The organism is Opitutaceae bacterium TAV5 (genome assembly GCA_000242935.3).
Taxonomy (GTDB): domain Bacteria; phylum Verrucomicrobiota; class Verrucomicrobiia; order Opitutales; family Opitutaceae; genus Geminisphaera.
The window spans coordinates 5,728,933-5,844,275 of the sequence record CP007053.1 but is presented as its reverse complement, the minus strand read 5'-3'; the positions used below and the strand labels follow the sequence as shown (position 1 = coordinate 5,844,275).

89 protein-coding genes (1 of these 89 running past the window's edge) are annotated in these 115,343 nt (G+C 63.6%); 36 read left to right on the top strand and 53 right to left on the bottom strand.

What is annotated here, in order from left to right; all coding sequences use genetic code 11:
• Window positions 1-15 precede the first annotated feature (15 nt).
• Both OPIT5_24695 and OPIT5_24690 read left to right on the top strand, forming a co-directional pair.
• The gene (locus OPIT5_24695) at window positions 16-141 is read left to right on the top strand and encodes a hypothetical protein (protein ID AHF92915.1); all 126 of its coding nucleotides are present in this window, start codon (window positions 16-18) and stop codon (window positions 139-141) included.
• Between the two features lie 76 nt (window positions 142-217).
• Window positions 218-1,462, top strand: coding sequence for a GntR family transcriptional regulator (locus tag OPIT5_24690; GenBank protein ID AHF92914.1), 1,245 nt, complete (start codon window positions 218-220; stop codon window positions 1,460-1,462).
• Window positions 1,463-1,471: 9 nt separating this feature from the next.
• Here OPIT5_24690 and OPIT5_24685 read toward each other — a convergent pair whose 3' ends face one another.
• The 11 genes from OPIT5_24685 to OPIT5_24635 form a co-directional block, all read right to left on the bottom strand.
• Window positions 1,472-2,905 (bottom strand): MFS transporter, encoded by a 1,434-nt coding sequence (locus OPIT5_24685; GenBank protein AHF92913.1) that lies wholly within the window; start codon window positions 2,903-2,905, stop codon window positions 1,472-1,474.
• Between the two features lie 70 nt (window positions 2,906-2,975).
• The gene (locus OPIT5_24680; GenBank protein AHF92912.1) at window positions 2,976-4,052 is read right to left on the bottom strand and encodes an alcohol dehydrogenase; all 1,077 of its coding nucleotides are present in this window, start codon (window positions 4,050-4,052) and stop codon (window positions 2,976-2,978) included.
• Window positions 4,053-4,149: 97 nt separating this feature from the next.
• Entirely contained in the window at window positions 4,150-7,596 is a 3,447-nt protein-coding gene (locus OPIT5_24675) for a heparinase (protein AHF92911.1), read from the bottom strand.
• A gap of 81 nt (window positions 7,597-7,677) precedes the next feature.
• Window positions 7,678-8,523 carry an N-terminal cleavage protein gene (locus OPIT5_24670; GenBank protein AHF92910.1) on the bottom strand — a complete coding sequence of 282 codons (846 nt, stop codon included), beginning with the start codon at window positions 8,521-8,523 and terminating at the stop codon, window positions 7,678-7,680.
• A gap of 99 nt (window positions 8,524-8,622) precedes the next feature.
• Window positions 8,623-9,486 (bottom strand): anchor protein, encoded by an 864-nt coding sequence (locus OPIT5_24665; GenBank protein ID AHF92909.1) that lies wholly within the window; start codon window positions 9,484-9,486, stop codon window positions 8,623-8,625.
• Between the two features lie 225 nt (window positions 9,487-9,711).
• Complete coding sequence (locus OPIT5_24660; GenBank protein AHF92908.1) at window positions 9,712-11,037, bottom strand: acetyl xylan esterase; 1,326 nt, start codon at window positions 11,035-11,037, stop codon at window positions 9,712-9,714.
• A gap of 49 nt (window positions 11,038-11,086) precedes the next feature.
• Complete coding sequence (locus tag OPIT5_24655) at window positions 11,087-12,676, bottom strand: N-acyl-D-glucosamine 2-epimerase (protein AHF92907.1); 1,590 nt, start codon at window positions 12,674-12,676, stop codon at window positions 11,087-11,089.
• Window positions 12,677-12,696: 20 nt separating this feature from the next.
• Window positions 12,697-13,968 carry a hypothetical protein gene (locus tag OPIT5_24650; GenBank protein ID AHF92906.1) on the bottom strand — a complete coding sequence of 424 codons (1,272 nt, stop codon included), beginning with the start codon at window positions 13,966-13,968 and terminating at the stop codon, window positions 12,697-12,699.
• 185 nt (window positions 13,969-14,153) lie between these two features.
• Window positions 14,154-15,260 (bottom strand): acetyl xylan esterase, encoded by a 1,107-nt coding sequence (locus tag OPIT5_24645; GenBank protein ID AHF92905.1) that lies wholly within the window; start codon window positions 15,258-15,260, stop codon window positions 14,154-14,156.
• Between the two features lie 37 nt (window positions 15,261-15,297).
• The gene (locus OPIT5_24640; protein ID AHF92904.1) at window positions 15,298-16,455 is read right to left on the bottom strand and encodes a GntR family transcriptional regulator; all 1,158 of its coding nucleotides are present in this window, start codon (window positions 16,453-16,455) and stop codon (window positions 15,298-15,300) included.
• 67 nt (window positions 16,456-16,522) lie between these two features.
• Window positions 16,523-17,464: an AraC family transcriptional regulator gene (locus OPIT5_24635; protein AHF92903.1), complete on the bottom strand. Its 942-nt coding sequence runs from the start codon at window positions 17,462-17,464 to the stop codon at window positions 16,523-16,525.
• A gap of 34 nt (window positions 17,465-17,498) precedes the next feature.
• Here OPIT5_24635 and OPIT5_24630 point away from each other — a divergent pair, with 34 nt between their 5' ends.
• The gene (locus OPIT5_24630) at window positions 17,499-18,797 is read left to right on the top strand and encodes an oxidoreductase (protein ID AHF92902.1); all 1,299 of its coding nucleotides are present in this window, start codon (window positions 17,499-17,501) and stop codon (window positions 18,795-18,797) included.
• On the opposite strand, the gene OPIT5_24625 is transcribed toward OPIT5_24630, so the two are convergent.
• Entirely contained in the window at window positions 18,754-19,356 is a 603-nt protein-coding gene (locus OPIT5_24625; protein ID AHF92901.1) for a membrane protein, read from the bottom strand. The genes OPIT5_24630 and OPIT5_24625 overlap by 44 nt on opposite strands.
• 142 nt (window positions 19,357-19,498) lie before the next feature.
• Here OPIT5_24625 and OPIT5_24620 point away from each other — a divergent pair, with 142 nt between their 5' ends.
• On the top strand, window positions 19,499-20,782 hold the full coding sequence (locus tag OPIT5_24620; GenBank protein ID AHF92900.1) for an N-acylglucosamine 2-epimerase: 1,284 nt from the start codon (window positions 19,499-19,501) through the stop codon (window positions 20,780-20,782).
• On the opposite strand, the gene OPIT5_24615 is transcribed toward OPIT5_24620, so the two are convergent.
• The 12 genes from OPIT5_24615 to OPIT5_24560 form a co-directional block, all read right to left on the bottom strand.
• On the bottom strand, window positions 20,764-22,230 hold the full coding sequence (locus OPIT5_24615) for an MFS transporter (protein AHF92899.1): 1,467 nt from the start codon (window positions 22,228-22,230) through the stop codon (window positions 20,764-20,766). The genes OPIT5_24620 and OPIT5_24615 overlap by 19 nt on opposite strands.
• A 156-nt stretch (window positions 22,231-22,386) precedes the next feature.
• Window positions 22,387-23,328, bottom strand: coding sequence for an esterase (locus OPIT5_24610; protein AHF92898.1), 942 nt, complete (start codon window positions 23,326-23,328; stop codon window positions 22,387-22,389).
• Window positions 23,325-27,116 (bottom strand): heparinase, encoded by a 3,792-nt coding sequence (locus OPIT5_24605; protein ID AHF92897.1) that lies wholly within the window; start codon window positions 27,114-27,116, stop codon window positions 23,325-23,327. The genes OPIT5_24610 and OPIT5_24605 overlap by 4 nt, the downstream gene beginning before the upstream one ends.
• A 114-nt stretch (window positions 27,117-27,230) precedes the next feature.
• The gene (locus OPIT5_24600; protein ID AHF92896.1) at window positions 27,231-28,007 is read right to left on the bottom strand and encodes an N-terminal cleavage protein; all 777 of its coding nucleotides are present in this window, start codon (window positions 28,005-28,007) and stop codon (window positions 27,231-27,233) included.
• A gap of 82 nt (window positions 28,008-28,089) precedes the next feature.
• Window positions 28,090-29,001, bottom strand: coding sequence for a hypothetical protein (locus OPIT5_24595; GenBank protein AHF94742.1), 912 nt, complete (start codon window positions 28,999-29,001; stop codon window positions 28,090-28,092).
• A 319-nt stretch (window positions 29,002-29,320) separates the two neighbouring features.
• Window positions 29,321-29,482 (bottom strand): hypothetical protein, encoded by a 162-nt coding sequence (locus OPIT5_24590; GenBank protein AHF94741.1) that lies wholly within the window; start codon window positions 29,480-29,482, stop codon window positions 29,321-29,323.
• A 240-nt stretch (window positions 29,483-29,722) separates the two neighbouring features.
• Window positions 29,723-30,805 (bottom strand): hydroxyacid dehydrogenase, encoded by a 1,083-nt coding sequence (locus OPIT5_24585; GenBank protein ID AHF92895.1) that lies wholly within the window; start codon window positions 30,803-30,805, stop codon window positions 29,723-29,725.
• Window positions 30,806-30,817: 12 nt separating this feature from the next.
• A complete protein-coding gene (locus tag OPIT5_24580; protein ID AHF92894.1) occupies window positions 30,818-31,927 on the bottom strand; it encodes a LacI family transcriptional regulator in 1,110 nt (369 codons plus the stop codon).
• Between the two features lie 39 nt (window positions 31,928-31,966).
• Window positions 31,967-33,316, bottom strand: a complete 1,350-nt coding sequence (locus OPIT5_24575) for an acetyl xylan esterase (protein AHF92893.1) — start codon at window positions 33,314-33,316, stop codon at window positions 31,967-31,969.
• An 8-nt stretch (window positions 33,317-33,324) separates the two neighbouring features.
• Complete coding sequence (locus OPIT5_24570) at window positions 33,325-34,986, bottom strand: N-acyl-D-glucosamine 2-epimerase (protein ID AHF92892.1); 1,662 nt, start codon at window positions 34,984-34,986, stop codon at window positions 33,325-33,327.
• Between the two features lie 3 nt (window positions 34,987-34,989).
• Window positions 34,990-36,303, bottom strand: coding sequence for a hypothetical protein (locus tag OPIT5_24565; GenBank protein AHF92891.1), 1,314 nt, complete (start codon window positions 36,301-36,303; stop codon window positions 34,990-34,992).
• Between the two features lie 69 nt (window positions 36,304-36,372).
• Window positions 36,373-37,524 carry an acetylornithine deacetylase gene (locus OPIT5_24560; GenBank protein ID AHF92890.1) on the bottom strand — a complete coding sequence of 384 codons (1,152 nt, stop codon included), beginning with the start codon at window positions 37,522-37,524 and terminating at the stop codon, window positions 36,373-36,375.
• 63 nt (window positions 37,525-37,587) lie between these two features.
• Here OPIT5_24560 and OPIT5_24555 point away from each other — a divergent pair, with 63 nt between their 5' ends.
• The 4 genes from OPIT5_24555 (at window position 37,588) to OPIT5_24540 (ending at window position 41,410) form a co-directional block, all read left to right on the top strand.
• Entirely contained in the window at window positions 37,588-38,652 is a 1,065-nt protein-coding gene (locus tag OPIT5_24555) for an epimerase (protein ID AHF92889.1), read from the top strand.
• Window positions 38,653-38,732: 80 nt separating this feature from the next.
• Complete coding sequence (locus tag OPIT5_24550) at window positions 38,733-39,779, top strand: dihydrodipicolinate synthetase (GenBank protein ID AHF92888.1); 1,047 nt, start codon at window positions 38,733-38,735, stop codon at window positions 39,777-39,779.
• On the top strand, window positions 39,780-40,484 hold the full coding sequence (locus OPIT5_24545; GenBank protein ID AHF92887.1) for a serine dehydratase: 705 nt from the start codon (window positions 39,780-39,782) through the stop codon (window positions 40,482-40,484).
• 110 nt (window positions 40,485-40,594) lie between these two features.
• Window positions 40,595-41,410 carry a serine dehydratase subunit alpha gene (locus tag OPIT5_24540; protein ID AHF92886.1) on the top strand — a complete coding sequence of 272 codons (816 nt, stop codon included), beginning with the start codon at window positions 40,595-40,597 and terminating at the stop codon, window positions 41,408-41,410.
• Here OPIT5_24540 and OPIT5_24535 read toward each other — a convergent pair.
• On the bottom strand, window positions 41,405-43,324 hold the full coding sequence (locus OPIT5_24535) for a hypothetical protein (GenBank protein ID AHF94740.1): 1,920 nt from the start codon (window positions 43,322-43,324) through the stop codon (window positions 41,405-41,407). The two genes, OPIT5_24540 and OPIT5_24535, sit on opposite strands and share 6 nt — an antisense overlap.
• 16 nt (window positions 43,325-43,340) lie before the next feature.
• Window positions 43,341-44,381: a LacI family transcriptional regulator gene (locus tag OPIT5_24530; GenBank protein ID AHF92885.1), complete on the bottom strand. Its 1,041-nt coding sequence runs from the start codon at window positions 44,379-44,381 to the stop codon at window positions 43,341-43,343.
• Between the two features lie 271 nt (window positions 44,382-44,652).
• On the opposite strand from OPIT5_24530, the gene OPIT5_24525 reads away from it, so the two are divergent.
• The 3 genes from OPIT5_24525 to OPIT5_24515 are packed head-to-tail and all read left to right on the top strand — an operon-like array spanning window position 44,653 to window position 47,621.
• Window positions 44,653-45,963 carry a hypothetical protein gene (locus OPIT5_24525; protein AHF92884.1) on the top strand — a complete coding sequence of 437 codons (1,311 nt, stop codon included), beginning with the start codon at window positions 44,653-44,655 and terminating at the stop codon, window positions 45,961-45,963.
• Between the two features lie 29 nt (window positions 45,964-45,992).
• On the top strand, window positions 45,993-46,892 hold the full coding sequence (locus tag OPIT5_24520; GenBank protein ID AHF92883.1) for an anchor protein: 900 nt from the start codon (window positions 45,993-45,995) through the stop codon (window positions 46,890-46,892).
• Between the two features lie 54 nt (window positions 46,893-46,946).
• A complete protein-coding gene (locus OPIT5_24515) occupies window positions 46,947-47,621 on the top strand; it encodes a hypothetical protein (GenBank protein ID AHF92882.1) in 675 nt (224 codons plus the stop codon).
• A gap of 109 nt (window positions 47,622-47,730) precedes the next feature.
• Here the strand turns inward: OPIT5_24515 and OPIT5_24510 are convergent, their stop codons facing one another.
• From OPIT5_24510 to OPIT5_24500, 3 genes are all read right to left on the bottom strand, one after another.
• On the bottom strand, window positions 47,731-49,212 hold the full coding sequence (locus OPIT5_24510; protein AHF92881.1) for an MFS transporter: 1,482 nt from the start codon (window positions 49,210-49,212) through the stop codon (window positions 47,731-47,733).
• A complete protein-coding gene (locus tag OPIT5_24505; protein ID AHF92880.1) occupies window positions 49,209-50,273 on the bottom strand; it encodes a phosphoglycerate dehydrogenase in 1,065 nt (354 codons plus the stop codon). Before OPIT5_24505 ends, OPIT5_24510 begins: the two co-directional genes overlap by 4 nt.
• Before the next feature lie 102 nt (window positions 50,274-50,375).
• A complete protein-coding gene (locus OPIT5_24500) occupies window positions 50,376-51,161 on the bottom strand; it encodes an esterase (GenBank protein ID AHF92879.1) in 786 nt (261 codons plus the stop codon).
• Window positions 51,162-51,548: 387 nt separating this feature from the next.
• Here OPIT5_24500 and OPIT5_24495 point away from each other — a divergent pair, with 387 nt between their 5' ends.
• Window positions 51,549-52,625: a LacI family transcription regulator gene (locus tag OPIT5_24495; GenBank protein ID AHF92878.1), complete on the top strand. Its 1,077-nt coding sequence runs from the start codon at window positions 51,549-51,551 to the stop codon at window positions 52,623-52,625.
• A 21-nt stretch (window positions 52,626-52,646) separates the two neighbouring features.
• On the opposite strand, the gene OPIT5_24490 is transcribed toward OPIT5_24495, so the two are convergent.
• From OPIT5_24490 to OPIT5_24470, 5 genes are read right to left on the bottom strand one after another with little or no spacing between them, the layout of a single operon-like run.
• Window positions 52,647-53,879, bottom strand: coding sequence for an N-acylglucosamine 2-epimerase (locus tag OPIT5_24490; GenBank protein ID AHF92877.1), 1,233 nt, complete (start codon window positions 53,877-53,879; stop codon window positions 52,647-52,649).
• The gene (locus tag OPIT5_24485) at window positions 53,876-57,451 is read right to left on the bottom strand and encodes a heparinase (protein ID AHF92876.1); all 3,576 of its coding nucleotides are present in this window, start codon (window positions 57,449-57,451) and stop codon (window positions 53,876-53,878) included. Before OPIT5_24485 ends, OPIT5_24490 begins: the two co-directional genes overlap by 4 nt.
• Window positions 57,452-57,466: 15 nt before the next feature.
• On the bottom strand, window positions 57,467-58,753 hold the full coding sequence (locus OPIT5_24480; protein ID AHF92875.1) for an acetyl xylan esterase: 1,287 nt from the start codon (window positions 58,751-58,753) through the stop codon (window positions 57,467-57,469).
• 53 nt (window positions 58,754-58,806) lie between these two features.
• Entirely contained in the window at window positions 58,807-59,688 is an 882-nt protein-coding gene (locus OPIT5_24475) for a hypothetical protein (GenBank protein ID AHF94739.1), read from the bottom strand.
• A 54-nt stretch (window positions 59,689-59,742) separates the two neighbouring features.
• Complete coding sequence (locus OPIT5_24470) at window positions 59,743-60,531, bottom strand: N-terminal cleavage protein (GenBank protein AHF92874.1); 789 nt, start codon at window positions 60,529-60,531, stop codon at window positions 59,743-59,745.
• A 135-nt stretch (window positions 60,532-60,666) separates the two neighbouring features.
• On the opposite strand from OPIT5_24470, the gene OPIT5_24465 reads away from it, so the two are divergent.
• The 5 genes from OPIT5_24465 to OPIT5_24445 all read left to right on the top strand — a co-directional run bounded on the left by OPIT5_24465 (window position 60,667) and on the right by OPIT5_24445 (window position 66,965).
• A complete protein-coding gene (locus tag OPIT5_24465; GenBank protein AHF92873.1) occupies window positions 60,667-61,332 on the top strand; it encodes a TetR family transcriptional regulator in 666 nt (221 codons plus the stop codon).
• Between the two features lie 138 nt (window positions 61,333-61,470).
• Complete coding sequence (locus tag OPIT5_24460; GenBank protein AHF92872.1) at window positions 61,471-63,651, top strand: Copper-transporting P-type ATPase; 2,181 nt, start codon at window positions 61,471-61,473, stop codon at window positions 63,649-63,651.
• 249 nt (window positions 63,652-63,900) lie between these two features.
• Complete coding sequence (locus OPIT5_24455) at window positions 63,901-65,745, top strand: sodium transporter (GenBank protein AHF92871.1); 1,845 nt, start codon at window positions 63,901-63,903, stop codon at window positions 65,743-65,745.
• Between the two features lie 47 nt (window positions 65,746-65,792).
• A complete protein-coding gene (locus OPIT5_24450) occupies window positions 65,793-65,996 on the top strand; it encodes a hypothetical protein (protein AHF92870.1) in 204 nt (67 codons plus the stop codon).
• A gap of 150 nt (window positions 65,997-66,146) precedes the next feature.
• Window positions 66,147-66,965: a hypothetical protein gene (locus OPIT5_24445; protein ID AHF92869.1), complete on the top strand. Its 819-nt coding sequence runs from the start codon at window positions 66,147-66,149 to the stop codon at window positions 66,963-66,965.
• Window positions 66,966-67,156: 191 nt separating this feature from the next.
• On the opposite strand, the gene OPIT5_24440 is transcribed toward OPIT5_24445, so the two are convergent.
• The 4 genes from OPIT5_24440 to OPIT5_24425 form a co-directional block, all read right to left on the bottom strand.
• Window positions 67,157-68,359, bottom strand: coding sequence for a monogalactosyldiacylglycerol synthase (locus tag OPIT5_24440; protein AHF92868.1), 1,203 nt, complete (start codon window positions 68,357-68,359; stop codon window positions 67,157-67,159).
• Complete coding sequence (locus tag OPIT5_24435) at window positions 68,356-69,570, bottom strand: glycosyl transferase (protein ID AHF92867.1); 1,215 nt, start codon at window positions 69,568-69,570, stop codon at window positions 68,356-68,358. The genes OPIT5_24440 and OPIT5_24435 overlap by 4 nt, the downstream gene beginning before the upstream one ends.
• 216 nt (window positions 69,571-69,786) lie before the next feature.
• Window positions 69,787-70,965 carry a protein kinase gene (locus tag OPIT5_24430; protein ID AHF92866.1) on the bottom strand — a complete coding sequence of 393 codons (1,179 nt, stop codon included), beginning with the start codon at window positions 70,963-70,965 and terminating at the stop codon, window positions 69,787-69,789.
• Window positions 70,966-71,073: 108 nt separating this feature from the next.
• Complete coding sequence (locus tag OPIT5_24425; protein ID AHF92865.1) at window positions 71,074-72,330, bottom strand: peptidase S41; 1,257 nt, start codon at window positions 72,328-72,330, stop codon at window positions 71,074-71,076.
• A gap of 145 nt (window positions 72,331-72,475) precedes the next feature.
• Here OPIT5_24425 and OPIT5_24420 point away from each other — a divergent pair, with 145 nt between their 5' ends.
• On the top strand, window positions 72,476-73,525 hold the full coding sequence (locus OPIT5_24420) for a hypothetical protein (GenBank protein AHF92864.1): 1,050 nt from the start codon (window positions 72,476-72,478) through the stop codon (window positions 73,523-73,525).
• 2 nt (window positions 73,526-73,527) lie between these two features.
• Here OPIT5_24420 and OPIT5_24415 read toward each other — a convergent pair whose 3' ends face one another.
• Both OPIT5_24415 and OPIT5_24410 read right to left on the bottom strand, forming a co-directional pair.
• Window positions 73,528-75,525 carry a hypothetical protein gene (locus OPIT5_24415; protein AHF92863.1) on the bottom strand — a complete coding sequence of 666 codons (1,998 nt, stop codon included), beginning with the start codon at window positions 75,523-75,525 and terminating at the stop codon, window positions 73,528-73,530.
• 147 nt (window positions 75,526-75,672) lie between these two features.
• On the bottom strand, window positions 75,673-76,749 hold the full coding sequence (locus OPIT5_24410) for a LacI family transcriptional regulator (GenBank protein ID AHF92862.1): 1,077 nt from the start codon (window positions 76,747-76,749) through the stop codon (window positions 75,673-75,675).
• A 155-nt stretch (window positions 76,750-76,904) separates the two neighbouring features.
• Between OPIT5_24410 and OPIT5_24405 the strand changes: the two genes are divergently transcribed.
• The 11 genes from OPIT5_24405 (at window position 76,905) to OPIT5_24355 (ending at window position 93,053) form a co-directional block, all read left to right on the top strand.
• Entirely contained in the window at window positions 76,905-77,636 is a 732-nt protein-coding gene (locus OPIT5_24405; GenBank protein ID AHF92861.1) for an N-terminal cleavage protein, read from the top strand.
• Between the two features lie 36 nt (window positions 77,637-77,672).
• A complete protein-coding gene (locus OPIT5_24400; protein AHF94738.1) occupies window positions 77,673-78,533 on the top strand; it encodes a hypothetical protein in 861 nt (286 codons plus the stop codon).
• Between the two features lie 133 nt (window positions 78,534-78,666).
• Window positions 78,667-79,386: a hypothetical protein gene (locus tag OPIT5_24395; protein ID AHF94737.1), complete on the top strand. Its 720-nt coding sequence runs from the start codon at window positions 78,667-78,669 to the stop codon at window positions 79,384-79,386.
• A 51-nt stretch (window positions 79,387-79,437) separates the two neighbouring features.
• On the top strand, window positions 79,438-82,341 hold the full coding sequence (locus OPIT5_24390) for a hypothetical protein (protein AHF94736.1): 2,904 nt from the start codon (window positions 79,438-79,440) through the stop codon (window positions 82,339-82,341).
• 6 nt (window positions 82,342-82,347) lie between these two features.
• Window positions 82,348-84,474 (top strand): beta-galactosidase, encoded by a 2,127-nt coding sequence (locus OPIT5_24385; GenBank protein AHF92860.1) that lies wholly within the window; start codon window positions 82,348-82,350, stop codon window positions 84,472-84,474.
• A gap of 93 nt (window positions 84,475-84,567) precedes the next feature.
• Window positions 84,568-85,689 carry a transcriptional regulator gene (locus OPIT5_24380; GenBank protein ID AHF92859.1) on the top strand — a complete coding sequence of 374 codons (1,122 nt, stop codon included), beginning with the start codon at window positions 84,568-84,570 and terminating at the stop codon, window positions 85,687-85,689.
• A gap of 254 nt (window positions 85,690-85,943) precedes the next feature.
• Window positions 85,944-87,563: an autotransporter gene (locus OPIT5_24375; GenBank protein ID AHF92858.1), complete on the top strand. Its 1,620-nt coding sequence runs from the start codon at window positions 85,944-85,946 to the stop codon at window positions 87,561-87,563.
• A gap of 34 nt (window positions 87,564-87,597) precedes the next feature.
• On the top strand, window positions 87,598-88,302 hold the full coding sequence (locus OPIT5_24370) for a hypothetical protein (GenBank protein ID AHF94735.1): 705 nt from the start codon (window positions 87,598-87,600) through the stop codon (window positions 88,300-88,302).
• On the top strand, window positions 88,299-91,349 hold the full coding sequence (locus OPIT5_24365; protein ID AHF92857.1) for a hypothetical protein: 3,051 nt from the start codon (window positions 88,299-88,301) through the stop codon (window positions 91,347-91,349). Before OPIT5_24370 ends, OPIT5_24365 begins: the two co-directional genes overlap by 4 nt.
• A 32-nt stretch (window positions 91,350-91,381) precedes the next feature.
• Window positions 91,382-92,170, top strand: a complete 789-nt coding sequence (locus tag OPIT5_24360) for a hypothetical protein (protein AHF92856.1) — start codon at window positions 91,382-91,384, stop codon at window positions 92,168-92,170.
• Window positions 92,171-92,282: 112 nt separating this feature from the next.
• Window positions 92,283-93,053: a hypothetical protein gene (locus OPIT5_24355; protein ID AHF92855.1), complete on the top strand. Its 771-nt coding sequence runs from the start codon at window positions 92,283-92,285 to the stop codon at window positions 93,051-93,053.
• A 189-nt stretch (window positions 93,054-93,242) separates the two neighbouring features.
• On the opposite strand, the gene OPIT5_24350 is transcribed toward OPIT5_24355, so the two are convergent.
• The 5 genes from OPIT5_24350 to OPIT5_24330 all read right to left on the bottom strand — a co-directional run bounded on the left by OPIT5_24350 (window position 93,243) and on the right by OPIT5_24330 (window position 97,981).
• Entirely contained in the window at window positions 93,243-94,004 is a 762-nt protein-coding gene (locus tag OPIT5_24350) for an imidazole glycerol phosphate synthase (protein ID AHF92854.1), read from the bottom strand.
• A gap of 3 nt (window positions 94,005-94,007) precedes the next feature.
• Complete coding sequence (locus OPIT5_24345; GenBank protein AHF92853.1) at window positions 94,008-94,508, bottom strand: 30S ribosomal protein S23; 501 nt, start codon at window positions 94,506-94,508, stop codon at window positions 94,008-94,010.
• Between the two features lie 131 nt (window positions 94,509-94,639).
• Entirely contained in the window at window positions 94,640-96,403 is a 1,764-nt protein-coding gene (locus OPIT5_24340) for a hypothetical protein (GenBank protein ID AHF92852.1), read from the bottom strand.
• Window positions 96,396-96,494, bottom strand: coding sequence for a hypothetical protein (locus tag OPIT5_24335; protein ID AHF94734.1), 99 nt, complete (start codon window positions 96,492-96,494; stop codon window positions 96,396-96,398). The genes OPIT5_24340 and OPIT5_24335 overlap by 8 nt, the downstream gene beginning before the upstream one ends.
• Before the next feature lie 209 nt (window positions 96,495-96,703).
• Window positions 96,704-97,981 (bottom strand): transcription termination factor Rho, encoded by a 1,278-nt coding sequence (locus OPIT5_24330; GenBank protein ID AHF92851.1) that lies wholly within the window; start codon window positions 97,979-97,981, stop codon window positions 96,704-96,706.
• Window positions 97,982-98,137: 156 nt separating this feature from the next.
• On the opposite strand from OPIT5_24330, the gene OPIT5_24325 reads away from it, so the two are divergent.
• On the top strand, window positions 98,138-100,093 hold the full coding sequence (locus tag OPIT5_24325) for a 3-hydroxypropionyl-CoA synthetase (protein ID AHF92850.1): 1,956 nt from the start codon (window positions 98,138-98,140) through the stop codon (window positions 100,091-100,093).
• Window positions 100,094-100,231: 138 nt separating this feature from the next.
• On the top strand, window positions 100,232-101,218 hold the full coding sequence (locus OPIT5_24320; GenBank protein AHF92849.1) for a cysteine synthase: 987 nt from the start codon (window positions 100,232-100,234) through the stop codon (window positions 101,216-101,218).
• A gap of 314 nt (window positions 101,219-101,532) precedes the next feature.
• Here the strand turns inward: OPIT5_24320 and OPIT5_24315 are convergent, their stop codons facing one another.
• Window positions 101,533-103,128: an IMP cyclohydrolase gene (locus OPIT5_24315; protein ID AHF92848.1), complete on the bottom strand. Its 1,596-nt coding sequence runs from the start codon at window positions 103,126-103,128 to the stop codon at window positions 101,533-101,535.
• A gap of 180 nt (window positions 103,129-103,308) precedes the next feature.
• On the opposite strand from OPIT5_24315, the gene OPIT5_24310 reads away from it, so the two are divergent.
• Together OPIT5_24310 and OPIT5_24305 are read left to right on the top strand one after the other, a co-directional pair.
• Window positions 103,309-103,521 carry a hypothetical protein gene (locus tag OPIT5_24310; protein ID AHF92847.1) on the top strand — a complete coding sequence of 71 codons (213 nt, stop codon included), beginning with the start codon at window positions 103,309-103,311 and terminating at the stop codon, window positions 103,519-103,521.
• Entirely contained in the window at window positions 103,521-103,781 is a 261-nt protein-coding gene (locus tag OPIT5_24305) for a hypothetical protein (GenBank protein AHF92846.1), read from the top strand. The genes OPIT5_24310 and OPIT5_24305 overlap by 1 nt, the downstream gene beginning before the upstream one ends.
• A 91-nt stretch (window positions 103,782-103,872) precedes the next feature.
• Here OPIT5_24305 and OPIT5_24300 read toward each other — a convergent pair whose 3' ends face one another.
• From OPIT5_24300 to OPIT5_24280, 5 genes are all read right to left on the bottom strand, one after another.
• A complete protein-coding gene (locus tag OPIT5_24300) occupies window positions 103,873-104,991 on the bottom strand; it encodes a hypothetical protein (protein AHF92845.1) in 1,119 nt (372 codons plus the stop codon).
• 48 nt (window positions 104,992-105,039) lie between these two features.
• Complete coding sequence (locus tag OPIT5_24295; protein ID AHF94733.1) at window positions 105,040-107,337, bottom strand: hypothetical protein; 2,298 nt, start codon at window positions 107,335-107,337, stop codon at window positions 105,040-105,042.
• A 10-nt stretch (window positions 107,338-107,347) separates the two neighbouring features.
• A complete protein-coding gene (locus OPIT5_24290; GenBank protein ID AHF92844.1) occupies window positions 107,348-108,091 on the bottom strand; it encodes an N-terminal cleavage protein in 744 nt (247 codons plus the stop codon).
• A 153-nt stretch (window positions 108,092-108,244) separates the two neighbouring features.
• Window positions 108,245-109,108 carry a hypothetical protein gene (locus OPIT5_24285; protein AHF94732.1) on the bottom strand — a complete coding sequence of 288 codons (864 nt, stop codon included), beginning with the start codon at window positions 109,106-109,108 and terminating at the stop codon, window positions 108,245-108,247.
• Between the two features lie 64 nt (window positions 109,109-109,172).
• Window positions 109,173-110,249 (bottom strand): alanine racemase, encoded by a 1,077-nt coding sequence (locus OPIT5_24280; GenBank protein ID AHF92843.1) that lies wholly within the window; start codon window positions 110,247-110,249, stop codon window positions 109,173-109,175.
• Window positions 110,250-110,483: 234 nt separating this feature from the next.
• Between OPIT5_24280 and OPIT5_24275 the strand changes: the two genes are divergently transcribed.
• Window positions 110,484-112,124, top strand: a complete 1,641-nt coding sequence (locus OPIT5_24275) for a peptide chain release factor 3 (protein ID AHF92842.1) — start codon at window positions 110,484-110,486, stop codon at window positions 112,122-112,124.
• Between the two features lie 209 nt (window positions 112,125-112,333).
• Here the strand turns inward: OPIT5_24275 and OPIT5_24270 are convergent, their stop codons facing one another.
• Window positions 112,334-113,320: a glycosyl transferase family 2 gene (locus OPIT5_24270; protein ID AHF92841.1), complete on the bottom strand. Its 987-nt coding sequence runs from the start codon at window positions 113,318-113,320 to the stop codon at window positions 112,334-112,336.
• Between the two features lie 121 nt (window positions 113,321-113,441).
• Between OPIT5_24270 and OPIT5_24265 the strand changes: the two genes are divergently transcribed.
• The gene (locus tag OPIT5_24265) at window positions 113,442-113,624 is read left to right on the top strand and encodes a hypothetical protein (protein ID AHF92840.1); all 183 of its coding nucleotides are present in this window, start codon (window positions 113,442-113,444) and stop codon (window positions 113,622-113,624) included.
• Window positions 113,625-113,903: 279 nt separating this feature from the next.
• On the opposite strand, the gene OPIT5_24260 is transcribed toward OPIT5_24265, so the two are convergent.
• Window positions 113,904-114,680 carry an AraC family transcriptional regulator gene (locus OPIT5_24260; GenBank protein AHF92839.1) on the bottom strand — a complete coding sequence of 259 codons (777 nt, stop codon included), beginning with the start codon at window positions 114,678-114,680 and terminating at the stop codon, window positions 113,904-113,906.
• A gap of 248 nt (window positions 114,681-114,928) precedes the next feature.
• Between OPIT5_24260 and OPIT5_24255 the strand changes: the two genes are divergently transcribed.
• Window positions 114,929-115,343: the 5' end (the start) of an oxidoreductase gene (locus tag OPIT5_24255; GenBank protein ID AHF92838.1), read on the top strand. The gene runs 740 nt beyond the window's last position; the window shows 415 of its 1,155 coding nt (coding positions 1-415); the start codon lies at window positions 114,929-114,931; the stop codon falls past the right edge of the window.

The following is a 115,343-nucleotide window of genomic DNA, read 5'->3' as shown; positions in this document are numbered from 1 at the left end:
GTCCGGAGCGATGCCATGAACCTCTTCCCGTTTTTCGGCGAGAGCAAGGCCGCTCCCGGCGCCCGGAACACAAAACTGGACCGGTTTTTGCTTCTCCCACCCCCTTCCGCCCGCCTTTGCGCTGGCAATCCTTTCCGGTAACACATCAATAAAAATCGTCACGACTGCCCGCCCGTTTCCCGCACACACCCGTGTCCGGCCTGCCCGCCCAGCCATCATGAAAAAACCCTCGCTTCCCCAACGCCTTGCCGTCGCTCTCCTTTCCGAAATCGCCAGCGGCAACTACCGCGAAAACACCCGCTTCCTCTCGCGCCGCGAAATCATGCGCCAATGGAAGGTATCCAGCCCCACCGCCACCGACGCCCTCCGCATTCTTGCCGGCTGGGGCATCCTCCATCCCAACGACCGCAGCGGCCATCACCTCCGCCCGCAGTTTCTCCAGAAAACACTTCTCCGCATCAACAAGACGAGCCTCCCTCCCCTCCCCGGCCAACCCCGGCTGGACGACAAGGCACGCGCCCTCCGCCATGCCAACTGCCCCCTCGCTCGCATCGCCGTCGTCTCCGTCTGCGACCGCATCGATCCGCTTGCCGCCAAACGCCACGACGCCGTTCCTGCCGCCGTGCCGCTTTCGCTCCCGATAAAGATTCCCGCCAAGATCATTTTCAGCGAAGCCAACGAATCCGGCGTGACCGTTGACTTTTATTTCGATGACGGACTCGACGCCACACGCCGCCAGATCCTCGGCGAACTCTCGCGTTCCCGCATCCAGGGCGTCATCATCCTGCGCCGCCTCATGTCCACCGCCGTCTCTCCGCTCGCCACCCCGCTGATCAAGGCGGGCATCCCCGTCGTCACCGCCTTCGACGATTGCGAGAATCTCAGGATGGTGTCGGTCAACTTCAACAACGTCGGGCTCGGATACACCGCCGGCCGGCAATTTCTCGCCGCCGGGCACCGCCGCATCGCCGTCGCACTTCCGCTCGAAGAGGAAGCCCCCTGGTATTACCGCGACCGTTACCACGGCTGTGAACTGGCCGCGCGCGAACACATCGCGGCCTTTCCCGGCGATACCGTCACCATCACTCCCGTGGCCGTCTCCCTGCATCCGCCCGAAACCCCGTCCCGGCGGCTTCTCGCGCTGTTCGACCGGACCCACTCCCGGCGTCCCACCGCGCTCCTCTCCACCTCGGTCAACCTCCTCGTCGCCCTGCAACCTCTCTTCGTCCGGCTCGGCCTGCATGTCCCGGCCGACCTCTCCGTCATCATGTGCTCCAGCACGCCCGTGCGCCCGCCCGAAGGACAGCCGACGGATATCATGAAGCTCGATTTCGAGGAAATCGGCCGCCAAGCCTTTCGCGCCCTGCAATCGCTCTACCGCGGCGAGTTCGCCGAAAAGACCTGGCTGGTCGAGTCCGGCTACGAAGCCCACGGCACCGTGGCTCCGCCTCCCGCGTCGTGAGGACAACGCTCACTCCGGAGCCACATAGCCTTTCGGACCGCCGAGCTTCATGAACTTGCCGTAAACGTAAATCGCCGAAGCCAGCGCGACCAGTGCGAGCAGGCCGCCGGCAAGGAAGGTGTGCCGGTAAACCGACCCCGTCCAGTCGATCATCGAACCGACCAGCGGTCCGAGCCCCATCGTGCAGATCGACGTGAACATCCCCGCCGCCGACGCGAACTGCGCGAATCGGGAATGCGGATACAACCGCTGTCCGAGCGACGCCGCGCTCGTGAAGTAGCAGCCCGACAGCACCCCGTGCAGCACGAATGCCACCGCGAACCGCTCCGGCGTCGTTGCGAAGAGCCAGCCGAAAATCGTCACCGCAAAATAACCGGCCAGCGACGCCATGCTCACCCGGATCGGATGAAATGCATCCGCCAGCCATCCGAGAAAATACGAAAGGCACAGCGACGTGAAAAACGTCGCCGCCAGGCATTTTCCGTAAAAATCCATGCTCATTTCCAGACTGCGCGCATAGGGAATCGCAAACGTGTTGATCGGCATGAAGGCCAGCGCCGCGGTCGTCAGCATCACGAACACCGAGACGTAATACGGATTCGTGAAGCACTCGCGGAAATACGTCCGCGCCGCACCGGCGAACCCGGCTCCCGGAGCCAACCGCCGGTCTGCACCGGGCGCGCCGCTCCCCGCCGGCCCGCGCGGCGCCGGCGGCGGATACTCGCCTTCCTTCACCCGGAAGCATACCCACATGAAAGCCACTCCGTAAAACGTGCCCACCACGCACAGAATCAGCGTGAAGTGCGTGGGCACATGACCCATGATCCAGTAGTTGAAAACGATGCCGTCGATCAGGCTGACCGCCCGGAACAACCCGTAGAAGCGCCCGAGCATTTCTTTCGGCACCACATCGTTGATCAGTCCGCCGAACACCGCCTGGCCCGCGATTGTCGCAAACTCGAACGCCGCCCAGAAGACCCCGAAGCAGACGACGGCCACCAGCATCTCGCTCTGCTCCGGGAAAAACCCGTGCACCTGTCGGGCGATGAGCGGCGTCAAGCCGAGGCCGATCATGCCGAACGCGGCGAGCGGTGTCGTCACGAGGAGAAACGGAATCCGTCGTCCCCACCGCCCCCGGTGCCGGTCGGACTTCACGCTGATGACCGGCCCGAGGATCAGGCCCACCGCCGCCGGAAACGTGCTGACCAGCAACCCGAACAGCAGGTTGGAAACGCCCAGGTGCTTCAGGAACCAGTGCGCCATCGGTCCCACCGAACGGTCGCGCATCGACCACGCGAAATCGCCGAACAGCAGCCAGCAGAACAGGGCGACCAGCCCCGCCGACGTGTACGTCAGCGTGCCGACCCGCCAGATTTTGGGAGCAGCCGGAGCGGCGGCATTCCTGCCGCTGCCGTGAACCGGACAAGGACTGTCGACTTTCATTATGTTTCCGGAAATTCGGGAATCTGTCCGGCAAGGCAGCGGCAGGAATGCCGCCGCTCCGGTCTCGATATCAATACTCCAGCAGCACCGCCAGCGCCTCCGCTCCGGGTTGCAACAACAGGTCGTAAGCGTGCTTCGCCTCCGCGAACGGAAACCGGTGCGTCACGAGCGGCAAAAGATCGAGGCGGCCATCCTGCATCAGCGCCAGCAACACCTCCATATTGCGCCGCACCGTATGCGGCACGTAAACCGCCGGATATCCGGCGCCGCTCTCGTAACCGGCATCCCGATACCCGGGGCCCGCCTTGGCCGAGCTGACCAGTTGCAGGTTCCCCATCGCCGAGGCCATGTCCACCGTCACCCTCGCTCCGCCCGGGAACACGATCCGGCCGTGCATGATCCCGTCGGGCGAACGGCTCATGCAGGGCTTCAGCCGCTCGACAACCTCCGTCGCTTCGCCGCCAAAACAGATGCTCGCATGCTCCACGCCATGCGGCCGCGCCCACGCGGCCAGTCCGGCCCAGCCATCGCCATCGAGTGTGAACCGCCCGATCCCCTCCGGCAGGAATCCGGAGCGAAACGCGTCTCCCTCCAGCACACACACCCGGCACCCGGAAAGTTGATACAACCTGGTCGTGATCTGTCCCATCATGCCCGCACCGAACACGACGACGTTTTCCCCGAGACGCACCGCCGACTTGTGGACGCCCTCGATGGCAAAGCAACCCATCGCCATCATCGAAGCCGCTTGCGGGCTCACGCCTTCCGGCAACGGAACCACCAGGTTTTTTGCCACAACCACCTGCGTGGCGTGAAACGCTCCCGCACCGATGGCCACCACCCGGTCACCGGGTTTGAGATCGCTCACCCCGTCGCCCACCGCCGTGACCACACCGCACAGACTGTAACCCAGCCGCGCCGGCGGGTGCGAGCCCGGCTCCATCCGGGCCACCGTCGTCACCGAATGCAGTTCGGTGCCCGCGCTGATAAAGCTGAAAAGAGGCGCGATGCCGACCGTGTGCGGCCGCAACGGATCGGCCGGACGCCGGGTTAGCCGCATGCCGGCGCCGGCAACGGCTTCGATGCAGGAGACCCCGGCGCCGTTTGCCGGGAGCCCGGAAAGAGAAGGGGTTTCAGGTGAAGACATGGTGGCGGGATGTTATCGGCTTTTCAGGACGTCCGGGAGGACATCCGGAATCGGGCTGGCGACGTTTCCATCGCCGGAAAGTTTTTCTGCACGGCGCTCATCGGCTCTCCACTCGCAGGACATGCTCGCCGGCAGCAAACGACCGGGGCGTTTTTTCTCCCGGCAGGGTCAGGCGAACCGGCGCCGTCGTTCGCAAAAACCAGTCGTGCCCGGTTCCGGCGCGGGTCAATGTCACTGTCGCGGGAATCGTCAGCACATCGCCGGGTTGCGCGACGAGAACCTGCAATTTCTGTCCGGTCTTCAGGGCCGACACGCTCGTCAGATCCAGTTCGCGGTTGTTGAACTTCTTGATCTGCGCCAGCGGACGCGGAGGAGCGGCTCCGGCCGGGATCACTCCCCTGCCCTGATATGAAAACGATCCCGGCTTTCCACCCAGCTCATTGTTCCAGTAAAGCTCCACCTGCGACGAGGCAGCCTTGACCGTGTCCACCTGAAGCGTCGCGGCGACGAGCGACTGGCCGCGAAAGACAAGCGTGTTTCCGTGTTCGACCGTTTCGACCGAATAGTAATCGTTATGTGAATACGCGATCCGGGCTCCCGGCGCGCTGTCGATCAGAACCGTGGCTCCGGCCAAGGCGCCACCTTCCGGCAGCCGGCCGTCAATGACCAGGCGCGACTCCGGCTCGCCCGGCTCCGCCGAGACCACGCGGGCCTGAAACGCCGGTGCCGCCGCCTCGACGATCCAGCCGCCGGCCTCCATCCGGACGGCCTCCTGCATCGCCAGCGCTGCCAGGCGGCCATCCGGAGCGAGGCGGGCGAATCCGTTGCGACCGGCGAGCCTGACCGCCCCCCCGTCGAGCGTCTGGTCCGCCGCGCGCGAGGAGAGGAGATAGTCGGTGCTGCCATTCGCCAGTTGCAGCTTCAACGCCACCGCGTCGGCCGCGAGTCCGGTTGTTTTCAGCGGCAATCGTTCGGTCTTCGCCACCTCCCAGGCGCCGGGACCGCCGACCTCGACCACATTGACGAACCGGCTCTGCAACACTGTGGAGCCGGCCGCGTTGGCCTCGCGCGTGCGGCGGGCTATGACGATGTTGAAAGGATTCTGCTGCTGCACGCTCGGCGCAAGGGCGGTGACGGCCGTCATGCCGTCGTAATTGAGCAGGCTGGCGCGGGCGAAATGCCTGCCGTCGGGCAACAGCCAGGTCGCCTGCCAGTCGTTCCCGGTGACCTGCGACTTCACGTCCCAAATCATGCCGTAACCGTTGCCCGGCTCGGGGTTCCACTTCGAACGCGGCAGGGGTTTCTCGCCGGGCAGCGCCTCGATCCGGCCGGCCGAAGCATTGAGCCGCTCGCCCCAGCTCTGGCCGGGCCGGTTCCAGGGTTTGTCGCGGTTGGCCCCGGAGAGGGCCGCGAGCGTCCACACGCCTTCCGTCGCCACCGGTTTGATGCCGTCGACCTGAAAGGCCGCGCGGTTGCTCCGCGCCGCGTAGTGGGAATTCCAGACATAGTCGTGCGACTTGCCGCCGACGACCCGGAAGATGTCCACGAAATAATAGCGCTCCGGATCGACGTCGACAAGCCACGCCGTGCGCCGGTAATCGGTCAGCCGCGCGCGGGCGTAGAGCTGCGGATTGCGCATCTCGACGAACTGCGCCGGTCCGCGCGGGTTTGGCAAGAACCCGGTGATGCTGGCCGCGGGAGCGGGGATCGAGGGCGAAAATCCCTTGTAGAGATAAGGGGCCGGCAGGTCTTCATCGACGACCGTCGTCATGTGCGCCACGGAACGCGCGCCCCAGCCGAGGTGATCGGGCGTGCCCGACCACTGGTAGCCGTATTCGCCGGTCAGCACCATGCCGTTGCCGTAGGGCACGAGCGCCATCTGGTCGTCGTGACCGTGGTAGGAATTGATGCCGCCGCGCATGAAAAGGGCGCGCCGGTTGACACCTTCGCCGCTGCGCAGGATGGCGATGCCCTTGCCGGGCATGAGGTCGGAAGTCTCGCCGACCGGAATCCCGGTTTCCGGCCTTTCCGATGCCGGCTCCGCCGGCGTCGGCTCCACCCATTGGCTGAGTCCGTAAAGGAGCAAATCCTCGAGGAAAACCGGCGCCTGTTTCTGTTTCGCGGCGTGCGGATAAAGCGCCTCGATCTCCCGCTTCCAGTCCTCCCGCGTGGTCTGCCGCCAGAGCATGCGCAGATACTGGACGCGATGGCGGGCGAGCCACTCGTTATCGCGGTCAAGCAACACGTTCCGGTCCATCGTCATGTCACCGTACTGCGGATACCGGCCGAGCACGGGGAGGCGGTAAAGCATGCGCACGGCATTGCCGTACCAGCGCGGATCGTCGCCAAACCGGAGCGCGTGCGGATATTCCTTCGGGTCGGGCATGCCGGAGATGCCGGGGTAGTTTTCCGGATCGTAGTTCGCCAGCACCGCAATGAGCCGTCCTCCATAATCGCGCCCGAGCCGTCCGTAGCTGCCGGACACCTCCACGTAGTCGCCATCGCGATGGGTGGTGTTGTCCAGAAACGCATGGAGACCGTCGATGCCCTCGCGAAGCAGGTCGGGTTTCCCGAAAAGCACGCCTTGCGTGATGAGATTCCCGAGGAGAATGACCGCGTGGTTGGTGAGCTGGCGCGTTTCGAGATAGGCGCGCTCGTAGATGTCGAAGTAGTTTTTCGCGATATTGTCCCGCACGCTGAGCGTGGCGTCGCCTGCGGACGGTTCGCTGGCGAACGGCGCGTTGGCAATCAGGTCGAACGCCAATGCCGTGTTGATCACGCGCTGGTTGGCGATGTTTCCCATGTAGTGGAAAAATCCCTTCACCTGATTGTCATCGGTGGCATGCGGCCAGTCGGCCACGGCGTAGCCCCTCACCGGAAGCTGCACGCGCAGGGTGGCGAGGCGGTCGAGGATGAAGAGCGCGCGGCGGGCAAAGGCGCCGTCTCCGGTCAGGAGATACGCCAGCGCCAGATTATCCACTGCGTCGTGAAGCTGACCCGTCACCCATGAATTCCAGAGTCCCCGGAAATAGAAGACCTGACCGTCTTTCGGGCGCACCCATCCGGTGCCGGGGTCGTAAAACGGTTCGCCCGGTTTTTGCGTGCCGTAGACATCGCCGGTGTGGGGAGAGCGCACCTCGCCGGGACGGTCGAGGCTGCACATGTCGCCGGAGCGGGCGAAGCGTGGCCACGGTTTGCCGTTTTTCGGATCGCCGGTGGTGCCGTAGGCAAAAACGGAACCGGAGGGCGGCACGAGTGCCGCCACCTCCGCATCGCTGCGCGCCGTCCACTCGCGGGCCGTTTTCAGGATATCCTCCACCAGTCCGGCATTGGCTCCGTGATCCCGCACCTGACGACGCACCTCCAAAATGTCATCGGCCGTATAGGTCAGTCCGCGATACGGTATGACCGGATTCGTGTCAGGGGAGATTTCCGGGAATGCCGTTCGGGCCTTCCCTTGGGAAGCGCCAATGGCGGCGACAAGACACAGACCGGCAAGAGAAAGGCGGGAGGAGGATTGTATGAACCAGGAGGGGAAAATCATGGAATGAAATGAAACCACGCATGCCTGCCCGGTATCCCGGGAGGCACGGGGAATGGGTATGGGGGCTGATTTCCGAAAAGGTCAGGGAGTGAGGCCGCCCAGCGCCTTGATGGATCCGCCTGAATCCAGCGAATTGATGTAGTCTCGATCCAGGGAGGCAACACTTCCGTCCAGACGAACGACGCTGATTTTCTTGCCGGAAAAGCCGCCAGCGAGATTTTCCCATAATCCTGCATTGCCGGTGGGATTCGTTATGTCCGAGAGCAACGGCGTCATGCGGAGATAGTCCCTGTCATTGCGATCGTTGGAAAGACCATCCGCCAGAGGCGCCCGGGAAGGCGTATTGCCGTCCGCCTCACCCGGCAGTGAGTAGTAACAATATCCGATCACATAGGCATCTGCGCTGGTGTAGTCCTTGAACTTTCCCGGCTGCCGGCCTTCCGAGGTGATGCCGGTAAAGGGTCCGTAAAAGGCATCCGGACCCGGAAGGTAATCGGTATTTCCCCAGACGGGCGCAGCGGTTCCCTGCCATTTGTCACTGAGAAGTGAAAGAAGGTTGATCGCCTGATTGGCCCACAGCACCGGACCTGGCGTCTGGAAAGCCTTGCCGTTGGTCTTGCGAACAGTGGAAGGCATGATCCCGCGGTTATCGTTTGCATAAAGCTGGCAGGCCATGCCGATCGACCGGAGCCTGGCGATGTTCTGGGTCTGCTTTGCCGTCTGGCGGACGTGGCTGAGCGTTGGCAACAGGATCGCCGCCAGGATGCCGATGATCGCGATGACGGTCAGGAGCTCGATCAGGGTGAATGCCTTCGCTCTCCGAAAACAAGGTACTTCATTCCGGGCCGGAGCGCCGGTGGTGTTGTCATTCGTATCCATATTTTTACGACACATGTCGTTTTTCGTGTATTTTCTCAGGGAATTCATAGCCCGCGGCATGCCAGTTTTCGGGATTCGGACCGGATTCACTCGCATTCGTGGACGCTTTTGCGGGAGAGATCCCTTACCATCGAGGGATCGCCATGATCAGATTTGCGGGCGGAAACGCCGGATCACCACGACCCCCAAACCGATTCCCAGAAGCATAAGTGCGGCCGTGGCAGCGGGCTCGGGGATCGCCGAGGAAACGGTGATATTGTCGAAATCGGCGCTGCGGAACTGGCTGGCGCTGCTGCCCGGCCGGGAAACATCCATCTCCACGTTGACGATCGAAACGGGCTTGAACTCGCCGAGGCCGGCATTGGTCGCAGTCCAGACGACAGACGGAGCCTGGCCGGAGGAAATCTCGTACACCACAAAACTTACTTCTCCGGTGGAGGGGGTCAGCGTCGCGGTAAAGCGATACCATGCCGTATCGCTGACGGAAACCGTCAGCGGATCGGATTTGATCCGGTTGGCCGAACTTCCCGCGTCGGCGAAAAACAACAGGTCCGAGTTTTCGTACAGGATACCCATGTTGATGGCTCCGATCCCGTCGGCAGCATCCCGTGTCTGCACATTCAGGTAGACAATCGAGTTGTTGGTCGTCCCCGGCGTGCGATACCGGATGTCTGCCGAAATGACGTTGTTGAGCGTATCCGACACCGTCCACGGACTCGCCGTGCTGACAGCAGTAGACAACACGCGCGCGTTGAACGAGTTTGCGTTTCCATACGCGGTGATGGTGGCGTACTTGTTGTCCTCGGCCTCATGAACCACTGCGCTGTTACCGGTCGGCTGGTTGGTTGTGGTGTAGTGCCTCCACCCGTTTCCGATGATGGAAGCTCCATTGGCAAACGATTCGAACGTCTCCGATATCTGCCCGTACAGCGAGCCGGCTGCGGCGAAGCCGAGGCCGGCGCAGAAGAAAAAGGCCCGGAAGGGCGCGATGCTGAGGATATTATTTTTCATGATCTTGTTAGCGGGTTTTGCAGGAACAAACGAGCGACTGGAAATTTGCCGGGCATGAAAGGGGATGGGGAAATATGATGTTGTATCTACAAATTATCATCTTGGCATTGTCAACTGATTTTCACGAAAGCAAGATACATGCCAATATCCTGTATGTACATTTTTGCCCACACCCTGCTTGCGCGGGCAAACAGATTGCGATGAAGGCACTTGGGGAATAATGCCTTATTTGCTCATATAAAATAGTTTACCCTGATCCTGAATATGGCGGCGAATCGCCTGTCGCATGCGTTTCATCGCCTCGGGCGTGTTGGTGTGGCCGGCCGCAAGGTCGTCGAAAATCCGCCCGGTGCCGCGCAGGGCATTGAAAGCAGCATAAACCGACGTCGGAGGACAGGTCGTGTCGATAAACCCGACGGTGAAGAACCCCGGTCTCCGGATGCGGGAAGCGAAATTGACCATGTCGTAGTAACGGGCGGCTTCCAGCGCCCGCGCATGCGGTTTTCCCGCCGCGTCGGCCGGAACCATTTTCGGCCAGCCCGCCGCACGCCCGGCCAGCAGGGCCGAATGGTCGCACATCGCCGGCACCCCCGCCACGAAGAATGTCACCCGTGGATCGAGCGCCGCTCCCGCGATGGCCTGAGCCCCTCCCTGACTGCTGCCCTGGATGACCAGCGTGCGCCCGTCCCATTCCGGCTGCGCCGCCAGCACATCGAGCGCCCGCAGGACGCGCAGGAACATGCCCCGGAAATAGATCGTGTCGCGCGCGGTGCGCCCGCGGATACGGTAGTCCTTCAGTTCCCCCTCCCGAAGGCTGTCGTACCAGGCCTGCGGTTGTCCGTTCGGCAGGCCATGCGCGTTGATATCCAGCGCCAGCACACCCTGCCGGGCCCAGTTCGCAGCGGCCTCGATCCGGGCACTGCCCACCCCTGCGCCATGCACCGTGAGAATCGCCGGCAGGCTCTTCGGTTTCGCATCTGCGGGGCGGACCAGATAACCGGATACAGGAACGCCGTCCACGCAATCGACCTGCGCATCAAAAAACGCCAGCGATGCGTCCTGGCCGGACACCGGCGTGAGGCGAACATTGGCCGGGACTTTCGCCAACGCCGCCTTTTGTGCCGCCCAGAATGCGTCGAAATCATCCGGCGGCGGCAGGCTCGGCCGGATCTTGCGCGGCGAAATCCCCGCACCGGCAAGGGCAACAAGCGGCTTGCCCCCGTTCTCCGTCGCACCGGCGTATTCCGCCCGGCATTGCAGGAATCCCGGCTCCGGCAATGATCCCGTCACCCGTGCCTCGCCTTTTTCAAGGACCGCCCGGCCGCTCGTGACGGGCGGCATTCCGTCCTTGCTGATTTTCCAGTCTACCTCCGCTCCCTCGACTGGCTGGCCGCCATGCGTCAGCGTGATGACAAACATCACCGTTTCATTCTCGGCATAGAGGGCATCGGCGCGCTCCGTCTTTATCGTAAGAATGAAATCCGGAGCGGCTGCGACGAGCCGCACAAAACCGGTCAACAGCATGACCGTCACCAGGAAACCGAAACGCATAGGGGAGGATGTTATTTTCATAGGTAAGAAAGGAGTCGCCGCATTGCCTTCAGCCGTTGCTCTCCAGCCAGGGCAGGCAGCCGAGCAGGCTCAGGCCGGTGTGATAACAGGGATCAGCATCCGGCGTCGCCGGGATTGCCGCCGAGATGCGTCCTTGCTCATCCAGGCACGGCACCGCCATGAAACCGCGTTCCGGACGCAGGTAGTGTGTAACGAACGCATCATGACACTTCCTGAAAATGTCCTCGAGCGCCGTACCCTCGACGCTGTCTCCGGCCGTCATCGCGCCCAAGGCGGATGCCCGCATGGTTTCGGGCAGCGACCACCAGGGCATGTCCCTGTTGATCGGCCGTCTCGCGGCGAGATCGTACGACTTCACGATGCCGATGCCGGCATCGGAAAAACCGTTGGCAAAGTTCTGCCGCAGCACGGAACGCAGGCACGCCTCGAGTCCTGCATCCTTGATGCCGGTTTCGCGCAGATGCGCAAACGCAAGGCCGGCAAATTCCGTCGCGTGGCCGGGGTCAGACCACACGCGGCCTTCCGGCGTCGCCCACGGCGCGTCGTCCGTATCGGTGAACTCCCAAAAATCGCCGTCCAGAAAGTGGCGCGGGCGTCCCGCTTCTGACGTGGCACGGGCTTCCAGCCCGTGATTCTGGCGTGGCACGGGCATCCTTGCCCGTGAGTGTTGCCTCTCCGCAGAGACCGGAAACAATCCGGCGGCGTTTTGCTGCTGGTCCGTCCACGGCCAGGATGGCCGTGCCACTTCGGATGCGGGCGGGACGCCCGCGCCACTTTCAGTCGCCGCCGCTGTCTGCACATGTCTCTCCAGAATCCACCGGACAAACTCCAGTCCCAGTTCCCGGTAACGCGCCTCTCCGGTACACCGCCAGAACACGGTGGCGGCACCAATTCCGATCATGCGTCCGGCATGCGAAAAACGACCCGGCACTTCCCGCACCGGATTTTTCGGATCGAGCGCCACCTGCCCGAAACGGAATCTTCCCCGGCGCAAGTCGGCGATCACCTCGGCAAACAGTGCCTCCGCCTCCCTTGCAGCCATGGCGTCCCCCGCAAAAGTCGCCGCGGCCATCAGACCTTTTGCATAAAACAGATCGCTCAGCGAACACGCAGCACCGCTCCCGCTGCTGTTTCCCTCCCCTGCCCTGCCGGCTTCGCCCGCTTCGGCCGGCACGACCGTACCTGCATCCGTCACGGTCAGCGCCTCTCCCGCCGTCGTCATCATGAACGGCAGGCGTCCACCGTTGCGCCTCCGGGCAATCTCCATGCTGCGTATCACCCGCGGTATGACCGACGAAATACATTCCAGCAATCGCCGCTTTCGCCCGTCCCCGATCTTCCGCTCCCGCATCAGCCATCGGCCATGCTCCGCCAGCGCTTCGAGGCCCCGGCCCTGAATCCAGGTGTAGACGGTTGCCGGGCCCCGCAACGCATCGCCGGCCTCGAAATCGAGGCCGGTGGCGACATCCGTTTTGGTGTCCAGAAACGGATACGTCTCCCGCTGGCGGTCCAGCAGGGTTTCAAGCGCGCCTGCCGCCATTCGCACGATTCCGTCCCGCCATATTCCGGCGGAAGCGGAAATCGCCGCGCCATCCGGAATGATCGGTGCTGTGCGCATGGCCCGCAGGACGCCGCCGGTTACCTCACATCGGGAAAATAGACCGGCCCCGTGGCTCCGGCCAGGCGGAGCAGCGACAGGATGGCGTAGCCTCCTGCGCGAATGTTGCAGATTTTCGGGTCGAGCGTGTAGTCGTTCGTGTAGCCACGGAACGCCCCGTCCGCCGGCTCCCCCGGACGGTTTACCTGCAAGTCCAGCACATACTCCGCCGCTCGCGCGATGGCCTCCTCCATCGGCAATTCCGACCCTGTTGCGCGGGCCGCCAGCATTTCCAGCAGCACGCTACCGCCCGCCGCAGGCACCGAAAATCCCGTTTCCCCGCCCGGCCCGAATCCGCCGTCTTCCCGCTGTATCCGGATCATGTGGCGCAGGAACCGCTCCGCCGCCTCCAGGTAACCGCGCTCGCCCGTCAGCCGCCAGGCCTCGGCATTTGCCAGCGCGCCGAAATCGTCGTTGTATTCGTGCATCCGTATCCATCCCACGGGCACGAATTGCGAGTTTTCTCCGTAAGTCGCCTCCGCGTCGCCCACGGGCGTCTTCCGGGCGACGTCCACGATCACATGAACCCGCCCTTCCGGAGTCAGCATCAGCCGGTTGTAAAGATCAAGAATCCGGCGCATCGTCGCGAGATACCTGTCGTCACCCGTAACCGAATACATCCGGGCGAAGAAAAACGCGCTGCCGCTGTGAAACGAGCCATACCAGCGCGGCGCGGCGTCGAACGTCCCGAAGCTCACCGTCCAGCGCGGATAACCGCCGTCCATGCCATGCGCGATCATCCAGTCGGCGTAGGCCTTTGCCCGGAAACGCGCCTCGTCGTCACTCGCAATTTCCGCCCAGTCGAGCAGCGCCCAGGCCGCGGTCAGCGCATCACGCGGATGGAACACCGGCGTCTGCGGGGTTTCCTCATGAAACGTTCCGGAAAGCCGCGGTTTCGCCGGACAAAATTCCTGCAACGAACACAGATAGCCCACCCCGCGCCTCGCCGCCTCCAGGTAGTGCGCATCCCCGAATGTCCGGTAGCCGGTCAACAGCGCCTCCACGGCGACGCCGGTCGTCCAGTTGGTTGTCCGGCAAAGGACGGCGTTTTTTGCGCAATCGTAAATGAAGGCAAAACGTCCGTGCTCGGCGCTGCCCTCGTCGGTTTCCTGGTGCCTGACCAGAAAATCGAGCCCGCGTCGGGCTGCCTCGAGAGCCCGTTCACGGACATCCACGCCCGGACCCGTCACCAGATCCACACTCGCTGTTTCTTCCACCAGGATGCTGTAACTCATAAATTGAAGGTAATTCACCAGAACCGGTGAATGACTCGGTACTGTTTTTGTAGTTACAATTTAAAACCTATGAATGTCAAGTGGTCCCTGCAAAGAAACGGGATGACACTGCAAACCTGCCCCTGCCCATCCTGCGAGAGCGGTACCGGCCATCGCCCGTCAACCGGGACCCGGTAAAGGGAAGCCCGTCGCCCGCCCGCGCCTCACGCCCGCCAGCGCCGTGCGGGCAGGCCAAAGATTTCGCCCAGCCACGCATAAGCCACCTCCAGCGCCGCAACCGGGGGCGCATGGCCGGAAGAATGATCTATACAACCAATCCTCTCCCCGGCCCCGGACAGCGCATACACGGGCCTCGCCGCCTCCAGGTATTGCCAGCTCTCGCGGTTGTCGGTCTCGCCCGCCACGAGGAAAAACGGCCTCGGCGCCAGCAGGGCCAGCACTTCGTGCAGCGCCGGTCCGTGGTCGTCCGCCGGCACGCGGTCGCCGAGATACCAGGGTTCGTGCCAGTTGGTCGATCGCCACGGCAGACCGAAGTCCGATCCGATGACCGCGCCGATGCGCTCGTCGAGCGCTCCGGTGAAGAACGCCATTTTCCCTCCCAGCGAGTGCCCCGTCGCCAGCACGCGGGCGGAATCGATGCCCGGTTGCGCGAGCAGCAAATCCACGGCTCGCGACGTGTCGTGCACCAGTCGCCCGAGCCCCGTCCACGCCGGCTGGTCCCGGCGCAATCGCGCCGCCGCCGCGCGCCACCACGCAAACGGATCGGCCTCCAGCTCCGCCGCCGGCGGCGCCTCCACCGTGTTGAAGGGAAAAGCCTCGACGCACGCCACCGTCAGCCCCAGACGCACCAGATGCAGCCCCAGCGGAACCACCTCGCGCAGGTCCGCATCGCGCTCCAGCCGGCCTCCGCGTCGCGCCCCGCCGACGACAAATCCGGCTGACCGCTCGGCGTGATAAAACGGCACCACCGCGCAAGGATTCGGACCCGCGCCGCCGCCCGCCGGAAATCGCGGGTGCAGCACGATGACGATCTGCGCCATGCCCGGCCCGGTCGGCTGGCGATACACTTCCAGGCGAAATTCCGGTTCCTCCTGCTCCGAAATCCGCTCCGCGGCCGGATCGTAATCTCCTCGCGAATACGACGGCGCGCCCAGCCGCGCCAGCCACTCGCGCCGCAGGGCCGGACGCAACGCCCGCTCCCACGTCTCTGCCGCAGTCGTTCGTGTTTCCGTCGGGATTACCGGACGCAATCCGTGATCCCGCCCGGTATTTTCATACGCAGGACGGCTGAACTGTGAAATGATCGACATGAAAATCGGATGTTTCCCCCGCCCTCTGCCCTTCCCCTCACAGCGGCTGGCAGGAATCGCGCAGGATCAGCTCCGGCTTGATCGCCAGTTGCACGTTTTCGCCCGCGCCGCCCGCAATCCGGTCGAGCAACACTTTCAACGCCGCCCGCGCCGCCTTGTCGGCGCGCTGGCTCACCACCGTGAGCGGCGGCGCGTGAAACTGCGCGTGCTGGGAATCGTCGAATGCCACGACCGACAGATCTTCCGGCACGCGCAGCCCCAGCCGGTGAATCGCCACCAGGCACGGCGCCAGCAACAGGATGCCGCCCACCATCAGCGCCGTCGGTCGCTCCCCCGGCGGGCGTTCCAGCAATTGTGTGACCACCGTCATCACCGAATCCATCGACAGCGTCGACTCCACCAGCATCGTGCGATCCACCGGCACGCCCATCCGGTCGAAGGCCGCGCGGTAGCCGTTGAGGCGGTGCGCCGCATCGTAGCGCGGCTCGTAATTTTCCCCCAGCGCCGTGAGCAGGCTGATCTTCCGGTGCCCGTACCGCAACAGGAACTCCGTTGCCCGGACCGCGCCTTCGTCCTGGTCGATATAAACCTGCGGGATGTCGGCCCCCTCCACCTTGCGGAAACACCCGACGACAGGCACGCGACGGGAGACGAGCATGCGCGTCAACTCCATGTCCGCATCGCTCACCGGCAGCACCAGCAGTCCGTCGCACTCCGCCTGGATCTGCACCGGCGATGCGTTCAGAAACCTCTCCAGATGCTCGAAGCCGAATTCGAAGGCCAGTTGCGCCCGCGGGGCGATCTCGCGCCGCGCCCGGTTGAGCCCCTCGATCAGCTCCGCGCCCACGCCCACCGCCACCGCGTCGGTGCCGAAACCCAGCACCACCGTGATGCGTTGCCGCTTCCGTCCATGCCCTCCCTCGCCTTCCTTGCGCTCGGCGACAAAACTTCCCGCCCCCTGCACCCGATAGATCAGCGCCTCGCGCTCCAGCGTCGCCAGCGCCTGCCGGATGGGGCCCCGACTCGAATTGAAACGTTCGCACAACTCGCCCTCCGACGCGAGCCGCGCCCCCGGAGCGATGCCCGCTTCAAGAATCTCCTTCCGCAACACCGAGGCGACCAGCTCATGCTTGGCCGAGTTCCGGGACTTTTCATTTTTCCCCGATGCCTGTCCGGAGGTGTCGTTTTTTTTCATATGCCGGCCAACTGAATCCATTTTTTAATGTAGCTACAAGTGGAGAGTTTGTCGGGCGGGCCGACACTCACCGGCCGAATTTTTTCGGCGGCCGTCCCCAGAACTTGCGAAAGGCCCGGCTGAAAGAGAACGGCGTATCCCATCCGCAGGCCTCCGCCGTCCCGGCGACGGTCAGCCCGCCCCGGGTCAGCAACATCGCCGCATGCTGCAAACGCAGGGTGCGCTGGAACCGCCCCAGCCCCATGCCTGCCGCCTTTCTGAACAGCGACCTCAGATGACTTTCCGAGACGCCCGCTTTCCCGGCGATCTCTTCCGTGGTCAGATGACGGTCGAAATTCGCGCTGACGATGGCATGCACCCGCATCAGGAGCTGCTCCGCCCCGGCCGAGCGCCGGAGGGATTCCGCCCGCACCTTTTTGCCCCCGCTCGCCAGCAGGGAAAGCAGCAGGGCCAGCCGCCATGACAGCACGTCCCCGGCATCGTCCCCCCTCACTGCGGACCTTTCGCCGCGTGCTGCCAGAAAAACATCCGCCAGAGCCAGCAGCTCCCGCTCAAATCCTTCGGGGACCTTGCGCACCGCCCCTTCGGTCAAGGCCTTCGGCAAACGGTCGATGTCAAAAGTCACGAACATCCACAAAAACCCTTCGGCGGGCAACCGGGAGTAATGGTGAAACTGATACGGAAGGACCAGCACACAGCGCCCCGGCCGCACGACGTGCGCCCGGCCGTTGACGATCACCCGTCCCTCGCCCCGCAAGCTGGTGATCAGGATGTGGCGGTGATGGATGTCGCGCACCCTGGCGCGCGAGCCGATTCCCGACATCGTCCGCCGGTGGCCGGCATCACGTTGAAACAGAAGGATATTGTCCGGCAGGTCCGCCCGCGTTCGCCGCACGCCGTCGAAATAGCTTTCGGGCGCCGGCAGGCGTCGGCAGGCATCGGCCAGGCGGGAGGAGTCATTCGCGGAAGAGAGCATCGGTTTCGGTATGTTTTTCACCAGAACAGCCATTTTGGTCCAACAATCGCCAGTCTATACTCACGAAATGAACCATTCTTCACACTCACCGGACACAATCCGCCCCCCGGCCACACCGGTCCGGGTGGGGATCATCGGCTGCGGATCCCGGATGCGGGCAGTGGCAGGCAACCTGCTCAAGGCGGACGCGGCCTCCGCCGGCCTCATTACCGTCACGGCCCTCGCCGATCCCTCCCCCGCCATGATGGAGCGGATGCGGCGCGAACTCCGCCTGGATACGGAATTGTATCCGGATTCGGATACGCTCCTGCAAAAAGCCGGGGTGGACTGGGTGATGATCGGTTCGTGGAACAACGTCCATGCCGACCAGGCCGTGGCCGCGCTCCGGGCGGGCAAGCGGGTGTTTTGCGAAAAACCGCTCGCCACCACGCTGACCGACTGCCTGCGCATGCGGCACGCGTTGCGCGACGCGGAAGCTGGCGACCCGGTCAAGGGACGGCGTTTCTTTTTCGGCCTGGTGCTCCGCTACACGAGCCTTTACCGGCGCGTCAGGGAACTGCTGGACGCCGGCACGATCGGACGCCTCATTTCCTTCGAATTCAACGAAACGCTCGGCTTCAACCACGGCGGCTACATTCACGGAAACTGGCGGCGTCACCGCGACCGCGCCGGCACCCACCTGCTCGAAAAATGCTGTCACGATTTCGACATCGTGAACTGGCTCACCGGCAGTCTTCCGGTACGGGCCGCGAGCTTTGGCGGACGCGATTTCTTCCGCCCCGGGAACCGCCATTTCGCCGAGCGTCTCGGCTCCGACAAGGACGGCAAACCCGCCTACCGCACCGTGGAAAACGCCGCGCCGGAAGACCCGTTTTCCGAGGGCGCCTCGATTGTGGACAACCAGGTTGTCATCCTCGAGTACGCGTCCGGAGCGCGTGCCACCTTTCACACCAACTGCAACGCCGCCCTGACCGAGCGCCGTCTTTACCTGCTCGGCGCCGAAGGCTCCCTGCGCGCCGACGCTTGTACCGGCCTGATCGAATACAAAAAAATCGGCTTCGATACGAAACCCGTGATCATCGACCTCAACCGGGAGACCGGCCTCGGGCACTACGGTGGCGACGACCACATGGCGCGGCAGCTTGCCCTTGCCATGACCGAAGGCGCGCCGCCTCTGGCGACTCTCGACGACGGACTGCGCGCCGCGGTGAGCTGTTTCGGGGTCGATGAAGCCCAGGATACCGGACGCGTTTTCGACTACACGCCGCTGTGGGCGGACGCCGGAATCACGACGGGGCCTGAAAGCGCGTCCTTTCCTGCCATTACCTCCCTGCCGTCATCGGGAAATAGCCCTGTATTCCGGTGAAAATGATCTGGGCCGCCAGCGCGCAGACAAACAGCCCGGTCAGACGGCCCAGGATTTGCAGCCCCTGCGGCCCGAGCAGGCGGCTGATCCGGTCCGAGAGAAACAACATCAGTCCGATCGTTGCCCCGGCCAGCGCGATGCCGGCCAGCGACACCATCCGCACCTCGAACGTCTGGTTCACCCCCATCACCAGCAACGCGCCGATCGTCCCCGGCCCGACGATCAACGGAATGGTCAGCGGCACGATAACGATCCCGCGCACCCCCTCCCTGTCCTCCACCGACAGTTTCCCCTGCGCCATGCCCAGCGCCGAAAGGAACAACACGCTCCCGGCCCCGATCCGGAACGCGTCCGCCGTGATCCCGAAAAGCGTGAAGATGATCCGCCCGAACAGGAACAGCACCACGCTGGAAACCAGCACCGCCAGTGCCACCTGCCAGGCCATGCGCCGGCGTTCCGCCAGCCCGCGGTCCCGCGTCAGCGCCAGAAAACACGACAACCCGAAAAAGGGGGTGTAGAGGACCATCATTTTCAGGTAGATACTGAGGAGAGCGTTCATAGGCAGGTCGGGACAGAGACCCCGCCCGCGTTTTCCGAATTCGGGATTGAGTCCTTGCCGCGATTCATCAGGTAGATCCTGTTGATAAATTTGTCACTACAAATTCACCATGCCTGCTGCCATATCTGCCGCCCTTCTTCCCGTGCCTTTCTCCCGTGAACGCCTGGAGCACCTCCGCAACGTCTATCGCGACGGACTCCTCGCCGACACGCTGCCATTCTGGTTTCCCCGGGCTGTCGATGCCGAATACGGCGGCTATTTTACCTGCCTCGACCAGGACGGCTCCCTGCTCCAGACCGACAAATCCGTCTGGTTCCAGGGGCGCATGGCCTGGACGCTCGCCACCGCTTTTCTCGAAACCGCTCCTTTCCTCCGCCGCTCCGAATGGCTCGCCTGGGCCCGCAGCGGCGTGGAGTTCATCGAACGTCACTGCTTTGATGCCGATGGCCGCATGTTCTACTCCGTCACCCGCGAAGGCCGTCCGCTTCGCAAACGCCGCTACCAGTTCTCCGAATGTTTCGCCATCATTGCCCTCGCGGCTTTCGGACGCGCCGCCGGTGAGCCGCAAAAAATCGGGGACGCCTCCGCCCTTCTCGAACAGGTTCTGCACCGCCACCGCACACCCGGCGCGCTCCCCCCGAAAACCGATCCCGCCACGCGTCCGATGAAAGGTCTCGCCATGCCCATGATCCTGCTCGTCACCGCGCAGGAGCTGCGCAAGCACAGCCGGGCTGCCAACACCGGCGTCTCTTCCCGGATCACCGCGCAGTGTGAGCGACTCATCGACGAGTGCATCCGGGAAATCACCACCGACTTCGTCAAACCGGAACTCCGCTGCGTCCTCGAAACCGTCTCCCCTGACGGCGGCTTTATCGACAACCTCGACGGCCGCTGCGTCAACCCCGGCCATTCCATCGAGGCCGGCTGGTTTATCCTCGAGGAAGCGCGGCAGCGTCGGCGGACTGGCGAAGAGGCCGGCGATCTCGTCCGCCTCGGCGCGCAGATCATCGACTGGTCGCTCGAACTCGGCTGGGACCGGGAACACGGCGGTATCTTCTATTTTCGCGACGCCCGCGGCCTCCCCTGCACGGAATACTGGCACGACATGAAATTCTGGTGGCCGCACAACGAAGCCGTCATCGCCACGCTCCTCGCCGCCGAACTGACCGGCGAACCCCGCTTCGCCGACTGGCATGCAAAAGTCCATGACTGGACGTATTCGCACTTTCCCGACAGCAAACATGGCGAATGGTTCGGCTACCTCCATCGTGACGGCTCCCTCTCCACCCGGGTCAAGGGAACGATGTACAAAGGCTGCTTCCACCTCCCCCGCATGCAGCTCCTCGCCTGGCAGTCCGTCGAGCGCATGCTCGCCGGCGACGATTCCATCGACGCCGGCCGCCCGGCTCACTCCGGGGGCGTGTAGCCCTTCGGTCCGCCGAGCTTCATGAACTTGCCGTAAACATACACCGCCGCGCCGAGCGCCACCAACGTCAGGCACCCGCCGATGGCGAAGGTGTAGCGATAGATGTTGCCCGACACGTCGATCACCACGCCGACCGCCGGGCCCAGCGCCATCGTGAAAAGCGAAAGGCACACGCCCGCCGCCGAAGCGAACTGGGCAAATCGCGAATGCGGGTACAGCCGCTGCCCGAGCGAGGCCGCGCTCGTCACGTAAGCGCCCGACACCGTGCCGTGCAGCACAAACCCCACCGCGAACGCCTCCGCGGTGTTCGCAAACAGCGCTCCCCACACCGAGATCGCCGCATAGCCGACCAGCGCCGCCATCGTCACCCGGATCGGGTGAAACACGTCGGACAGCCAGCCGATGAAATACGACAGGAAAAGTGAAATGCAGAACGTCAGTGCCAGGCATTTCCCGTAAGCCGCCATGCTCATGTCGAGGCTGCGCGCATAGGGAATCGCAAACGTGTTGACCGGACCGAACGAAAGCGCCGCCGTCGTCAGCATCACAAAAACGGATACGTAGTACGGATTGGTGAAACATTCCCTAAAATACTGCCGCACACCCGCGAACCTGCTCGCCAGCGCACCCTTGACTCCGTTCTTTCCATCCGCCCTCACCCCGGAGGCCACCGGCGGGTAGTCGCCTTCCTTTACCTTGAAACACACCCACAGGAAAGCCGCTCCGTAGAAGATGCCGATGATGGCAAGGATCAGGGTAAAGTGGGTGGGAATATGCCCCATGATCCAGTAATTGAAAATGATACCGTCGATCAGGCTCACGGCGCGGAAAAGCCCGAAGAACCGCCCGAGCATCGCTTTCGGCACCACGTCGTTGATCAGCCCGTTGAACACCGCCTGCCCCGTGATCGAGGCAAACTCGAACGCCGCCCAGAACACGCCAAAGCAGATCACCGCCACCGCCATCTCGCTCGCGTCCGGGAAAAAACCATGAGCCTGCCGGGCGAGAAATGATGTGAACGCGATCCCGAGCATGCCGAAGGCGGCGATCGGCGTTGTGACGAGCAGGAACGGAATCCGCCGTCCCCACCGTCCGCGATGCCGGTCGGACTTCACGCTGATCACCGGCACCAGAATCAGCCCGATCAGCGCCGGAAACGAACTGATGATGAGCCCGAACAGCAGATTGGGCACACCGAGCTGCTTCAGGTACCACGCCGACATCGGCCCCACCGAGCGATCGCGCATCGACCACGCAAAGTCGCCGAACAACAGCCAGCAAAACAACGCCGCCAGCCCCGCCGACGTGTAGGTCAGCGTGCCGATCTTCCAGGTTTTCGCCGACGACGGGCCAGCCTCCTTCGCCGGCTCCGGCATTGACGGCGCGGAGGAGGCTGCGGTGACAGATTGGCCGGCAGGCATGTCAGTGGCAGGCGCAGGAGGAATCATGAGTGAATTCGGAAACGGTGCATCCTGCAGCTTGTCGGAGCGGCGGCGTCCTCGCCGCCGGACGCGCGCCAGCGCGCCCGATCCTGCGGGACTATCCCGTCCGGCGGCGGGACGCCGCCGCTCCAACCCCCCTGACTTGTACCGGGATTCTTCATTCTATTTTTCACCGAGGTGTTTTTGCAGAAACCCGACCACCAGCGGCGTGAGGTCCTTTTCCAGCGGCTGCTTTCCCCAATGTGTGAGGTCGAAGGTATGGCCGGCTTTTTCCAGCATCACGAGTTCGTACGTCGCCCCGGCCGCTTTCAGCGCGTCGGCCAGTTCGAGCGCCTGCGGGTAGTCCACCGTCGCGTCCTGTTTGCCGTGCAGGATGAGGGTTGGCGGCACATCGCGGCGCACATGGGAAACCGGCGAAGCGTAGCGCCAGGTGTCGCTGCCGGCGGCACGCGTCTTGCCGGTGAATCTGGTCGAGCTGCCGCCTGCCAGTTGCCCTGTGGGATTGCCCTGCTTGTCCACTCTCTGGCGTGTAAGGAGATTGGTGATACCGTAAAACTCGACCACGGCGCCGACTTCGTTGCTCACGCCGGGATACGGCGAGGAGGGCTCGAGCGCCGGATCGTTGGCCGTGTAGGCGACCATCAGCGCGAGGTGCGCGCCGGCAGAGCCGCCCGCCACGGCGATGCGGGCGGGATCGATGCCATATTTGTCGGCATGGGCACGGAGGAAACGGACGGCGTTCTTGCAATCCTGCACCGCGACCGGCCAGCCCGGCAGCTCCTCCATGGCGAGCCGGTAATCGACGGAAACGACCACAAAGCCGGCCTGCGCGAGACCGCGGCTTACAGACACCTCGCGACGGTCGCGTTTGCCCCCCCCTGACCAGCCGCCGCCGTGAATCCAGACGACGCCCGCGCGCCGGGCTCCGCCCGGCGACGGAGCGGGCAGGTAGATATCCAGTGTCTCCTGCCGGTCTGCATCGAGATAGGGCACATCGTGCTGCTCCCCGATCCCGGCCGCGCGAACGGACAGGACGAGGCCCAAGGTTGCCAGAGCGAAGATGCCGGAACGGAGTTTTTGGGTGAGCGGACAAATCATGGTCATGGTTGTTGCGAGGGTTGGATTTTTCCGAACCGGATGTCGTCGAGCCAGAGTTCCGCTTCGGGGCCGGCGGGAAAGACAATGGTGAGGGTGGTGTAACCCGGCACGAGGGCGATCGACGCGGTCTGCGTGCTCCAGGCATCCGGCGAAGGGTTGATGTTCACCTTGCCGGAGCGTCCGCGCGCGCCCTCAACGAGGATGTACGCGCCGCGCACGGCGCCACGCGTGCGAAAGCGCAGGTGGTACTCGCCACCGCCGAGCAAACGCATCGGCTGGCTGACCAGCGAGCGCGCATCCTTGTCCCGGTAAAAACGGAGGCACGATTTGCCTTCCGCCGGGTCTTGCTGGCTCCATTCACCCCAGCCGGGCGTGTCCTTTCGACTGGTCGTGGGAAACGTCCAGCCGCGCGGCGGGTAGCCGGGACTGCCTTCCTCGAAATTTCCGTTGCGAAGCAGGTTGTCGATCTGCCCGCGCGGGTGCGCCTGCACGAGCGCGGCGGTGAAGCGCGGCGCGGTGTCCTGCGGCGTCGCGTGGACGAAGATCCAGGTGCCCTCGCGCAACGTGCCCGTCGCCGGTCCCGGCCCGCGCGCGGTTTTTGCCGGTTCCCAGCGGTCCTGCATCAAAAACTCCACGGGCGACGCCGACGCGGCAGTCGCGCCGGAATCCGGGCTTGCGCTGGCGTCCAGCGTATAGAGGCCGGGGTCGCGCACGGAGGTTTCGGCAAGATAAACCACGCCACCGTTTTCCGCCCAGGCAGGTTGCAAGGCGATGTCATGCGAGCCGCCGGAATCTTTCACCTCCAGTGTTGCGGGGGAGAGCGGGCGGGTGATGTCCACCACAGGGTCGATCCACAGCACTGTCGGTGAAGCCGCAGCGGCGGCAGACTGACCCGGCAGGGAGAAAACGGCCACACCTTTTGTCGCGTCCCAGGTGAAGGAGAGCGGGCGGGCCTGCTCCGGTTTTTCGGACGGGGCGATGAGGATGCGCGAGGGGCGGGCCGGCAACGCCAGGCGCGCCGAAACAGGAGCGCCGGAAGACGGCAGGCCGTCCACGCGCACCAGCGCAGCCGCGCCGGGCGAAGAAAAGCTGGTGCTGACGTTCAGTGGCGCGGTGCTTTCCCACAAAAGGCGTTCGGCGGACGCAAGGCGCGTCCCGCGCACCAGCATCCAGTCATCCGGCAACACGGCGGCGGCCTGCGCCCGCGCCGAAACGCCACCGCCGGTGATCGCGGACGCATCGGCGGGCACGCCGGAGGCCTGCTGCCGCCGGAAAAGCACTACGGAGCGGCTGGCGTCCCCGCTGATGGAATCGAACGCGAGCCCGGAAGACTTCGGGGCGCGCTGGAGCGCCTCCGGCGGCGGAGACGCCGCCCCTCCGTCTGGAACTGCACCCAGCACGGCGCCCACGGTGGAGGGCGTATTGATCGTCACGTCCGCCTGCCACGCCGCGCCGCTCGTGTTGCCCGTGTCGTCCTCGTCGGGTTCGCGCCAGCTCTGGAGCAGGGCCAGGAACGCCGTATCGCGGACGGCGGTGGCGTTCGTCACTTCGGTGTGCCACGGCTGCGGAAACGCCTCCGTGAAACGCGACCACATCTTCCCCTGCGTTTTCAGCGGGTAAGGCCGCTTGTTGCCGGTTTCGTAGCCGATGGCCTCCGGCAGCAGATGTTCGACACCGAGGCGCATCGCCTGCTGCCGCACCACCATGCGGCGCGTGTCGGGAGAGATATCGGGCTGCTCGAACGTGTTGAGCAACCATGTGAATTTCGACGGCTCGCCCGCCTTGAGCTCGTCGTAAACGATCCACGTGCCGGGCCGGACAAACAGCAGGGCGCGCCTGAATGTTTCGAGCGGTTTCTCGTAAGCCTGCGATGCGTCGCCGACGAAAAAGGTGAACCGCCCGCCGTGGAAAAATTCCGTGATCCTGCCTTTTGCGCCAATGTTGAGCGGCTGGCCCTTGCCGTTCACGAGCATCGAATTGTGGGCGACCGTGGACTTGCTCCACTGCTGGTGATAGACATCGCCCGAGTAAGTGTAGTAGCCCGTATCCGGTGCGAGGATCTCGCCGCCGGCGTGAATGACGAAGGCGTTCTGGTCGGCGTGCGAGTGGCTGTGCGCGCCCCACGGGCTGCTCCGGAAAAAGACGCGGGCGCCCTGGTGGTCGTAAAAACGGTCGTAGGCGGTAACGGTGCCGGTGAGCGGGAACACCCGCGCCTGGGGAATATCCACCGGCGGACGCGCCGCCGGAGCCTGGCCGGAGATGTAGTAGAACGGGATGTTTTCCGGATCGGTCAGGACGGTATCGGCGTACCATTTGACGTAAGGATCATGGGTCATCGCAGCGAGAAAACCGGAGATGTACGCATCGCGCGGATTCGCCCACGGCCAGATCAGGCTGTAGTTGTCGCCCCAGTGATTGAACCAGTAGTTGAGGTTCATCGCGTAGAGCCAGTACGGGCCGGCATTGCGCAACGCGGGCTGCCGGAAAAGGTCGATGCCGCAAGCCGTGCGGATGGCCGCCAGTCCTTCGAGGATCATGGCGAACTTGTGCCCGTAGGTTTGCCCTTCGAAATAACCGCCGTCTTCGCTCGTCCACGCGATGCGGTTGACGTATTGGGGAACGATATACGCCACCCATTTGTCGATCGCCGGCGAATCTTTCGCGGTGGCGAGGACGGTGGTGAGCAACGCGTGCATGCACTGCTGCACGTGCGACGACTGATAGTTCAGGTGAACGAGCGATTTGTCCCGAATCCATATGCCGGCCGACTCGACGTGATATTCGACGTGGGCGATCATCGCGGCGCGTTCGGCGGGCGTCAGCCGGTCGTAAAGCCGGTCGTAGGCGAGGGCGGCGGCCTTGAGGCCATACTCGTAGGCGTAAACGACCGTATCGTGGCCGGCGCGTGTCTGCGGATCGAGGTGCCAGTCGATGCGGAACTGTGCGACGTGATCGAGCCATTTGCGGGCGGCTTCGGCGTAGCGTTCATCGCCGGAAATGAGCCACGCGAGTGAAAGCACATCGGCCTTGTTCGCGGAGTTGGCGAGGTCCACGTAGGAAAACGCCGGCGTCCACCAGGCGGCGCCTTTGGCATCGAGCCAGAAAACCTGACGACGGATCGGGTCGCCTTTTTTCCACGACTGGCTGATCGAGACGGAGGAGTGTTTGATTTCGGCTTCGGCAAGCGGGATGCGCGTGCGCGGCAGGACGGGGGATTTGCCGGCGAGGAGGGCGTCGGCCTTTTCGCGGATGCTTTCCCAGGCATCGTGCGAAGCTCCTTCCCGACGGGAGCGGAAGGCGGCGAGCGTGGCCGGAGTCACAAAGACGCGAGGGTGCGCCGGCATCTGCGCCAGCAGATCGGCAGGAGCCGGCAGCGGCAATGCCTCCGCATCGGGCGGCACGATAAAAGAACGCACCGGGCCGGGTCTGGAGAGACGCCCGTCGGCCGTTTTGACGAAATAGCGCCAGAACCATTGTCCGGGAGCGAGCGGCGACGAATAGTTATAGAACGAATACGGAATATTCTCCACACGGATGAGCCGGCTGTCCTCCGGAAACGAGCGGTCCGGAGAAAACTCCACCCCATACGAAGCCGCCCGCTTGTCCACACGCCAGACCATCGAGGGAGGATTGACGCTGACGCGTTCCCCCTCGACCGGGACCTCCGGAGGGTGCTTTTCGGGCTGGGGGGAGGTGTCCACGTCGAAACCGGCAGCCGCAAGGGACAACACGGCGCAACCGGGAATCAGGAAGCGCGGCCAGCGTCGCAGCTTGTGGAGAGGGGGGAATGGCATTTGAAAAGGAAGTTTTGCAAGAGAGGGGCAACCGGTGCGCGCTCACACTCGGCCGGAGCAGGGCGCGAGCGCGCCCGTTGTTGTCTTAACACCTGCACATAGGGGATGCCTGGGTTAAAAAGTGACAAGTTTGACGTCTTCGTCGTAGCCGCTGACAAACCCGGTGTCTTTCAACGAGACGGCATCCAGTGCCTTGACATGGCCATCATAAAAAACCGTGTTGGCGCGGCTCCCGTGGCGCATATGGACGGAGGGAGCACTGCTGCTTGCGGTATGCGATGTGATGTTCATCCGCTGCCTGTCCAGGCTGGGTGTAATGCTGTCCATGAGGATCGGATACCGGGAAGGCGAGTCGAGCGTGGCCAGATTGATCTGGTGGCTCGTCCATGTGCTTCCGCCCTCGCTTACGCTTGTTCGCTTCGACGAACTCGTGGAGACGAAATAACCGCCATAGCAATCCCACTGCCAGTTCGAATTCTCCGGGTCATGCCGGAAGGGGAAATACGATGGACAATAGAGGATATCCAGCGATGGATTACGCGGCATGGTCGAATAATTGACGGCCGTCGACACCACGTAGTTGGCAACAAATCCGGTCCATATGTTGCCGATTCCTCCACTGCCGCCCGCCTTGTAATTGATCACTCCCCTGTTCTCCGAGGCATGCAGCAGAAGGGCCGCGCCGCACTGGCGAAGATTGGAAAGACACTGGGCGCTTCTGGCCTTTTTCCTGACAGTGCCGACCACCGGGATCAGAATACCGGCGAGTATGCCGATGATCACGATTACGGTAAGCAATTCCACCAAGGTGAATCCCTCGCGGCCATGGCCGCCATATGTCGACCGGAATGCCGGTCTCTTGCCAACCAGGCGACAAACTCGCAGTCGCATCCAATTTTCTCGCGATGGAACGCCGGGATATAGTTCGAAGCATCCCCGTCCAATATTGTCGTTTTTCATGATATCAACGTAGTCAGGAAGTGTGAGCGGGGTTTCGGAGGCGATTCGTTGCGGCGTAAACAAGTAATATCGCTGCGGCCAGCACGGCGACAGTCGCAGGTTCCGGAATGGTCGAAACTGAAATGGTCCAGGTGTCGCCATTGTCTGCAAGATCGAGCTGGCCTTGCACGGAACTGTCCAAGCGGATATGACCGCTTGAAATCAGACTGCGTACAAGACTCTCCTCTCCCCAATTGGTTTTTCCAAATGTCAGACTTCCCGTACCATCCCCGAAATTGACGAACTGTTGCGACGAAAACGCCCACTCCTCGTTCATCGTATTTATAAACACAGTACCACCACCGGAAATATTGATCTGCCCGGTGAGGTCCGTGCGGGCTCCCGTGGTGACCCTCCAGTCGAAAGTTTCCGTCACGGTAAAACTGCCTCCGTCAATGTTGAGGATATATCCGCCGTTAACTCCATCGTTTGCACTGGTGCTCTGTTGTCCTGCAAAATTCGCAGTGGTGACACTTCCCCGAATATCCCAGCGACTTGTTACTCCCGTGGCATTTTGCACACCCGTGCTCAGGGTTCCTGCGATATTCAGGATGCTGCCCGTTTCGACAAGAGCATTACGGGTATAGCCTCCCGACGAACTGCTGATCTGCACATCGCCCGTCACGTCAAGCCTTGCATTCCCGCTCAGGGTGAGCGCGTTGAAGGAGCCCGTTTTGGTTCCTGTCGGCGTGCCGCTCGTGTAGAACCGGATGTCTCCCGTTCTTGTCACCGTCACCTCTTTCGAAATCGTAACCCGGTCAAAGCGGGTTGCGGCATTGGTACCGATGGCTGCGCTTCCGGGATCGGGACTCCAGTTGGTCCGGGTCTCCCAGTCACCGTCTGTGGCGGAAGCCCATTCATAATTGGTCACCTGCGCCCGTATCACGGAGATGGAGGCTCCGGAAATCAGAAGAAGAGCACCAAACGTCTTCCGGATTCTGCCTGTTGGTTTTGTTGTATGAGGAATCATAAGGTTATCAGTTTCTGTAACGTTTTAGATTTTAGATCAGGATTTGTTCGGATTTGGTTGTTTTTGTTTTTCGCCGCAGTGTCGGCTGGTTTGCAGAAGCCTCGTAAGAAAAACCGGATTTACCCTCCGGGCGAAAGTCGGGTGCGAAGGTCAGTCCGCCAGCGAAGTTCTCTTAGCAAAAACGATGCCAGCAGTCGGGGTCTTCGCGAATCGGGAGCAGAAAGCATAAAAATGCTCATTTTTGCAGACGGGTTTCGAACCACTCCGGGTACCCGGACATGGACAGCGACAGCCTCACCGCCACGCCGGGCAAAACCAGTTCGCCGAGGCGGCAGGCGCACATCTCCCGTCCGATGAAAACCGCCACCGAAAAGGAACGGAAGCAGCCGATGATCAAAGAGTCTTTCCATAAGTGTGACAGTTTTCCGGCGAGAAGAGGATGTGACAAAACCCGGCGGTCAACCGCCGGAAGAAATTCGCAAAGCAGATCGTGTGCGACCCGGTCGCAGGACCGGAGACGATGGATGATGGAACAGGGGGAAAACAGGAGGCGGATAAAACCTGTAACGTTTCAGATTATCAGATCAAGAATTTTTTCGGGATTTCTTACATCGGACAGAGGTCTCCCTTTCCCGGCTCAGGTGGAAACATCATACCGTTGCAGCGAAACGGCGTCCGGCGGCGTCCCGCCTGCGAGCCAGGCGCGCAGGTTGTCCAGCGCCCGCCGCCCGCACAGCGGATACCAGTCGATCGTCGGGCCCGCCGTGTGTGGCAGGAGCGTGACGTTGCGCAGGCCGCGCAATGGCGAGGCGGGCGGCAGCGGCTCGGTCGCAAAGACATCCAGCCCGATCTGCACCTCTCCGCGCGCCGCCAGTTTTTCCAGGGCCGGGTCGTCGATGATCGGGCCGCGGCCGACGTTGACCAGCACCGCGCCGGGACGAAGGCCGGCGAGAATCGCGGCGTCCACGCTGCCGCGCGTCAACGGCGTGAGTGCCTCGACGACGATGACGACATCATTCTCGCGATAGAGCGCGGCAAGGCTTGCGGCCTTGCGGACGCCGTGCGCCGCAAAAACCGTTTCCGGCACCGGCTCCGAAAATGCCTCGATCTGCGCCCCGAATGGCGCCAGCAGCCGGAGCAGCGCGCGCGCCACGGCCCCGAATCCGTGGATGCCGACTTTCCGGCGATACAGGCCCAGCGGCAACGGCGCGCCCGGCGTGCGCCAGCCGCGATCGACGTGGAGATCCAGGGCGAACCGCGTCGCTTGGCGCAGGCACATCAGCGTGAGCATGAGCGCGCATTCGGCCACGGAAGGCGCCACTGCGTCGCCCCAGTTGCTCACCACCCCGCCGCGCTCGATGAAGGAGCGATCCACCTTCTTGCGCACCGACCCGGCCACATAACAGAGGTAGCGCAACGACGGGCATCGCCCGACCATCTCGCCGGCCAGCGGCGGCATTTTCCACCCGCCCACGATCACCTCGGGATCGATCCGGGAAAGCAGCGCCGCCCATTCCGGTGCGGAAAGTTTCTCGGGCATCGTATGCCAGTCGATCGCCACGGGATAATCGGCCCGTGTCAGGTCGTCGGGGAAAAAACGCGCGCGCTCGGCAGAGGACAGGGCGACCAGCACAGGGACGGGTCGCTCCGGGGCCGGCGCCTTCATCGTCGCGCCGCTGGCGGACAAACCGGAATGCAGGTCGGATGCGGATGAGATCATGGGAAATGCGGATCAGCCGGGCGGCCGCGTGGTCGCCCTCTGGATGAGGTTGAAACAGGCGTGACGTTCGCAGACGACCTGCGGCCGCTTCGCCGCGATCAGCCCGAGCGCGATCTGCGCGGCGCGGCGTCCGATAAACTCGTTGTCCTGGCCGACTGCCGTCACCGGGAGGCGGCCGGTATCGAACATCTCGTGATCGTTCAGGGAAAGCAGGGCGCAGTCGTCCGGAACGGAGATGTTTTCCCGGTCGAGGAAATCCAGGCAATTCGTCGCCACGGAGGAAGGATTACAGAGCAGCGCATCGGGCGCGGTTTTCGGATTGGCGAACAGCGCCGCGAGCGGAGCCTCGAATGTCGTGCCCGGCGGTTGCGAAAAGATTCCGGCCAGCGTCGTTTTTTTCCCGGCTTCGATGATCGCCTGCTGCACGCCGGCCAGTTTTTCCCGGGAAACCGGAGTACCGTAATCCCAGGTCAGATACGCGATCCGTTTCGCCCCGCCGGCCGCGAGATGATGAACGCCTTCCCGCGCCATCCCCTCCGAATCGAGATAAACTCCGGAAATGTTGTCCGGCGCGTCGGCCAGCCCGTGCACGGCGAACACCACCGGCACGCCGCTGGAAACGAGCGGCGCGTAGTTTTTCGCCCAGGGACCGATCGGCGTGGCAATGATCGCCTCCACCTGGTTGCGCATCAGGAAACGCAGTTCCTTGTGCTCGCGTTCGTTGTCGTAATCGTGGCTCACCAGCAGCGGCACCATCTCCTGCCCCGACCCGTCGAGCACCTGTCGCACGCCGGACAGCAACTGGGCGGGTGTGCGCGAGAGGCCGGAGAGAATCAGCCCGAGCATGCCCGAGCGGCGCAGGCGCAACGAACGGGCGTTGTGGTTGGGCGTGTAGCCGAGTTTTTCCGCCGCCAGCTTGATGCGCAGGATCGTCTCCTCGGCGAGGCCCACCGTGGCCGCCTTGCCGTTGAGCACCAGGCTCGCGGTCGACACCGCCACGCCCGCCTCCCGGGCCACCGACGCAAGATTGATTCTGGATGACATGGTCCCAGTCTGCCCGAGTTGCCCTCCGGAATAAAAGCTGTTTTCCAGCCGCAGGTTATACTTTTTTGCCGGTGTCATCATTTTTATCTATAACGATGCAGATCAATAAATAACCGTTTATTTCCGGATGAGGCCGGCGTGGGCGCGCACGGCGGCGCGCATGCGTTGTTTGGCTTCCGGTGTGTTTTCGTGGCCGGCGCCGATGTCGTCAAAAATCGCCTTCGTCCCCGGCACCGCGTTGAAGGCGGCGTAGACCGTGGTGGGCGGGCACGTGCGGTCGATGAACCCCACCGTGAACTGCGCGGGCGCCCGGATGCGGGCGGCGAAGTTGACCATGTCGTAATACCTTGCCGCCGCCAGCACGGCCGGATCGGGGATGCCCGGTTTTCCGGCGTCAGTCGCCAGCGTCACTGGCACCAGTTTCGGCCAACCGGCCACGCGTCCGGCCACCATGCCCGAGTGGTCGCACATCGCCGGCACGCCGGCGACGAGGAATGTCACCCGCGGATCGAGCGCCGCGCCCGCAATCGCCTGCGCGCCGCCCTGGCTCGTGCCATAGATGACCAGATGTTTCCCGTCCCACTCCGGCTGCGCGGCGAGCACGTCGAGCGCGCGTACCACGCGCAGGAACATGCCGCGAAAGTAAACGGTCTCCCGCGACTCGCGTCCGCGCAGCCGGTAGTCCTCGAACTCGCCCTTTGCCAGCGCCTGGTAGAACGATTCCGGTTTCCCGTTGGGCAGCCCGTGCGCGTTGATGTCGAGCGCCAGCAGGCCGTCCTTCGCCCAGCCGGCCGCCACATTGCGCATCGCTCCTTTCACACCTGCGCCGTGGAGCGTGAGAATCGCCGGAAGGCTCCGTGGCTTCGCTCCGGCCGGGCGTGCCAGATAACCGGATACAAGTGTCCCGCCCGCACAATCGGCCTGCACGTCCAGCAGTTCGACGCCGGCGACAGGCGAGGCCTCGGCGGCAGGCGAAAGCCGCAGGTTGGCCGGCACTCCGGCCAGTTCCGCCTTCTGTTCATCCCAGAAAGCATCGAAATCCACCGGCGCCGGCAGGCTCGGCCTGATCAGGCGCGGAGAAATTCCAGCGCCGGCCAGCGCCGTCACGTTTTTCCCTTTGCCCAAGGAAGCCGGCGATTCGACGCGGCATTGCAGGAAGCCGGGCTCATCCAGAGTGCCCGTTACCCGTGCTTCCCCCTTTGCGACCGTGGCGATACCGGTCCGGACTGGCGCCACGCCATCCTTCGACAGCGTCCAGGTCACTTGCTCCCCGTCCACCGGCGTGCCGGCGTCCGTCAGCCGGATGACAAACGTCACCGGCTGACCCGGCTCGTAAAGCGCCGTCGCCTGCTCCGCGCGAACCGAGAGCGCCCGGGTTGCCTCTCTGCCCTTCGGCGTTGCTGCCGATAAAACCGTCGCCCAGGCGAGTGCCGCGATCAGAATCTGAAAAGAAAATGCCGTTTTCATGGTCGTATTCAGAACAGTTCCCCTTCCGTGCTCCTCTCCGTATCTAGCCACGGAAGACAATCGATCAGGCTCAACCCCGTGTGATACCCGGGGTCGGCGTCCGGCGTCGCCGGGATCGCCCGGGCCACGCGCCCCTCTGCGTCGAGGCACTGCACCGCCAGCAAACCGCGTTCGCGCTGCACAAAATGCTCCGCAAACGCATTCCAGCATTGGATAAAAACCGATTCCAGCGCCCGGCGTTCCACCGCGGCCTCACCGTCATCGGCCGCATCCAGCGTCAGCGCGCCGAGCGCTGCCGCGCGCATCGTTTCGGGCAACGACCACCAAGGCCTGTCCGTGTTGATCGGCCGGCGCGCCCGGAGATCGAAAGACTTGACGATGCCCGACCCGGCAAAACCGTTGGCAAAATTTTGCCGCAACACCGAACGCAGGCGTGCCTCCAGTGGGGCATCCCTGACGCCGGTTTCGTGCAGATGCGCGAAAGCCAGTCCGGCAAATTCCGTCGCGTGCCCGGGATCAGACCACACGCGGCCTTCCGGCGTCGCCCACGGTGCGCCGTCCGTACCGGTGAACTCCCAGAAATCGCCCTCCGAAAAGTGGCGCGGGCGTCCCGCTTCTGACGTGGCACGGGCTTCCAGCCCGTGATTCTGGCGTGGCACGGGCATCCTTGCCCGTGAGTGTTGCCTCTCCGCAGAGACCGGAAACAATCCGGCGGCGTTTTGCTGCTGATCCGTCCACGGCCAGGATGGCCGTGCCACTTCGGATGCGGGCGGGACGCCCGCGCCACTTCTGCCCGTCGCTCCGGTCTGCACATGCCGCTCCAGTATCCACCGGACAAACTCCAGCCCCAAATCGCGGTAACGCCCGTCTCCCGTGCAGCGCCAGAACACGGTGGCGGCGCCAATTCCGATCATGCGACCGGCATGCGAAAAACGCCCCGGCACTTCCTGCACCGGATTTTTCGGATCGAGCGCCACCTGACCGAAACGGAACCGCCCCGCGCGCAAATCAGCCACCACGTCCTCCAGCAACGCCCCGGCCTCGTCCGCCAAGGCCGCTTCACCCAGCACATCCGCGGCCGCCATCAGCCCCTTGGCGTAGAACAGGTCGCTCAACGAACAGGCCCGCGCCTCGCCTTGTTCCCCTCCCCTTCCCGCCGCCTCATCGGCCGCCACCACGCGGCCGACGGTCTCCACGGTCAATGCACGTCCCTCCGGAGTCATCATGAACGGCAGTCGTCCGCCGTTGCTCGCCCGCGCCGCCTCCATGCTCCGCACCACCCGGTGCAGCAGCGGCCGGATGTTTTGTGACAACAAGTCTCGCAGATCGGCGTCAATCGACGACTCCTGCTCCGCCCACCGCAAGTGACCAGCCAGAGCTTCCAGTCCCCTTCCCTGGATCCACGTATAAACCGTCCCGGGTCCCCGCAACGGATCATCCGCAGCGAAATCAGCCCCCGTCACCAGATCGAATTTCGTATCGATAAACGGATACGTCTCTCGCTGACGGCCGAGCACCGTCTGCAACCCCGACAATACGAGCAGCACCACATCGTTCCGCAGCCGCTGACGGGTCTTGCCGTCCAGCACGCCCGTCACGGCGCTGCCAAAGCACCCGGCTCTTCTTTCCACCGGCATGCCAAAACAGAGCGGCGATATCGCTGCAGTCATCATTCAGTCCCCTTGGCCCGGCAGTTCGGACGACGAGAAGTAGACGGGACTCACCGCCCCCGCAAATCGCAGCAACCCCATGATCGCGTAGCCGCCCGAGCGGAGATTCGAGATATCCGGATCGAGCGTGTAGTGTTTCGTGAATCCGCGAAACGCACCGTCGGCATCGCTGCCCGGCCGCACGACCTGCAACCCGAGCACATATTCCGCCGCGCGCTTCATCGCCTCCTCCATCGGCAAGTCCGACCCGCAGGCCCGCGCCGCCAGCATTTCCACGAGCACGCTGCCGCCCGCCGCCGGAATGGAGTACCCGGCCGCGCCACCCGGTCCGAAACCGCCGTCCGTACGCTGGCTTCGCATCATGTGACGTAAAAACCGCTCCGCGGCCTCGAGATATTCGCGTTTTCCGGTGAGTCGCCACGCCTCCACGTTGGCGAGGGCACCGAAGTCGTCGTTGTATTCGTGCATCCGGATCCAGCCGACCGGCGCCACATCGTGCGGCACCTCGTCATCCGCCAGCGGCACGCGGCGCTCGATGTCCACCATCACACGCACACTGCCGTCCGGCATGAGATTCTGCCGGTTGTAGAGATCGAGAATGCTGCGCATTGTCTCAAGATATCGCGTTTCACCCGTCACCGCATACATCCGCGCATAAAAGAAGGCGCTGCCGCTGTGAAACGAGGCATGCCAGCGCGGGAACGCATCGAACGTCCGGTAGCTGACTGTCCACCGCGGATAACCCGCATCCATCCCGTGTTCGATCAGCCAGTCCGCATAGATTCCGGCGCGGGTCCGGGCCTCGCCGTCGTCGGCCACCACCGACCAGTCGAGCAACGCCCACGCCGCCGTCAGCGCATCGCGGGGGTGAAATTTGTCGGTCTGCGGTGTATCCTCGTGAAACGTGCCGAAAAACCGCGGCAACGTCGGCGAAAACTCCTGCAACGAGCGCAGATACTCCACCGCCCGCCCGGCGCTCGCCAGGTAACGCTCGTCGCCAAAAACCTGATACCCCGTGAGCAGGGCCTCGATGCCGACGCCGGTGATCCAGTTGGTCGTGCGGGAAAGGGCTTTCTCCTCACGACAGTCATAGATGTAGGCAAAACGCCCGCAATCCGCGGACATCACATCCGTGACCTGGTTGCGCACGATAAAATCCAGCCCCCGCCGGGCTGCCTGCAATGCCCGCTCGCGCAGCTCCGTCCCTTCGCCGGAGTCCGGCAAAACCGCCACGCCACCCGACACGTCATCACTCAAGTTACTATGATTCATTTTGTTAAGATAGAAGAGCGGAATCGGGTCCGCCCCGGATGCCATCTGAATCAAATCCTGAAACGTTTTAGATCAAGCTGTTTTTTCTCTTTTCCCCCACACGCTCTGGAAAATTCATGTTCCGGCTCCGGATACCTCGTCGATAAAGGCCCCCAGCGCCCGCGCGCCCTCCTCCAACGCGGCGACCTCGATGAACTCGTCCTTCGTGTGCGCCTGAGCGATCGAACCCGGGCCGAAGGCCACCGCGGGCGTACCGTGGGCGTTGAGCACATTTGCATCCGAAAACCAGGGCGCCACCTCCACGCCTTTCGCATGCGCCGCCAGTTTTTTCACCCACGGATGGTCCGCCGCCAGCGCGAACGGCGGTCCGTCCCGGTGCACGCGCACCTGCAAACCGCCCGCAGCCTCCGCCGCCTGCACGCGCGCCAGCACCTCGTCGTTTGGCATTCCCGGATGCGTGCGGATATCGAGCCCCGCCCGGCAAACATCGGGCACGATGTTCAGTTCGCCACCGCCCGACACCACGCCGAGGTTGAGTGATGCTCCGCCGAGATCCGGGTGCCGCGCCGCCGCCAGCAGCGGAGCCAGTTCTTCCTGGCAGGCGCGCAGAAACGGCAGCAGCCGGTAAATCGCATTGTCGCCGCGCTCGGGAGTCGCGCCATGGCACGCCCGGCCCGCCGCCTCCACCCAGACGCGCAACACGCCCTTCTCCGCGCGCACGATGCGCAGGTCCGTCGGCTCCAGGGCCACCGCAAAATCCGCGCGAAAGCCCGACCTGCACAGCGCCTTCGCACCCGTGCTCATCTCCTCCTCTCCCATCGTCGCTGCGAATACCCAAGTGACCCGCGAGCGCTCCGCACCGGGGCTTCGCAACCATTGCGCCAGCGCCCACAACGCCGCCGCCATCGGCCCTTTCGTGTCACACGCCCCGCGGCCATAAACCCGGCCCTCCCGCACCTCCGGCGCAAACGGCGGGATCGTCATCCCGGCCACGCCGACCGTATCCAGATGAGGCACCAGCGCCACCACCGGCGCATCCTGCCCTTCCCTCTCCCCGCGCGCCGGGAAACGCCCGACGACATTGGGCCGCCCGGGTTGCACCTCGGTCACCGTCACCTCGCCGCCGAGCACCCGCAACAGGCCGGCCACATAGTCGGCCATCACCTGCTCGCCCGGTGCCGTCCCGCCCGCATCGCCCTCGGGCGATACACTCGGGCGAGCCACCAGTTCGCAAAGCAGTTCGACGACAGAAGACGGAAATTTCATCTGGACCGAAAGCGTAAACCGGACTTGCAATCGGTCAACTTGTAACTAACTGGATACTTAATTATGACCGCAGCCGCCACCTCCGCCACCCTCCTTCCCCCCCCGCCCTGCACACCCGACATGGCGGACGATTTTCTCTCCACGCCGACGCCCGCCGTCGTCGCCGCGGTGGCCGCGCTTCCCGCCGGTCCGGTCGCGATTCTTGGCGCCGGCGGCAAGATGGGACTTCACCTCAGCCTCATGCTGAAAAAGGCCGCCCTCGCGGCCGGACAACCCGGACGCCGCATCATCGCCGTTTCCCGCTTCGCCACCCTGCGGGATCGCGACAGCTTTACGGATGCCGGTATCGACACCATCCCCTGCGACCTTTCCGTGCCGGTCAATGTCGAGGCGCTTCCCGATGCGCCGACGGTGTTCTTTCTCGCCGGCGTCAAGTTTGGCACCGCTACCTCGCCGCTGCTCCTCGAGCAGATGAACGTCACCGTACCGAAACTCGTCGCCGCCCGGTACAAAAATTCACGCATCGTCGCCTTCTCCACCGGGTGCGTCTACCCCTTCGCTCCCGTCAACACCCGCGGCTGCGCCGAATCCACACCCGTCGCGCCCGTCGGCGACTACGCGCAGTCCTGCCTGCGTCGTGAACAGGCGTTCGCCGCCATGTCGCGCGACGCCGGCACTCCGGTCGTCCTCATCCGGCTCAATTACGCCGTCGAGTTCCGCTACGGAGTCCTCGTCGATATCGCGACCAAAGTCCGCGACGGCCTGCCCGTGGACGTCACCATGGGCCACGTCAATGTCATCTGGCAACCCGACGCGCTCGGCCACATCATCCGGTCGGCCTCCGTCGCGGCGAGCCCGGCCGTGCCGCTCAACATCACCGGCGCCGGCGTCCATCGCGTCCGCGATCTCGCCGCCACTTTCGGCGCGCTCTTCGGTATCACGCCGGTCATTACCGGTGAGGAGGCGCCCACCGCGTGGCTCAATGACGCGTCGCACTCCCATCATCTCTTCGGTCCGCCGCCAACCTCGCTCGATACGATGCAGCAATGGATCGCGAGCTGGCTCGCCACCGGCGGCCATACCTGGGGCAAACCCACCGGCTTCGAAAAACGCGACGGCAAATTCTGAGCCGCAAAACCAGGGCGCACACCTCAGGTACAAACTTCCAACTGCCAACTCCACACGACCGGTTTCCGCAACGCATCCCCATGCATTCCATCGACGATATCAGAAAACACCTCCTCGCCGGCCAGGCCATCCCGGCCCTGCCGCTGGCGCTCGATCGCCGCCGCCGCTGGTCCGAACGTCGCCAGCGCGCCGTCATGCGTTATTACATCGACGCCGGCGTCGGCGGCATCGCGGTCGGCGTCCATTCGACGCAGTTCGAAATTCGCGAGAAAAAGCACGGTCTTTTCGAACCCGTGCTGGCTCTCGCCAGCGAGACCATCACCGACTGGCTCGGCCGACGCCCGCGCCCGTTTCTCCGCATCGCCGGCCTCTGCGGCCGCACCCCGCAGGCCGTCGCCGAAGCGGAAACGGCGGTCCGCCTCGGCTACCATGCCGCGCTCCTCAGTGTCGCCGCGCTCAGGGACGAAGACGAGCGCACCATCGTCCGCCACTGCGCGCAGGTCGCCCGGACGATTCCCGTGATCGGCTTCTATCTCCAGCCAGCGGTCGGCGGACGCACGCTCAGCTACCGTTTCTGGAGAGCGTTCGCCGACATTCCGAATGTCGTCGCCGTGAAGATGGCGCCCTTCAACCGCTACCAGACGCACGACGTCATCCGCGCCGTCATCGACTCCGGCCGCGAGGACATCGCGCTCTATACCGGCAACGACGACAACATCATCGCCGATCTCCTCACCCCGTTCGAATACGCCGGCAAAACCCGGCATATCGTCGGCGGCCTTCTCGGCCAGTGGGGCGTGTGGACCGAACGCGCCGTCGCCCTTCTTGCCGAAATCAAAAAAGCCCGCGCCCGGCCGAAACTCGACGCCGCCTGGCTGACCCGGGCCGCCGCGCTCACCGATGCCAATGGCGCCGTCTTCGACGTCGCCAACTCGTTCGCCGGCTGCATCCCGGGCATCCACGAAATCCTCCGCCGCCAGAGGATTTTTGAAACCACTGCCTGCCTCAACCCGCACGAAAAACTCTCGCGCGGCCAGGCCGCCGAACTCGACCGCGTCACCCGCGCCTGGCCGTGGCTCGTGGATGATGCGTTTGTCCGTAAAAACCTCCATCGCTGGTTAAAGTAGATGCCGCTCTCCGCCTTCGATGTCATCGGGCCCGTCATGGTCGGTCCTTCCAGTTCGCACACGGCCGGCGCGGTCCGTCTCGGGCTCATGGCGCGCCATCTGCTCGGCGAGACCCCGTGCCGCGCCGCGCTCACCCTGCACGGATCGTTCGCCGCCACCGGGCGCGGCCACGCCACCGATCGCGCCCTCCTCGCCGGCCTGCTCGGCCTTGCGCCCGACGACGCCGCGCTGCCGCGTTCCCCCGAACTCGCCACCGCAGCCGGCCTCGCCTTTACGTTCGCCACCGAAGACTTCGGCGAATCCGCTCACCCCAACACCGCCCGCATCCATGTTTCCGCTACACCTCCGTCCGACGCTGCCCCGCACTCTGCAATCCGCACTCCGCACTTAACCATGACCGGCGCCTCGCTGGGCGGTGGCATCATCGAGGTTTCAGACATCGACGGCTACGCCACTTCCTTTCGTGGCGATCTCGATACGCTCGTCTGCTGGCACGAAGACAAGAGCGGTTTTCTCGCTCGCATCACCGCCATCGTTGCCTGCGTCGAGGCCAACATCGCCACCCTTCGCACCTCGCGTTCCGGCCGGGGCAACCATGCGCTCACCGTCATCGAAACCGATGGTCCGCTTCCCGCCGATGCGCTCAGCCTCCTCTCGCGCATCCCGTGGCTCACCCGTCTCCGCACCGTGCCGCCGTTGCCATGACCCCTCCCCCCTCCCCCTCCCGGGAATCCGGTGCGCCATTGCACGTCAGCTCATGGGATTACGATTCCGCCAAAGCGCTCGTTGCCCTCTGCGCCGCCCGCAACGGCACCATCGCCGAAGCCGCGCTGCAACGCGAGGCGGCCGAAACCGGTCGTCCTGCCGCCGATCTCCTCGCGCGGATGGAAAACTACTACCGCGTCATGCGCGACGCCGTCCGTCAGGGTCTCGCCCTGAAAACCCGTTCCACCAGCGGCCTCTCCGGCGGCGACGCCGCGCGGCTGCAAGCGTATTCGCAAACGCCCGACCCGCTGCTCGGTCCTCACCTGTCCCGCGCCGCCGCCTACGGTTTCGCCGTGCTCGAGCTCAACGCCCAGTTCGGTCGCATCGTGGCGACTCCCACTGCCGGCTCCGCCGGCGTTGTGCCCGCCTGTCTTTTTACGCTCGAGGAAACCCGCGGACTCACCGAACAGCAGGCCGCGCGCGCCCTGTTCACGGCGGCCGGCATCGGACTTGTCATCGGTCGCCGGGCTCCGTTTTCCGGCGCGCAGGGCGGTTGCCAGGCCGAAGTCGGCAGCGCCTCCGCCATGGCCGCCGCCGCCATCGTCGAGGCCGAAGGCGGCACGCCGCAACAGGCGATCGACGCCGCCGCCTTCGCGCTCATGAACACGCTCGGCATGGTCTGCGATCCGATCGGCGGATACGTCGAAGTCCCCTGCGTGAGCCGCAACGGCATGTTTGCCGTTCACTCCTTCCTTGCCGCCACGATGGCGCTGGCCGGCACGCGCTGTGTGGTGCCTTTCGACGATGTCGTCATCGCCATGCGCGACATCGGCCGCCGCATGCCCCGCGCCCTGAAAGAAACCTCGCAAGCCGGCCTCGCCACGACCCCGACCGGTTTGAAATTCCCTCCGCAGCCGGTGCTATAGGCCCGGAACCGCCGGTTTCATCCTGTCCTGTTCGATAAACCCGCCGGAGCAGGCATCGAACACCCGGTCGCCGGCTCCGGAGGGCGGAGCGGGGTCTCCGGCGGCCTCCGCCGTCGCGTCCACGGCGAACAGCTCGAGGCCCAGCGTGCGGCCGTCGCCGTTGCCCGCCTCGATCTCGCGGGGTATCCAGCCTTTGGTGACAATCCGCAGGGTTGCGGTGTCCGTAGTTTGCGCGGGGAGGCTCACCCGGAGCGTCTGCCTGCCGGCGCTGGTGATTGCCGCCAGGCGACGGTCGCCGAGCCAGACGCCCGCCTCGTCCGAAAGCGCGGCGGCCGGGACCCCGATGCGCAAGTCCAGTTCGTAGGCGCGCCCGGGGATGACCGGCAGATGAAATCGCGACTCCGCGCCCGACCAGCGCTTGGGGCCGGCCTTCTCCTGCAGGTGCCAGCCTTCCAGATAACGCGAATCGCCGGCGGCGCCCACCGTCACCCGGTAGCGGCTTTTCGCGTTTTCCGGCCAGACCAGCGTGTCCGTCTGGTTGGCGGACGCGATGACCCGGGCGCCGGGGGTAGCCTCCACCTGGAAGCCGGGGGCGGCGAGGTTGCCGGTGGCGATGACCACTCCGGCCTTCGGCCCGACTACCAGGTGCCTGCGGCCGTCGCGGTCGAAGCTGTTGCCCTGGAGGATGGCCCGGCCGGCCTCGATCCCGATGGCTCCGGCCGCATCGTCCCAGCGCTCGATCTGGCAGCCTTCGAGCGAGACGATGCCTTCCGGCGCCCGCATGGTCACCACACGGGTGATGTCGCCCCAGAAGGCGCAATTGGAAAACGCCACGCGGCCGTGCACGCCGGGGCCGATATCCACGGCCGCCGGAGCGCCTTCTCCCCAGCGGCCGACGATCTCGGTGTTGCTGATGAGCCAGTGGGAGTAGGCGGCTTCGAACTGGAAGGGCAAACGGGCGCTGTCCACACCTCCCCCGATGATCTTGCCGCACGCGCCCCGCCCGAAACCGTCTCCGGGCTTCGGGCTCGCGGAGAACTTGTAGCCCACCCCGTAACCGAAGCTGAAACAGTTGGTGAGGATCTGCCAGTCGGAGAAGCCGACCTCGATGGCGACGCCTTCCCGGTTGATCCATTGCGCATAGGGGTCGTCCACGGTGTAGCGGTGGCCGAAGGGCCAGAAGTGGACGTTCTCGATGCGGCCGACGTCCCAGATCTGATCGACGTAGATGCCGCGCCGTATCGGGTATCCGGTGACGTTCCGGATGAGGTGGCGCCCGGCGTTGACCAGACGGATGGCCTCCCAGGAATTGAGAAAAAAGCAGTTGAGAATGGCGATGTTGTCCACCGGGCCCTTGCCGTGCGCCTCGACCGCGACGGTGGGCGGATAGGGAACGGGCGGGATGACCGCGGGGTCCCACTCGGGGTAGCCGATGGCGAAGCCTTCGAGCACGGCATTGGCGCCGGTCAGCTCGATGAAGGGCGCGGAATCGGGCCGGGCGCGGCCGGCGTGGACCAGCAGCGACGAGCCGAGCCGGCCTTCGAGCATCCGGCGGAGATCCCCGTCGGGCGCCGAGGTGAAGGTGCCGCGCAGGGTGACGTTGGCCGGGATGCGCAGGGTGCCCTCGAAACGATAGCTGCCGGCCGGGACTTCGACCACGCCGCCGCCTTGCGCGGCGCAGGCGTCGAGGGCGGCCTGGAAGGCGCGGGTGTCGTCGGTCCGGGTGTCCCCTTTGGCCCCGTGTTCGAGGACGGATAGCGTATGCCGGCGGACCGCCGGCGGCGTCGCGGGGGCGGCGTCCGGCGCGGGCGCCTGCGCACGGCAGGCCGTCACGCCGGCGATGACCAGAAACAGAAGGAGGGAAGGTCGCATGATCATGAGAAGAACAGGAGCGGGCAGGTAATCGCGGGGCATTTTGTATACCGAATATTTAGCGGCGTGAGGACGCGATCGGGAGTGATTCACCATTACACCACGACCCATGCAACATGATATTCTGGATACGGTCCAGCGAGCCAAAGTCGTTATGATACAAACGTGAGACAACCCTTTCCACGGCGATTTTTCCGAACCGGCGGACATCCTGAAAAATCCCCGCACAGGGTCCTGAACTGGACGGCAATGTAAGGCTGGCCACCCCTGGACGTGAAGGTAGCGAGGCCAGCAATGGCAACCATTCCTCCTGCGCCGCGCCCAACGGGGAAATCACCGCGTCGGGCCGCTCCCGCAATGCCCATGTGCGCAACGCTTTCATGCGTTCTTCCGACGGCAATTTCCACTCCTCCAGCAGCAGGGGCTTCAATCGGCGCCTCACCGGCAACTTTTCCCGTTCGTGCAAATACGCCCCCAGCCAGTATCCTTCCAGCCGTTCCGAAAACGCCCTGCCTGCCACAAATCCGATCCGCTTGTAACCGTGCCGGAGGCACTCGGCGAAGGCCAATTGCATGGATTGAAAATGATCGTTGGCAATCCGTTCCAGCAGCGGAGTCTTGATGCTTCGGCCGAGCGACACCACGGCGAACTCGCTCAATTCAAGAGGAAAATCCGTCTGCCCATCCGGCAGCGGTGCAATGACCATCCCCCGGATGCCCCGCGCCATCAGGATGCCTTTCAAGCGTATGGCGGTCATATCCTCCGCGCCCAAATCGAATTCCTCTATCCTGAAACCGAGTTCATCCGCTTTTTCTTCCGCCCCTGCGAACATTTCGCGAAGCGCGGCGTATTGCCGCCAGGAATTTTTCGATGGATGGCTCGTCACGTAGGCGATGGTCTCGCCGTGCAGCCGCGTTCGCCGGTGGCGAATCTGCCCCATGAGAGCGGACACCAGCGGATTGGGGCGGTAACCCATCTCCCCCGATATTTTGATCAACCGCTCCCGGGTCGCCTCCGGTATGCTCGGATGGCGACGAAATGCCAGTGACACCGTTGTCTGGTGAACGCCTGCCGCCGCCGCCACATCCGCCATGGTCACCCTGCCGGTTCGTTTCGCAGGCGGATTCCCCGCACGGTTGCGCCCTGACCTTTTCTTCGATGTGTTTTTCGGGTTGCTCACTCTTGGACAAGAGTAACGTCGCTCTTTGCTCCTCGGCAAGCCGTCTTTATGACTTCATCATTCAATGAAAGACCTATTCAGAATACCCCTTGGCAGCCTCGTCCTGGTCATGCTGAGTGCTTCCGCCAGCTTCAGTGCCGGATCGACCGCTACTCCAGCCTCCGCTCCGGCTTCGACGATAATCTCGCCCTTGAGCCCGGCGCAGGAAACCCGAATCCGTCAGCGTCTCCCCATCTCGCGCGCCTGGTCCGGCCATCCGGTGGGTTTTGCGCTGCTGACCGACGCGCCCGGCAACCGCCAGTATGTCGCCTTTTATGACGCCGAACGCAACATGACTGTCGCCTCGCGCCCTCTCGACTCCGATACATGGGTCCCAAAAACCCTCCCCTCCCAAATCGGCTGGGATTCTCATAATTATATCACCCTCGCGCTCGATCGCGACAACCACCTTCACGTCGTCGGCAACCTCCACGCGACTCCCCTTGTTTATTTCCGCACCGAAACGCCCGGCGACGTCGCGACGCTTGAGCCGGTCTCCCGCATGACGGGCAAGCGCGAACAGCGGATGACCTATCCCCGCTTCATCAAGGATCACGATGGCAGCCTTGTCTTTTCATGGCGCGATGGAGGCAGCGGCAATGGCTCCACCTGGTTCAATCGTTACGACGAAAAATCCCGCGAATGGACTCCCTTGTTCGACACTCCTCTATTCGACGGACAGGGCAAAATGAACGCCTATCCCCAGGAACCCACCCCCGGTCCGGATGGTTTCTGGCACATCACCTGGGTCTGGCGCGATTCCCACCTCGCCGAGACCAATCACGACCTCGGCTATGCCCGCTCGCGCGATCTCCGCTCATGGGAAACGGTTTCCGGCCAGCCGGTCACATTGCCCATCACCCTCCAAACCCCGGGCGTCATCCTCGATCCCATTCCCGTCAATGGAGGCATCATCAACGGCAGCGGCCGAATCGGCTTCGACAACCGGAACCGCGTCATTGTCGCGTATCACAAGTTTGACGACAACGGCGCCACCCAGCTCTACCTCGCCCGGCCCGGCGAAGCCGGCTCATGGGACATCCGCCAGGCCACCCGCTGGACCTACCGCTGGGAACCGCGCGGACGAGGCTCCATCGGCTTCGAAATCCGTCATACCGGCGTAAAATACGATCCCGATCTCGGACTCTATATCTCAATCAACCACATTCGCCACGGCAACGGCGCCTGGTGGATCGATCCCGACATCCTGCGCCTCGGGCAACGCATTCCCAACGAGCAAGTCCCCGAACGCAATCCTCCTGAACTGGGTCGCGGTGTCCGCCCTCCCCTCACACTGCGCACCGCCACCGACACCGGCATCGCCCCCGCCGGCCTCCGCTATCTGCTTCGCTGGGAGGCGCTCCCCGTCAATCGCGATCTTCCGCATGAAGGCCCGCTTCCCGAGCCTGCCACTCTTGAGCTTGTCGTGCTTCAAACCCGTTCCGATCAGCCCACCCCGTAACCTGACGATACCATCAACCCGCTCCGATTATGAAAACAAACACCCGCACCCTGCTCCTCACGGCGGCAATCGCCGTCTCCGCCATCGCCGGCGCCAATCTCACGGCGCAGCCGCTCTTGTTGTACTACGATTTTAACTCCATCGCGGATCACGCCGGTAATACGATTACAGATGCTTCCGGCAACAGTCAGAACGGCGCCCTTGGCGGCTCTGCCACATGGGGGGCCGACAAAACCGGGGTCAGCGGCAAATCCGGCGACTACGCCTTCGACAACACCGCCACTTCCGGCATGGCGGGCGCAAACGGCGGCGTGATTTCCGCTCCCGCATTCAACACCGCCCTTACTTCCTTTACCGTTAGCATGTGGTTCAAAACGGATGAGGTGCTCTCCGGTTCCGCCCGACTCTTCAATACCGGCCAAGGATTTCTTCTCGCTGGCACGGATGACGGAAAGTTGACCTTCAACGGGAGAAAAAATGGCGAAACCAGTGGAAGTTCTCAAATGGTCGCTGTGACCAACGACATTTTTAAGACCCAAAACGAATGGATTTTCGTTGCTGTCACTTACGACGGCACCGGCTCCACTTCGAGCGTCGCCAAAATGTACGTTGGGACCGCTACCACCGGCGTCATCGAAATCGGTTCCGTCACATCAACCGCCACCTTTGGTGCGAAAAGCCTGGGTTCACTTTTCTTCGGCGCTACCAGCGCCAGTGCCACCAACGCTTTTGATGGATGGCTCGATGACATCCGGCTCTACGGCGCGACCTCCGGCGCGAGCGGCGCGCTCACGCTCGAACAACTCGAAGCCATCCGCCTCTCTGCCGCTCCGATTCCCGAGCCTGCGTCCGCCACCACCGTCCTTGCTGCTTTCGCCGTCGCAGCTGTTTTCTCCATCGGCATTACCAGGAAAATTCGGACAAAGTAGTCCGTTTCCCCTTTTTCTCGCTCCGCGTATCCCATACACACTTACATCATCCCCATGCCTCGCCACTCGATATTGCGCCGTCGCGCCTTCACGCTCGTCGAACTGCTGACCGTCATCGCCATCATCGGCATCCTTGCCGCCATCATCATTCCAACCGTCGGGAAAGTCCGTCTCTCCGCGGTCAAGGCCACCACCACAAGCAACCTCCGTCAAATCGGACTGGCCATCCAGCTCTATACCGAAGACTACCGGGGTACACTCCCCGGTCCCATAAAAACAGCCCAATACAACACCTACCGCAGCACAAACCCCGACACCCTGGGCCATTATCTGTGGTCTTATCTCGGACTCAGTGAAATGACCACGACGACCAAAACCATTCCTGTCTTCGCGAATCCCGCCCACACGCGTCTCCGCCGCGCCGATACGGCCCCCGTATTTCTCGCCTGCCAGGAAGTTCAGGACAAAAACGGTGTTACCCTTGACGGCATGACCAATCAGACTCCTTGGGGATATCCCGGACGCGCCGCACCCAACGGCCAGCCTCGCAGCATCACCTTCATTCCTGACCGGGCGCAAAGCTGGGCCTTGCAGGATGCCGACGCAGATCACCCTTACGCCCAAGGGGCGGGCTGGCAGAGCCAGCTCCCTGAGCACCCCGTATTTGGAAATATCCGCACGACGCTTTACTTCGACTGGCACGTGGAGGCACGCCCGGTTGCGCCATAAGGGAACCTGCCCTCAAACGAGGACGTCATTTGAATAGAAACCCCGCAAGCCGCCCTCGCCACCACACCCACCGGCCTCCGCTTTCCTCCGCAGCCGGTATAGCATCCGGTCACTCGGGAGCCACATACCTCCGGGCGCCCCCCAATCGTCGCCACCGGGAGTGGACCCGGAACAGCGCGACCAGACCGACTGCCCCCAGCACGCTGCTGGCCAGATAGGTATACCGGTAAACATGCCCGGCATGATCGAGCATCCGTCCTGTCGCCGGGGCGATCAGCATCATTCCCAGAGCGGTGAGCATGCCCGCTGCCGATGCAAACTGCGCGAAACGCGAGTGGGGGAACAGCCGTTGTCCCAACGATGCCGAGCAGGTAAAAAAGCAGCCCGACAACACGCTGTGCAGCACAAACGCCACCGCGAAGGTGCGCGTGTCGCCTGCAAAAAAACCGCCCCACCCCGCGGCCAGCACGTACAACCCCAGCATCAGCATGCTCGCCCGCAGCGGATGAATCCGGTCCGCCAGCCACCCCAGCGGATACGAAAACACGAGGGAAATCAGGAACGTCAGCGCGATGTACCTGCCGTAGACCGTCATCGGCATGTCGACGCTTTTCGCAAAAAACACACTGAAGAGATTCACCGGAACGAATGCCAGCGTCGCCAGCGTGATCCCCGTGAAAACCCACACGTAATAGGAGTTCCCGAAACATTCCCGGAAGTAGATTCGCACGCCTTTCGGGAATCCGGTCACCCGGTCCGAAGCCCCGGACGTATCCGCAACCTCCGGACGAGGGGGCAACGGGTATTCGCCTTCCCTCACCTTCAGGCACATCACTGTAAACCCGACGCCGTAGAGCAGGCCGACCCCGATAAAAACCCATTCGTAATGGCTCTCCGCCCGGCCCAGCAGCCAGTAGTTGAAAATCATCCCGGCAATCAGGCTCAGCGCGCGAAACAATCCGTAAAAACGTCCCAATAGCGGTCCCGGCACCACGTCGTTGATCAATCCCGTGAACACGGCGTTGGCCGCGACCGTCGCGATCTCGAACACGGTCCAGAACACACCGAACACGATCATGGTTGCCGCATACAGGCCCGGCGACTGTCCGCCCAGGGCCGCATCCAGCCACCGGCCCAGCGCCGGTGTAAATGCCAACCCGGCCATCGAAAGCGCGGCCAGCGGCGTTGTCGCGATCAGGTAGGGGATCCGTCGCCCCCGGCGTCCGCGGTGCCGGTCGGAACGATAGCTGATGACCGGCCCCAGGATCATCGTGATCGCGCTCGGCAGCGAACCGATCAGAAAACCCGCCATCATGTCGGACGCCTGCAACTGCCGCAGCATCAGCTGCACCACCGATGTCACCGAACGCTCCTTCATCGACCACGCGAAATCCCCCCACAGCAGCCAGCAGAACAGCGCCACCAGACCACCCGCGCCATACGTCAACGTCCCGGCCCGCCAGACTTTCCCCGCCGGTTCTCCCGCTCCGGCAGCCGGCAGAGGCTCCGCCAGGACCGGAAGCGGGAGGCCCGTCTCCTCCGGCAGGGAGGAGGTTTCCGCCCCGGATGGCGGCGCGTCTTCTGTCTTCATGTCGAGCGGTCGTAGATTTCCGGAGTCACCCGCCCGTCCGGCTCCCGCCCTCGCAAGAACCGCCCGATGTTGCGCAAGGCAAATTCCCCGAAACGCGGGTACTGATCCGTCGTCGGCCCGCCGATGTGCGGAGAAAAAACCGCCTCGTTCACCCGGTACAATCGTGACCCCGGCGAGAGCGGCTCATCGCACACCACATCGAGCGCGATCCGGATCCGGCCGCTCTCCGCCTCACGGACCAGCGCCGCCTCGTCGACAATATGCCCGCGGGCCACGTTGACGAAAACCGCGCCGTCCGGAAGTCGCGCGAGCGCCTTCGCATCCACGCTGCCTTCGCTGGCCGGCGTGAGGCTTTCGCACTCGAAGATCACGTCGCTTCCCGCAAACAGCTCCGCCAGCGAAGCGCAGGGCGTCACCGCCTCGTCGCGAAACGCCGCCTCCGGCACTCCCGGCGACCAGGCCCGCACCGACGGGCGAAACGGACGCAGCAGGCGCACCAGCGCCCGCGCCACCGCTCCGAACCCGTGAATGCCCACCGACCGCCCGAAAAGAGAACGCGTGCCCAGTTGCGACGATTCGCTGCCATGCCGGCTGTTACGGATAACGCGATCCCACGAGCCGAGGTTGCGCAGGGCCGCCAGCGCCAGCAGCAACGCATGCTCGGCCACCGTTTCCGCCGCGAGGCTCCCCCAGTTGGAAACCACTCCGCCGCGTTCGATGAAGCGGCGCGGCACCAGCGCCTTCACCGAACCGGTCAGGTGACACACGTAGCGCAGCGGGCAGTCATCCGCATCCAGCCATGCCGCCGGCAGCGGCCGGCTGGACCACCCGGTCAGGATAATCTCCGGCCGCAGTTGTTCCAGCAACGCCGCCGTCATCAAATCAGGGTGATCGATCCAGGTGACCTCTGCCGCCAGTCCGGCGAATTTTTCTTCGCCCTGGCGGAAGAACAGCGCCCGGTCGCGGGCCGAAATCGCGCACAACAGCCGCGCCGGTCTTGCCGGCTCCGTGCATTGCGCGGAGCCGGCGACATTCTGTTCCTGATCTGGTAGCGCCTGCATAAGGGATTGGATCGGTTCTCCATAGCCTCGCCCCGGCACGCACCGTTGGCCACCCGCGGCACGGTAACACAGGTCAACCCGCCGCCCTCCCCCGGGCCGGCCTCATCCCCGAAGGGTCCGGTCGAACCAGTCGGCAAACAGCCTGATATCCGTGATCATGCCAATCCACCCGTGATTTTTTCCGGGACGCTCGATCAGCTCGACCTCCGTCCCGTGACGCCGGGCCTCCTCCCGAAAGCGCACCGACTGGTCGAGAGGCACCAGCGTATCGGCCGTCCCGTGAATGATGAGCGTGGGCGGCATTGCCGCCGGGATGTGGTAGATCGGCGACATCTCCCGGCCGACCGGACGCCACGGACCCGGATCGCGGGAAGCCAGACCAAAGCCGCGCACGTAGCTTTTGGGCGGGCCGTCATCATGCAGGTTCTGCGTGGAGTTGCCCAGATTGAGCAGATCGGTGACGGGAAAAAACACGGCCACCGCCTGCACCGCGCTGCTTTGCCGCTCGACCGGATCGGCGGCATCCGCAGCGCCCTCGCCGCCACGCGTGGCCAGCATCAGCGAAAGATGTCCGCCGGAACTGCCACCCGTTACCCCGATCTTTTCCGGATTCACACCGTAGTCGCCGGCATGGTACCGGACAAACCGCACGGCGCGGTTCACATCCGCCACGATGTCCATGATCGTGACCTCCGGCTGGGAAATGTGGTGGACGGCAAACAGGGTGTAGCCTCGCCGGAGGAGCGGCGCAGCCAGCCAGGGATCGAAAGGTCCGGTCCGGGATTTCCAGCTGCCGCTTACCATGACAATCACGCCAGCGCCGTTGGGTCGCTCCGGCTGGATTACATCCATCAGCAAAGGCCTGTCCTGCCTTTTCCCGTACACCACTCCCGGGGTAATTGCGCAGGACGGATGAAAATAGATCCAGGCAACGCCGGCCGTCAGTCCGGCCAGTACGATCATACCGAGGCATGACCGCCAAAACCATCCGGGTATTCGCCGCCGCAACGGCCGGGAAGATTCTTTTGTCATGGGTGTAAATCAGCTGCCGGGATGAAGACTGGTGAATCTCGAAAAAATAGCCACGCCGGAAAACAGAATGCCGGCAACACAGGACAACTGCGCCGCGCCGGCCAGTTTCCACCAGCGCCGGGCGGGACGGTCAGAGAATGCCCGGGGACGCTGGCAAATTCCGCATTCCGGCACCATGACGATCTTTTGACACAGGTTAATAGCCGGCAATTCCGGTTGAGAACTTGCCTGAACCCGGCAGTGTTGACGCTCATGGGAATGAAACGGACTACGCAGCGGGATATCGCGGCCAAGGTGGGGGTAGGACGGAGCACGGTCACGCTCGCCTTGCAAGATCATCCCAGGATCGCGCCCGAAACCCGCCGGCGGATCCAGGAAGTGGCCCGTGAACTCGGCTACTCGCCCGATCCCTTTCTCGCCGGCCTCGCCAGTTACCGGAACCGCCAGCGCACGGCCGCCTTTCATGGCACCATCGCGTGGCTCGTCAATTTTGAGGACGGGCCGTATCCATGGAAAAAATACCCCCACTACCTGCTTTATTTTCAGGGAGCATCCCGCCGGGCCCTTCATCATGGTTACCAGCTTGAGGAAATTCACCTCAACGAAAAGGGACTTTCTCCCGCGCGCATGGCCGGCATCCTCCATGCCCGCAACATCACCGGCGTCCTCCTCTGCCCCCAGCCCAAGGCCGAAATGGAAGTGGATTTCGCCTGGCACGAGTTTTCGGCCGTCACCTTCGGTTATTCCCTGCTGAAGCCGTCCTTCCACACCGTCGCCGCCGCGCATTTCCTGAATACGCGGAATGCCATGCAAGCTCTGATCCGGCGCGGCTACCGGCGCATCGGCATGGTCATCGACGAGGACATCAATCGCCGCTGCGGACACAATGTGCAGGCCGGTTACCTGATCGAGCAAACGCTGCTTGGCGGGAAAAAGGGCGCCGGGCAAATTCCCGTCGAACCCCTCTTCGACTACGATTCGCGGCGCGGCCCCAACGCGACGGATTCGCGGAACCTCGTCCGTTATATCGAGCGTCAGCAGCTGGATGCCATCCTCACGTCCGATTACCGTATTCTCGAAAACCTGACCGCAGCCGGCATTTCCGCCCCGGATGATATCGGGGTGGCAGGCATCAGCCTGCCCGTCGGGGAAGGCCCTCTTTCCGGCGTCGTCGAGGACAGTGAGCAGGTAGGGGCCCTCGCCGTCGACCTGCTCGTCGGCATGATGCAGCACAGGGAGCGCGGCGTGCCGCCCGCGCCTACGCGCACCCACCTCGAAGGTATCTGGCACGAAGGCCGCACCTTGCGGCCGGCTCCGTGACCTGGCGATGCCAGGCGGAGTTCATTCCGGCTTCGCCGCCTGCATGCGCTCGACGGACTGCCAGGCGAGGAGCTGCATGCGAGGGAGGTGGAAGCAGCCCTTGTACATCGTTCCCTTGACCCGGGTGGAGAGGGAACCGTCACGATGGAGGTAGCCGAACCATTCACCATGCTCCTTGTCGGGAAAGTGCGAATACGTCCAGTCGTGGACTTTTGCATGCCAGTCGGCGAAGCGAGGTTCGCCGGTCAGTTCGGCGGCGAGGAGCGTGGCGATGACGGCTTCGTTGTGTGGCCACCAGAATTTCATGTCGTGCCAGTATTCCGTACAGGGGAGGCCGCGGGCGTCGCGAAAATAGAAGATGCCGCCGTGTTCCCGGTCCCAGCCGAGTTCGAGCGACCAGTCGATGATCTGCGCGCCGAGGCGGACGAGATCGCCGGCCTCTTCGCCTGTCCGCCGACGCTGCCGCGCTTCCTCGAGGATAAACCAGCCGGCCTCGATGGAGTGTCCGGGGTTCACGCAGCGGCCGTCGAGGTTGTCGATAAAGCCGCCGTCAGGAGAGACTGTTTCGAGGACGCAGCGGAGTTCCGGTTTGACGAAGTCGGTGGCAATCTCGCTGATACAAGCGTCGATCAGCTCCCGGCAGGATTTCCCGAACTCCGGATGGTGCTTGCGCAATTCCTGGGCTGTGACGAGCAGGATCATGGGCATGGCCAGGCCCTTCATCGGCCGGGTTTCCGGACGGGTCTTCGGTGGCAGCAAACCCGGTGTACGGTGGTAATGCAGCACCCGGGCAAGCAACCCTTCCGCCCTTTCGAGCCAGCGCGTTTCGCCCGTGGCATGGCCGCAGGCGGCCAGCGCGATGATCGCGAAGCACTCGGAAAACTGGTAACGACGTTTCCGCAACGGACGGCCCTCGCGGGTGACGGAAAAAAACATCCGCCCGTCGTCGTCGAAGCAGTGGCGCTCGATGAACCCGACTCCCGAACGCGCCCACGCAAGCCATTCGGCGCGCGGCTCCACTTCGAGGTATGCCGTCGCCAGCATCCAGGCCATGCGCCCCTGGAACCATACGGATTTGTCCGTCTGCAAAAGAGTGCCGTCCCGATCACGGCAGGTGAAATATCCGCCATGTTCCGTATCCACGGATCCGGGAAACCAGAACGGCAGCGTGTCATTCACCAGACCGTCACGATAAACGGATCGCAATTGCGCCAGTCGTGCGGCGGAGAAGGGAGCAAGTGTCACCGGCTTCATGGCAGGATGTCTTCCGAAAACGAAAGCCGGATGGCTCCTCCCGTGAACAGCGCCACCGGTATGAGCACCAGGCCGGAGGCGTCGGGGCGGAGTTGTGTCCGCGCCGCATCGTCAACGATCACGACACGGCGCGCTCCGTCCGTCATCTGCGGCAATTTCAGCGTCACATCCATGTTTGCCTCCAGCTGCCAGCTGCCGTCGGCCCGGCGATCCAGAACCGCCAGGGAGGAGATGCGCATCCGGTCGCCGGGTTGCGTCGCCATGATCCGGTAAAACCGTCCAGCCGCGATTCGTCCCGGATCAGTGACCGCGAGACGGTCTTTCGCCAGATATTCACGGACGACAGTCGCGGGTTCCCCCCTCTCCTCGTCGAGCAACAGATGCCCGTGGAACACCCGGCCGAAATTCGGCTGGCCGGCCGGAATGGCCGCGAGCTCATTGGGCCAGAGCGTCTTCACCACCGCACCGGCTTCCTTGCGCTCGACCTTCAGGCGGGAGGCGGAGACAGATTGGCTGCTGAAGGTGAACACCGTGCCGCCAGCCTCCGCGCGCATGTCCTCGATGGTGAAAAACTCGTTGCCGGCATACGGGATCTTCGCCTGCGGTGCTGACGAAAAGACTACGCCCTGGCCGGCGAATGTCGCCGCCTCCGGCAAAGCCGTGTCCACCCGCACTTCGCGGGGAGTGACACGCGTGACCGTTCCCTCCCATGCCGTAGCCGGCAGGCGCAACTCGAAATCGTTCGCCTTCAGACCGGTGCCCTCGCTGAGCATGGCCGTCAGCAAGGCGCCACTCCGGTCACGACGCACAAAACCGCGTTTGCCCGCCAGCGCCGCATCCTTTGTCCGGAGCGGTTGTGGTGTGGAAGAAACCAGCACCGTGTCGCGGGTGCCGTCCGCATGCTCCGCAACCAGGCCGACGTTGTCCGTTCCCATACCGTCGAGCCAGTGAATCGACGCCAGCGGCCACACGCCCGCAGCCGGTTCCCCGACCTGGGTTATGGTCACGAAACGGCTCCGCAGCCCGGCGCCGCCCTCCGCCTGCGGCGGCAGTTTGGAGTTCAGGGTTTCCCGTTTGGAGTTGTTGGTTTGCTCAACTCCAGACTCTGGACGCTGAACTGTAAACTGCGGCGAAGTCGCTGCCTGACGGCGGGCGATGACCACGTCCTGCGAGTGACCGGCAAAGAGCGTCGGCGTCTTGCCGGTGATGACGGTCTGGCCGTCGGGATTGAGCATGGACAGACGCATGGCATGCTTTCCGTCGTGCAGGAGCCAGGTCGCGCTCCAGTCATTCTTCGCCTCGGCCGCCTTCACATCCCACACAAAACCGTAGCCGTTGCCCGGCGCCGGATTCCAGTCGTGCGACGCGAGCTTTTCTCCGGGAATCCCGACGTTGCGAATGGTGCCGGAGCCCACCTCGAGCCGCTCGCCCCAGCTCCTGCCCTCCTGGTTGAAGGATGCACGCCGATATTCCGGATTGCCGAGTGCGGCCAGAGACCATACGCCCGCGACGCGCACGGGCGTCACTCCATCCACCGCGAACGCATCGTCGCGGGGTGGGTCCACAAACGGCGCATTCCACACATAATCGTGCGTGCGCCCGCCCTCGACGCGGAAGATGTCGACAAAATAACTCTCCTTGCCGCCCGGCATGTCCACCAGCCAGGTCTGGCGGCGGTATTCCTTCAGACCGGCGCCTTGCCACTGATGCGGGTTGGACATCTCGATCAGCTGCGCCGGTCCTGCCGGCACATACCCGTCGATGCTCGCCGGCGGTTTCGGGGTCGCGGGCGGGATGGCGGCACCGGGTATCGGCGCATGCAGATCCTCGTCGACGACCACCATCTTGTGTGCCACGGCCTGCACGCCCCAGCCGCGATGGTCGGGCGTGCCGGCAAGCTTGTATCCGTATTCTCCGGTCAATGACATCCCACGGGCGTAAAGCGTGATCGCCATCTGGTCGCTGTGGGTGTGGGAGGCAGTGGCCCCGCCCCGGATAAACAGGGAGCGCTGGCCGGCTCCTTCGCCGGCGCGCAGGATGGCGATTCGCTTCTCCCCGGAAACGACCGGGTTTTCCCCGGTCAGGGCAGCCGGCAACGAAGCCGCCTCCTCCTCCGGGCGCGGCAGATCGGTCCACTGGCCCGGTCCAAATTCCAGGATACCTTCGCGGCGGTACCGGACGCTTGCGCGGACGGCCTCGGGGAGCTGCCAGTAAAGCTGGCTGCAAAGGCGACGCCAGGCAGGATTGTCCGTCGCATGCCAGGCCGCTTTCAGATAAATGACCTTCTGGCGGGTGTAGATCGAGTTGAGCGGATCGTCAGGTCGCGTGGTGGCGGTTCTCCCGGGAGTAAACCGGTCGGCAGGGGCATCTCCGTACTGGGGCTGACGGTACAGCGTGGTCAGTCGCCAGAGCGAGGGAACGACGGTGTTGAACCACTCCGGAATCTCACCGAAACGCAACCGGTGCGGATACGCGGCCGGAGCGGGAAACCGGGAAGGATTTTCGTAATTGGCCGGAGAATACCTCGCCAGCGGGAGCAAAAGACGGCTGCCGTAAATGCGCCCCAGGTAAACATAGGTGGCGCTGAGTTCATAATATTCGCCGTCGCGATCGATCGTGTTGTCGATAAAACCATAGGCGGCCTCGATGCCCGAGCGGATGTCGTCGGGATAACCGAAGAGAACGGCTTGCGTCAGCAGGTTCGCCCAGGCGGAAATGGCGTGGTTCTGAAAGCTGTTGCGCCTGTCGGTGTACCCTTTCTCGAAAACGGAAAAATAGTTTCTTCGGATGTTCTCGAACACGCTGAGGCCGGGATTCCCTTGAGATGGCTGCGATGCCGCCGGGGTTCTGCCCACGAGGTCGAGGGCCAGGGCGGAAGCGACCATGCGGTCGTTGGCGACATTGCCCGCGTAGAGAAAAAAACCGTAACCCGTCCCGACCGGATGCGGCCAGTCCACCGGACCATCCTGCGCCGGCCGTTGCGAACGCAGGGTCGCCAGATTGTCGAGAATGAGAAGAGCCCGCGTGGCGTAGTCCTCCCGTCCGGTCAGCATCCAGGCGAGCGAGAGGTTGTCGACGGCCTCGTGCAGCATGCGGACGGCGTGGGCATTCCATACGCCTTTGAAATAAAAAACCTTCCTGTCCGAGGGGCGCGTCCAGCCGCGCCCGTCGTCGTAGTACATTTCTCCGGGTTTCTCCCGGCCGTAGATATCGCCGGTGTGGGGCGACTTCACGCTGAAGGGACGATCGAGCGAGGCCTCGCCGTCGCGCCCCCACCAGGACCAGGGTTTGTTGACCCTGGGATCGCCGGCGAAACCGTAGGCAAAAACCGCGTCGGCGGACGGCACCAGCGCCTGCGTCTCCGCCCGGCTTCGCGCCATCCACTGGTCCGCCTGGCGAATAAATTCACTGGCGATCCGGCCGGCGACGGGATCGGTCTCCACGATTTCCCGCACGCGGACGATATCGGCCGGCGTGTAGAGCAGTCCGCGGACAGGCCTGACTTCGGAGGCGTCGGCAAAGGACAACATGGCAAGGAAGCTGGTGAAAAAGACGAGGCAGATACGGATCATCGGGTATGGAGAACGTTATTTGCGGGAGGCCACATGGTCGCGGATGGCCTGGCGCATGCGGGCGACGGCCTCCGGAGTGTTTTCATGGCCGGCGGCGATGTCGTTGTAGATCGATTTGGGCGAGACCAGAGCGTTGTACGCCGCATACACGGTGGTCGGCGGGCAAGTGCTGTCGATGAAACCCGCCGTGAAAAATCCGGACGCGCGCGTGCGGGCGGCAAAATTGACCATGTCGAAGTAGCGGGCAGTTTCGAGAATCCGGGCATCCGGCCGGCCGTCGGAGCGAACGGGAACAAGCCGGGGCCAGCCGGCGACGCGCCCCGCGATCATGCCGGAATGGTCGCACATGGCCGGCACACCCGCGCCGAAAAACGTCACACGGTTGTCGATACCGGCGACGGCGATCGCCTGCGCTCCGCCCTGGCTGTTGCCCTGGACAACGATCGTGCGGCCATCCCATTCGGGCTGCGCCACAAGGACATCGATGGCGCGAACGGCGCGCAGGAACATGCCGAGAAAATAAAAGTCGTCGCGCGATTCCCTTCCTCGCGTCTTGTAGTCGATGAGCGGCCCCTTGTAGAGCTCTGCGTAATACTCGCGCGGACGGCCGTTGGGCAGACCGTGCGCATTGATGTCGAGGGCGAGCATGCCTTCGCGCGCCCAGCCGATGGCGGCGGCCATGCGGGAGTCGAAGACGCCCGCGCCGTGCAGCGTCAGGATCGCCGGGAGGGCTTTGCGGGCCGCGCCCTGCGGCCGCGCGAGGTAGCCGGAAACCGGTGCCCCGCCCAGGCAATCGGCCTGCAAATCGAAAACGTCGACGCCGGCCGCGGGCGCCTTCACCGCAGTGAGGCGCGCGTTGAGCGGCACGCGGGCGAGTTCCGCCTTTTTCGCCTCCCAGAACGCCGCGAAGTCATCCGGCATCGGCAGACTCGGGCGGATCGAAAGCGGAGACACTCCTGCTCCGGCCTGGGCGGTCACCACGTTGCCGCCGCTTTCCGTCAGCGTAACGGTGCAGCGCAAGAACCCCGGCTCGTCCAGCTTCCCGGTCACCCGGGTCATCCCGGTTTTCAGGGTTACCGTGCCGCTCTCCAGAATCGGACCGCCGTCCTTCGCAAGCGTCCACCCGACCTGGCGATCCTCGACCGGCCGGCTGTCGTCCGGCTTCAGCCGGATGATGAAAATCACCGGTTCGTTCTCCGCGTAGAGCGCGTCAGCCCTGTCCGCGGCGACGGTCAGCAAGGAGTCGGCAAGACCGGTCGCAGCGGAAAACAGCGCCAGCAAGAATGAAAAGGAAGAACGCATAAGCGGTTTCAGATAGTCGCGATTGCAGGGAAACAGAGGCGGCGCAACGGGGTTCATGCCTCCGGACCGGGGGCGCGCCTGCCGCGGAATCCGCGTCGGCAGAGTGCGATACCTGCGAGTGCCATGCCTGCCGTCAGCAGCGCGCTTGTCGCCGGTTCGGGCACCGGCGCTCCGGGCGTGTAGTCAAATGTCAGCGCCGGATGCGCGGCCAGGGTGCTGTGCTCGGAGGTATAAAAGGCGAAGGCGATCGCATTGTCGGAAGTAAAGGCAAGCCCGGCATTGTTTCCCGGCGAGTTGATCCAGCTCATGACGATGCTCGAAGGCAACGAGAGCGTGATATATTGGGTCGCCGCGGCGGTCGTAAATGAAATGCTGGCCGCAGCGGTGGAGGCACGGTCGGCCGGACCAAAATTGTCTCCGCTGGCCCACGCTCTTTCGCCGGTGGAGAGAGCGGCGCCGGAGACCTCCCCCGCTTCAGCCGCCACAGCCCCGTTCTTGTTGCCGGTATGGGCCTGCCAGCCGGCGTTGGCAGGGTCGATCACGTAAGCAGAAAGCGTGATCGTCAGACCCTGGTTCGCCACAACATTCGTTCCCTGGATACCCAGAGTGAGAGTGACGTTATCGACTGCGGAAACCTTTCCGGTCAGCGAAGACAGGTCGAAACCGAGAAGCGCGATGTAGCCGCTGCTGCTGAAGGAGGCCCCGACCAGTCCTCCATAATTGTTCTGATTGTTGGTGCGGATGGTGACATCACTGGTGCCGTCATAAGCAGCGTCGCCGGAGAATGCGTTCACGACGCCATCCCGGAAGGTGATCGTCTCGGCGGCACGCGCCAGAACGGAAGAAAGGACAAATGTGGCGAGAAACAGACAGAGTTTCCGGTGGCAGGTCGCCTTGCCGGAGACAGCGCGAAGCGTTGTGGTGTTTGAATGCATGGGAGATGTTGTCGTTTATTTTTTATTACAGATTTCCGGAAGAGAGCCGGGTTTTCACTGGCGGATGCCCGCCATCACCAGGATGCGGGCATTGGTGCTGCCCGCCGCCTCGATTTTGTCTTTCGGGAAGGCCCGGACGCTGCCGTCGAGGTACACGACGGTGCATCTGGGACCGTTGAAGCCTGTCGCCTCGATGTTGGTTCCGATCATATCGGAATAAAGAGGCGTGCGCATGTTGACCGAACCGCTGTCGATGCGGTCATTGGCCAGATCGTAACCGAAAGGGGGGCGACCATCGGCATCGGGGCCGGGCAGCAGGGAATAGAAAATGTAACCGATCAGATACGAGCCGCCCTCCGGACCCTTGAACGAGTTCGGCTGGCGACCTTCGTTCAGCACGGGAGTGAAAGGACCGTAAAAAACCTCGGGTGACGGAATATAATCGGCAGTCCCGGTGCATCCGGTCCATCTGGAGCTCAGCAGGCGGCGGCAGCCGGTGCCCAGATTGGTGCTGTATCCGCTGGTATAACGCGGCCTCGTGCCCTCCGTGTCATAAGTCGTGGCCGGCAGGCGTCCGCGGTTGTCGGTGGCATAAGCCAGACTGCCGATGCCCAGGGTGCGCAGGTTCGAGGCGTTCTGAACCTGCCGGGCAGCCTGCCGGACCTTGCTGACCGCCACGAGCGTGATGGCGGCGAGGATGCCGATGATGGCAACCACCGTCAGCAGCTCGATCAATGTAAATGCTGCGAAGGAGCGACTCCTGTTCCGCTCCGGGCGAGCCGGCACAACTGTTTCCGGCACACAGGTATTTGTTCGTGAATTCTGAAGCATGGCTTTTGTCATTCCGGGTAACGCAATGCAGCCTGCATTCCAGGAGGGATGACCAACAACCCCTGCGAAGCTGACTCAGGTTACTTTCAGACTGCCCCGCCATCCCCGCGCTTGAGCGCCGCCGCCACATCCGCTTGTCTCGGCGCCATGCCGGCTTCCGCCAACCTGTCCGCTTCCCGTGAAAAAGATCTCCCCCGCCGCCGCGATCCCGACCGCACGCGCGGGCGGTTGCTCAGGGCCGCCATCCGGCTGTTCTCCGCCAAAGGCTACCATGGCGTCTCCGTCGATGAAGTCGTCGCCGCCGCCAGGGTGAACAAGCGGATGGTCTACCACTACTATGGCAGCAAGGAAGACCTCTACCTCGCCGCCCTCGAGGAAGTGTTCGGACGCTTCGCCCGCACCGAACTCGACACGCTTCCCGCCGGCGCCCGGCCCGATGAAAAACTCCGCCAGCTCCTCGCCGCCAATTTCGAGTTTCTCGACAAAAATCCCGAGTTCGTCCGCCTCCTGCTCTGGGAAAATCTCGACAACGGACGCCACCTCGCCGCCCATCCCGAGCGCCTCAGCCAGAATCCGTTCATGGATCGCTTCCGCGTCGTCGTCGAGGAAGGCGTCGCCTCCGGCCTTTTCCGACGCCCGCACGACATGCGCCACCTGCTCGTCAATTTCGTCGGCCTGAGTTTTGTCTATTATTCCAATCGCCATTCGCTCGCCGCCAGCCTCGGCCTGAAGGACGACAGCGAAAAGGGCCACGCCACGCGCCTCGCCCAGGTCATCGATCTCGTCCTCAACGGCCTTCTCGCACGAAAATAACCCGGCCGACTCCGTTTTCAGGCCAACTGACAGGAGAACCCTGCCGGTTCCTCCCCGCCGCGCTCCGCTTTCGCATCTCCGCCCTTTCGCGCAAGGGCTTTACCCTTGCCCGCGCGTATTATTGAATTCCATCCGTCGATGAAATCCGACCACGCCTCCTGTCACTCCGCCTCCGGCCACCGCAACGCTCCTTCACCGGACTCCGGTCACCGGCCGCCCGACGACCCCCGCGACCACGAACCGCTGTCTGTCGAACCGGTTTACATGGGCTTGCCGCATGAACGGGTGCTGCGCCCCCGCTTCCGCGTTGCGCTCGCGCTGACGATCCCGGTTTTTTTCCTGGCCATGGGAGAAATGGTCGCGCCGGGACTCTTTCGCCACATCGACCCGCGCCTTTCCGCCTGGCTGCAACTCGCGCTCACCACGCCGGTGTTTTTCTGGAGCGGCGCGTTCTTCATCCGCCGCTGGTGGAAATCCATCCGTGAACGGGATACCAACATGTTCACGCTCACCGTCACCGGCACCGGCGCGGCGTATTTTTATTCCGTCATCGCCGTCCTCTTCGGCGACCACTTTCCCGCGACGCTGCAGACCGCCGGTGGCAGCCACATCCATTCTGCCGGGGCAGCTTCCGCGCTTCCGCCGCTCTATTTCGAAGCGACCGCCGTCATCACCACCATTGTCCTGTTCGGCCAGATTCTCGAACAGCGCGCCCACGCCCGCACCGACGCCGCCATCCGCGCGCTCATGGACCTGACGCCGCGCACCGCCCACCGCCTCCGCGCCGATGGCAGCGAGGAAGACGTGCCGCTCGATGCCGTCCACCCGGGCGATCTTCTCCGCGTGCGTCCCGGAGAAAACATTCCCGTTGACGGCAAACTCGTCGAAGGCGACGGCGACGTGGACGAATCCATGCTCACGGGAGAACCGGTGCCAGTCACCAAACGCACCGGCGACCCTCTCAGCGCCGGCACGCTCAACACGACCCGCGCCCTCGTCTTTCGCGCTGAACGCGTGGGACGCGACACACTTCTCGCCCGGATCGTCGCCCTCGTCGAGGAAGCCACCGAAAGCGAGGCCCCCATCCAGCGCCTCGCCGACCGCGTGGCCGCCTGGTTTGTCCCGGCCGTGCTCGGCATCGCCGTGCTCACACTCGCGGCCTGGTGGATCTTCGCGCCCGCTTCCGGTTTCCTCCACGGGTTGCTCAATGCCGTCGCCGTTCTCATCATCGCCTGCCCCTGCGCCCTCGGGCTCGCCACGCCGGTGTCGCTCGTCACCGGCATCGGTCGCGGCGCCCAGGCCGGCGTCCTGGTCAAGGACGCCGCCGCACTCGAACGTCTCGACGGTGCCGATACGCTCCTCATCGACAAAACCGGCACGCTCACCGCCGGTCGCCCCCGCGTCGTGGCCGTCGAACCGGCCACCCCGTTGCCCTCGCGCTCCGGTTCCGGCGCGGCAGATCCCGCCAGCCTCCCGCCCCTTCCGCCCGCCGACGCCCTCCTCGCTCTCGCCGCCGCCGCCGAGCATGCCAGCGAACACCCGCTCGCCCGCGCCGTCATCGCCGCCGCCCGCGAGCGCGATCTCGCGTTGCCTGCCGCCTCGGACTTCCAGGCGGAGCCCGGCGCCGGCGTCACCGCACGCGTCGACGGCCGCTCCATCCGCATCGGCCGCGCCGACGCTTCCGTCCGCCTTGCCGCCCATCCGGCCGCCACGCTCGTCTCGGTCGAAATCGACGGCCGGCCCGCCGGCCTCATCGCGTTCGAAGACCCGATCAAGGATACCACGCCCGCCGCCATCGCCGAACTCCGCCGCCTCGGCCTGCGTGTCATCATGGTCAGCGGCGACCGCGAAGCCGCCGCCCGCGCCGTGGCTGACACGCTCGGACTCGACGGTTTCCACGCCGGCGTCACCCCGGCGCGCAAGCAGGAACTCGTCCGCGAACACCAGGCACGCGGCGAGCGGGTCGTCTTCGCCGGCGACGGTCTCAACGACGCGCCCGCGCTCGCCGCCGCCGATGTCGGCATCGCCATGGGCACCGGCACCGATGTCGCCATGCACAGCGCCGGACTCGTCCTCGTCAAAGGCGACCTGCAGGCGCTGGTCCGCGCCGTCCACCTCAGCCGGGCCACGCTGCGCAACATCCGGCAAAACCTGTTTTTCGCCTTTTTCTACAACGGCCTCGGCATCCCGCTCGCCGCCGGCGTGTTTTTCCCGCTCACCGGCTGGCTGCTCAACCCGATGGTGGCCGGCGTGGCGATGAGCCTGAGTTCATTCAGCGTCGTCGCCAACGCCCTTCGCCTCCGACGCGCACGGATCTGAAAACTCACAACTGCTGGCGAAGCCAGCCTTGGAGTGCGGCAGTCCTCTGCCGCTTTCCCCCGCTTTCCGCTCCAGAGCGGCAGAGGACTGCCGCACTCCAAGGCGGCTTCGCCGCAGAAAGACGGAATGCAGAGGCGGCACTGACATCACTCCGAGTCGCCCCCCCCCTGCCGCAGCCATTGTCATGCGCGCGCTTGCAACGGCGCAAAATCCCGTTCTTCTTCCTCCACCCGTACCACGCTTACCATCGTGAATCCCCTTCTGTCCCCCCTCCTGCTGGCCGCTGCCGGCGATGTTCCATCCCAGGCCGAGGCCGCCTCCGCCGTCTCCTCGCTCGCCGGCCATGCCGCCGAAGTCGCGCTCAAGCTCCACCTCAAGCCGGTCGATTACCTGATCCTCGCCACCTACTTTGCCTTCGTCATCGGCATCGGATGGCTCATCCGGAGACATCTCAAGACGAGCACCGACTTCTTCGAGTCGGGCCGTTCGTTGCCCGCCTGGATCTGCGCTCTCGGTTTCATCGGAGCCAATCTCGGAGCCCAGGAAGTCATGGGCATGGCCGCCTCGGGCGCCAAATACGGCATCTCGACGAGCCATTTTTACTGGGTCGGCGCCATCCCCGCGATGGTCTTCGTGGGCGTCTTCATGATGCCGTTCTACTACGGCTCCAAGGCCCGCTCCGTGCCCGAGTATCTGAAACTCCGTTACGACGAGAAAACCCGCACGCTCAATGCGCTGACCTTCGCGGTCATGACGGTTTTGTCGTCGGGCATTTCCATGCACATGCTCGCCAAGCTGCTCGTCGCCATCGCGGGCTGGAACTACCACCTCTGCATTCTCATCTCCGGCCTGATCGTCCTGATCTACATCTACACCGGCGGCCTCACCTCGGCGATCTACAACGAGGTGCTCCAGTTTTTTCTCATCGTTCTCGGTTTTCTCCCGCTCGTCATTCTCGGCTTGCAGGACATCGGCGGCTGGGACGGCCTGATGAAAAACCTCAACCTCTACAGCGACGCCCAGGGCATGCCCGGAGCCTGGACGCACTCGTGGGCGCACATGGACAGCGTCAGCGCCAACCCGATGGGCGTCGAATGGTTCGGCCTCGCCATGGGACTCGGCTTCGTCCTCTCGTTCGGCTACTGGTGCACCGATTTCCTCGTCGTGCAGCGCGCTATGGCCGCCAAGGACATGAACGCCGCGCAGCGCACTCCGCTCATCGCCGCCGTTCCCAAGATGCTCTTCCCGTTTCTGGTCATCGTGCCCGGGATGATCGCCATCGCCCTCATCCAGAAAGGCGGCGCCGCATCCCTCCAGCTTCCCACCACGCCGGGCGGCGACACCGATTACAACATGATCATCCCGGCCATGCTCGGGAAATATTTTCCCAACGGCCTGCTCGGCATCGGCCTCACGGCGCTCATGGCCTCGTTCATGTCGGGCATGGCGGGCAACGTCACCGCCTTCAATACGGTCTTCACTTACGATATCTACCAGACGCACATCAAGCCCGACGCCAGTGATGCCCACCTGATGCGCGTAGGCCGGCTGACCACGATCGTCGGCCTGGCGATCAGCGCCGGCTGCGCCTACGCCGCCAGCATGTTCAACAACATCATGGACCTGCTCCAGCTCGTCTTCGGCTTTGTCAACGCGCCTCTCTTCGGCGTGTTCCTGCTCGGCATGTTCTGGCGGCGCTCCACCGGCCACGGCGCGTTCTGGGGGCTCATCTCCGGCACCTTTGCCGCCATGCTCACCCACGGCCTCACGATCCCCGTACGTGATATCAAAAACCACATCCTCGAAAACCCCGGCCTCAAGGGCGGCTGGATTGCCAACCTCCACGAGTTTTCGAGTTCGATGGCGCAGAGTTTCTGGGTGGCCATCGCCGCCTTCACGACCTGCGTGATCGTGACACTCGCCGTGTCGCTTGCCACGCGCCGCACGAAAACAAACCAGGATCTCGTCGGCCTCGTCTGGTCGCTCACGCCGAAGCCCAGCGAGCACGCATCGCTCCGCTGGTATTCGCACCCGGTCACGCTCGGCCTGGCCGTTCTCGCCGGCGCCGCCGCCCTCAACATCATCTTCTGGTAATTCCTGTCATCCGGCTCACCCTCTTCGCAAAAACCAAGGATTTTCTCATGCAACTCGACGTCCGCATCCCGATGGGCTGGCTCTTCCTGATCCTCGGCGTGATTCTGGTCACGTACGGCCTGCTCAGCGATCCTTCCATCTACAAAAGCCACTCGCTCGGCGACAACGTGAACCTCCACTGGGGAGTGGTCTTCGGCCTCTTCGGCCTCGGCGCGCTTTTCCTGGCACGGAAGAAGAAAAAGGCGGAGTAACGAGCCGGAACCGGAAAGCGCATCGCCAGCGAGCGCGGCGGCAACCCTGCCGGCTCCGCTCCGGGACAGGAATCAACCGCAGGGTTGCACGGCAAGACGGCTTGCGCCAGAAATCGGGGAACTGCCGTCATCGTTCCGATTCCTGCCACCATGTCCGCCGCCGTCATCCGTCCTGCTTCTCCGCCGGAAACCCGGGTTTCCGAAACGCCCGAGGTCACTCTCCGGTCCTGTCCCTTTCCTCTGGCCACCTGGATCGTCGATCTCGGATTGCTCACGGCGCTCGCGCTGATCCTCGCCTCCCGTCCCGACGGCAGCCAGCCGTGGGAACACCACCTGCAACTCGCCACCGGCATCCTGGCCGCCTATGCCTTCGGCCGTGCCCTCCACGGACAACGCACCGGCTGGTGGGCGGCGCTCATTGTCGCCTCCACGCCGGTTGCCTTCGGCTATCCCGGGATCATCTCGCAACCGACGCCCCGGCTGCTGCTCGCGCCCTGGATCGTCTTTCTCCCGCAGGCCCTGTTCCTCCTCTGGCGCCGCCTCCGGGCCTTGCCTCTCCTCAGGCTTCCGCACGAATCCTCCAGCCGGTTTGCCTGGTGCCTCGTCGTACCGCTGATGGCCGGCTCGCTTTTCCTCGTCCAGGAGCGGACCGCCAGCGCCGGCACCCTGCTCGCCACCGTCGCCACCTTTACCTGCGCGCCGCTGATCGGCAACTACCTCGTCCATGCGTGGCGGGTCCGGCAGGCTCCGGGACTGATTCTCGGTCTGCTCGCCTTTGCCACCGTCTCACTCGCCGCCCTGACCGGGCGCATCATTTCAAACCCGCCCGGACACTGGCTGGATACGTCCGTGCAGATTCCCGGCAGCCTGCTCATCGTCGCGCTGCTGTGCAGCAGCCCGCGGCGCGGCGCGCGCAGAACCGCGCTCGTGATCATGCTCCTCATGTGCTTCACCTTTTTGCCCGAGTGAGGCAACGGCAGACTGATTGGCCGGTCGTGGCGCGGGCTTTTTCTGCCAATCTCCCGCTTCTGCGGGAGGTCCCCCTCACCCTTGTTTCAGGGCGGCGCTCCGCGCCGTCTGCGGGCGGGACGCCCGCGCCACTTCCCGGGCATGCGTAACATCAGTTATATGACGAACCCGGCTTACGGGACATCTGCCGCTCAGGACAAAAGAGTGGAATCCGAAAGCACCGGCAGCCGGGCGGGCTCCGCATGCGAGGGACCTCCGGGAAACGTACGCGCAATCACCTCCGCCACGATGTCGTGCGCCGCGGAGGGACGGGATAATGGCCCGGTGGCTTCCCGCCACGCCCGCCACACGCGGGCGCGCTCTGCGAAGGCCCGGCGCAGTCCATCCACGACTGCGCCGGGCGACTCCGCCAGATCGCCAATACCATGACGGCGGAGCAATTCGTAGTTCCCTTCCTCCTGTCCGGGAACAATCTGGTTGACGATCATCGGACAGCGCGCCGCCAGCGCCTCCTGGGTGGTGGCGCCGCCCGCCTTCGTCACCACCACGTGATGCGTCATCAGCAGACGCGGCATTTCGTTCGTCCAGCCGAGGATCGTCGCCGGACGCTCCCGTCCGGCCGCGAGCCGGAGGAGTTTCCGGTGAAGCGCCCGGTTGCGGCCGACCGTGATCGTGATGTCCCAGTCGCGCTCGGCCAGCAACCGCCGCGCCGTTTCTTCCGCCCCGCGCGAACCGGAATTGATAATGTAGAGCACGCGCGGCGCGCAGCCCCCGGCCAAGTCGTCGCCGGCCGGATCGGGCAACGACAACCGCCCTGCATGCTCGCCGAAAAACGGCCCCACCGGAAACCCGGCCACATGCAGACGCGCGGCCTCCACGCCCGCCGCGCGCATCACGGCGGCGGATTCCTCGTTGGGCAAAAACCAGCCCGCACACGCCGCTCCCGCCCGCCACCAGAGCGCGTTGATGCTGATCGAATCGGTGACGATGTTGAAATGCGGCGGCAGTGGCAGGCGGCCGCTCGCCGCCAGCGTCTCCAGCATGTAGGCGTAGACAGGATACGTGCTGCAAATCGCCGCCGGCTGCTCCTGCGCGACGAGTTCCGCCAGCAACCGTGTCTCGCGCCGCAAACCGCGACGCAGCAGAACGGGCAGTTTTTCCGAACGGTCCGTCCAGCGGTAGATCGCGCTCCACAGACGCGGCGACCCGTTAATGATCGCGAGATACACCCGCCGGGCGAAGGCGTTGCTCCGCGGCGCGGCCAGTGCAAAAAGGTCGGTCACCCGCGCGGTGCCTTCGCCGCCGGCCGTGTCGAACGCTGCCGCCAGCGCACGGGCGGCGGCATTGTGCCCCTCGCCGAAACCCGCCGTGAGAACGAGTACGCGTCGCTTCATGGCGCCTCCGTTGTCGCGGACCGGAGGGGGGCCGCACCGGTCGCTGTCCCCGCCGTTTCCGGCTGCATCGCCAGCCCCGCCACCGCATGCAGATCGGCTTCGAAGCGGGTGATAACCCTCTCCCACGAATGCGCCTCCACCGCTCGCCGGGCCTCGCTGCGCAGCCGGTTGCGCAAACTCTCCTCCCGCGCAAGCCAGACCGCCGCATCGACCAGCGCATCCGCCGCGTCGCAGGAGACGACAAGGCCGTTCTTGCCGCTCACGATGAATTGCCGGGCCGCCGCGTAGTCGAAGCCCGCCACGGCCAGCCCGCTGGCCATCGCCTCGGTGAGCACGTTGCCGAAGGTCTCCGTCAGGCTGGCGTGGATGTAGATGTCCGCCGACGCGTAGTGCCGCGCCAGTTCCTCGCGCGGAAGAAACCCGGTGAAAATACAGCCGGGGTTCGCCCGCTCCAGTCCGGCGCGAAGCGGCCCGTCCCCCACGAAGACAAAGCGGCAGCGCGGATTGGCCGCCCGCATCGCATCGCAGGCACGCATCAGCAGCGGCCAGTTTTTCTCCGCCGCCATCCGCCCCGCATGGATGATCACCGGGTCGCCGCGAGCGGCTCCCCACGAAGCCCGCAAGGCTTCCGACCGCAAGGCCGGGTCGAATTCGCGCGTGTCCACGCCCCGGGAAAGCAGCGCGAGGTTGCGAAAGCCGCAGGTCGCGAGTTCGGTGCACAGTTCCTTCGTCGGCGCAAAGGTGCGCGCGGTGCGGTTGTGCACGCGCCGCAACCACGCCAGCGCCACGCGTCCGGGCAATCCCCCGAGAAACCGCAGGCCGTAATGCCGCGTGTAGCTGTGAAAATTGGTGTGAAAACTCGATGTCACCGGAATCCCGATACGCCGCGCCGCGCTCACCGCCGAGGCCCCGAGAGGCCCTTCGGTGACGACGTGCACGAGATCCACACCGCCCTGCCGCCACCAGCGCCGGAATGTGGCGCCCGCCGGGAAACCGAGCCGCATCATCGGATAACCCGGCAGCGGCATGCCGGGCATCGCCACCTCCGAAAACTGCGGATGCGACGAAGCGGGCGGCAGATCGTCGCGCGCCGGACGGTAAACCGTCACCGCATGCCCGCGCCGTCCCAGTTCGCGGGCGATCACGCCGAATGTCATCGCCACGCCGTTGATTTCGGGCGGGAACGTTTCGGTTACGAGGGCGATTCTCATGATTGCACCCCGAGCATCGCACCTCCCCGCGGCGGCACTGTGACGAAACGGTTACGTTCGTGTGACAAACGGAGCGGCGGCATTCCTGCCGCTGCGACGAGGCGCCTTGCGCCTCGCCTCGTGTGCAGCACGAAGTCTCCTCGCGATGCGCACTCTCACCGATGCAGCGTGTACTCCGTCCGGCAAATGCAGCGGCAGGAATGCCGCCGCTCCGGCTCAGGCCAGCTCCAGCCCCGGCGCGATGACGAGGTCGGCGAGATCCGCCGCCGGCCGCGCCGCCGGATCGGCCCAGGCGGCAAAGGCGATCATGCCGGCGTTGTCGCCGGTGTGCCCCGGCAAGGCCGCCAGCAACGGCACCCGCCGCTTCGCCGCCACGCGGGTGAGCGTCTCGCGCAACGTCCGGTTGTTGGCCACGCCGCCGGAAAGGCCCACGCTGCGATACGCGCCGCCACCGCCCGCGCCACGCGCCAGCGCAAGCGTGGCCTTGCGCGCCAGCGCATCGACCACCGCCTGCTGGTAACTCGCGCAAAGATCGTCCATCCGCTCTCCGATTTCGGCCGGCGTCATTTTTTCGAGCTGGTAGCGCAGGCTGGTTTTCAGGCCCGAAAAACTGAAATCGAGTTCGGCGCGGGCGCCGATGCCGCGCGGAAAATCGTACGCATCGGCCCGGCCGCTGGCGGCGCGTTTTTCGATCAGCGGTCCGCCCGGATAACCGAGCGCGAGCAGCTTCGCGCCCTTGTCGAGCGCCTCGCCGGCGGCGTCGTCCCGCGTGGAGGAAAGCACGCGGATGCGGCGCTCCGCATCCACTTCAGCCAGCAGCGTGTTGCCGCCGGAAACGACCAGCGCGAGGTGAGGCAGCAGCGCGGCGAACCGCGCGTCAAACTCCGCCGGCGCCTCCGCGTGCAGCGTGATGAAGGGCGAAAACACGTGGCCACGCAGGTGATTGACGCCGGTCAGCGGCACGCGCAGCGCGAGCGCCAGCGCCTTGGCCGCCGCCACCCCGATCGCAAGACAGCCCGCCAGGCCCGGTCCGTGCGTCACCACCACGCCGGTGATGCCGGGGAATGGACGGTTCGCAACCGGGCTGCCGTGTAGCTGCCGACGTGAGTCGGCAGGACGCATGCCGGACTCCGGGCCAACGACCTGCGAACTCACGTTCGCAGCGACAGGCGGCGTGCCGCCCTCTCCTGCCATCGCCGCTGCCGCCTCGCGGGCTCGTTCGAGCAGGGGCGCAATGGTGCGCAGGTGTTCGCGCGTGGCGAGGTCGGGCACCACGCCGCCATGTTTTTCGTGCAGCGCGATCTGGCTGTGCACCCATTCGCCGGTCAGCCCGACGGCGGGATCGAACAGGGCGACGGCGGTTTCGTCACAGGAGGTTTCGAGAGCGAGAAACATGGAGATTTCAGGGAGAAGGCCCACGAAACACACGAAAAGACACGAAAATCAATCCATCCGGATTCCCCGTATTTTTTCGTGTCTTTTCGTGTGTTTCGTGGGCGTTTTTCAGGACTGCATTTTCTTTTTCAGCTCCTCGACCGCGGCGGCGAGGGGGCGGTCTTCGGCGAAATCGAGATCGAAACGTTTTTTGAACTCGACCGGATCGGTGACATCGGGGCGGAGCCGTTGCAGGCGCACCGCGTTTTCTTCCTCGGGTGTCATCTTGACCGGGATGTCGGGCTGGATGCCCACGCCGTGAATCGTCACGCCGGACGGCGTGTAGTAGCGGGCCGTCGTCAACCGCATGCCGGCGCCACCGCGCATGTTGAAGATCGTCTGCACCGACCCCTTGCCGAAAGACTTTTCGCCGATGACGACGGCGCGATCCGTATCCTTGAGCGCGCCGGTGACAATCTCCGCAGCGCTCGCGCTGCCGCCATTGATGAGCACCGCGACAGGCAGGCCGAGCGGTTCCTTCCGTGAGCGGGCATGGATCTCCTGCCGGTCCCCCGGAGTGCGGCCCTGGGTATAGACGATGAGTTCGCCGTTTTTGAAAAATGGCTCGACCACCGCCACCGCCGCATCGAGCAGGCCGCCGGGATTGTCACGCAAATCGAGGATGAGCGACTTCGCCCCTTCGTCACGCAACCGGGCGAGTCCGGCGGAAAACTCCCTCGCCGTCTGCTCGCCAAACTGGGTGATCTGGATGTAGCCGATGCCCGTGTCGTCGATCAGGTGCACGTCACGCACACTGTCGACATGGATGCGCTCGCGCTTGATCCTGAGCGTGCGCTCTTTCTCGTCGGACGGACGGAAAAAGGTGACCACGACTTCTGTCCCCGGTTTGCCGCGAAGCTGGCGGATGACGTTTTCCATCGGGGGCTTGTCCAGACGTGTGTCCCCGATCGCCACGATGCGATCGCCGCGCAGCACGCCGGCGCGGTCGCCGGGGCCACCCGGCATGGGCGCGATCACCACGACGGCGTCGTCCTTGCGCTCCACCTGCACGCCGATGCCGCCAAACTCGCCGTCGATCTCCTCCTGCAACACCTGATAATCGGACGGCGGCATATATTCGGAATACGGATCGAGCTTGCGACCGATGGCGGCGATGGCGGCGTCGCGCAGTTCTTCCGGTTTCACGGCGTTCTCGTCAACATAGTAGCGGTTGACGGTTTTCATCACCTCGCTGACGGCGTCGGCAGCGCGGTTGACATCGCGGGCCGGCCACCAGCGCCACGCGGCGCCGAGGTGGGCGACACTGAGCGAGAGCACGATGCCAAGCATGAAGGTGGTCATTACGGCAAGAAACCGGTTGAGCATGAGGCGCACTGTGGTCATCCAGATGGTTTTGTAAATGGGTTCGTCTTCATCCGTTTTTCCTCCCCCCTCCCCCGCCTTCCTCGATGCCTTCCGGCGACGGGCCGCCTTGCGGGGAACAAGGGACACCCTGACGTTCGCCGATTTCATGGATCTGGCGCTCTACGACCGTGAATGCGGCTACTACCGCGCTTCCCGGCCTCGGGTGGGGCGCGGCGCCGGCACCGATTTTTATACGGCGACGAGCAGCGGACCGGTTTTTGGTGAACTTGTCTGCGCCGCGGCCGGATCGCTGCTCGGCCGGCACGGCCTGCGGGCGAGCGATTTTACGTTCGTCGAAATCGGCGCGGAGCCGGACGGTAGCGTTCTGCGCGGCGTGGCCCATCCGTTCGCAGGCGAGCGAATGCTGCGCGTGGGCGAGCCGCTGCGGATCGAGGGGCACTGCGTGGTGTTTTCCAACGAACTTTTCGATGCGCAGCCGATACGGCGGTTCGTGCGCCGCGGTGACGAATGGCGGGAACTCGGCGTGCGGCTTGAAGTGGCATGGGCTTCCAGCCCATGTGACGCGGGCGATTGGCGGAAAAAGCCCGCGCCACGCGGAGAGGCAACGCTCACGGGCAAGGATGCCCGTGCCACGCCGGCAGGCGTCCCGCCCGCGCCACCGTACCTCTCCCCCCCCCCTCCCCCCGCGCTCTCCGAAATCGAGCTCGGCCCGGTCCGCGAACCGTGGCTGCCCGGCGACGCCGAAATCCCCGACGGCTACCTTTTCGACGCCCCGCGCGCGGCGACGGCGCTGGCGGCGGAAATCGCCGCGCAACCGTGGCGCGGGCTGTTTCTCGCTTTCGACTACGGCAAGCGGTGGGAACAACTCGCGCACGAATGCCCCGCCGGCACCGCCCGCGCCTACCGCGCCCACCGTCAGCACAACGACCTGCTGGCCTGCCCCGGCGAACAGGATCTCACCGCACACGTCTGCTGGGACTGGCTGGAGGCGGCTCTCCTGGATGCGGCCGACCGCTTCCGCGAGCCGGCGCTCGAATCGCAGGAAGCCTTTTTCATGCGGCATGCCGCCGCCTTTCTGGAAAAAACCGTCGCGACCGAAGCCGCCGGCTTCAGCCCGCGCAAGCAGGCGCTCATGCAGCTCCTGCACCCCGGCAACATGGGACAAAAATTTCAGGTGCTGCACGCCTGGCGGTGATTTTACGCCAAGGCCGACACCGTCACGTTGGCCGGCGCCTCGACCTCGCAGTGCGTGCTCCCGCCCGCATCGCGCCAGGCGCGCACCCGCACGCGGCCGCGAATCGTGGGCACCGTGCCTTCGGCTTTCGTCAGGGTGCCGAGTTGCGGCGCGACGAGGATGCGGCCGTAACCCGGCTCCAGCGGACGCACGCCGAGCACATAACGCGTGATGATATTGGCCGGGGCCGCGCCCCAGGCGTGGTTCCAGTCCTGGTTGGGCTTGAAACTCTGGTCCCAGGCTTCCCAGGTGATCGTCGCGTCGTGATCGAGCATGTTGCGCCAGCTTCGCAGCCCGCCGCCCGCCATCAGGCCGATCGCGTAGTCCGCCGCGCCGGGCACTCCGGACTCGAACAGCCCCTCCAGCAAAAACTGCGCGGGATAAACCGAACACGCCATGCCGCGCGACCGGATGAACGCCACGACGCCCGCCCGCCGCTCCGCCGGCACGAGCCCGAACGCGAGCGGAAACAGGTTGGCGTGCAACGAGGCGTGGTCGCTGCCCTCGCCGTCGATATACACGCCGCCGTCGCGGCCGGCGTCGAAAAGCACCTCGTTGAACCGGTCGCAAAATGCCGCCGCCCGGGAGGCAAACGCCTCGGCATCGCGGTCGTTCCCCGTGGCTCGGGCGATTTTTTCCATCAGCACCAGGGTGCGGTAATGGAAGGCGTTCACCACCGTGTTGACCAGGCGGAAGTCGTATCCGTCACGTTCGCACAATGGCCAGTCCACGATGTCGCCACAATCCGTGCGCCCGCCCTGCAATTCCCTCAAATTGCCCGTCACGAGCAGACCGTCGGCGCGCTCGTATTGCGAAAGGAGTTTTTCGTTTTTCAGGCAACCGTAATGGCGCCGCAACGACCGCGCATCGCCGGTCGCCTCATAATCGGCCCACGCGATCAGGATCGAATGCTGTTTCCACTCCGTCGGCCAGGTCGGGTGCGCAAGCAGGTATTCATGGGTGCGGCGGGCGAGCGAAAACTCGCGATCCACCGCATAGTGGCTGAGCTGGTTGATGAAAGCGTCGGCCTCGTACGGGATACGCTCGCGATCGCCATCCACGTAATACCCGGCAAATGACGTCGCCAGCATGCTGTAACGGCAAAGCTCCCACACCGCGTCCAGCTCCGGAGAAGAGGAACGAAACGCCGCCGCGTGTTCGTCGAACGGGTACTGCACGCGCATCAGGAATGCCTCATGCAGGACAACGCCGAGCGAATCCGCCTCCACCTCGGCAAACCGGAACGGCAGCACCACGCCCAGCGCGGCGGGCAGGCGGATCGCGGCGGGCCAGGTGGTGTTGCGCTCATCGGCGGGCGTTTCCACGCGATAACGATGCCGCCCCGCCCGCAGCGTCACGGCCGACTCCGCATAACGCACCGATCCGGGCGGTGTGCGATCGAGCGCGCCGTCGCGCCATGCTTCCCCCAGCCGCACGGTCACAGGGCTGCCGTCGAGATTCGAGGGAGCTTCCAGATCGAGTTCCAGCCACCCGAAGGCCTGCTTGCCGAAGTCGATTGTCCAGCCACGCCCGCCGGCCAGATCGCGTTCCAGACGCACCGAAGCCACCGGGTGAACTTCCGGCTGATAGACGCTCACCGGCTCGTTATCGCCCCCTCCCTTCGGCACCGGTCCGGAAGGCGCGCGGTCGGCCAGCGTGAAATATTGGGGAGCCGCCCACGGGCTTGCGGCCTGCTCGGAAAGATCGCTGCCCGTCGCCCATGTGCGCACGGTCCAGCACCAGGCGCCGCCCCACGCCAGCGGCTCCCCGGCGTATTCGATATTCAGCGACGAGGAGGACACCACCGTCCCCGTATCCCACAAGGCGGTCCCGTTTCCGGCCGGGCCCAGCGCGACGCGCACCTGGTACGCCTGTTGCGCCGGTCCGGGTTTGCCGCCGCCGGGAATCCAGCCAAACGTGGGCCGCAGCGTGGCGATCCGTGTTTTTCCGGGCATGGCCAGCAAGTCACACAGCAGACCGGACGGAGCCGGGGGACGAGAGGAAGCAGACGAAACGGAGGGAGATGATTTCATGGGAAACGAATATCCTGATCACGGATTTCGCCGGTTATCACGGACTAAATGTCGATCATGGTCTCCCCGCTCTGTTTATTGCCGTCGCTGCCTTTTCTGCTTTGGCGGCAGCGAAGCCCCGTTTACCCATTGCCCGTCCACGAGCACGATCCGGGGCTCCTCGGGAAGGCCGTATTCATCGTGATGAAGCTGGCTCACCAGCAAATTCACCGCCACCGCCCCCAACCGTTCGTAACCGGGACGCACTCCCGCCATGTCGGGATCGCCGGTCTCCCAGCGCAACAGCGACACCAAAGGCAAATCCGGTGGCAAACCCCACGAAGCCAGACTCGCCCGGGTCCCCGGGGTGGTGTGCAGCAACACCTCCGGGCTGCGTTCCCGAAACCACACCTGCAGCTTCGTTCCGCTTCCGCTGAATGCCGGAGGCACCCGCGACTCTTCCGGCTGTCCGTACTGCCACGCCAGAAACGCCGCCAGATGCAGATTTTCCATCGTCGGCTCCATCGGACGGTCCAGCAGGAGGCCTACCCGACGATAACCGGCCTCCGTCACCTTGCGCAGGGCAAGCAGCGTATTGTGGTAGTGGTGGGTCGCCACCCGGTGCAATACCGGCCTGGTCACGGAGTAACCTACGGTCACCGCGGCAAAGTTTTTCCACGGAAAATCGACCTCCGAATCCGGATGCCCGCTCGATCCCAGGACAATCCCGCGAATGCCTCGCGCCATCAGTATCCCCGCCAGGCGCGCGGGCGTGATGCCCGGCTCGTGCAACCAGAACTCCTCCAACTCGTAACCCAGCGCCCGCGCCCGCTCGCTCGCGTTCCTGTAAAAATCCTTCAATCCGTGCGCCCGCTGCGAAAACGCCTTTTCCTCCGGCCTCGGATTGATGAAGGCGATCTTCCCCTCGTAACGCGGCGCCTCGCTCTCCGACATTCCCCCGCGCTGGCTTCCCCCGTGCAGATGGGTCATCAGTTTGGACAACATCGGATCGGGCCGATAACCGAGCCGGGTCGCAATTTCCTGGATACGCCGGCGCGTCTCCGCCGCGATATTCGGATCTCCCCGCAATGCGTAGGAAACCGCCGCGCGCGAAACTCCGGCCTCACGGGCGATGTGTCCGAGGGTGATACGTCGATGAGGAAGGGCAGGCACGGGTCGGGTTCGGGCTGAAAGGAAACGGAGGAATGCACGGGTTGCCGGAAATCGGGCGATCCGGGCATTCCGGGCGGATGATTCTTAACGATTCAGAAACACCCCCGTTGCCCGGATGTCACGACCGAAGTTGAGTAACGGCCATTCCCCATGCCATGAAGACACTCATTTCCCCGCCACGCCTTTCTCTCCGGTCCGATACCATCCGGCGCGCTCCGGCCGCGTTTACCCTGATCGAACTGCTGACTGTCATCGCGATCATTGGCATTCTCGCCGCGATCATCATTCCCACCGTCGGAAAAGTCCGCGAGACGGCCCGTCGGGCCCAATGCGTTTCCAATCTCCGCCAGATCACGCTCGCAACCCTCGCCTACGGTAACGACAACCGGGGCCGCCCTCCTTATCCCAACAAGGATTCCGCCAACCGGCCCTCTTTCCAGGAATATCCGCATCAGTACAAATCCGCCTGTTTCGACGAGACCTTGCGACCTTGGCTCGGTGATCCTTACGGCGTCATGTATTGCCCCGGTGCGATCACGCAGGATGCCGGCGGGCTTTACGACCCGGTCAGGCGCCGCGCCCAGCCTGTCCCGACCACGTTCAACTTCAGTTATCAGTACTTCAATCGCGCCCAATACGTTCTCGACGCGAAACACGTCACGCTGTTTCACGACCTGAACAACCCGCCGCTCGAATACGCCATCTGGGGTTGCCTTTCGCTTGTCCGCAATGGCGAAGCACTCGGTCACAGCGAACCCCGTATCAACAGCAATCATCTCCGGGGCATGAACGCTGCATGGGCCGATGGCTCGGTGAAATGGATAAAATTCGAGGACATGACCGAATTTGCCAGCGGCTTCTACTGGCCTCGCCCCAAAGGCGAGTAAGCCGCAAGCCGCCCTGCCTGTTTTGCATGCCGCCCGATGTCCGAATCGGGACGCAACCACCACAACACGTCATCACATATCATGAACACCTGCACATCCCGCTCCCTGGCGCTTGTCGCCACGCTCCTCGCCTCGGCCAGTCTCGCGGCCGCCCCCGCCACGACGGCCACACTTGTCGACTACAATTTCAACGCTGATCAGGCCCCCTCGAATATCCTCTCCGGCCTCACCGCAGGCGATGTCACCTGGGGACCTTTTGACGGAGTCGCCCAAAGCAACAACACCTACTGGCGCAGCACGGGGCAGGGCGCCGGCAATTCCGCCAATCTCGCCGTCCGCGTCCTCAGCAATGATACGGCGGCCAAACGCCTGCTCTGGACCGATACCAGCAGCCCCGCCAATGTTTTCAATTTCGGTTCGTATGTGGAATTCACCGTCACGCCCGACGCCGCGCAAAGCATCAATCTCGAAAGTTTCTCCGCCTGGGTTGGCGGTACCAGTGGCGGCTCCACCGTCGACGGATTTTCCGTCAATGCGTTCCTCACCACCAGCCTCACCGGTGACAATTACGCCACCGTGATCGGCCAGTCCGGCTGGATCAGTGTGGACAAGAACACCACCAACAGCGGGCAACTCTCCGTCTCGTTCTCCGACGCGTCGCTGTCCGCCTGGAACTTCACCGGTATCGAAAATTCCGTTACCTTTCGCATCTACCTTGCCGCCAGCACGGCAGGTGTGACTGCCTCGAAATTCCAGTACGCTCGCCTCGACGATATCGTTCTCACCGGCACGGTTTCCGCCATCCCCGAACCCGCAACCACCGCGGTTTTCGGCGCCTCCCTCCTTCTGCTCGGCACCGTTGCCCTCCGTATCCACCAGCACCGGAGCCGCAACTGACCTCCGCCGCGAAACCGCGGTCTCCCGTACTCCGCGATATTCCGGGCGAGGTGCAAGACATCTCGCCCCGTTTGCGCGCCAGACCCATCGTGCCACGCCACACCCGTCCCTCCACCCGATCTTTTTTTCATCCATGATCCGCCGTCTCCACCGTTCTCCGCTCGCTGCTCTCGCCCTCTGCATCCTGCTGCCCCTGGCCGCCTCCCTGTCGTATGCAGCCGCACCTCTCGCCGGCTACAATTTTAACGACAAGGACACTCTCGCTCCCACCTGGACGGGCGCAGGACTCACCGCCAGTCCGGTCACGTGGGGAGACTTCGGTGGAACTCCGCAAGGCAACGGCAGCTATTTCTGGAGCGCCGCAGGCGGGCACCCGTTTCCGAAAGGCAAGGGCAGCGGCAACCTCGCCGTCCGTGTCGCCACGGTGACCAAACCGGTCACCCGCATCCTCCACGGCACCGAGGACGACGCCGTCAAAAACAACACTTTCGCATCCCTTACCCTCACTCCCGACGCAGGCAACAAACTCAATCTCGCCAACCTCACCGCGTTTGTCGCCGGTCTCGGAGCGGACAAGAGCATCGGCCCATTCGCAGCCACTTTCCTGGTGCGCACCAGCCTCGACAACTACCAGACCACCGTCGGCACACCCCTGCGCCTCGAGATTCCCAAAGGCGACTCGCTCACCGGCACACTCGACATCGACCTCTCCGCCCCCGCCTTTCAGGCAATCGACAAACCCGTCACCCTTCGCGTGTATTTTCTCGCCAACATGACCGGCGGAGCCCGCTCCTCCGCAGCCCAGATCCTCCGCCTCGACCAGCTCGTCGTCAACGGCACCGTCACCCGCTAACACACCGTCCTGCTTCGCCATCTCTTCGCCCTGCCCTTACCGACGACCATCATGCGCTCGTGTATCCTGTTTTTCACGCTTCTCGCCTGCATTCAGCCGCCCGTGCGCGGTCGATCTCAACCTGCCGTCCCCGCCTCTTCGCCAGTCGTTCAGGACTGGGATTACCAGACCCTTGCCCGTACCCCCGAAGCCTGGAACGGACTCATCGTCACGTCACCCGATCCCGCCAACATCGCCGACCACACGCCCGACGGCTCTCCCTCGCTCCATGTCGTCACCGGATACGGTATCGATGAACTCCAGTGGCCTTCGCACCTCGTTTACCCCGTCGACGCCAGTCGTCTTTCTCCCGACACCCGCCAGGTTACGGTCCGCTTCTGGATCAAAGGGGAATCCGGCATCAAAATTTCCCTTCGCATCACCAACAGCCGCGCCCGCCCCCTCTCCGCCACCCGCTCCTGGACTCTCGATGGCGACTGGCAACAAATCACCTTCGACGAACCCCTCACCTCCTCGCTCTCCACCGCCGGTTCCTGGCTCTCCGCTCCCCGCCTCATTCTCGAGAAATGCGATGCCGGCCAGCACATCCTGGTCGGCCCTCTCACTGCCACCTTCATTCCCTCGCCTCCACTCTCCACACCGGCAGCCGCGCCTGCCGCCCCGGTCGCCGCTTCCCGATCGGCTGCCTGGCTCCCGCTCGATACTTCCGACCTCTACGTGCGCGCCGGCACCGCACTCGACTACACCCCCTTCGCCGGCACCGCTCCCGCCGGCGCTTACGGACGTGTCATCGTCAACCGGCGCGGCGAACTCGCCTTTGCCAGCCAACCCGACATCCCCGTCCGTTTCCTCTCCGTCCAGTGGATGCCCCCGCGCTACGAGTTCCCCAACCTCACCGATGAACAGATCGCCGCTTTTGCCGACGCCATCGCCCGCCAAGGCTACAACATGGTTCGCTTTCACTTCCTGGACAATTTCATCAACGCCAACAACAAGGCCGCCGCCCTCAAAAAACCGCCCTCCCGCTACGTCCTCCCCGAAAACCCCGACGAAATCCGCTGGGATCCCAAAGCGCTCGACCGGACCCACCGCTTTTTCGCCGAACTCAAAAAGCGCGGCATCTACTGGAATCTGGACTTCATGACATCCTTCGTCGGCTACACCAACGGGGCCGTCCTCCAGCAAACCGGTGCCGTCACCCGGAATCCCTTCAACACCAAGGTTCAGCTCTACGTAAACGCCAACTTCCGCGCCAACTGGCGCGCCGCCGTCACCCGCCTCCTCAACGATATCAACCCTTACACCGGGCTCTCGCTCAAGGACGATCCCGCGCTCGCCCTCGCCTCCTGCCTCAACGAGCAGGAAATACTCATCCCCCATCGCAAATACGGCCGTGAGCTCGACCCGGCCTGGCACAAGTACCTGAAAAACAAATACACAACCTATACCGCCCTCCACGCCGCCTGGGACGGCCAATGTGGCGACACCCCGCTCCCGCCCCCACCCGCCGACGATTCCGCTTCCCGGGACGCCTTCACACTCGTTCCCTCCATCAACGAAATCGCCCTTACCGACACCCCCGCCGGCCGCGACATGGCCCGCGCCTGCGGCGAGATGGAATCCGAAGTTTCCCTGTTCTACCTGAACACGCTTCGCGAACTCGGTTTCACCGGCCTTGTATCCAACTGGAACATGCGCACCCGCATCGGCACCGTGCCCGCCCGCTCCCTTTTCCCGGTCATCACAATGAATGCCTACCATGCGCATCCTCAATTCGGCACGCGCACCAAAGCGGATCAACGCAGCGCCCTCGCCGCCGGTGGCAACAGTTTCAAGGGCCAGGCCCTGGCCCGCCTCCTCGACCGCCCTTTTGCCAACACCGAATACGGGCTCGTTTTCTGGAATCCCTGGCGACACGAGCAGGGTCTCCTCTACGGTGCCGGCGCCGCCCTCCAGGGCTGGAGCGCGCTCACCTGCCACGCCGAGCCTGTCGTGCAAACCGGCTCCCCCCTTCTTTGGTTCCATGCCGGCGACGATCCCGTCATCCGCGCCTCCGAAACCGTCGCTGCCTACGCCTTCCGTCGCGGCGATATCGCCCCCTCTCCCCACACCATCGAAATCCCGCTCACCGACGATTTCATTTACAACGGAGGCCGCGCTCTCGGCGCGATCGATGACGAACTCTCCCGCCTCTGGGCTCTCTGCCGGGTCGGCATCACTTACGGCCAAAAACGCCACGACTACCCCAAAGACCTCTCCGTATCCCCCGACAAGACCTCCTCCATCAGCGGCAGCCAGATGTTTTCCACCGTCGCCGATTCCACCAGCACCGCCCGCCTCGCCGCCATCGCCCGACAGCTCCGCAACCGGAAAATCCTCACGCCTGACAACGTCACCGATCCCGCCAGCGGTATCCTGCAAAGCGATACTCGCCAGGTCACGCTCGACACCTCCCCCTCCGCCCGCGGCGAGCTCCATGTCCGCTCCCCCCGCCTCGAAGGCTCCGTCCTCAAAACCGGTCACCCGCAAAAGCTCGACGCGCTCACCATCGACCGCTGCACGACGCCTGCTTCCGTGACCCTTCTCTCGATCGACCCTGACACGACAAGAAACCTCCGCACCGCCCGCCGCCTCCTTCTCGTTTTCTCGACCGACGCCCGCAACTCCGACATGAAGTTCGCCAACGCCACCGAAGACACCCTTGTCGACCTCGGCACCCTCCCCGTCCTCGTGCGCACCGGCCAACTCGGGATCACCCTCGACCGCGCCACTGCCGTCAGGCCCCGGGCCTGGGCCCTCAACCTCAACGGCACCCGCGCCGCGGAGATTCCCGTCGACATCGGAACCTTCCCCGCCGGAGCCCGCCTCACGCTCGCCATCGACACAGCCAACCCCACGTCCGCCGGGCCGACTCCCTTCTACGAAATCGAATTCCCGCAAACACCGGAAAACTGACCAACCGTGCGCCTCGGCATCCAGTACTATCGCCCCCCTTTCCCGACTGCTCCCCGTTGGGCCGACGACCTCCGCCGCATCCGCGACGCCGGGATCGACACCCTCCAGCTCTGGGTCACATGGGCCTGGGTCGAAAGCACCCCTGGCACCTTCAACTACGACGATTACGACCGCATCGTCGACCTCGCCGGCCGCAACGACCTCGACCTCATCCTCAGTACCATCGCCGAAATCCAGCCGCACTGGATACACCGCGAAGTGCCCGGCAGCGAAATGATCGACCACCGCGGCCATCGCGTCATTTCCTCTCTCCGCAACGAATGCCACTTCGGCCTCACCCCCGGCGGTTGCACCGGAAACCCCGCCGTATGGGAGCGTATGGCCGCCTTCCTCGAAACCACCGTCAATCGCTACCGCACCCGGCCCCGCCTCGCCGGCTGGGATGCATGGAACGAACTCCGCTGGCACGAACAATCCGACGGCCTCGTCTGCTTTTGTCCCCACTGTATTCGCGAATTCCATGCCTGGCTCGACGCCCGCCACGGCGGACTCGACGGTCTCAACCGCGCCTGGCAGCGCCGCTATTCCGCCTGGGATGAAGTCCGGCCCGGCAAGCTCCCCGACCGCACCTTCACCGAGATGATCGCCTGGCAGCGCTTCATCACCTGGAAAGCCAACCGCCACGGACGCCGGCGTTACGACCTCATCAAAAGCCTCGACCCCGCCCGTCCCGTCACCGTCCACGCCGGCTCCCCTTCGCCCCTCACTGCCGGCTGGAGCGAAGGTTCCTATGCCATCGACCGCGGCAACGACTGGCACTACGCCGACGACCTCGACGGAGTCGGCTGCTCCAGTTTCCCGCGCCTGCGCAGCGACATGGACGACGCCACCTTCAGCGCGCGTGTCGCCTACGCCCGCTCCGCTGCGACCGGAGGCAAAAACGGCCCCAAAAAACTCTGGCTCAGTGAAGTCCAGGGCGGTCGCGGCTCTTTCGGCTTTACCCTCTTCAAAACCGTCACCGCTCCCGAACAACAACGGTGGATCTGGCGCGGCCTCGCCGGTGGCGCCGACACGCTCCTTTTCTGGTGCTGGCGCGACGAAGTCTTCGGACGCGAATCCTCCGGTTTCGGCCTCGCCGGCCGCGATGGTCAGGCCGACGCCCGCATCGCCGCCATGCGCCGCACAGCCGGAATCTTCCGTAAACACCGCGATCTCCTCGCCGCCTGCCAGCCCGCGCCCGCTGACGTCGGTGTCCTTTTCAGCCCTTCCAGTTACTACCTCCACTGGTCGCTCGAAGGCACCGCCGGCACGCCTCGCAAGGCCATCGAAGGTTACTGCCTTGCCCTCACGTGCCGCTCCATTCCTTACGTTGTCGTCGAGGAAGAACACCTCCATCTCCTCCGTGATCTCCGCGTTCTCTTTCTTCCCCGCGTCATCGTCGCCGACCGGAAACTCGAAGACGCCCTTGCCGATTTCGTCCTCCGTGGCGGCACCCTGGTTTGCGAATCCGAATGCGCCGCCTTCACGCCGGAAGGCATTTATCGTGAACCCGAAGAGCGGTTCTTCGCCCGCCCGGGACTCCTCCCCGGCGGCGAGATCGGCCGTCGCGACCTGCCTTCCGACAACGCCGACCTCGCCTGCGACGGGCTCTCGTTGATGCCGCGTCAGTGGTTGACGCCCTGGGCGGATTTCCCCGGCAAGGTTCTGGCTCCGCATGCGGACGGCGTTCTCGTCGGCATTGCTCCCGCAGGAGAACGGGGCGGGCGTATCCTCCATATCGGTACCTACCTCGGCGATGCCTATGCCGATCATCGCTATCCGGATTTCGAAGCCTTTGTCGCCCGCTGCGCCGACGCCGCGCCACTTCCCGTCCGTCCGCTCACCGAACCGGAAGCCGAGTGGTTTATCCGGATCGCCGGCTCCGGAGCCAGCCGCCTCGCCTTCGTTTTTTTCCCTCCCGGCATCGCCTCCGCCCGGTTCGAAATCGCTCCGGACTTTTCCACGAACCCCGCCGCGCAACTCACGGAACTCATCACCGGAGTACCCTGCACATCCGAGCCTGGCCATCCTCGCCGGTTACGCCTGGACGCCGGGGAATGGGGAATCGCCGTTTTGGCCTCTGTATCCGATTAATTTTCGTTCTTAAAAATGAGTTTTTAGAAAAAAACACAAATAACCTCATTTTTATATTGAAAACCTCATTTCTTGCCGACTTTATCTGTCGGCATGACCCCTGTGGCCTCGAAGAAAGTCCGTAACATCCATGCCGACCTCCGCGAGCGGGTGCTGGCGTGCGAATGGCAGCAGGGCGAAACGCTTCCGACCGAACTCGAACTCGCCGAGCGTTTCGGATGCAGCCCCAACACCATTGCCAAGGCCATGGCGCTGCTCGCGCACGAGGGTCTCGTCGAGCGCCGGGCGCGCGCCGGCACCCGCATCCTGCGCAATACACCCGCCACCGAACCTGCTTCCTCTCATACAGGCGAGGGAGGCGTGGAGCTCGATGCTTTCGCGTTCATCTACCCGAGCGAGCAGCACGAAGGCATCCGGCGGGCGGTACAGGGATTTCAGGCCGCCGCCCATGAACGGGAGCGGCGGGCTGTGATGCTGACAACCGGCTCCGACTACCGGAAGGAAGCGGAGTACGTCAGCCGACTTTCCGAGTTTCATGTGCGCGGAGCGGTTCTCTATCCCAACGTGCGCGTGCCGGGTGACCTGGCGGCGTTGTCGCATCTGCTCGTGTCGGCCAGGTTTCCCATCGTGCTCTCCTCGGTGAACCTGTTGGGGATGGGCTGCCCGGCGGTGACGGTGGATGCATTTCACGCCGGCTACACCATGACCCGCCATCTGCTGAAACAGGGGCTGCGCGAGATCGGTTTCTTCTCCAATCGCGCCGGCAGCGTGTCGATGCGCGATCGCTATATGGGATACCGCCAGGCGATGGAGGAGGCGGGACTGCCCATGCCGACGGAGCGGGTGTTTCTGGAACCCGTGATGAATCCCGACTATGCGGATCCGCTGCGCGAGCCCACGGAACTGGCGCGGGGCTATCTCGCTCAGGCACGCGGTGTCGAGGGCGTGGTGTGCAACACCGATTTTCTTGCCCTGGGCCTGCTCCGGGCCGCCCGCGAAATTGGCATCCGGGTTCCGCATGATCTACGAGTGACGGGCATCGATGACTATGCGCTGGCGAGCCAAGGCGACATCGGCCTGACCACCTACCGCGTGCCTGATGAACTGATCGGGCGCCGGGCTTTCGAGGTGCTCGAGGAACGGGTCCGGAATCCCCGCGGACCCATCCCCGAGATACAGTTGCGCGGCGAGATCGTGGTGCGCGAGAGCGCGTGACAACTCCCGCGCCCCCCCCCGCTCCAAACTCTCACTCCACTCCCTGCCCACATCACACCGCCAATCCCCGCTCTTCACTGTCCCCGTTCCATCAGCGCCACCGAATGAGTGAATCCGGCCCGGTTCTCTCAATCCGTGCCGCCACCGCGAAACTCAACCCGATCCCTTTACCGGCGTTGAAGTCGTGTCTCCTCGTGCTGCCTGAAACGACCCACTCCTGACCAAGTTTAAAAACCCATCACCTGAAACCTGCCATGAAAACCAAAAACAATCTGCACATATATCCGTATATTGTTGGCGTGTTTGCCATCCTCGCCGGTGCACTTCTCCCCATTGCGGTCCGAGCCCAGACATGGATCGGCGGAGGAGGCGCTGATAACAATTGGTCAACTGCAGCCAACTGGGACAGCGCCCCCGTTTTTGCGGACAATCCCACGCTTACGCTCACCGGAACGACTAATTACACCTCCAACGCCAACGCAGCTGTCACGCTCACCCGGCTCAACTTCAACCCTGCAGGCGGCAACGCTACGCTCACAGGCGAGGAACTCACCTTCAAGGCCGGTTCCGGCGGCACCACCCCTCTCATCTTTATCGGTCCGGGCACGGCGGGCGGCAATGTGACCATCAAAAACAACATCAAGCTCCTCGGCACCGGGGCCATTCAGGCCAGCACCCGGAATCTCATATTGGACGGCGACATCACGCTCACCACCGGCCAGGTACAATTCAACGCCAACGCCTCAAAAACCATCACGATCAACGGAGAGATCTCTGGCACCACCAGCACTCTCGCCTTTACCGGGCATACCAATGGTACCGGAAGAATTTACCTCAATACGAACAACACCTACACGGGTTCCACCGCGATCTGGACAGGCGGGGTCGTCCTCGCAGTCGATGCGCTGAATACGGGCGGCGCGTTCGGTGCAAACACATCCGCAGTGGCGTTAGGCGCCTCCTCCGGCGCGACTTTTACCCCCTCGCTCCTGACCGGCGCCCAGGTGACGGTTGGCCGCGACATCCGCGTCGTAACCAACACCACCGGGACGACCACCTCGACCATTGGCGGCGAAAGCGCCCACGTTTCCACATTTTCCGGCAACATCACACTCGGCTCTGACAACGCCGCCGCCGCCGCTCTCCGGCTCACCGCCGCCGCCAACGGACGCGTCAACATCACCGGCAACCTCCTCCGCGCCACCGGAGCCGCGAGCAACGCCGACGCCATCACCAAAGTCGGAGCTGGCATCGTTGCCATTGAAGGCGACGGCAACACCTATATGGGTGCCACCACCCTCACTGAGGGCACCCTGCTCGTGAACGGTAATCTTTCCACCATTACGGGAGATGCCGCCGCAGTCACCGCCAGCGTCGGCACCACTCTCGGCGGCATCGGCACCATCGGACGCAACGTCAAAATCCTTGACGGTGCCTCCCTTGAAATCGGCGACAACCACATCGCCGAGACCCCCGTCACCGGTTCGCTTACCATCATCGGCAATCTCGATCTCGCCGACACGACCACCGTCAAGTTTGACCTCGGCGCGACCCGGACCGCAAGCGACCGGCTGATCGTCGAAGGCGGCGTCACCTTCGGCGGGACTGTCACCTTCGACCTGTCCGCGCTGTCCGGTCTCGGCGGCTCCGGCTACACGCTCCTCAGCGCCACTGGCGGATTCATCGGAAATACCGGCAGCATCGTCTTCACCGGCTACGATTTCACCAACGACTACCAGTTGGTCATCGGAACCAACAGCATCAGTCTCGTTTCGACCGCCATTCCCGAACCCCGCACCACGGCCCTTCTCATTGGCGGCGTGTTCTTTGGCATCATCGTCGCACTCCGTCTACGCCGGAACCGTCAGGCTTGAATAGCGAATCCCCTCCCCCGCCCCAGTCATTCCAATGAAACCCTCCATCCTCCTTACCTCTGTCCTTGTTTTTACCTCCGCCGCGCCGGTCGCTCTTCTGGCTGCAAGCACGCCGTTTTTCGGCACCACTTTTGCCACCACCACGGCAAAGCCGCTCAATGGCACCGGTCCCGATCAACCCGCCGACTCTGCGGGCGCGTGGATCGCCTCACCCAACCTGGAACTCCATTCGGAAGACGGGCGCGGTTTTGTTTCGGTCAAGAACGCCGGCTCGTTCATTGGCAAAGTGGCTCTTCCTTCCGACACGACTCCGGCGACCATCGTCGTCGAAGCTGCACTCAAGGCTGTGTCCGCCACCGGCAGCCAGTGCTGGGTTGGCCTCGGCTTGGGCAATCCTCCCACCGACAAAGTCAACAGCACCTGGTCCCAGGGCGGCCTGTTGCTCCTGCTCAATACGAAAGGCGAAATCGAGTGCCACCTCAGTGGAGCCAAACTCATTCTCCTCAAACGCGTGCGCGTGCCCGGCTATGATCCTGAAAAACCGACTACGCTGCGTTTGTCCTACAATGCCGCGCAGCAAACCCTCAGCGCCTCCGCCAATGAAACGGTCGTGGTTTCCGAGTACGAGCTGGCCAATCACGATTTTACACCTGACGCGAAATTCGCCGGCATCTCCGGATACGGCCAGAAGCCTGGCACGGATCTCGTGAACTCCTTCAAGATCGAAATCCAACGTTGAGCGCCCAAAGCGCCCACATCGTTTCCATCTTTCTCCGTCTTTTCCCCCTGCTCCACATGTCGTTCTCCGTATTCACTCCGTCCGGGAACTTCGGACTCTGTCGTCCGCTTTTTCGCCGGTACCCCGGCTGGTCGTTCGCCGTCGCCAGTTCTTTTTCCATCGGCCTCCTCGCCGCTTCGACCCTGGCGGCGACTGTGGAACCTTACACGCCCGAGCCTCACGGCGGGATCGGCGCGCTTGTCGGGCAATCCACCACGCCTCTCTTCGCCGCTGATTTTTCTCAACCCGCCGCAGTGTGGACCTCTCTTGCCGTTGCTCCCGCCGGCAACGCCAACACCTCCACTTCGCCCACGCGCCGCGGTGTCGGCCGGCTTCCGGCCGGCTGGCTCGACCTCACGACCGATGCCAAGGCCGAGGTCCGCTACAGCCGCTTCGTCGATGACGGACTGCCCATGCTGCACATGGTGGCTGAACACGCCGGTTCGGCCAACGCAGCCGCGGCCACGGGCGTCGATTTGGGCGAAATCCCCTCCGGCTCGATCGTCAAGATTTCGCTCACCCTGCGCAGCCCCACGCGCACCCCGGCCCGCCTCCTCATCGTATCCGCCGACGGCGCCACCGCATCCGCGCCGCTTGCCCTCGACCTCAAAAATCCCGTCTGGCAGCAGGCCGTCAAAGGTGAGAGCGGCTGGCAAACGCTCGACTGCAACTGGCAATCTCCTGCATCCCTCGCCGGAGCCCGTCTCGCCCTCGTGCTCGAACGCCCCGGCACGCTCGATGTGAGTGCGCTCACCGTCGAAACGATCCGCATCGGCCACCTCCAAAAACTCCTCGAGACCGATCCCGCTTTTTCCGCCCTCCGCTCACAGCCCAACGCCCTTCACCACACCCGTTTCCCGCTCGGTCTGCCTACCGGCTGGACCTATGGCCCCGGCGTCGCCGACGGCGAGGACATGACGGTCGAAGCCGATCCCGCCACTCCCGGCCCCTCCGGCGCGCCTTCGCTCAAAATCGTCACCGCTCCCGACCTCACCGCCGAAGCCGCCCTCTTCGGTGAACATTTTGTCCTCGTCCGCTTCTGGCTCCGCCATGCCGCCTCGCTGTCCATCAAAGGGCGCGCCACCGGCACAATCAAAATCGTCTCCGGCTTCGACAGGCTCGCCGAACAAAAATTCACGATTGCCGACGCCGACGGCTGGAAGCGCCTCGCGCTTGATTTCAAACCGCGCGCTCTCACCGACGAGTATTTCCTGCAAATCTCGCTCCTCGGCGAAGCCTGGATCGATGGCCTGCGCGTGACGCCCACCGACACCGCCAGCGCCCGCGACTACGCCGCGCCCGCCCCCGTTGAAATCGCGCTCGCCAGTCCCTCGCCCGCTCGCGTCGTGTTTGCCGACGATCCGCCCGACGCCCCCGCCCGCCAGATCCGCTGGAGCGTCCTCACCGGCCCCGCCGCCCTGCCCGCCGGTGCCGTGCTCCGCGCCAAGGCCGTCAACCTCTACCAACAACAAATCCGCCTCCCCGACACGCCGCTTCCCGCCGGCATTTCTCTCCACCAAGGCACATGGACTCTCCCTGCGTTTCCCTCAAAACCCTTCGGCGCACACCGCATCGAAGCCTGGGTGGAAGACTCCGCCACCGGCGCGCGCGTTGGCGCACCCGACGAAATCGTCCTCCACCAACTCCCCCGTCCACGGGCCTGGGGTCGCGCCGCGCCCGATTCTCCCTTTGGCACGCACGTCTATCCCTCGCGCCGCCACCTCGAAATGGCCAAGGCAGCCGGCGTCAACTGGGCCCGCCTCCACGACGGAGGCACCGTCACCTTCACCGGCTGGTATTTTGCCGAGAAGGAACGCGGCCGGTGGACCTTTTACGATCGCCCCATCCAGCGTTACCTTGACCACCACATCATGATTCTCGGCCAACTGGGCACCGCGCCCGGCTGGGCCAGCGCCCTCCAACGCATCGGCCCCCGCTCCTGGACCGACCGCTACTATCAGCCCGAAGATCTCGACGCCTGGCAAAACTACGTCCGCGTCATCACCGCCCACCATCGCGACAGCATTCGTGCCTGGGAAATCTGGAACGAACCCTGGCTCTCCGGCTTCTGGAAAAAAGGCGTGCGCACCGATCCCGCAGGACGCTCCGCCAACGACGCGGGTGACACCGCGCCCGAAGATTTCGCAAGACTCACGCGACTCACCGTTGCCGCCGTCCACGACACCGATCCCGCGCTCACTCTCGTCGGCCTCAACACCACTGCCGGCAGCCACAGCACCAAGGGACGCAACTTCGCCGGCGACGACTGGACGCGCCGCTACACCGCCGCCGGAGGGATGAAAGACGTCTCCGTGGCCAGCTACCACCAATACGCCTACGAAAACGCCGGTTATCCCGACGACAGCATCGAACGTGGCTTCAAGACCGCCGTCGGCCCGATCAGTGACGCCGCCACGGGCCGCCCCGCGATTCCCGTTTGGATGACCGAAGGCTCCGTCGTTCAAGGCCACACCGGTTACGGGTTTTATTACCAGACGCTCCCCCTCGCGCCCGCCGCCGAGGAACGCGGGGAAGCCGCCTCCGACCGCCTCTTGCGCTACGTAACGACCCTCCTGGCCGCCGGCGATTCCAAAGTGTTTTTGTATGCGATGCACAAGCACGGCCGCCTCGACAACGGCAACAAATACCGCGTGCTGCTCGGCGAGGACGGCTACCTGCACCCGACCGCCGTCGCCCACGCCGCGCTCGCCTGGCGCGTGGAGGGGAAAACCTTCCGGCGTATCGTGGAGCTCACGCCCGATACCCGCGCGTATGTGTTTTCCAACGATAAAGAATGGACGGCGGTGCTCATTCCTCGTCCTGGTCCTGGCAAGGGCAATACCAGCCCTTTGCCCTCCACGATTTCACTTCGCGCTTCCGGCGCGCTTGAAATCGCAGATTTGTTTGGCAACCCGGTCGCGCCCGGTTCACCCGCGACCGACCGCGTGTTTTTCGCCAGTGGCAGCGGAGCGTTTACGGACGCCTCCCTGTCGCTGCTGAAACCCTGATCCCTGCGCAGTATCCTTCCCCCCACCATCACATGGAATCCACGCATTCAACCCCGATACGTATTCGATTTTTAGTCACGAGAGGCTTCACATTGATCGAGCTTTTGACGGTCATTGCCATCATTGGCATTCTGGCCGCGATCATACTTCCGACCGTCGCGCTTGTCCGTTCCTCGGCTCGCGCTGCTCAGTGCAAGTCCAACCTCCGCCAAATCGGTGTCGCGGCCATGATGTATTCGACCGAGAACAAGGATGTCATCCTTCCTTACGCCTACGATGCGGAGCAGTCGTTGGCTCCTTTGCACAGGAAAAACTGGCCCGGATTGCTATTGTCCTACATGGGGGGACGGACATTGGGAAACGATCCGATTTCCAGTTACGACGAGATGCCGGCATACAAATGTCCGGACATCAAAGAGAGCGTCTTTGGATACGGACACAACGTCACCTACCTGTGCAAGATCAGCGGAGGCACGGTGACACAGCGTTACAGCATGTCGATGGCCGGGGCTCCGTCGCGTACCGTGCTCATTGTCGATTCGGGAAAGGGGAGCGGCAACCCTTCGCAGGAGTGGCGCCCTTATGTGAGACCGGGAGGGAAAAATGGCGTTGGTTATGGCGGCAACGATTTCGTGCCCAAATTCCGTCACCGGGGCGACACCTGCAACGCGGTATTTCTGGACGCCCATGTGGCAGCCTTCAAGGAGTCGGATACAGCCTTTTCCAGCACGCAGCAGCAGAATGGTCATGCCAATGAGCACAAACTGTGGAAACTCGCCCCAGGAAACCAACAACCGAACAAAGCGCCGGGCGAATCCTGATTCCTCTTCTGCTCCCCGTTTCCCCAAAATGGTGATTTCACTCCTTTTTCGCCGTGCCTGTCTGCTTGTCTGCTGCGCCGTCTCCCTGTGCGCTGGCTATACTCGCGCTGATATGTCAGCCACACACGATCCGGACGAGGTCGTCCGGAGCCAGCGCGAGGTGCTCGACTCACCTGTCGCCAAAAGTGCACCCAATGCCTGGCGCATCCTTTTTATCGGCGACAGCATCACACGGCATGGTATCAAACCGGAACTCGGCTGGAATCACGTGGCCGGCATGGCGGCTTCGCAGGCGGAAAAGGACTATGTCCATCTGCTTGCCGAACGTATCCGCAAAACAATGCCTGACCGTGTGGTGGAAATCTATTATGACTCGCAAGCGCGGCGGCGTCCTCTCCCGCCTGACGCCGGTCAGAATCTGCGCAGCGCCACGGTGGCCGGCAAACTGTATCAGGCCGAAGGCATGAAAGCCTTTCGGCCCCATCTTGTCGTGATTCAGCTTGGCGAACACGATCGTGAATCTGTGGGTGAGGCCGAGCTCCGCAAAACGTACGCGCAACTCATCGAGTCTTTCAGCGATCTTCGTGATCCGCAGCCGCTGGTGATCTGCACGGGCGTCTGGGTCCCTGGCAACCCTGCCAAAGGATGGAACAGCTACGAAGGCTCCGGCTGGAGTGCGACCATCGAGCGTGTTTTTCAGGAAGTTTGCACAGACAAGAACGTCCCTTTCGCCAGCGTACGCGACTACGCGCTCGACCCGACGTGTCGCGGCTGGGGTGAACACAAGGGCGTGAAGTGGCATCCGAATGACAAGGGGATGGAAGGCTACGCCACCGTGTTGTTCCGGGCATTTCAGGAGGCCCGGGCGAGAAGATCGCGATAAATGAAATTCCGGGTCGCTGCGCTGACATCACAAGCCACACCAAGCGCCAGACCAAGCGACCTGGCACCCGTCAGCGGACGGTCTTTGGTGAGCATTACGATCGGTACGCTCGCATCTGTGGCGCGATTGTAAATCTTCCACCCTACGCGCCGCACCATCGACGACCCGGCATCCAAGGAGGTGAGCCTCTCAGCGGCGCACCGGAATGGCCTGGCTCGCGAGATAGTCCTTTACCTGCGGCACCGTGAGCGTGCCGAAGTGGAACAGGCTGGCCGCCAGCACGGCGCTGGCGTGGCCGGCATCCAGCACCTCGCTGAAATGCGCCAGCTCCCCTGCCCCGCCGCTGGCGATGACCGGCACCGTCACGGCATCGCTGACCGCTCGCGTAAGCGCCACATCGTAGCCAGCCTTCGTGCCGTCGGCATCCATGCTCGTGAGCAGAATCTCGCCCGCGCCGAGCGCCACGGCCTCGCGGGCCCAGGCGACGGCGTTGAGCTCGGTCGGGTTGCGTCCTCCGTGCGTGAATACACGCCAGGTCTTGCCGTCGGGTTCGCGGCGGGCGTCAATGGCAACGACAATGCACTGCGCGCCGAAACGGCTGGAGGCGTCGGCGATGAGCTGCGGGTTTTTGATCGCCGCCGTGTTGAGCGAGACCTTGTCGGCGCCGCTCTTGAGCATGCGTTCGATATCCTCGACCGTGCGCAGGCCGCCGCCCACCGTCAGCGGCATGAAGCATTGCTCGGCCGTACGGGCGACGACGTCGTGCATGATGTTGCGCTCGTCGCTGGAGGCCGTGATATCGAGAAAGACGAGCTCGTCGGCGCCCTGGGCGTCGTAGGCCTTGGCCGATTCGACGGGATCACCGGCATCGCGGAGTTCCTGGAACTTGATGCCTTTGACGACACGGCCGTCCTTTACGTCGAGACAAGGGATGATTCTGCGAGCGAGCATGGTTCAGTTCAGGGTTTGGCGTTCAGGGTTTGGAGTTTGGAGTTCGGGGTTTGGAGTTCGGGGTTTGGAGCGGACGGGAGTGGCCGGGCCAGAGGGAGACATGGAGGCAGGGGAACGTTTGAATTTCGAACCGGTGAGTTCGGTTCGCCGCAAGTAGGCCATGAGGCCACCAATCATTCGGGTGGTTTCGTCCGCAAGAGCGTAGGTACGGTCAAAGTCTTCCTGCGTGATGTAGCACTCGTCGAGTGCGGTATAGAGTTGGTCCTTCACCTCGCCGACGGAGCCTTTGGAATACGACAGAAACTGGATAAATTCCTTGTTTCCCTCGCGCTCGAAACCCTCGGCAATGTTTGAGGTAACAGACTGGGCCGCCCGTCGAATCTGGTCAACAAGCGCGAAGTCGGCAGCAAAGGGACGTTGCCGCGTGAAACGGTAGATTGCCCGCTTCAACATGCGCCCTGTTTTCCAGCAGTCGAAATCCTCGAAACGTTGGATGGTGGCCATAACCGATAAAAGTTTAGAGTTCGGAGTTTAGCGTTCAAAGTTGTGGCAGACGCCAAGGAACGGTGTCGGCCACATTTGCATAAACTCTAAACTCCGAACCCCAAACCCTAAACTTCAGCAGATCGACGGTATCAGCCGTCGATCTGCGCCACGTCCGGCTCGAAGTTTACGGCAAAACGGTAAACGTTGCCGGGGCGCATGATGAGCGGGTGGTCGCGCAGCAGGGTCTGGATGTAGTGGATCTTGCCGTAGTTGGTCCGGTAGTGCGGATCGAGATTGACGACCTCGGTTTCCAGCCAGTGGCCCTGGAAGTCGTCTTTTTGTACGGTGCAGCGGTGGCCTTCGGGACCGAGGGCGAGCGAGCCGGCCATGCGGTACTTCGAATGCGGCGCGGCGATGAAGAGCTGGTAGCGGAACTTGTCGAGCTGGACCTGCTGTTTCACCGTGTAGATGAATTCGCAACTGATGTTGGGTCCGCTGAAGTTCCACTGGACTTTCACGCTGCCGAGGCCCTTGACGATCTCTTCCTTTATGTTGATGAGCTCGGGCTGTTCGTAGCGGAAATAGAAGCTGTTGCGGAGGCCGAGGCCGGTGACGCAGTTTTTGCCGTAGAAGGCGGGGATCGTCACATTGTCGCCGAAGGTGAGCTCGGGCAGGAGCACCGGGGCGTAGATGTTGTTGGGCCAGTCGAAAATGCCCGGACAATGCGGGAAAGGCAGCGAGTCGGCCGTGAGATGGGTGCCGGAACTGATGAGCGGAATCTGCGTGTGCAGGCCGCTGCCGGCATCGCGATAGAGGAAGAGCCCCTGCTCCTTGCGGCTGGACTTGTCGAAGATGATGAAGCGGCCGACGGTGCGCGGCGCCTCGGTCTTGCCCGTCGGGATGGCGGGCAGGTGCACGGTCTTGGCGAGGCGGGCCCACTGACAAAGGTAACGCGCGGCGTCGAAGTTGGCCATGCGCGTGGTGTGATTGTCGTAGGCGGTGCGCTCACCGTCGCGCAAGTCGAGGAAGCCGTGCTCCTGGTCGAGGTAGGTCTGGTAGAAAAAGACGAAGAGGCGGCGCAGGATGTCGAAATACTTCGGCTTGTCGGTATCGGGAATCCAGCCGTCGCGCAGGCCCTGGAGGATGAGGCTGATGAGATGCGTCTGGCCATAGGCGCCGGCAGCGCGGCCGAAAGCCCAGCCGAGTCCGTCGGAGCGGACGAGGTCGGGGATCATCTTGAGGTATTTTTCCGCGTAGGTGCGCAGCGTGGGGAGCTTGCGGTCGCGCACACCGCTGTTGGCGTGGAGCTGGAGCGCGGAGCGGATGAAGACGAAGGCGAGGACGCCGTAGAGATTGAAGTTGCCGCCGAAGCCTTCGGTGGAGTCGTCGAAAAAACCGCTGGAGCTGGTCTGGTTGATGCGGTCGACCATGCGCTCGATGAGGCGCGAGGTTTCGTCCTTCTTGGAAAGGCCGAACGAGTAGCGGGCCACGGCCTTGGCGATGTTGAAGGCCTGCCAGTGGTTGTCGTAGTCGCTGCGGTGCAGGAGCTGCTTGTCGATCCGCTGCTGGGTCTCCTCGACGAGGCGCTCCCAGACGGGGTTGCGCTCCTTGGAGGGGCCGAAGCAGAGGAGGCCGAGCGAGGCGTAGGCGAGGCCGTTTTCCGCGGCAGGCTCGGTGAACATCTGCGCGGTGACGCAACGGGCGGTAAGGTCGATCAGGTCGTAACCCTTGAGCGTGGTCTCGCCGGTGGCGCGATAAAAATCGCCGAGGGCGTAGGCAACATGGCCGGGTTCATCGGGGCGGGGCAATTCACCTTGGGCGGGAAGGATGCTGCCATCGGGCTGGATGGCATCAAGATTGTGGCCGAGCATGGAGCGGGCCATGTCGAGACATTGCTCGGAAAAGCTATGCATAGAGGAGGTTTGAAGGAGCGTGCTGGTCGGTGCGGCCCTGCGATGAAATGTGCCGGGACGAATAGTAAAGGTGGATTTTTTCAGGTTTCACGCGGGAGGCGCAAGGGCGAATTCCCCATTTTGCGGGGAAAATGGGGAATTCGCCCGCCCGGCGGAGTTCAGGGTTCAGAATTCAGGGTTCGGGGTTCAGGATGGCCGGAGGCGAAACCGGGAGGGAGTGGCGGCGTGGTTGCCTGGTCGCCAAACTCCGAATTCTGAACTCCGAACCCTGAACTCCCGACCCCCCGCCGACGCAGGGCGTCAGCGGGCGATGAGTTTCAGGAATTCGTCGTTGTTTTTTGTTTTCGAGAGGCGGGCGATCATCGTCTCGGTGGCCTCCTCGATGCGCTGCGAGACGAGGGCGCGGCGGAAGAAATGGATGCCGTCGAGTTTCTGCGGGTCGATGAGGAGCTCTTCCTTGCGGGTGCCGGAGGCGGCGACGTTCATCGCGGGCCAGAGGCGCATCTCGGCGCACTTGCGGTCGAGCACGAGCTCCATGTTGCCGGTTCCCTTGAACTCCTGGAAAATCACGTCGTCCATGCGGCTGCCGGTCTCGACGAGAATGGAGGCGACGATGGTGAGCGAGCCGGCTTCCTCGGTGCGGCGGGCGGAGGCGAAAAGCTGGCGGGGCTTTTCGAGGGCGCGCACGTCAAGACCGCCGGTGCCGGTGCGGCCGGAGTTGCGCTGGGTGTTGTGCGCCCGGGCGAGACGGGTGAGCGAATCCAGGAAAAGGACGACATCCTTGCCGGCCTCGACGAGGCGGCGGGCGCGCTCGATGCAGAGATCGGCGATGCGGAGGTGGCTTTCGACGTTTTCGTCGTTGGACGAGGCCCAGACTTCGGCGGGCACGCTGCGCTTGAAATCGGTGACTTCCTCGGGGCGCTCGTCCACGAGGAGGATCATGACGTGACACTCGGGGTGGTTTTCCAGCACGCCCAGCGCCATGTCGCGCAGGAGCGTGGTCTTGCCGGTGCGGGGCGGAGCGACGATCAGACCGCGGGTGCCCTTGCCGACGGGGCAGAACAGGTCGACGGCCCGGGTGGTGAGGCGGCCGTCCTTCGTCTCCAGCTTGAGCTGTTCGTCGGGAGAAACGGTCGTGAGCTGGGTAAATTCGATCTTCGCGCGGCGCTCCTCGATGGTGAGCCCGTCGACGGATTCGATGAATTTCATCTTGGGGTTCGGGAAACGTCCCTCGGCCGGAAACGCGGTGCCGGTGATGAAGGAGCCCTGCTTGAGCTTGAAGCGGCGGATGAGCTCCTTGGGGACAAAGGCGTCGGTCGGCCGGCGTTTGCCGTAGCGGGACAGATCGAGGAGCTGGCCGTTGCCGCCCTTCTGGGTGTCGATGTCGAGAACGCCGCTGACCGGGAAAGTGTTGTCGGGTTTTTCCTCTTTTTCGGGTTTGGGGGCATCGGGAGCCGGGGTGGAAGGGGCAGCCTGTGCGGGGGCACTGGCAGGGGCGACGGGCGCCGGGGAACCCGCGGCGGCATCGGTGGCGACGGCCGGCGGATTGGTCGGGGTTTCTTCAGTTTGCTGGGACATAGGTTGCGTGGACGTGAAAAGTGTTTCTGATAACGATCATTCGGAATGCTTACGGATCTTGACGATGAAAACATCGCTCGGGATAAGGCCTGCGCTCCGGAAAACGCTCACCCGCTTGCGGGCGAGTACACCTTAAACCTCACGACTACCACTTACGTGACCGACCAAACGATTACCTCAGTTTCCCGTGAAAAACGGGTTTTCAAGCCGCTGGCCGACTTTCAACGCCAAGCAAATCTTGGCTCGATGGCCGCCTATAAGAAACTTTACGCGGAGTCTGTCAACTCCCCGGAAAACTTTTGGAAACGGCAGGCCAGCGAACACCTGGTCTGGCGCAAGCCCTTCAGGACCGTGCTTTCGTGGAAGCCCCCGCACGCAAAATGGTTCACCGGCGGCCGCCTCAATGTCTGCGAAAACTGCATCGACAAGCACCTCGGCACGGCGCGCGAAAACAAGGCCGCGCTGATCTTCGAGGGCGAACCGGGCGACGTGCGCACGATCACCTACAAACAGCTCCATTTCCATGTCTGCCGGCTGGCGCACATTTTTGAAAACATGGGTCTGGCTGCCGGCGACCGCGTGGCGATCTACATGCCGATGGTGCCGGAGGCCGTCATTGCCATGCTCGCCTGCGCCCGCGTCGGCGCCGTGCATACCGTCGTTTTCGGCGGTTTCAGCCCCGAAGCGCTGAAAGACCGCATCAACGACTGCAAGGCGAAGATCGTCATCACCGCCGACGGCGGCTGGCGGCGCGGCAAGATCGTCGAGCTCAAGGCCAACGTGGACAAGGCCGTCGAGGATACGCCGAGCGTGCAGACCGTGCTCGTCCTCAAACGCTGCGGCAACCCCGTGACCATGCACAACGGGCGCGACGTGTGGTGGCGCGAGGCCTGGGAAGGCGCGCCCAATTACCACAAGCCGAAGGCGTTCGATTCCGAGCACCCGCTCTTCATCCTCTACACCTCCGGCTCCACCGGAAAGCCGAAGGGCGTGCTCCACACGAGCGCCGGCTATCTGCTCGGCGCGAAGTTGAGCAGCCACTACGTATTCGATCTCAAGGACAACGACCGCTACTTCTGCACCGCCGACATCGGCTGGATCACCGGGCACAGCTACGTCGTCTACGGGCTCCTCTCCAACGGCTCCACGATCTTCCTCTACGAGGGCGCGCCCAACCAGCCCGAGCCCGACCGTTTCTGGCGGATGATCGACCGCCACGGTATCACCATTCTCTATACGGCGCCGACCGCCATCCGCGCCTTCATGCGCTGGGGCGACAACTACGTGCTCCGCAACCGGCTCGACTCGCTGCGCCTGCTCGGCTCCGTCGGCGAGCCGATCAACCCCGAGGCGTGGATGTGGTACCACAAGATGATCGGCAAGGGGCGTTGTCCGATTGTGGATACGTGGTGGCAGACGGAAACCGGCTCGATCATGATCACGCCGCTGCCCGGCGTCACGCCCTCGAAACCCGGCTCGGCCACGCTGCCGTTCTTCGGCGTCGTCCCGCGCGTCGTGGACGAAAAAGGCCACGAGGTGCCGCGCGACGCCGGCGGCAAGCTCGTCATCACCAAACCGTGGCCTTCGATGCTCCGCACGCTCTGGGGCGACGACGAACGCTTCCGCAAGACCTATTTCGGCGACTACGCCGCGCAGGGCTGGTACTTCACCGGCGATGGCGCGCGCCAGGACAAGGACGGCTATTTCTGGATCGTCGGCCGCATCGACGACGTGCTCAACATCTCCGGCCACCGCATCGGCACCGCCGAGGTCGAGAGCGCGCTCGTCTCGCACCCGGCCGTGGCCGAGGCCGCCGCCGTGGGCCGCCCCGACGAGCTCAAGGGCCAGTCGCTCGTCGTGTTCGTCACCCTCAAGACCGGCAACGAGGCGAGCGACGCGCTCAAGGAGACGCTCCGCAATCACGTCGGGAAAGAAATCGGCGCGCTCGCCAAACCCGACCAGGTGCGCTTCGCCGCCGGCCTGCCGAAAACACGTTCCGGAAAAATCATGCGCCGCATCCTGAAAGAGATCGCCGTTGGCGGCGCCGTGAAGGGTGACACCACCACCCTGGAAGACTTCAGCGTCGTGGCCGCCCTGCAAAACGAGGAATAAAGAACCCGGAAGCCAGGCCGGCCGGAGGGGCGAGCCGGATGTCGCCCCTCTTTTTTTCATGATTTTCCATTTGCCAGAAGCCCTCCACCTGCATCAATTCTTGGCAAGTTCACCAACATACCTAACTAAATTCCGAACATGGCCCGTATCTATAACAACATCACCGAGACCATCGGCAACACGCCGCTCGTCCGCCTCAACCGCACCGCCGCCGCTCACGGAGCCGGGGCCGAAATCCTCCTCAAGCTGGAGTTTTTCAACCCGCTGTCCTCGGTGAAAGACCGCATCGGCTTCGCCATGATCGACGAAGCCCTCAAATCCGGTCGCATCAACCAGGACACCGTCCTCATCGAGCCCACCTCCGGCAACACCGGCATCGCGCTGGCTTTCGTCGCCGCCGCCAAGGGCCTGAAACTCATCCTCACGATGCCCGAGACGATGTCGCTCGAACGCCGCAAGCTCCTGAAAGTGCTCGGCGCCAAGCTCGTTCTCACCGAGGGCGCCAAGGGCATGAAGGGTGCCATCGCCAAGGCCGAGGAGCTCAACAAACAAATCCCGAACAGCGTCGTGCTCCAGCAATTCGCCAATCCCGACAACCCGGCCATCCATCGCAAGACGACCGCCGAGGAAATCTGGCGCGACACCGACGGCGAGGTGGACATCGTCGTTTCCGGCATCGGCACCGGCGGCACCATCACCGGCGTGGGCGAAGTGCTCAAGGAGCGCAAGCCCGGCGTGAAACTCGTCGCCGTCGAGCCGGCCGGTTCGCCCGTCCTTTCCGGCGGCAACCCCGGCCCGCACAAGCTGCAAGGCATCGGCGCCGGCTTCATCCCGTCCGTCCTCAACACGAAGATCATCGACGAGATCATCCAGGTGAAGGAAGACGACTCCGGACCGATCTCCAAACAGGTGAGCACGCTCGACGGCATTCCGGTCGGCATTTCGTCCGGCGCCGCCATCTGGGCTGCGCTCCAGCTCGCCAAGCGCCCGGAAAACAAGGGCAAGAAGATCGTCGTGATCGTGCCTTCCGCCGCCGAGCGCTACCTGTCTTCCTGGCTGTTTGCCGACGTCAACGTCGAGAGCGACAACATCGACTCCCTGATCGCTGCTCCCGCCAACGCCTGAGCGCGGCGGCAAGACACCCGAGCGACCTTCGGGAATCTGCTCTGCCATAACAAAAAACCCTTCCGGCACTCGAGGCCGGAAGGGTTTTTTGTGAAACGCTCCGAAAACCGCGTCGCGCCCGGAGCGGCGGCATTCCTGCCGCTGCATTGGCCGGACGGAGTTTTCGCGATACGGAGAACCGTACGTCAGGCGAAGCGGCTGCGATTTCGCACGGTTTTCCGTCTTCGGGGCGAGGCGCTGCCGCGCCTCGTCACAGCGGCAAGTACCGAGGCCGAAGGCCGACAGCTTGCCATGCCGCCGCTCCGTCGATCCCCTCAGTGTTTGAAATGCCGGATGCCGGTGAACACCATCGCCATGCCGCGTTCGTCGGCGGCCTTGATGACTTCCTCGTCGCGCACCGAACCGCCCGGCTGGATCGCCGCCGTGGCGCCTGCATCGGCCGCCGCAACGAGCCCGTCGGCAAACGGGAACAGCGCCTCGCTCACCACCACGGAACCGTGCAGATCGAGCTTCGCCTCGCCGGCCTTCCAGACCGCGATCCGCGAACTGTCCACCCGCGCCATCTGGCCCGCACCCACGCCGAGCGTGCGCTCGCCGCGACAGTAGACGATGGCGTTGGACTTGACGTGCTTGCACACGCGCCAGCCGAAAAGCATCGTCGCCCATTCCTCGGCGGTGGGCTGACGTTTCGTGACGACCTTGAAGTCGGCCGGGTTGCCGAGCTTGATGTTGCGATCCTGCACGAGCAGGCCGCCGACCACGGAACGCACATCCTGGAGCGAATCGGCGCCGAGTCCTTCCTTCGCAATCATCAGGCGCAGGTTTTTCTTTTTGGCAAAGATCGCCAGCGCCGCATCCGTGAACCGCGGAGCGATGATGACCTCCGTAAAGATGTCCTTGATCTGCTCGGCCACATCGGTGTCGAGCGTGCGGTTGACCACGATGATGCCGCCGAAGGGCGCCTGCTTGTCGGTCTCGAAGGCGGCGTGCCACGCCTCGAGCAACGTATCCGCGCTGGCCACGCCACACGGGTTGGTGTGCTTCAGGATCGCGACGGTCGGCTTTTCGAATTCGCCGATCAGGTACGTCGCCGAGGTGATGTCCAGGATGTTGTTATACGAAAGCTCCTTGCCCTGGAGTTGCTGGAAATGGTCGTGGAACGTGCCATAGAGCGCGGCCTGCTGGTGCGGGTTTTCGCCGTAGCGGAGCGACTGTGCTTTTTTGTAGCTGAGCGAAAACTGTTCCGGGAACCCGCCGAGCGCGGCGAGGTCGGGCGCGTCCGCCGCCTCGGCTTCGGCCGCGGCGAGTTGTTTTTCGAGGTATGCGGCGATGGCCGTGTCGTAGCTGCCGGTGCGCTGGAAAACTTTCAGGGCGAGCTTGCGGCGAAGCGCGGCAAGCGCGGTCTGTCCGGTAGCGTCGCCCTTGTCCGCAGCGGAAAACGCAGCGAGCACGCCCGTGTAATCATCGGGATCACACACCACGGTGACGCTCTCGTGGTTTTTCGCCGCGCTGCGCAGCATGGAGGGGCCGCCGATGTCGATGTTTTCGATGGCTTCCTCGAACTCGACGTGCGGCTTCGCCACGGTCTGCTCGAACGGATAAAGGTTCACGACGACGAGGTCGATCAGGTCGATGCCGTGCTGGCTGGCGGCGGCGAGGTGATCGGCCTTGTCGCGACGGCAGAGGAGCCCGCCGTGGATTTTGGGATGCAGGGTCTTGACGCGACCCTCCATCATTTCAGGAAAGCCGGTGTGCTGGCTGACTTCGGTAACGGGCAACCCCTTCTCTGCGAGGAGCTTTGCGGTGCCGCCGGTCGAGAGCAGCTTGTAGCCGTGCTGTTTTACGAGAGCGGTGGCGAAGTCCGCCAGACCGCGTTTGTCACTCACCGAGAGAAGGGCCAGCTTTTGCATGGATAGTTTTTACGGTTAATAACGGTTAACAACCGAATGAAACCGTGTTTTCTGCGACTCCGCTCCCGCACTGGCAAGCCTGCATGCCACGTGTGTTCGCGCATCGGCGTACGCACATACTCCTCTCCGGTGGCAAAGCCCCTGCTTGAAAGAAGCCAAAAGATCTCCATATTGAGAATCATGTCCGTTGCTGAAATCAAAGCAGAAAGCCAACACTTGACCCCATCGGAAACCTTGCATCTGGCCGCGTGGTTCAAGGCTTTGTCGCAGCACAATACCCCGTCCCGGCTCGCAGAACTCGACGCGATCTGGCACGACATGGAGCAGGGTCACAAGATGAGCCTTGATGAGGTGCGCAATCTGGTCTCCTCACTCGAGAAATCAGGAGCCTGATGCCACCCGGTTACGATTTCAGCCTGTCCTCGAAGGCCATTCGTTCGTTGCTTGGAGCATCGACGCGCTGGCGCCGCATGACAATGGATGCGATCGAGCAACTGGCGGGAAACCCGTTTGCAGAGGCCGACCTGAAGGAATCTTCCTCCGAAGGACGGACCTATCCCGTGGTTGTGCGTGAAAACATCATCATCACCTACTGGGTGGATCATGGCGCCCGGATTGTTCACGTCATGCTCATCGAGTTCGTGAAGGACTGAGGCACTTTTGCAGGATTCGAACAATTTCGAATAAAACGGGATCGGAAAATCGGATCGTTTTTTGGCTCCGCAGAGAAACGGCCCGTTTGCTTCAATTCGGCGTGCGAGTCCGCCGGGCAAGGCCGGAGCCATCTGCAATGCGAACAGGGATGATAACATTCCAGGTTGCCGTCGCTCCGGCCCAACCGTCGTGACCATTCGAAACGGCTGCGCAGAGGTGTGTGATGCGGGTCCCGTTGTTGTGGTCCATCAGCAAAAAAGGACGCTCGATGTTTCCCATTTTTGTCATTTGCACGCTCTCGCTCGCCTTCTTGCCAGAAATCGCCAACGGGATTTCCAATCTCCAGGCAACTCGTGGCATGCCGGGCATCCAGTGAAGCGCGTCTTTCGAACACATATAAGCGCCGCCTCCCTTCACTCCATTGGCGGACCATGTCCCGTGCATATCCTTGGCGACCATCCTGAACCCACTGCCGTCCGAAGCATCCTGCCATAAAAACGGATCCTCGATTTCCCGTGAACTTCCGCCATCAAAAACCGGTTTGTCACCGATAACCGAATACGGACCAAGTGGCCCGGGAGCGGTAGCAACACCGATGCTCATGCGCCCGTTAGTGTGCCCCTCCCAAGCACGTGCCTTGAACAACATTGTCACCTGTCCACTCTCGTGAATCCAGGGAGCCGGGTTGGAGGTGAGAAAGCTGTAAAACGTTCCCGGCCGGGTTGGCAGAAGCGGCGCATCCTGCCGATGCCATGGACCCTCAAGGTTGTCCGCCCATGCGACACCAATCCGCTTCATCGAACGGGCAACGATCACACGCGGGTCTTCGATCGACAAGGTGCGTTCGCCTTCTTCGGACCGCACGTCCTTCAGCGGATGCGTGCTGCCCATATAGAACAAAAAATAACGTCCCTCGAAAAACCGGATCGTCGGATTGTGCGTTGTGCAACCATCCCAGTATTCCGGGCCACGTGCAGCCAGCACCACTTGTTTGAACGTGTAAGGTCCCTCCGGCTTGGCCGCTTCCGCTCTGACCACCTCCGAGCGCACCAGCCATCCCGGATGAAAGGGCAGCCACTTTGGCCAGCGCGAGGCAAACATGTGCCAGCGGCCATCCGGACCACGAATCACCGACGGATCCCACACCCAATAGTCTTCCATGCGGAAGCCATTTTCTGCCCTGATCGGTTCGAACTGGAACAATTGCATATCTAAATTCAGGAAAACAAATCCTGCAGCCCTTTCGCTTGCGTACGATCAAGGGATCCAGACGCGGTCATTATCCAAGGCGTTTTTCAGATTCAGCTGTGAACCGTCCAAAAGACCGGTTCCCGTCACGCCCGAGCGAAGCCCGGCCGGATCGACCATAGCCGGACCATCTTCGACGCTGACAAACCAGCCGGTTGGCCGCTTCAACAGTGAAATCGCAATCGCTTTCGCCGCTGCCGCTCGTGCGATGGTCTGACCATTCCACGAGATTTCAGTCCCCTGAAACATCGCGCCGACCAATGCTCCTTTTTCAATCACTGCACAATGAATTCGACCCGGAGTTGCTCCAACGAAACCAACTTGGTTGGCGCCAACCCCGACTCGCCGGACGGCGGATTTTCCGGATTCCTTTCTGTCGAGCACGACCACATAATCCCGCTCGCCATCCCGGAACTGCAATACGCCACCCGCATCGTCCTGCTCCAGCAAAATGCTCTTTTGCAGTTTTTCCCAGCGAACCGCGTCGCCATCGCAACAAAGCAGCGCCCAGCGCCGTCCACCAGCCACGAGCGGGATTTCCGCTTGGGAAAGCGGCATCGTGGGAGAAGCATGGCGTTGCCCTCCATCAACCCATATCCTCATTCGTTCGTTGGCCAAGTAAGCCTTTCGATTGGCAGCCACGAGGCGCAGCATCCCTCCGTCCGCAGCGATCAGCGCCTGACGGCGCACATCGTTTCCGTTGATCAGCGTGCCATCGTCCCAAGCAAGCATCGGCCCATCCGTCGAAACCGCATTTTTAACAGGAACGGTCAGTGCATAACGCGGAGACGTTATCCGCGAGAGCTCCCCGTCCGCCTCCAATATCAAAAGCACCATATCCCCGAGCACGGCGAACCGCTGCGTCACGAGTGCCCGGTTTTCCCCGTCGGAGGGACGAACCGATTGCGACAAATGGTATTGGCTGCCGAAATACCCGGCCTGCATTTCCGTCAGCAAACGCAGCGGAGCACCGTTGACGTTGTCTGCATCGTCCTCCCCGCCCTGCCATACACGCGGGAAACCGTATTCGGCATCGGCCCACACGAACACGCGCCCCCCTTTCCCGATGTAACGCAGGCCACCCGCATTGAACTGCTTCGGAGCGACCGCGAGATTACGCTTTTTTTTCGGGTAATCCGGATGCTGTCGGCTGATGTCAGCGAACATCGCGACCAGCGTATTCTCGCTTGTGATAAATGTTTTTTCGTCCGTGGATGCGGCCCATTGGAACTCGCTCCGGTGCATGGTCAACTCTGCCTGTCCTCCCCAGCCCGGCGGCACCGCCTCCAGCGGCATGTTTTCCAGAAGCCCGGCGTTGCGTTTCACGCCCCGGTAAAAAGTCATGGTCGGCGTATCGAACAACCAGAACCGGCTCTTCATGCCTCGCACATCTTCAAAAGTCTGGCGCACACCCCACGCCAGATACGGATCGCCCACCCTTCCTGTCATCGAACTCGCCCGCGACGCTACCGGCCGCGACAGCATGGACAGATTGCTCTCCGAGCGCATCGCCTCAAGGTTCAGTCCCTGGGTTGCCAGAGGACGCATCAACAAATCCATCACACGTCGTTTTTGACCGGCACTCAGATTATCCCACTGCAAATCCGCCGCCATTGCGAAAGACGACTCGCCCACTCCCTGGTAGCTGATGTCCACCCCGCCCTCGGTCCAGAATGGTCCGGAACTGGCATTCAGGATCTGGAGCAGCTTGAGATGCCCCCATCCCCTGATTTCGGGATTGTCCAGCAATTCGCCTGCCAGTGAAAGCGCCGCGGCGGCGACGGCGTCCTGGTTGCAGGCTCGCAAGTCGTCGTCCTTCACCAGGCTCGTTCCGCTGCGGCTCAGACCGACACACAGACGGCGCAACTTCGCTTCCATGTCTGTCGCTACCGCTGGTTCCAGCACAGCCCGCCCCTCTTCGAGCGTGAGCGCAAAAGTCAACGCGATGCACGCTTGCGTCATGTAGCTTCCGGGATTCCAGAAACATCCGGCCTCCTCGTTCCAGTCCGGCAAGATGTAACGATAATGTGAATACACATGGTCCATGCGGCTCTTGTCACCCGTGGCAACCGTATATGCAGTTGTCATGTACATCTGCGTGCTGGCATGGACGCCGTTGTCGGTTTTCCAGTGATCGCCCTGCCAATAGTTGTCACCCTCTTTCACTCCGTTGGTCCAAAACTCCTTCATCGAAACAACAGGGAAGGAGTTGGCAGTGGCGCTGGTCGAGGCATGTGTAAAAGGCAGAAGGGAAAGGCTTGTGCCGGAGAGGCACGATAACATCAGCAGTCGGGTCATTTTTCGCATAACTACTCCATCAATTTTCGTGGAATCGGCTCCACATCCCCTTGGGAATGTCGAGAGTGCCACCACCGATTGTTTCTTCCGGGCGATATGATTTCACATGCCCGTCAACGAACAGGTAACTGAAGCGTCCGTCGTGAAGGCGTGATCCGACTCCGGCATCGAGTTGCGTTCTGGGCCGGTCGATCACGCTGGCGGCGGAACCACCGAAATAGCTGTCGGAACCGTCTCCGGTAGCGCTGGCGTGACTGAGTTCCGCAGCAAGCAGCAGACGGCCAGGCGAATCCACTTCGGTTATCCTGAAGATGCGCGGCGACTGGGTGGAGTTGCTGGAGGTGTCAATGACGCCTTTGATACCCGAGTTGTTAGCTCGTACCAAAGAATAAGTGCGGCGAACCCGGGTAGCAGGTGAAATCGGTGGCAAATGATCATTGGGACACGCCAGCACTGCGGCGGCCTTCCCGCCATCCGGGTCAGTGATGTTCATGTAAGGGGCGATCAGTTTGTCCCAAGGTGAATGACCCGTCCAATAGCCGTAGGGCAACCGCCCTTTGTTATCGGCTATGTATTGGTGAACAGCCACGCCGATCTGACGCATGTTCGACAGGCACCGGCTTTTCCTCGCAGTCGCCAGGGCTCCGCGAATCGAGACCAGAACGATTGCCGAAAGGATGCCGATAATGGTCACAACGACAATCAGCTCGATGAGGGTGAATCCTTTCCGCTCACTCCGGGAGGGAACGTATTTTCGGGGCATGACAGAACAGGGTTGAGGTTAAACGTTGCAGGAACTGGTGACCGGCTGACTGACCGGCGGTCGCGTCGTGTGCCCTGTGTCGATCCCGGGGCGAAACACTCCCGGACTGGCACCGGCATGGTCACCATACCTGTATCATCTTTTATTCGGAAATCATTTTCTGAAATTTACCCGGGCGAGCACCGCTGCCGCCAGCACCACCAGCGTAAGGGCCATCCCCGCAGACGATGGTTCGGGAATGGCAATCAGGGAGAGACTTATGCTGTCCAGGGACACCGGAATCCAGTTCTCGTTGGCTTGTTCACGCGCGGTCAGGAGTATGCCGGCTCCGCGGCTTGCATCAGTCGCATTGGCCCGGAAATCAAATGCGCTGCCTCCGACAGAGTTGAGTTGCTGCACGCCGTTGACTGTCAGCGTATAGGTGTTCGTTGAAAAATTGACTTCTCCGGAAATCGTTACCCAAGCGCCTTCCAATGCGAGGAAAGTAGCCCCGAGTGAATCCTTCGCGGCAATGGTATAGGTGGTTCCGCTCCCGTAATTGACCCTTCCATTGGACATTATCTCGACCTGAATCACAGGGCCGCTGGCCGTCCCGATACCGAAACGAAGGAGTGCAAGATTTGCGCGAGGAGTGTCATCCAGCCGGTACGTGAAACCGAAGGACAGGATGGATTTCGTACTGTTAAAATCACCACCGAGGTCAGCCGAAGATGATGCGAAAACATAGGAGCTGCCGCCGGAACCGGATTGGGTTGTCTGAAGCACCTGTCCATTGGCTCCGTTTTCGACAATAATCAGCGCGTTACCTGCGGCCGCACTTGTCCAGGTTGTTTGTCCCGATCCGGAGGGCTGGCCAACCAGTCGGCCGTCATCGCTGGCGCCTCCTGTGGTTGAGTAACCGGAACCGGCTTCAAAATCGATGACAATGGCGCGGGCGGCAGAGATCGCAAGTAATGCGGCAAGGGCCACGACAGCGGGGGCGGCAAACAGATTTCTGGTATACGATTTGATATGCATTTTGGGTGTTGGGTTTATTGGGTTGTTGGATCAATCGGAAAGCCGGTGACTCGTACAAAAAGCATCAGCGAACCGACGCTCGTTCGACCAGTCGCCCGCGCACGAGGTGGACGGCGGGGTCGCGACGTGCAGAAGGAACAGTGATCATGTCGAAAAGCTCCATCGCGGCGGCGCGAGCCACGGCGGTGAAGTCGAGGTCGAAGCTCGTTAACGGAGGAATCATCGCCTCACAGAGCGGCTCCATGTTGTCGAACCCCGCCACTGCCATGTCGGCAGGCACAGTCAGGCCGCGCGCGGCGAGGGCGTCGTAGAGGCCGCGCGCCATCCAGTCATTAGCGGTGAGGATGGCGGTGGGGCGTTGCTCGGTAGGAAGGGCGAGGAGTGGATCGAGCAGTGAAACCATATTCGGCGGCACCGATTCCGGCCGGGTACGATCACCTGGCCGATGCAACACATTCATTGTCACCAAGCCGGGCACAAATGCCTGCCTCTGCCGCAGGTAGCTCTCATAGCCGTGGAGACGTGCGATAAAAAAAGGGTGCAATGCGTCCGTGCAGAGGAAGGCAATACGGCGATGGCCTTTTTGCCAGAGGTAGTCAGCCATCATCCAGCCAGCACCCTGATTGTCTGGCGCAACTTGCGGAAAATGGACGGCAGGATTGTTGAGGCCGACGAAGACAACCGGAATGTCAAGCCGCTCTGTTTTCAGAAATTCGGGATCGGCACGCGTACAACGAATGAGTAGGCCGTCAACTTTGCGCTCGCGGACACAACGCGGCATGGTCTTGTCGTCGCCTGACAACTCGATCAACGAGTGAAAGCCTTTTTCCTGACACGCCTGCTCCACCCCCAACGTGTAGGCGGCGACAAGTGGATGATTGTTCCACGAAGGACCTGCCTCGGTATAAACCATCCCGATATTCCCTGTGCGCGAGACCGAGCCGACGCGGCGCGAGGCGAGGAGACCGGCGGAGTGGTTTTTCTGGTAACCGAGCTCCTCGATAGCGACCTGTACCTTCTTGAGATTTTCCGGGGCGATGTTCGTCGCGCCGTTCAGCACCCGACTCACCGTACCCACCGATACGCCGGCATTGCGGGCGACGTCCTGAACAGTGATCGTTGAACGAGGTGTTGATTTCATTGAAACGATTCAAAATCAGGCTCTGATAAATTCGTCAAGATCGTTTCCCGACAAATTTTTGTTCTCCGGCCAATCCGGTGGCATGCCTTCTTCCGAGGCCCTGCGCCGCCCGTCGCCCGCTTGCCCCGACAAATAAAACTTCCCCTCCCCTGCCCCGACCTGTTGCGTTGGCGGCTTTTCGTTTCGCATCTCCTTCCGCGCATCACGCCGCATTCGCCATCCCGCATTCCCGCCATGTCTCCCGCCCAGGAAATCGCCCGCCGCCGCACGTTCGCCATCATTTCGCATCCCGATGCCGGCAAGACCACCATCACGGAAAAATTCCTTCTCTACGGAAACGCCATCCACCTCGCCGGCACCGTCACCGCCCGCAAGAACCAGCGCGCCACCACCTCCGACTGGATGGAACTCGAAAAGCAGCGCGGCATCTCCGTCTCCTCCACTGTCCTCCAGTTCGACTACCAGGGCTACGCCGTCAACCTCCTCGACACCCCCGGCCACAAGGACTTTTCCGAAGACACCTACCGCGTGCTCACCGCCGTGGACGCCGCCCTCATGGTCATCGACGCCGCCAAGGGCATCGAGCCGCAGACGCGCAAGCTCTTCGAGGTCTGCCGCCGCCGCGGCGTGCCCATCATGACCTTCATGAACAAGTGCGACCGCCCCACGATCAACCCGCTCGAGCTCATCGACGAACTCGAGCGCGTCCTCGGCCTCGCCCCCTGCCCGCTCACCTGGCCGCTCGGCAACGGTCCGTCCTTCCGCGGCGTCTTCGATCGCCGCAGCAAACAAGTCCACCTCTTCGAACGCGTCCCCGGCGGCGCGTACCAGGCCCCCGTCAACGTCACCGGCCTCGACGACCCCGCCGTGCGCAGCAAGCTCGACGACTACACGTACGGTGAAGTTGCCGAACAGATCGAGATGCTCGACGGCGCCAGCGCCGAATTCGACCTCGCCGCCATTCACGCCGGCAAACAGACCCCCGTCTTCTTCGGCTCCGCGATCAACAACTTCGGCGTGCAGCTCCTGCTCGAAGGGTTTTTGAAAAACTCCATCCCGCCCACCACGCGGCGCTCCGTCAGCGTATCCGTTCCCGGATTACCGGCGCCGACCGAGGCGCGCGAAGTGCCCGTCACCTGCGAAAAATTTTCCGGCTTCGTCTTCAAGATCCAGGCCAACATGGACCCGAAGCACCGCGACCGCATCGCCTTCATCCGCGTATGCTCCGGCAAGTTCACCCGCGACATGGTCGTCACCCACCAGCGCACCGGCAAAAGCGTGCGCCTCTCCTCCTCGCACAAGCTCTTCGGCCAGGAACGCGAGACCGTGGACGAAGCCTGGCCGGGCGACGTCATCGGCCTCGTCGGCCACAGCGAATTCGGCATCGGCGACACCCTCACCGAGGATCGCAGCATTTTTTACGACGAAATCCCCCGCTTCCCCTCCGAGGTGTTCGCGTACATCTCCAATCCCGTCTCGGCCGACGCCAAGAAATACCGCGCCGGCCTCGAACAGCTCCTCCAGGAGGGCGTCGTCCAGTCGTTCCAGCCGCGCAACGCTCCCCCCGGAGCCACGCTTCTCGCGGCGGTCGGTCCGCTCCAGTTCGAGGTCGTGCAATATCGCCTGAAAAGTGAATACAACGCCGACTCCCGCCTCGAAACCGCTCCCTGGACGCTCATGCGCTGGGTCGAGCCGCATCCGGCGCTGGAAAATCCCAACGCCATCGTCGTGGCCAGCGGCGTGAGCTTCGGCGCCGACAAGTTCGGGCACCCCATCGTCCTCTTCCCCAACGAATGGAGCATGCACTATTTCGTAGAGAAAAACCCGGAACTGATCCTTCACGAGCTCCCGATCGAACAGACGTGGCCAGCGTAGCCGCGCCGTCGAAACACGGACGGGAAAGCTCCTGCCACATGGGAGCGGCGGTCTCCAGACCGCTGGACGACGCGCAGCGTCGCACGGTTCGGAGGCGAGGCGTGTTGCGCCTCGTCACAGCGGCAGGTACCGAGGCCGAAGGCCGACAGCTTGCCATGCCGCCGCTCCCACGAAGCGGCTGAAAGCCCGCGCGATGCCACGCCGTGCCGTCACGCCATCACTCCATCACCCCTTCCGCCTCCGGTGAACGGCTTCCAGTTGTGCCGGAAGTACATTGCCCGCGACCCTTCCACGTAATGGTGCAACGTCGCCGCGCAGGCTTTCGCCTCCGGCAGCTCCGGGCGCACCACGTAATCCTCCGCCTCGAGTTGCACCGGCTGCCGGTGGGCGAGCAACATCGTCACGAGCGCCTGCGTCAGGCGCGGGCTCGACCCGTGCCGCAGCAAAAGCGACGACGCCCAGGTCTCCACCGCGCTCCATGGCACCCGGTTCGAGTTGAACCCCATGATGCCGACGTTGATCCGGAGCGGGAGCTCGGCCCCGGCCAGTTCGTCGAGCACCTCGCGCGGATAACCGTACTCGTCCGCCGGATCGGTCAACACCAGCGGACGCGAGGGTGCCTCCAGCCAGTGCAGCACCGTCTCCGGTTTCCGGAAAAACAGCATGTCAGAATCGAGCACCAGGTTCCAGCCGGGCCGCACGGCATGCACGTCCACGAGCTTCCGCAGGTGTTTGTAGACCCTCCGGTGCCCGCGCAGCGCCGGGAACTCGCCAGACGGAAAACGGCGCTCCAGATCACGACGAATCTCCGGCGGCGAAAAAATCCTGACCCCGGGAAAACGCGAGGACACCACTGCCGTATAGTCGCCGAGCGAACCGTCATCGACGATACAGACCGGAAGCCGCTCCGTTCCCGCCTGCCGCAACAGCGAGTGCAGGCAAAAAATCGTCTGCGCATAAAACCCCGCCCCCGTCAGCATGGCGATCGCCGGTTCGTCTCCCTCCGGAGCCCGCACGGGGAGAGGCTCCATTTCCGCCGCCGCGCGCTGCATCGCCCGCCGCCCCCGCCGCGTGATCCACTGCTGGATCGGCCCTCCCTCGCGGATCGACTGGCGGATCAGCTCGAGCGGGCGCCGGATGCCGAGATAAAACAGTCTCCCGGGATCGGGAAAGGGTGAGTCGGTTTCGAGATTCATGACGGGAGGAGCCGTCCCGGCCGGACAATACGACGAAGCGCACAGCCGCTCCGGCGCCCGGCAGGCAACAGGTGTGGTAGATTTCTGATCCGGCGATTTACGAGAAAACCGGGCAGATGCAATGTCTTCCGTATTTTTGCAAATCCCGGGCGATCCCACCGGCCTGTTTCAGCAGACCGGTGCCGCCTGGCCTCCCTTCCCCCGTCCGGATTTTTTTACCACGAAGGACCTTGGGCGGCAGAGCCGCAATCGAAGGGACAGAAAGAATGGCCACGAAAAACACGAAAAGACACACTGCGCATGAAATCCTCCATCGCGCTTATAAGCGCGCGGGAGATTCCCGTCGGGCAGATGGGAATTTTGTGTTTTTTGTGGCCATCCCGGTTTGAATCCGGAACGCATCCGCACCGAGGGCAATCATGCGCTTTTGTGCACGATTTCTCAGGGTAGCCTTGCGAAGGGCGCGAAGAGATCGGGCTTTTTATTGTTCTTCGCATCCTTCGCGTCCTTCGCGGTAAAATGGCTCGGATCGGTTTTGGTGCAGCCAATCCAGGTCCCCCGTGTCACGCCAGCGCGCTCACGCTCACATCCGCCGCCAGACGCTCGGGGATTGTCCTGTCTGCTTCCGGAACCAGCGTGCGAAATAGTTCGGGTCCTCGAACCCCGCCCGCGTCGCCGCGCCCGCGATGCTCATCCCGACCACGCGCAAGGCTTCCTGCGCCGCCTGCAACCGTTCCTGGTCGCGCATCGCGCGCAGGCCGAGGCCATGCTCGCGCTTCAGCTTCCGGCTCAGCGCGTCGCGCACATAGCCCGCCCGCCGCGCCACCTCGCCGAGCGAGGGCGCTTCACGCAATTCGGCGCGCACCCGGTCCACCAGCGGCTCGCTCGTGGGCGGCGCCTCCGGCTGCTGGTGACGCGCCGGCTCCAGCAGCCGCGCGATCACCGCGATGATCGCCGGGTAGTCGGAGAGCGTCGGCCGCCCCTTGGTCGGCACGCGGGCCAGCAACCCGTGCAGTTCGTTGAGCGATTGTTGTGGCAGCCGCCGGTGCACCACCCGGCTGGCCGGACGCAGCGTCTCGTAGTCGAGCACGAGATTGAGCGGACGGCTGTTGCCCGTCAGCGCGAACCCGTGCGGCACCTCCGGCGGGATCACGAACAGGTCGCCCGCGCGCGCCTCGTAACGCCGCCCGCGCACGAGCTGCCCGCCCTCGCCCGACAGGTAGAGGATCAGTTGCGTGAACGGATGCGAATGCTCCGCCACCTCCGCCTCGCGGTGCCGGTTGAGCTGCAATTTGCGCAACACGAAACCGAGTGCCTGGATTTCGATTTTCTGGATGAGGATGGGACTCCAGCCGAGCATGGGAAACGGGAGGGTTTGGCGGGTTGACGAGATTCAGCGGACAGGTCGCGAGGATACAACCGGAAGGAGATCCACATTCGCAGCCAATTTCAAAATACCAACTTCCAACTTCTCCGGCCGGGGCCGGCAGTCGGTTTTGTGCTAGGGTGAATCGGAAACGTTCTAACTGCAAGCCGCCGTTTTCGCTACGCTGTCCGCCGGTTCCAGTTTCGATCCCCCGGCATCTCATCACCTCCTCCTTCCACCATATGACCACGCACAAAGTAGGCATCATCATGAACGGCGTCACCGGACGCATGGGCACCAACCAGCACTTGCTCCGCTCGATCAAGGCCATCATCGACCAGGGGGGCGTAAAGCTCTCCGACGGCGAGATCATCATGCCCGATCCGATCCTCGTCGGTCGCAGCGCCTCCAAACTCGCCGCCCTCGCCCTGCGCGCCGGTCTGCCCGAAGAGCGCATCACGACCGACCTCGACAAGGCGCTCGCCGATCCGGAAAACCAGGTCTACTTCGACTCCACCCTCACCGGCCAGCGCCCGGCCGGCGTCCGCAAGGCCATCGCCGCGAAGAAACACATCTACTGCGAAAAACCCACCGCCACGACCTCGAAGGAGGCCCTCGCGCTCTACAAGGAAGTCACCGCCGCCGGCCTCAAGAATG

Coding starts and splice junctions, on each gene's coding strand:
- OPIT5_24670 (AHF92910.1), bottom strand. CDS start 8,523: ATGAATTCCCTGAGAAAATACACGAAAAACGACATGTGTCGTAAAAAT.
- OPIT5_24675 (AHF92911.1), bottom strand. CDS start 7,596: ATGATTTTCCCCTCCTGGTTCATACAATCCTCCTCCCGCCTTTCTCTT.
- OPIT5_24460 (AHF92872.1), top strand. CDS start 61,471: ATGAAATCCGACCACGCCTCCTGTCACTCCGCCTCCGGCCACCGCAAC.
- OPIT5_24550 (AHF92888.1), top strand. CDS start 38,733: ATGCATTCCATCGACGATATCAGAAAACACCTCCTCGCCGGCCAGGCC.
- OPIT5_24380 (AHF92859.1), top strand. CDS start 84,568: ATGACCCCTGTGGCCTCGAAGAAAGTCCGTAACATCCATGCCGACCTC.
- OPIT5_24575 (AHF92893.1), bottom strand. CDS start 33,316: ATGAAAACGGCATTTTCTTTTCAGATTCTGATCGCGGCACTCGCCTGG.
- OPIT5_24270 (AHF92841.1), bottom strand. CDS start 113,320: ATGAATCTCGAAACCGACTCACCCTTTCCCGATCCCGGGAGACTGTTT.
- OPIT5_24535 (AHF94740.1), bottom strand. CDS start 43,324: ATGCCCCGCGATTACCTGCCCGCTCCTGTTCTTCTCATGATCATGCGA.
- OPIT5_24465 (AHF92873.1), top strand. CDS start 60,667: ATGCCGGCTTCCGCCAACCTGTCCGCTTCCCGTGAAAAAGATCTCCCC.
- OPIT5_24615 (AHF92899.1), bottom strand. CDS start 22,230: ATGATTCCTCCTGCGCCTGCCACTGACATGCCTGCCGGCCAATCTGTC.
- OPIT5_24395 (AHF94737.1), top strand. CDS start 78,667: ATGATCCGCCGTCTCCACCGTTCTCCGCTCGCTGCTCTCGCCCTCTGC.
- OPIT5_24490 (AHF92877.1), bottom strand. CDS start 53,879: ATGAAGCCGGTGACACTTGCTCCCTTCTCCGCCGCACGACTGGCGCAA.
- OPIT5_24275 (AHF92842.1), top strand. CDS start 110,484: ATGTCTCCCGCCCAGGAAATCGCCCGCCGCCGCACGTTCGCCATCATT.
- OPIT5_24480 (AHF92875.1), bottom strand. CDS start 58,753: ATGCGTTCTTCCTTTTCATTCTTGCTGGCGCTGTTTTCCGCTGCGACC.
- OPIT5_24290 (AHF92844.1), bottom strand. CDS start 108,091: ATGCCCCGAAAATACGTTCCCTCCCGGAGTGAGCGGAAAGGATTCACC.
- OPIT5_24660 (AHF92908.1), bottom strand. CDS start 11,037: ATGCGTTTCGGTTTCCTGGTGACGGTCATGCTGTTGACCGGTTTTGTG.
- OPIT5_24340 (AHF92852.1), bottom strand. CDS start 96,403: ATGCATAGCTTTTCCGAGCAATGTCTCGACATGGCCCGCTCCATGCTC.
- OPIT5_24435 (AHF92867.1), bottom strand. CDS start 69,570: ATGAGAATCGCCCTCGTAACCGAAACGTTCCCGCCCGAAATCAACGGC.
- OPIT5_24350 (AHF92854.1), bottom strand. CDS start 94,004: ATGCTCGCTCGCAGAATCATCCCTTGTCTCGACGTAAAGGACGGCCGT.
- OPIT5_24370 (AHF94735.1), top strand. CDS start 87,598: ATGAAACCCTCCATCCTCCTTACCTCTGTCCTTGTTTTTACCTCCGCC.
- OPIT5_24320 (AHF92849.1), top strand. CDS start 100,232: ATGGCCCGTATCTATAACAACATCACCGAGACCATCGGCAACACGCCG.
- OPIT5_24265 (AHF92840.1), top strand. CDS start 113,442: ATGTCTTCCGTATTTTTGCAAATCCCGGGCGATCCCACCGGCCTGTTT.
- OPIT5_24570 (AHF92892.1), bottom strand. CDS start 34,986: ATGACTGCAGCGATATCGCCGCTCTGTTTTGGCATGCCGGTGGAAAGA.
- OPIT5_24485 (AHF92876.1), bottom strand. CDS start 57,451: ATGATCCGTATCTGCCTCGTCTTTTTCACCAGCTTCCTTGCCATGTTG.
- OPIT5_24635 (AHF92903.1), bottom strand. CDS start 17,464: ATGGCTGTTCTGGTGAAAAACATACCGAAACCGATGCTCTCTTCCGCG.
- OPIT5_24430 (AHF92866.1), bottom strand. CDS start 70,965: ATGTTTCTCGCTCTCGAAACCTCCTGTGACGAAACCGCCGTCGCCCTG.
- OPIT5_24445 (AHF92869.1), top strand. CDS start 66,147: ATGTCCGCCGCCGTCATCCGTCCTGCTTCTCCGCCGGAAACCCGGGTT.
- OPIT5_24555 (AHF92889.1), top strand. CDS start 37,588: ATGACCGCAGCCGCCACCTCCGCCACCCTCCTTCCCCCCCCGCCCTGC.
- OPIT5_24450 (AHF92870.1), top strand. CDS start 65,793: ATGCAACTCGACGTCCGCATCCCGATGGGCTGGCTCTTCCTGATCCTC.
- OPIT5_24610 (AHF92898.1), bottom strand. CDS start 23,328: ATGACCATGATTTGTCCGCTCACCCAAAAACTCCGTTCCGGCATCTTC.
- OPIT5_24285 (AHF94732.1), bottom strand. CDS start 109,108: ATGCATATCAAATCGTATACCAGAAATCTGTTTGCCGCCCCCGCTGTC.
- OPIT5_24605 (AHF92897.1), bottom strand. CDS start 27,116: ATGCCATTCCCCCCTCTCCACAAGCTGCGACGCTGGCCGCGCTTCCTG.
- OPIT5_24355 (AHF92855.1), top strand. CDS start 92,283: ATGTCAGCCACACACGATCCGGACGAGGTCGTCCGGAGCCAGCGCGAG.
- OPIT5_24300 (AHF92845.1), bottom strand. CDS start 104,991: ATGCAATTGTTCCAGTTCGAACCGATCAGGGCAGAAAATGGCTTCCGC.
- OPIT5_24260 (AHF92839.1), bottom strand. CDS start 114,680: ATGCTCGGCTGGAGTCCCATCCTCATCCAGAAAATCGAAATCCAGGCA.
- OPIT5_24360 (AHF92856.1), top strand. CDS start 91,382: ATGGAATCCACGCATTCAACCCCGATACGTATTCGATTTTTAGTCACG.
- OPIT5_24585 (AHF92895.1), bottom strand. CDS start 30,805: ATGATCTCATCCGCATCCGACCTGCATTCCGGTTTGTCCGCCAGCGGC.
- OPIT5_24505 (AHF92880.1), bottom strand. CDS start 50,273: ATGCAGGCGCTACCAGATCAGGAACAGAATGTCGCCGGCTCCGCGCAA.
- OPIT5_24280 (AHF92843.1), bottom strand. CDS start 110,249: ATGAAATCAACACCTCGTTCAACGATCACTGTTCAGGACGTCGCCCGC.
- OPIT5_24545 (AHF92887.1), top strand. CDS start 39,780: ATGCCGCTCTCCGCCTTCGATGTCATCGGGCCCGTCATGGTCGGTCCT.
- OPIT5_24645 (AHF92905.1), bottom strand. CDS start 15,260: ATGTCGATCATTTCACAGTTCAGCCGTCCTGCGTATGAAAATACCGGG.
- OPIT5_24655 (AHF92907.1), bottom strand. CDS start 12,676: ATGCGCACAGCACCGATCATTCCGGATGGCGCGGCGATTTCCGCTTCC.
- OPIT5_24690 (AHF92914.1), top strand. CDS start 218: ATGAAAAAACCCTCGCTTCCCCAACGCCTTGCCGTCGCTCTCCTTTCC.
- OPIT5_24425 (AHF92865.1), bottom strand. CDS start 72,330: ATGCTCAACCGGTTTCTTGCCGTAATGACCACCTTCATGCTTGGCATC.
- OPIT5_24625 (AHF92901.1), bottom strand. CDS start 19,356: ATGAACGCTCTCCTCAGTATCTACCTGAAAATGATGGTCCTCTACACC.
- OPIT5_24405 (AHF92861.1), top strand. CDS start 76,905: ATGAAGACACTCATTTCCCCGCCACGCCTTTCTCTCCGGTCCGATACC.
- OPIT5_24580 (AHF92894.1), bottom strand. CDS start 31,927: ATGACACCGGCAAAAAAGTATAACCTGCGGCTGGAAAACAGCTTTTAT.
- OPIT5_24420 (AHF92864.1), top strand. CDS start 72,476: ATGGATCTGGCGCTCTACGACCGTGAATGCGGCTACTACCGCGCTTCC.
- OPIT5_24515 (AHF92882.1), top strand. CDS start 46,947: ATGCCTCGCCACTCGATATTGCGCCGTCGCGCCTTCACGCTCGTCGAA.
- OPIT5_24560 (AHF92890.1), bottom strand. CDS start 37,524: ATGAAATTTCCGTCTTCTGTCGTCGAACTGCTTTGCGAACTGGTGGCT.
- OPIT5_24630 (AHF92902.1), top strand. CDS start 17,499: ATGAACCATTCTTCACACTCACCGGACACAATCCGCCCCCCGGCCACA.
- OPIT5_24680 (AHF92912.1), bottom strand. CDS start 4,052: ATGTCTTCACCTGAAACCCCTTCTCTTTCCGGGCTCCCGGCAAACGGC.
- OPIT5_24305 (AHF92846.1), top strand. CDS start 103,521: ATGCCACCCGGTTACGATTTCAGCCTGTCCTCGAAGGCCATTCGTTCG.
- OPIT5_24345 (AHF92853.1), bottom strand. CDS start 94,508: ATGGCCACCATCCAACGTTTCGAGGATTTCGACTGCTGGAAAACAGGG.
- OPIT5_24665 (AHF92909.1), bottom strand. CDS start 9,486: ATGAAAAATAATATCCTCAGCATCGCGCCCTTCCGGGCCTTTTTCTTC.
- OPIT5_24685 (AHF92913.1), bottom strand. CDS start 2,905: ATGAAAGTCGACAGTCCTTGTCCGGTTCACGGCAGCGGCAGGAATGCC.
- OPIT5_24520 (AHF92883.1), top strand. CDS start 45,993: ATGAAAACAAACACCCGCACCCTGCTCCTCACGGCGGCAATCGCCGTC.
- OPIT5_24315 (AHF92848.1), bottom strand. CDS start 103,128: ATGCAAAAGCTGGCCCTTCTCTCGGTGAGTGACAAACGCGGTCTGGCG.
- OPIT5_24330 (AHF92851.1), bottom strand. CDS start 97,981: ATGTCCCAGCAAACTGAAGAAACCCCGACCAATCCGCCGGCCGTCGCC.
- OPIT5_24375 (AHF92858.1), top strand. CDS start 85,944: ATGAAAACCAAAAACAATCTGCACATATATCCGTATATTGTTGGCGTG.
- OPIT5_24295 (AHF94733.1), bottom strand. CDS start 107,337: ATGCGAAAAATGACCCGACTGCTGATGTTATCGTGCCTCTCCGGCACA.
- OPIT5_24600 (AHF92896.1), bottom strand. CDS start 28,007: ATGCGACTGCGAGTTTGTCGCCTGGTTGGCAAGAGACCGGCATTCCGG.
- OPIT5_24510 (AHF92881.1), bottom strand. CDS start 49,212: ATGAAGACAGAAGACGCGCCGCCATCCGGGGCGGAAACCTCCTCCCTG.
- OPIT5_24310 (AHF92847.1), top strand. CDS start 103,309: ATGTCCGTTGCTGAAATCAAAGCAGAAAGCCAACACTTGACCCCATCG.
- OPIT5_24470 (AHF92874.1), bottom strand. CDS start 60,531: ATGACAAAAGCCATGCTTCAGAATTCACGAACAAATACCTGTGTGCCG.
- OPIT5_24400 (AHF94738.1), top strand. CDS start 77,673: ATGTCCGAATCGGGACGCAACCACCACAACACGTCATCACATATCATG.
- OPIT5_24565 (AHF92891.1), bottom strand. CDS start 36,303: ATGGCATCCGGGGCGGACCCGATTCCGCTCTTCTATCTTAACAAAATG.
- OPIT5_24440 (AHF92868.1), bottom strand. CDS start 68,359: ATGAAGCGACGCGTACTCGTTCTCACGGCGGGTTTCGGCGAGGGGCAC.
- OPIT5_24475 (AHF94739.1), bottom strand. CDS start 59,688: ATGCATTCAAACACCACAACGCTTCGCGCTGTCTCCGGCAAGGCGACC.
- OPIT5_24695 (AHF92915.1), top strand. CDS start 16: ATGAACCTCTTCCCGTTTTTCGGCGAGAGCAAGGCCGCTCCCGGCGCC.
- OPIT5_24390 (AHF94736.1), top strand. CDS start 79,438: ATGCGCTCGTGTATCCTGTTTTTCACGCTTCTCGCCTGCATTCAGCCG.
- OPIT5_24640 (AHF92904.1), bottom strand. CDS start 16,455: ATGAAAAAAAACGACACCTCCGGACAGGCATCGGGGAAAAATGAAAAG.